This is a genomic window from Camelimonas abortus, from assembly GCF_042432745.1.
GTDB classification, from domain to species: domain Bacteria; phylum Pseudomonadota; class Alphaproteobacteria; order Rhizobiales; family Beijerinckiaceae; genus Camelimonas; species Camelimonas abortus.
In genome coordinates this window covers 2021080-2133869 of sequence record NZ_JBHLWR010000006.1, presented here as the reverse complement: position 1 = coordinate 2133869, position 112790 = coordinate 2021080, and the positions used below count along the sequence as shown (strand labels likewise).

Here is a 112790-nt window from a genome sequence, read left to right as displayed (position 1 = left end):
GGCGCCGTTCCCGGCGCGCCGGGGGTGGCGGCGGACGCCGGGTTCGGCGCGCAGTTCGCCCAGGCCCTCGCCAACGTGCTGGCGGTGGTGCAGGCGGCGGGCGGCGCCGCCACGGACATCGTGTCGCTGCGCGCGTATCTCACGCGCATCGGGGACTTCAGCGAACATGGCGCGGAGGTGGGCGAGGCCTGGGCGCAGACCCTGGGCCGGCATTTCCCGGCCATGACCATCGTCGGCGTCACGGCCCTGCTGGATCCGGCGGCGCGGGTGGAGATCGAGGCGGAGGCCGTGCTGCCCTGAGGCGTCGCGGCGCCCCGCCGCCGGGCGGAAAGGACGACGGTGAGCGACGGACGCGACAGGGAGGCTGACCGGACCGCGGCGCGCATGGCGCGCTACGCGCGCGTCGGCGTGGGGCTGGGCGGCGCGGCCATGCGCGTGGCCGGGGCGCGCCTGCGCGGCGGCGACCGCAAGGCGGAGGCGGCGGCCCTGGCCGGCGCCCTTGGCGGCCTCAAGGGGCCGCTGATGAAGATCGCCCAGCTGGCGGCGGCGATTCCCGACCTGCTGCCGGCCGAATATGCGGCGGAGCTGCAGAAGCTGCAGTCTGCGGCCCCGCCCATGGGGCCGGCCTTCGTGCGCCGGCGCATGGCGGCGGAGCTGGGGCCGCAGTGGCGCGCCCGCTTCGCCAGCTTTGACCTGGAGCCGGCCGCCGCCGCTTCCCTGGGCCAGGTGCACCGCGCCGTGGCCCATGACGGCGCGGTCCTCGCCTGCAAGCTGCAGTATCCGGACATGCAGTCGGCGGTGGCGGCGGACCTGCGCCAGATGGAGCTGGCGCTCGCCCTGCACCGGCGCCTTGGCGCGGCGATTGACGCCAGCGAGGCCGCCGCCGAGATCGCCGAACGGCTGTACGAGGAGCTCGACTACCGGCGCGAGGCGCGCTGCGCCGCGCTCTACCGCCTGATGCTGGCGGACGTCCCCGGCGTGCGCGTTCCGGCGCCGCGGCCGGAGCTGTCCACCGGCCGGCTGCTCACCCTGGAATGGCTGGAGGGCCGTCCGCTCGCCGGCTGGGTGGCCGCGCCGCAGGAGACGCGCGACCGTCTGGCGCGGGCCATGTTCCACGCCTGGTGGCGGCCGTTTGGCCGCTATGGCGTCATTCACGGCGATCCGCATCCGGGCAACTACGCCGCCTTCGCCGGGGACGACGGCGAGCCGACCGGCGTTAACCTGCTCGATTTCGGCTGCATCCGCATTTTTCCGCCGGACTTCGTCGCCGGCGTCGTGGCGCTGTACCGCGGCCTGCTGCACGACCGGCCGGACGAGGTCATGCACGCATACAGGACGTGGGGATTTTGCAACGTCACGCGCGAGCTGGCCGGGGTGCTCGACATCTGGGCGCGGTTCATCTGCGGCCCGCTGCTGGACGACCGCGAGCGCACCATCGCCGACGGCGTCGCGCCGGGCGAATACGGGCGGCGGGAGGCGTTCCGCGTCCACCAGGAGCTGAAGCGCCTCGGGCCGTTGCGCGTCCCGCGCGCCTTCGTGTTCATGGACCGGGCGGCTGTGGGGCTGGGCGCCGCCTTCCTGCGGCTGGACGCGCGCCTCAACTTCCACCGCCTGTTCGAGGAGACCATCGCCGGCTTCAGCGAGGCGGCGCTGGCGGAGCGCCAGGCGGCCGCCCTTGCGACCGTGGGTCTCACGGGGGAGGGATGACGCGCGCGGCGTTTGCAAGCGTCGCGACGTTCCGCTAGACGGGAACGGGATTGTCACGCCCGCAGCCGGCGGCGCCGCGCAAGGCGCGCGTCGCGTGAGGCCAGGGCGGAAGAGACGGCCTTCAACCGGGGAAACAGGGAATGGCGAAGCAGACCAACGGCGCGACCGGCGGCCATCCGGCGATGGACTATCCGGCGCACGAGAGGACCTATGCGAATTTCATCAGGGGCTCCGTCTGGGGCATCGCGGCGATCATCGTCGTCCTCGTGCTGATGGCCTGGTTCCTGCTCTGACCAGGCGCGCCGGGCGTCGCCCGCGCGGCGGAGCAGCTGCCGGACGGATACGAAAAGGGCGCGCGCCGGACCGGCGCGCGCCCTTTTGACTGTCTGCCCGGCGCGGCGTCAGGATGAGGAGCCGAGCCGGCGCAGCCCCGCCTTTGCGACGGCGTTGGCCGGATCAATGCCGAGCGCCGACTGGTAGGACGCGCGCGCCTCGGCCAGCTGGCCCAGCTTCTCCTGGGCGAGGCCGCGGCCGGCCCAGGCGTCGGCGAGGCGGTTGTTGACGTTGAGCGCGGCGTTGAAGTCCTCCAGCGCCTTGTCATAGCGGCCGAGCTCCAGCTCGCTCTGGCCGCGGGCGGCGTAGGGCGCGGCGACGAACGGATTGCGGTCGATGGCCGAGTTGAAGTCCAGCACCGCCTGGGCGTGGTTGCCCTGGCGCTGGTAGACGAGGGCGCGGGCGTGGCGGGCCTCGGCCGATTCAGGATTGAGCCGCACCGCCTGGTCGAGGTCGGCGAGGGCGCCGGAGAGGTCGTTCTGGGCGCGCCGCAAGTTGCCGCGGGCGATGTAGGCCGGGGCGTAACCGGGATTGGCGTTGATGGCGCTGGTGAAATCCTGCGCGGCCGCCTGGCTGTCGCCGGTCTGGCGGCGGGCGAGGCCGCGGTTGGTGTAGGCGGCTGCGTCGGACGGGTCGAGGCTGATGGCCTTGCTGAAATCGTCGATGGCGCGGCGGTAGTCGCCGATGCGCGCATAGGCGGCGCCGCGGGTGTTGTAGGCGCGCGGGTCGCCGGGATTGTTGCGTATGGCTTCGCTCAGCGACTGGATGTTGGCGCTGGCCACCTCCGGGTCCTGCTGCACGACTTCGGCCACGTTAACGGAGCGTTGCGGGCTCACGGTCTCGCAGCCGGCGAGGGCAAGGGCGAGAGCCGCGGCGGCCAGAAACGTGAGGCGGGGGCTGGAAAGGTTCGGTTGCACGGCGATCCCTCGACAGATACGGCGACGGCTGGTCCGGCCCGTCCCCGGGGGCAGGCAGGCGCAGGCGCGGCGGCTCCGGTTCCGCAGACGTTGCGATAACGCGGAGCGGGCGGTCGCCCCAGGGCGTCGCGCCGTTATCCTGCATGTCCGGGAACGTCAGGCCTGTTCCGGCGTGGCGGCCATTCGCGGGTCGCGGCCGGACCGGCGCCGCCGGAGCCTTGCCTGCGCGCCCGAGATATCAGCCAATTTCGTTAAAAAACTGGCGCCGTTCATTTTCGCCCCGCCGCCGGGGCCCGGACGGACGCCGCGCCAGCCGCCAGGGCGGGCCTGAAACAGCGAACGGCCCCGTAGGGCCGTCGTTGCGTGCGGCGGCGGAGGAGGACTCTCTCCGCCTCTGAACGGGCGCAAGGCGTCGCCTGCATGGCCCTGCGGCATGACGCGCCGGCGCAGCCCGCCGCTACGGGGTGCGGGCCGCTACCGCCATGCCGCGCGGATCGTGTCGCGCGGGCCATGGCGCGCGAACGCAACCATCGCCGCCAGGCGAATCGCGCCAGCGCGCCGGAGCGGACGTCAGCGACCGCGCCCCTTCATCGGCAGCAGGCCTTCGCGCTGCAGTTTCTTGCGGGCCAGCTTGCGGGCGCGGCGGATGGCCTCGGCCTTCTCGCGGGCGCGCTTCTCGGAGGGCTTCTCGTAATGGTCGCGAAGCTTCATCTCGCGGAAAACGCCTTCCCGCTGCAGCTTCTTTTTCAGAGCCCGGAGGGCCTGATCGACGTTGTTGTCACGGACAAGTACCTGCACGCGAATTCGTCCCAAGGTTTGATATGGAAATAGGCGACCGTTCGGCGCGAACGTCAGATTGCGCCGTCGGGTTGCGGGTACCAGATATCCACCTGCGAGTCCATAGCGCACGAAGGCGGAATTCGAGGTTCCGGCGCGCGCAAGCCGGCGCGGACCGCGGCGCCGCGGGCGCGGCTCACAGGCCGTTTTCCGGAAAGATCCGGGTGACGTGGCCCATCTTGCGGCCCTTCCGGGCCTCTGCCTTGCCGTAAAGATGCAGGCATGCGCCCGGCTCGGCCAGGATTTCGCGCCAGGCGTCGATGTCGTCGCCGATGAGATTGGTCATGGTGGCGCGTCCGTAGCGGCCGGCGTCGCCCAGCGGCCAGCCGCAGATGGCGCGCACGTGCTGCTGGAACTGCGAGGTCCGCGCGCCCTCAATGGTCCAGTGGCCGGAATTGTGCACCCGCGGCGCGGTTTCGTTGACCAGCAGCGTCTCGCCGTCGGCCAGCACGAACATCTCCACCGTCAGCACGCCCACATAGTCCAGCGCCTGCGCGATGCGGCGGGCGGCCTCCACGGCCTTCGCCGCCGTGCGCGGCGCGATGCTGGCCGGCACGGTGGTGACGTCGAGAATGTGGTTGCGGTGCACGTTCTCGCACACGTCGAAGGCGACGAAGCCGCCGTCGGCTCCGCGGGCGCACACCACCGACACTTCCTTCGCGAAGGGCACGAAGCCCTCCAGGATCGCCGGCTGGCGGCCGATGACGTCGAAGGCCGCCCCGGCGCTGTCGCCGGCGTCGATGCGCGTCTGGCCCTTGCCGTCATAGCCGAAACGGCGGGTCTTGAGGATCGCCGGGCGGCCGATCTGCGCCAGCGCCGCTTCCAGCTCCGCCGCCGAGCTTACGGCGGCGAAGGGAGCGGTGCCGACGCCGAGGGAGGCGACGAAGGTTTTCTCGGCGAGCCGGTCCTGGGAGGTCTCCAGCGCCTTCAGCCCCGGCAGCAGCGGCCGGCGGGCGGCGATGAACGCGGCGGTTTCGGCCGGAATGTTCTCAAACTCATAGGTGACGACGTCGACGCGCTCGCAGAAGCGGGCCAGCGCCGTCTCGTCGTCCCACGGGGCCTGGATGAAGCCGGCCGCCACGTCGAAGGCCGGGCTGCCCGCGTCCGGGCAGTAGATGCAGCACTTCAGCCCGTAGCCGGCCGCGGCGACGGCCAGCATGCGGCCCAGCTGGCCGCCGCCCAGAATCCCGATGCACGCCCCAGGTCGCAGCATGTCGTCGTCAGTTCCGTTCACATGGACAGGAAAGCGGCCCCGGAGGGCCGCGGAAAGCCCGATGGCCGCACGGGCGGAGCGGGCCGTTACGCCTCGTCCGACGGGCGCAGCGCCACGCTTTCGCTCTGGCGGGCGCGCCAGGCGTCCAGCCGCTCCGCCAGCTCCGGGTCGTTCAGCGCCAGCACCGCCGCGGCCAGCAGCGCCGCGTTGATGGCGCCGGCCTTGCCGATGGCGAGGGTGCCGACGGGAACGCCGCCGGGCATCTGCACGATGGAGAGCAGGCTGTCCTTGCCGGAGAGCGCCTTTGACTCAACCGGCACGCCGAACACCGGCAGCGGCGTCAGCGCCGCGGTCATGCCGGGCAGGTGGGCGGCGCCGCCGGCGCCGGCGATGATCACCCGGAAGCCGGCCTCGCGCGCGCCGGTGGCGAACGCGTACAGCCGCTGCGGCGTGCGGTGGGCGGAGACGATCAGGCATTCATGACCGACGCCAAGCGCGTCCAGCGTCTCGGAGGCGTGGCGCATGGTCGCCCAGTCGGACTGGCTGCCCATGATGATGGCGACGGGCGTGGCGGAGCCGCCCTTTTTCCCGCCGGTCTTGCCGGTGCTGATGGCCATGGACTGGTGCTCGCTAACACGGAAAAAGCGCTGTTACCGGCAGGAAGGACGTCGCGCAAGCATTTTTCGGGAAAATCGAGGCTCAGGCGATGATGTCCGGGGTAAGGACGTCCTCGAGGTGACTGATGCGATCCTTCAGCAGCAGCTTGCGTTTCTTCAGACGCTGCAGTTGCAGGAGGTCGGCGAAGCCCGCCTCGGCGAGGGCGCTGATGGCGGCGTCCAGGTCACGGTGCTCCTGTTTCAGCTGCTGGAGTTCGGCGCGCAGTCGCTGCGCGTGCCCGCCGGAAGCGTCCGCTGGCTCGTCAGGTTCGGTCATCATGCATCCAGATGTGCGCGACGCGGGGGCGACGACGCAGGAGCGTCCGTAACCTGCTGGCGGCGCGACGCTTTTTCGGGTCGTCCCCCCTTCGCCTGCGGCCAGATTATGCGCACATTGCGGCCAAGGGCAAGCGTTCACAATCCGGTGAACCGGGCCCGCGGCGGCGTCAGGAAGACGTTACGGAGTTGGGCGGACGGAGTCGCGCCGTTCGCGCCGGCCGCAACGGTTTTCCTTGCGGTTCCGCTCCGGCCTGGCGACCGGGGCCGCAGCCGCGCGTCCCTGCATGACCTTTCTTCGCCACAATCCCTGTGCCATCCTCATGTCGTCCGCAACGACGAAAGGATCCGTCATGAGCGTGCAATCCCATCTGTCCGAACTGGAGAAGCGTCATCACGCGATTGACAGGGAGCTTGAGGCGGCGCGCAGACAGCCGGGTACGCCTGATGTCGTCCTGACCGAGCTCAAGCGGAAGAAACTGCAGCTTAAAGACGAGATCGAGCGCCTGCGCGGAAAGCTCAACGGGAGCGGCGCGGTGCACTGAGCACGCCGCGGCGCGTCACGGTCCGGCCGCGGGCCGCTGACGCGACGGCGCACAGTCTGGCCGGCAATGGAGCCCGGCGCGCGCCGGGCTCTTCTGTTTCCAGGATTTCTTTCAGTATTTCCGTCCGTCCGGCGCGGCGGCGCGTCACCTGCCGTTACGGGAGGTTTTTGACCCGCTCGCGCAGCAGGAATTTCTGCAGCTTGCCGGTGGACGTCTTCGGAATCTCCTCGAAGACGATGGTTTTGGGGATCTTGTAGCGGGCGAGGCGGGCGCGGCACCATTCGACCAGCTCCTCCGCCGTGGCGCTCTGGCCGGGCTTCAGCTCCACGAAGGCGCAGGGCGTTTCGCCCCATTTCTCGTCCGGGCGGGCGACCACGGCCACGTTGGCCACGGCCGGATGCTTGTAGAGCGCGTCCTCAACCTCGATGGAGGAGATGTTCTCGCCGCCGGAGATGATGATGTCCTTGGAGCGGTCCCTGAGCTGCACGTAGCCGTCCGGGTGCATCACGCCGAGGTCGCCGGAGTGGAACCAGCCGCCGGCGAAGGCCTTCTGCGTCGCGGCGGGATTCTTCAGGTAGCCTTTCATGACCACGTTGCCGCGCATCATCACCTCGCCCATGGTCTGGCCGTCGGCGGGCACGGGCTGCATGGTCTGCGGATCCAGGACGGCGAGGCCGTCCAGCACCGGATAGGGCACGCCCTGGCGCGCCTTTTTCTGCGCCTGCTCCGCCGGCGCCAGCGCGCTCCATTCGTCATGCCACTCGTTGACGACCGAGGGGCCGTAGGTCTCGGTGAGGCCGTAGACATGGGTGACTTCGAAGCCCGCGGCGGCCATGCCGGCCAGCACCGCCTCCGGCGGCGGAGCCGCGGCGGTGGTGAACGACACCCTGTGAGAGAAGGGGCGCTTTTCGTCGTCCGGCGCGTTCAGCAGCGTGGCCATGACGATGGGCGCGCCGCACAGGTGGGTGACGCCATGCTCGGCGATCAGCCGGTAAATGGCGCCGGCGCGCACCTGGCGCAGGCACACGTGCGTGCCCGCCATCACCGACAGCGTCCACGGAAAGCACCAGCCGTTGCAGTGGAACATGGGCAGCGTCCACAGATACACCGGATGCTTCTGCATGCCGCAGCTGATGACGTTGCCCATGGCCAGCAGCGCCGCGCCGCGGTGGTGGTAGACCACGCCCTTGGGATCGCCGGTGGTGCCGGAGGTGTAGTTGAGCGAGATCGCGTCCCACTCGTCCTGCGGGCGCACCCATTCGAAATCCGGGTCGCCGCCGGCGATGAAGCTTTCATAATCCTGCCCGCCAAGCCGTTCGCCGCGCCCGTCATATTCAGGGTCGTCCACGTCGATCACCAGCGGCTTCGCCTTCGCCTGGGCGAGCGCCTCCTTCACCACGCCGGAATATTCGCGGTCCGTGATCAGCACCTTCGTTTCGGCGTGATCGAGGGTGAAGGCGAGCACGGCGGCGTCGAGGCGGGTGTTGAGCGTGTTGAGCACCGCGCCGCACATGGGCACGCCGTAGTGGCATTCCACCATTTCCGGCGTGTTGGTGAGCATCACCGAGACCGTGTCCATGCGTTTCACCCCGGCACTCCGCAGCGCCGAGGCGAGGCGGCGGCAACGCGCGTACAGCTCCCGGTAGCTGCGTCGCAGCCCGCCGTGGATCACCGCCACATGGTCAGGAAAGACGGCGGCCGCCCGCGCCAGATAGGAGAGGGGCGTAAGCGGCTGGAAGTTGGCCGGATTGCGGTCAAGATCGCGGTCGAAAATCGACGTCATGCGACGCTCCTTGACTTGGGGGGTGGCGGGGCGTGGCTCCCGGAGGGCGCTGATCCCGGCGCCGGCCTGGGCCGCGGGACGTCGCGCGGGCGGGGGCGCCCCCGCGGCGGAATGGACACCGTTCGGCCGCCGCTGGCAATACGGCGTTTGGCGGAGGCCGGGACCGCGCGGGGCTGCGCCGTCCATGCCTCTTCCGGCCGGGGGCGACGGGGGCTGCGCGCCGGTCATGCAATGCGACGGAAGTCGCGCGCGCGCAGGGTGCGCGCGCCCGCGGCCGGAGTTATGGTTAAGGCGTCGCGCCACGGCGCGCGTCAGGACATCACGGGCGCGTCGCTGGCGCGCCCCCAACGCAGAGGGACGACGTGGTCCAGAAAACGACAGCAGCGGGCGCCGGCGGCTACGCCGCCGCCTGGGAGCGCGCGAGGCGCGATCCGGCGGCGTTCTGGCAGGAGGCGGCCGGGAGCATCGACTGGATGCGCCGGCCGCGGACCGTTTTTGATCCCGCCGCCGGCGTCTGCGGCCGCTGGTTCGCCGACGGGCGGCTCAACGCCTGTTACAACGCCGTGGACCGCCATGTGGAGCGCGGCCGCGGCGCCCAGCCGGCCATCATCTACGACAGCCCGGTCACCGGCGCGAAGCGCGTCATCTCCTACAGCGGCCTGCTGGCGGAGGTGCGGCTGCTGGCCGCCGTGCTGCGCGACCTTGGCGTCGGCAAGGGCGACCGGGTGATCATCTACATGCCGATGGTTCCCGAGGCGGTGTTCGCCATGCTGGCCTGCGCCCGTCTCGGGGCCATCCATTCGGTGGTGTTCGGCGGCTTCGCGGCGCGCGAGCTGGCCACCCGCATCGCCGACGCGCAGCCGAAGGTGATCCTCGCCGCCTCCTGCGGCATCGAGGGGCAGAAGATCGTTCCCTACAAGCCGATGCTGGACGAGGCGCTGGAGCTGGCCGGCCACGCGCCGGCCGCCTGCGTGGTGCTGCAGCGGCCGCAGGCCGAGGCGAAGCTGGCGAAGGGGCGCGACCTCGACTGGGCCACGCTCGTCGAGCGGGCGCGCGACGCCGGGGCCGCCGCCGACTGCGTGGCGGTGGACGCCGCCGATCCGCTCTACATCCTCTATACCTCCGGCACCACCGGCAAGCCGAAGGGCGTGGTGCGCGACACCGGCGGCTATCTCGTCGCCCTCGCCTGGTCGATGAAGTGGCTCTATGGCGTCGCGCCCGGCGAGACCTTCTGGACGGCTTCTGACGTCGGCTGGGTGGTGGGCCACAGCTACATCGTCTACGGCCCGCTGACGCACGGCGCCACGACCGTGCTCTATGAGGGCAAGCCGGTGGGCACGCCGGACGCCGGCGCCTTCTGGCGGGTGATCTGCGAGCATGGCGTGAAGGCGCTGTTCACCGCGCCCACCGCGCTGCGCGCCATCCGCAAGGAGGATCCGGAAGGCGCGTTCGCGCGCAAACATGATCTTTCGGGCTTCCGCACGCTGTTCCTCGCCGGCGAGCGCGCCGATCCGGAGACCATCCAGTGGGCGGAGAAGGTGCTGGGCGTGCCGGTGATCGATCACTGGTGGCAGACGGAGACGGGCTGGGCCATCGCCGGCAATCCCGTGGGCCTTGGCCTGCTGCCGGTGAAACATGGCTCCGCCGGCGTGCCGATGCCGGGCTATGACGTGCAGATCCTCGACGACCAGGGCCGCCAGGTCGGGCCGGACGTGATGGGCTCGGTGGCGATCCGCCTGCCGCTGCCGCCCGGCTGCCTGCCGACGCTGTGGAACGACGAGGCGCGCTTCCGCTCGGCCTATCTCGACGATTTCCCCGGCTACTACCGCACCGGCGACGCCGGCTTCATCGACGCCGACGGCTACATCTACGTGATGGGCCGCACCGACGACATCATCAACGTCGCCGGCCACCGGCTCTCCACCGGCGGCATGGAGGAGGTCATCGCCACGCATCCGGCGGTGGCGGAATGCGCGGTGATCGGCGTGAAGGACGCGCTCAAGGGCGAGATTCCCTGCGGCTTCGTGGTGCTGAAGCGCGGCGTCAGCCAGAACCCGTTCGAGATCGAGCAGGAGATCGTGGCCCTGGTGCGCGAAAAGATCGGTCCGGTGGCGGCGTTCAGGACGGCGATCACCGTGGACCGGCTGCCGAAGACGCGTTCCGGCAAGATCCTGCGCGGCGTGATGAAGAAGATCGCCGACCGTGAGGAATGGACGACGCCGGCGACGATCGAGGACCCGGCGGCGCTGGACGAGATCGCCGCGGCGCTGCAGCGCCCGCGCGGCTGACGCCCGTCCGCCCCCGGGCCCGTGACGCGGGCAGGCAGGGGCCGCCGTCGCCCTGTCCGCCGGCCGGCGCTCCGCGGGGGCGGGGGCTTTTCGCCCGGCGCCTGTCTGATGTGGACCGTTCCTGCGGGGCGGGAGGCGCATGCACGGCCCGGCCCGCTGCGGCCAGGAACATGGACGCCCGGGGCTGCCCGGGCGTGACGGGGCCAACAGGGGGGCGCGGCCGTCCGGGACGTGCGCGCCGGTGAGCGAGGCGGCCGCCCCGCGCCGGTTTCCTCCGCCGCCCTGAAGCGTCCGCAGCGTGCGGGCGACGGCCGCCGCGCGGCCGCCTGGCCCGCCGGAGGTCACGCGCCCCCTGGGGGCTTCGTTCCCGGGGCGGCACCACAGGTCGCGCGCCATCGCCATCCCCTTGCCCGTCCCCCTGGCCGTCTCCCTGGCCGTCATGGCGCGGCCGCTCCCGGCTGCGCCTGCGCGCCCCTCAGGCGGGCGCGCTCGCCGTTTCCAGCTCCTGGAGGTCAAGATCCGTGAGCTTCACCTCGGCCGCCGCGAACAGCTCCTGCAGCTGGGCGAGGCTGGTGGCGCTGGCGATTGGCGCGGTGACGGCCGGGCGCGTCATCAGCCACGCCAGGGCGATGCGCGCCGGCGTGGCGTCGTGGCGCGCCGCCACCGTGTCCAGCGCCGCCAGAATGCGCAGGCCCCGCGGGTTCAGATATTTCGGAATGGACCGCGCCCCGCGCGGGCTCTTGCCCAGGTCCGCCTCCGACCGGTACTTGCCCGTGAGAAAACCGGCGGCGAGGGCGAAATAGGGAATGACGCCAACCTCCTCCTCAAGGCAGATCTGCTGCAGCGGCCCCTCGAAACTGTCGCGGGCGTAGAGATTGTATTCGGGCTGGAAGGTTTCGTAGCGCGGCAGGCCCCTCCTGCTGGCGTCCAGCGCCGCCCGCAGCCGCTCCGGCGCGAAGTTGGAGGCGCCGATGGCCCGCACCTTGCCGGCGCGGATCAGCTGCTCGTAGGCTTCCAGCGGCTCTTCAACCGGGGTGTCGGGGTCGTCGAAATGCGACTGGTAGAGGTCGATGTAATCGGTCTTCAGCCGCCGCAGCGACTCCTCCACCGCCTCGATGATGCGCGCCCGCTTCAGCCCCTTTTTCTCCGCGCTGAGCTGCCCGCCCACCTTGGTGGCGATGATCACCCGGTCGCGGCCGCCGCGCAGCGCCAGCCAGTCGCCGATGATGCTCTCGGATTCCCCGCCCGCATGGCCCGGGACCCACACCGAATAGACGTCCGCCGTGTCGATGAAGTTGAAGCCCGCCTCCACCAGCGCGTCCAGCAGGGCGTAAGAGGTGGCGGCGTCGGCGGTCCAGCCGAACACGTTGCCGCCAAAGCACAGCGGCGGGACCATGATGCCCGACCGCCCGAGCGCGCGCTTCTCCATGGCGTTCTCCCGTGACGATGTCCTGTCGCGGCCAGCATGGCGCATTGCGCGCCCGGCGCAAGGCCCTGCCGGCGCGGACAAAAACCGCGCGCAGGGCATGAAAAAAGGCCGGGCTCGCCGCCCGGCCCTTTCCGGATCGTGACGCCGCCGCGACGGCGGATCAGAAATCCTCGTCCTCGTCCTCGTCGCGGCTGCGTTTCGAGGAGCCGCCGAGTTTGGCGAACACCGCGCCCACGTCGAGCTTCTCCGGCTCGCTGCGGGGCCGCTCCATGTCGGCGAACGGGCTCGCCGGCTCCGCGGCGGTGGTGACCTCCGCCGGCAGCAGGGTGTCGCCGGATTCCTCCAGCGCGCGCGGCCGGTCCTTGGCGGCCTTGGAGACCTCCAGGTCCAGGTCGATCTGCGAGCACAGGCCGAGGGTCACCGGGTCCATGGGCGAGAGCGCCGCCATGTTCCAGTGGGTGCGCTCGCGGATCTGCTGGATGGTGTTCTTGGTGGTGCCGACCAGCCGCATGATCTGCGCGTCCTTCAGCTCCGGATGGTTGCGCAGCAGCCAGAGGATGGCGTTGGGCCGGTCGTGACGGCGCGACACCGGCGTGTAGCGCGGGCCGCGGCCGCGCTTGGGCTCCGGCAGCTTGACGCGCGGCTCCCGCAGCTTGAGGCGATAGTTCGGGTCCTTCTGGCCCCGCTCGATCTCCTCGCGGTCGAGCTGGCCGCTCAGCACCGGATCAAGACCCTTGATGCCGGCGGCGACCTCGCCGTCAGCGATGCCCTTCACTTCCAGCGGATGCAGCTTGCAGAACTCGCCAATCTGCTCGAACGTCAGGGAAGTGTTGTCCACCAGCCAGATGGCTGTGGCTTTCGGCATGAGCGGTCCGGCGGACATGGGGTTCGGTTCCTTCCGTTCAGGTCCTCAGCGCGCCCCGCGCGCAGACGAAAATGCAGACCCCTCCCGTGCTCCGGCCCGGCTTCCGGCCGGAGCGACGTACCCTGAGGATACGAAATTCAGAACTGGTGGGGAACGCTCCCTATATAAGGGGCCGCGGCCCGCGGCGCAACGGCGGCGCGTCGCCCGCCGCCTTTGCCCGGCGCCGCCCGGGTTTGCGCCGCCGCCGTTACGGCGTCAGCACGATCTTGCCCACATGGGCGCCCGACTCCATCAGCGCATGGGCCTTCGCCGCCTCCTCCAGCGGGAACACGGCGTGGATCACCGGGCGGACGGCGCCGGCGGCCAGCAGCGGCCACACCTTCTCCTCCAGCGCGCGGGCGATGGCCGCCTTGGCCGCCACCGGGCGGGCGCGCAGCGTGGAGCCGGTGTGGGTGAGGCGTTTCATCATCAGCCGGGTGAAGTCCACCGTGGCCTTCGGGCCGTTGAGAAAGGCGATCTGGACGATGCGCCCGTCCACCGCGGCGGCCTCGTAGTTCCTCTGGATATAGTCGCCGCCCACCATGTCGAGGATGACGTTGACGCCGGCGCCGCCGGTGGCCGCCTTCACCTCCTTCACGAAATCCTGGGTGCGGTAGTTGATGGCGAGGTCGGCGCCCAGCCGGCGGCACTCGGCGCATTTTTCGTCCGTGCCGGCGGTGGCGAATACTCTCGCGCCAAACGCCCTGGCCAGCATGATGGCGGTGGTGCCGATGCCGGAGGTTCCGCCATGGACGAGGAAGCTCTCGCCGGCGGTGAGGCCGGCGCGGTCGAACACGTTGGTCCACACCGTGAAGAAGGTCTCCGGCACGCCGGCGGCCTCAATGTCGGAGAAGCCCTCCGGAACCGGCAGGGCGTTGCTCTCGTGCACCGTCGCATATTCGGCGTAGCCGCCGCCGGCGATGAGGGCGCACACCCGCGCCCCCACCGGGAAGCGGCCGGCGCCGGGGCCGGCGGCGACCACCTCGCCGGCGATCTCCAGGCCCGGCAGGTCGGAGGCGCCGGGCGGCGGCGGATAGGAGCCCTGACGCTGGATCACGTCCGGGCGGTTGACGCCGGCGGCGGTCACCCGCACCAGGATCTCGCCCTCGCCGGGCGCCGGAACCGGGCGGCGGGTGGGCTTCAGCACGTCCGGTCCGCCGGGGGCGGTGATTTCGACGGCGTTCATGGTCTCGGGCAGGGATGTCGCGGGCGCGGACATGTGGGCGTTGCTCCGGGTTGGGCGTCGCTCCGGGGTGCTACCGGTCAGGACGGACGTTGCGGGCGCGTCGACTCGCGCCAGGATCGCCGCTAACCTTGTTGCAAAGGCCGCGCGCAGACAATCGGCTCCGGGACCGCCCGGCCCCGGCGGCGCCGGAAAATGGATGCGGGACAGGAACGGGCCCGAAAACAGGAGGCCCGAAAACAGGCCGTCCGAAAAGAAAGGAGCCTGGGAACGGGCGGCGTGGCGGGACGGGCGGCGGGGAGAGACCAGTCCATGGATGAATTTCCGGAAAGGCCGGCGCGGGAGACGGCCGCGCACCAGATCGGCCAGGACCTGTCGCCGCTCTCGGTGGACGAGCTGGCCGCGCGCATCGCGCTGCTGCGGGCCGAAATCGTCCGGCTGGAGCAGGAGATGCAGCGCAAGGCCGCCTCGCGCGCCGCCGCGGATTCCCTGTTCCGCCGCTAGCGCCGCCGCGGCGGGGGGGGGACGGGGGAAGGGGCGCCGGGGGAGGAGCGCATGGCGCACGGGCATCGCCGCAGGGGCCTGGAGGCTGGCGGGCCCGCGCCGGCGGACAACGCCGGCGGAGCGCGGCCAGTCTCGCCTTCGTGAGCCGGAAATTCTTCGAAATTCCAGGATCTGCGTCCGTCGCCGCGGTTGTGGACAGCCACTGATTGTTTTATATGAGCCCGCATCCGGCATGCTGGCGCGCGTGCGCTCCGCGTATTTCAGGCGGGCGCGGAAAGTCGCCGACGCTGCCGGTCGCGTTTCCCTCTGCGGTTTCATGCGTCGACCTGCCCCACGGGGCAGCGGATCCGGTCCTCCAGGCCGCGTCGTCGCAGACGGAGCGCATGTTCAACGCCAGCCGTCGACGCACGGGCCCAACCAGGGCTCCAGGAGCTTACATGTCATCAGTTGCATCCCATCAGCCGTCGCGTGAAGAGTTCGCCACGCTGCTCGAAGAGTCCTTCGGCCGTTCCGAAGCCCAGGAAGGCTCGGTCATCAAGGGTACGGTCGTCGCCATCGAGAAGGACGTGGCGGTCATCGACATCGGTCTGAAGACCGAGGGTCGCGTGCCCCTGAAGGAGTTCACCGGTCCTGGCCGTGACCAGCCGCTCGCCGTCGGCGATGAGGTCGAGGTTTACCTGGAGCGCATCGAGAACGCGCTTGGCGAAGCCGTCATCAGCCGCGACAAGGCCCGCCGCGAGGAGAGCTGGATCAAGCTCGAGCGCGCCTTCGAGAACAACGAGAAGGTGCAGGGCGTCATCTTCAACCAGGTCAAGGGCGGCTACACCGTCGACCTGGACGGCGCCGTGGCCTTCCTGCCGCGTTCGCAGGTGGACATCCGTCCGGTGCGCGACGTCACCCCGCTCATGGGCGTGCCGCAGCCGTTCCAGATCCTGAAGATGGACCGCCGCCGCGGCAACATCGTCGTCTCCCGCCGCACCGTGCTGGAGGAGACCCGCGCCGAGGCCCGTTCCGAGCTGGTGGCCAACCTCGAGGAAGGCCAGGTCATCGAGGGCGTCGTCAAGAACATCACCGAGTACGGCGCGTTCGTTGATCTCGGCGGCATCGACGGCCTGCTGCACGTCACCGACATGGCGTGGCGCCGCGTCAACCATCCGTCCGAGGTGGTGTCCATCGGCCAGACCGTCCAGGTCAAGATCATCAAGATCAACCACGAGACGCACCGCATCTCGCTGGGCATGAAGCAGCTTCTCGCCGATCCGTGGGAGGGCATCGCCCAGCGTTATCCGGTCAACTCGCGCCTCACCGGCCGCGTGACCAACATCACCGACTACGGCGCCTTCGTGGAGCTGGAGCCGGGCATCGAGGGCCTGATCCACGTCTCCGAGATGTCGTGGACCAAGAAGAACGTCCATCCTGGCAAGATCGTCTCGACCAGCCAGGAGGTCGAGGTGCAGATCCTCGAGGTCGATCCGGTCAAGCGCCGCATCTCGCTGGGCCTCAAGCAGACCCTGCAGAACCCGTGGGAGGCCTTCGCCCAGGCCCATCCGGTGGGCTCCGAGGTCGAGGGCGAGGTCAAGAACAAGACCGAGTTCGGCCTGTTCATCGGCCTCGACGGCGACGTGGACGGCATGGTCCACCTGTCGGATCTCGACTGGAACCGTCCGGGCGAGCAGGTCATCGAGGAGTTCAAGAAGGGCGACATCGTCCGCGCCCAGGTTCTCGACGTGGACGTCGAGAAGGAGCGCATCTCGCTCGGCATCAAGCAGCTCGCCGGCGACCCCTTCGTGGACGCGGGCGACCTGCGCCGCGGCCAGGTGGTCACCTGCGAAGTGCTTGAGGTGAAGGACGGCGGCCTCGAGGTGAAGCTGGCCGACAGCGACCTCACCGCCTTCATCAAGCGTTCCGAGCTGGCCCGCGACCGCGCCGACCAGCGCCCCGAGCGCTTCGCTCCCGGCGAGAAGGTCGACGCCCGCGTCGTCCAGTTCGACCGCAAGGCCCGCCGCATCCAGCTGTCGATCAAGGCGCTGGAAGTGGCCGAGGAGAAGGAGGCCATCGCCAACTACGGCTCCTCCGACTCGGGCGCCTCGCTCGGCGACATCCTTGGCGCGGCCCTGCGTCGCGCCAGCGAGAAGAAGTAAGCCGCGCGGGACAGCAGTCCCGGAAATGCGGCGGGCCTCCGGCCCGCCGCTTTTTTTGCGCGGGCTGGCCGGAGGCCCGTCGCATTTCCGGGACTGCGGCCCCGCGCCGGCGTTTTCCCCAGGGCCGCGTGCCCGCGGGGGCGCCGCCGCCCGCGTCGCCGGGTTTCTGTGTGTCGTGACGGCGGCGGCGAATTCCCGCGCCTTGTAATTCCGCCGTTTTTTTCAGATGACAGAACGCGTCGGGGCAGGCAAATGACGCATGCATCCCGTTTGGGGACTGCGGCGGACGCATGCGGAGGAGCGGATGTTCTCGGACGCTGAACTGCTGGTGGACAGACGCCTGCTGCGTCGCCGTCTGGCGGCGTGGCGCGCCCTCGCCGTCGTCGCGGTTCTGGGCGCGGTGGTTTTCGCCGGCGTGGTCGCCTCGCGCGAGGGAGTCGCCGGCGGCGAGCACGTGGCGCGGGTGAACGTCACCGGCGTGATCACCGGCAGCCGCGCCACGCTGGACATGCTGCGGCGCGTGGGCGAGACGCCGTCCGCCCGCGCCGTGATCGTGGCCATCGACAGTCCCGGCGGCGGCGTCACCGGCTCCGCCGACATTTACGCCGCGCTGCGCGAGCTTTCGAAAAAGAAGCCGACCGTGGCGGTGATCAATTCGCTGGGCGCCTCGGGCGCCTATATGGTGGCGCTGGGCGCCGACCGGATTCTCGCCCGGGACACCTCGCTGGTGGGCTCCATCGGCGTCATCATGCAGTTTCCGAATTTCAGCGTGCTGCTGGACCGCGTGGGCGTGAAGGTCGACGAGATCAAGTCCAGCCCCCTGAAGGCCTCGCCCAATCCGTTCGCGCCGACCCCGCCGGCGGCCAACGAGGCGATGGCCGCCGTGGTGGCCGATTCCTACGCATGGTTCCGCGATCTGGTGCGGACGCGCCGCGGCATCGAGGGCGAGGCGCTGGCGAAGGTCTCCGACGGACGCGTGTTCACCGGCCGCCAGGCGCTGGCGTTGCGGCTCATCGACCAGACCGGCGACGAGCGCGACGCCCTGCGCTGGCTGGAGAAGGAAAAGGGAATCGCCGCCGGCCTGAAGATCCGGGAGTGGAAGCCGCAGCGCGCAGGGGGCTTCAGCCTCGCCAGCCTTGGGGCGCAGGCGGCGCGGCTCTCCGGGCTCGAGACTCTGGCGCGGACGCTGGAGCAGGCCGCCCAGCCGGCGGACCCGGCCGGCGGGCTGCTGGCGGTCTGGACCGGGCCGCAGTCGCCCTGAGCGGGGCCGCGGCCGCCGCGCCGGACAACAGGCAGCGCCGGAGACGCGCCCGCGCAGGGCGCGCCGGCGACAGGGAAGCAGGGAGTGAGATCACATGATCAAGTCTGAACTCGTCCAGCGCATCGCCGAGTACAATCCGCACCTGTACCAGCGCGATGTGGAGAATATCGTCAACGCCATCCTGGACGAGATCACCCAGGCGCTGGCCAATGGCGACCGCGTGGAGCTGCGCGGTTTCGGCGCCTTTTCGGTGAAGACCCGCGAGGCCCGCATCGGCCGCAACCCGCGCACCGGCGAGGCCGTGGAGGTGAGCCAGAAGGCTGTGCCGGTGTTCAAGACCGGCAAGGAAATGCGCATGCGCCTCAACCAGACGCCGGTCACCGGCAAGGCTGCGCGCGCGGCCCGGGGCTGATATGCTGGCGGACGGTCGCGGCGCCCGCGCGCCGCGCCGGCGGACGGCGTCCGGAGCAGGGGGCGAATGGGTCGGAGGCGGGGTTTGGCTGCGTTCATGAAATATCTGGTTCTGGTTCCGCTGGCGCTGGTTCTGGCGCTGGTCGCCGCGGCCAACCGCACGCCGGTGACCTTTTCGCTGGATCCGTTCGCCAGGGACGCGGCCAGCGTCGGCTTCTCCGCGCCGCTGTATATCATCGTGCTCGGCGCGCTCGCCGCCGGCGTCGCGCTCGGCGGCTTCGCCGCCTGGCTGACCCAGGGGCGCTATCGCCGCGCCGCGCGCGCCCACCGCCGGCAGCTGGAGAAACTGCAGGCGGAGACGGCCCGCCTGCGCGACGCGCTGGAGGAGAAGCAGCCGCAGCAGCGGCGTCTGGCTCCGTAAGGAGCCTGCGCGCCGGGCTGAACGCCGGCCGGCCGCCCTGCGGGGCGGCTTTTTGTTGCGCGGACGCCGGCGCGGATGACCCCGCCGGGCGCCGCCGCCGTCCCGTGAAACCGTCTGTTAAGCTTAACGTCCGGTAAAGCTGGCGGTCGCCATACGGAAGGTTAAATCTTGTTAACGGGTTTCCAGGCGCGCCCGCAGGCGCGCCGGAGGGCCCCGCACAACTGCTTTCCCGGGGACAAGCCAGACATGTCAGCTGAAGTCACGCCCGTGCCGTTCGGCGCGCGTTACGCAACGACCCAGGCTTTCGTAGAGCTTTTCGCCGAAGCCAACCGGCTGGTTGAAGAGACCGCGGACTATCTCGACGGCGAGGGACGCCGCGACGCCGCCATGCTCGGCGCGGAGGCGGCCTGCGCCTACGCCCGGGAAAGCATGCGCCTGACCACGCGCCTGATGCGGCTGATGAGCTGGCTGATCCTGCGCCGCGCCGTCGCGGACGGCGACATGACGCCGGAGGAGGCCGACGCGGAGCGCCGCAAGAGCATGGCTCATGTGGAGCCCACGCCGACGCTGGAGACGGTCGCCATCCTGCCGGAGCGTCTCGGCGAGCTGATCGCCGCGGCGGCGCGGCTCGAGCTGCGCGTGCTGCACATTGACGCCAGCGAGGTGCTGGACGCGCCGCGCCCCTCGCCGGTGCGGCGCGAGCTCAGCCTGCTGCGCGCCGCCTTCAGCGCCCGCCCGCCGCTGCCGGCGGCGCGGCGCGAGCCGCGCGGTCTCGTCGCGCCGCCGGCGGTCAACGGCAACGGCCAGCCGCCGGCGGACATGCTGGCCGGCGCCTGAGGCGGCTTTCCCCGGGCCGCAGCCACGATTTCTGCCTGTCGCGTCTTCCGCCCCGGCCGCGCCGCGCGCCGGGGCGCCGTCGCATGGGCCGCCGGCCTGCCGGCGGGCGCAGGCGCAACAAAAAACCCCGGCCGGGGCCGGGGTCTTTCGCGACAGCTCCTGCGCGGCTTACTTCTTGCCGAAGCTGAGGCCGCCGAACTTGCTGTTGAAGCGCGACACGCGGCCGCCGCGGTCAACGAGCTGCTGGGCGCCGCCGGTCCACGCCGGATGCGAGGAGGGGTCGATGTCGAGGTTCATCGTGTCGCCCTCGGAGCCCCAGGTCGAACGGGTGACGAACTCCGTTCCGTTGGTCATCACAACCTTGATGGTGTGGTAATCGGGATGGATGTCAGGCTTCATAAGCGCGTCCTCATGCCCCGCCCGACAACAGGGCAGGCAAATGCATTCTGGAAGGATCCGGAAGTTGCGCTGCTATATCCTGCCGGGACGGGGATGACAAGCCGTCAGACGCCGGCGCCGCGGCGAAGCCGGGAAAAAAGCGCGCGGCGGCCGCCGCGGCGCGGGTTGCGCCCGCGGCCGTATTGCGCTGTATAGGCCATCGCCCTCAAGGTCCGGGCGCATGGTTCGTCCTGGGTCAGGCGCGTCCGCAGGCCGCAGGCGCCGCGCATTCCCGCCGGGGGTGCTGCCGCTGCAGGATGCCGCCGGGGCCGGCGGGGGCCGGTGGCGATGGGCTTCGCCCGGCAGGAAAAGGCATGAGCAACGACATTGCGGGCGAAGCGTCCGCCGGCGCCCGGGCGCAGGCGGACGGCGCGGCGCCCTCCCGTTCCCGCCGCTTCGATCCTGGCGCGCTCAGGGCGTTGTGGCCGTTCGCCCGCCGTTACCGCGGCCGCATGGCGGCGGCGCTGGCGGCGCTCACCGTGGCCGCCGGCGCCACCCTGGCCCTGCCGGTGGCGGTGCGCCTGCTGGTGGACCGCGGTTTCGCCGCCGGCCGCAGCGACGTCGGCGTCTATTTCGTCGGTCTTGGCCTGGTGGCGCTGGCGCTCGCCGTGGCCAGCGCCTGCCGTTACTACTTGGTGATGACCCTGGGCGAGCGCATTGTCGCCGACGTGCGCGCCGCCGTGTTCCGCCACCTCACCACCCTTGACGCCAGCTTCTACGACTCGGTGCGCAGCGGCGAGCTGGTGTCGCGACTCACCGCCGACACCACCCAGATCAAGGCGGCTTTTGGCGCCAGCGCCTCGGTGGCGCTGCGCAACCTGTTCATGTTCGTCGGCGCGGTGACGATGATGGTGATCACCAGCCCGCGCCTGTCGCTGGTGGTGCTGGGCGTCATCCCGCTGGTCGTGCTGCCGCTGATCTTCTCCGGCCGCGGCGTCAGCCGCCGCTCGCGCGCCGCGCAGGACCGCCTCGCCGACGCCTCCGCCTACGCCGTGGAGGCGCTGGGCGCGGCGCGCACCATGCAGGCGTTCGGCGCCGAACAGGCCACCGCCGGCCACTTTGAGGCCGCTTCGGAGCAGGCCTTCGTCGCCGCCCGCGACGCCACCTTCGCACGGGCGCTGCTCACCGGCTTCGCCATTTTCCTCGTCAGCGCCAGCGTGGTGGCGGTGTTGTGGCTGGGAGCGCGCGGCGTGCTCGCCGGCGGCATGACCATGGGGCGCCTGTCGCAGTTCCTGCTGTTCGCGGTGCTGGCCGCCAGCGCGCTGGGCGAGCTCAGCCAGGTGTGGGCGGAGATCGTCCAGGCCAGCGGCGCGGCGGGGCGGCTGGGCGAGCTGCTGGCCACGCGCCCGCGCATCGTCGCGCCGGCGCGGCCGCTGCCCATGCCGGAGCCGGCGCGCGGGGCGCTCGCCTTCGAGCGGGTGTCCTTCGCCTATCCGGGGCGGCGCGAGACGAAGGCGCTGCACGACCTCAGCTTTACGGCGGCGCCGGGCGAGCGCATCGCCATCGTCGGCCCCTCCGGCGCCGGCAAGAGCACCATCATCCAGCTGGCGCTGCGTTTCTATGACCCGGACAGCGGCGCCGTGCGGGTGGACGGCGTCGACGCCCGCGCCGTCGCCCCGGCGGACTGGCGCAGGCGCTTTGCCCTAGTGGCGCAGGATCCGGTGATTTTCGGCGCCTCGGTCGCCGACAACATCCGTTACGGCCGGCCGGACGCCAGCGACGCCGAGGTGCGCCGGGCCGCCGCCTTCGCCGCCGCCGACGGTTTCATCAGCGCCCTGCCGCAAGGCTATGACACCCTGGTCGGCGAGCGCGGCGTCACCCTGTCCGGCGGCCAGCGCCAGCGTCTCGCCATCGCCCGCGCGGTGCTGAAGGACGCGCCCATCCTGCTGCTGGACGAGGCGACGTCCGCTCTCGACGCCGAAAGCGAGCGCCTCGTGCAGGAGGCCTTCGACCGGCTGATGACCAGCCGCACCACCCTGGTGGTGGCGCACCGCCTCGCCACCGTGCTCTCCGCCGACCGCATCCTGGTGATGGACGGCGGCGTGCTGGTGGAGCAGGGAACCCACGCCAGCCTGGTCGCCGCCGGCGGTCTCTATGCGCGCCTGGCGAAGCTGCAGTTCGGCCAGGCGGACGGCGACGGGACCGTGGACGCGCCGGCGGCGGCCGTCAGCGTTCGGTGAGCTTCAGCTCGATGCGGCGGTTGCGGGCGCGCGCCGCGTCGCTGTCGCCCGGCTCCAGCGGCTGGTATTCGGCGAAGCCGGCGGCCAGCAGGCGCTGCGGCGGCGCCCCGCGGCTGATGAGATACTGCACCACGGCGATGGCGCGGGCGGCGGACAGCTCCCAGTTGTTCCTGAATTGCCCGGCCCCTGACAGCGGCCGGTCGTCGGTGTGACCGTCCACGCGCAGCACCCAGGGAATGTCGGCCGGAATCACCCTGGAAAGCTCGCGGATGGCGCTGGCGATCTTGTCCAGCTCGGCGCGGCCGCGCTCGCTCAGCGTGGCCGAGCCGGTGTCGAACAGCACCTCGGACTGGAAGATGAAGCGGTCCCCGACGACGCGGATGTCGTCGCGGTCGCCGAGGATCTGGCGCAGGCGGCCGAAGAAGTCGGAGCGGTAGCGCGCCAGCTCCTGCACCTTCTGGGCGAGGGCGACGTTGAGGCGGCCGCCGAGGTCGGCGATGCGCGCCTGGGCCTCGCGGTCGCGCGCCTCGGAGGCGGCCAGCGCCTCCTCCAGCGCCGCCAGCTGGCGGCGCAGCGCGGCCACCTGCTGGTTCAGCAGCTCCACCTGGGAGAGGGCGCGGTCGGAGATGCGTTTCTGCGCGTCCAGCTCGTCGCTGACGGTTCCCAGCCGCCCGGCGGCGGCGGCGTGGCTGTCGGCCTGCTGCTGCAGGCGCCGTTTCTCGGTCTCCATCGCGGCGAGGGAGCTGCGCAGCTGGTCCAGCTCCAGGCTCTGGCTGCGGCTGCGGGCCCGCTCCAGCGCCAGCAGCTCGCTGAGCCCGGAGATCTGGCGGTTGAGGCGGGTGAGGGCGGAGTCCTTACCCAGCAGCTCCTGCCCCAGGTAGTACTGCAGCACGGCGAACAGCGACAGCATGAACACCACCGCCAGCACCAGCGTGGACAGGGCGTCCACGAAGCCCGGCCAGTAGTCCGGCGAACGGCGTTCGCGGCGTCCGCGCGCCAGCAGGCCCATCACTCACCCCCTTCCCGCAGGCGGTTGAGCCGGTCGATGGCGGCCTGCAGGCGGCGCTGCTGGTCGGCCTGCGCCTCCACCCAGTCGCGGATCAGCTGCTGCTCGCGCCGCATGTTCTGCACGAGGTCGGCGATGCCGTCGGCGAGGCGGGCTATCGCCGGATCGGGCGTCGCCGCCTGGCGGGCGGCCGCCTCGACCGCCTCGCCCTGGCGGGTGAGGTTGCGGGCCTCGGTGGCGAGGGCGGTCGCCGCCGTGGCGATGGCGCCGTTGAGCCGCCCCAGCTCCGCCAGCAGGGCCGGGGCGGGGGCGCCGGTTTCATCGACCGGGGAGCCGGCGAGGCCATGGGCCAGCCATTCCTCCAGGCCGTTGTAGAACCGGCCCTGGGCCTGGCCGAGCTGCAGGTCGAGAAAGCCGAGCACCAGCGAGCCGGCGAGACCGAACAGCGAGGATGAAAACGATATGCCCATGCCCGAGAGCGGCGCGGAGAGGCCGGTCTTGAGCTCGTCCAGCATCACGCCGGCGTCGGCGCCGCCGCGCAGCGAGCGGATGACGCCGCCCACCGAACTCACCGTGTCCAGCAGGCCCCAGAACGTGCCGAGCAGGCCGAGAAACACCAGCAGCCCGGCGAGATAGCGCAGGATGTCGCGGGCGTCGTCGAGGCGCAGGGCCACCGAGTCGAGAATCACCCGCATCAGCGTGGGGTTGAGCGCGGCCCGGCCGCCGGCGAGCATGGCCGCCACCGGCCGCATCAGCGACGGCGGATCGTCTCCGGCGCGGACCAGGCCGTCCCTGGTCCGCGCCGCCCAGCGCCGGTTGACCCATACCGACGCCCCATACAGCCGGATCACCTGGGCCAGCGCCAGGATGACGCCGACGGCGAGGCAGACGATGATCAGGCCGTTGAGGCCGGGATTGTTGAGAAAGGCGGTTCGCAGCGGCTGCTGGAGGATCCAGGCCAGAAAGCCGGCGAGAACCAGAAACGCCGCCATCCGCGCCAGATGGACGCGGGGGGGCCGGACTATGGTCTGCGCGTCGCCGTCCATAACGCTTGAGCCTCCACACGGACGCCAGGGCTGCGCCCGGCGTCCTGATCTGCGGGTGTCACGCAGATGTAATCATGGCGCGCGCCTCTGCGCGACCCGCCAATGCGGGCGCAGACGGTTTTTCCTGCGAGGGGCCGGCGTCACCGGCGAAAAAAAGCCCCCGCGCGGGCGGGGGCGCCGGGGCGCCGGAAAGGCGGGCGTCCGGGCTCCGGTCTGGCCCGCTCCTGCGCAGGCCAGCCCTGCCGGAGGATCACGCCGGATCACCCTTTCCTGGCGGCGGCGGAGGCCGGGTTGGCCCGGCGCAGGATCTTCAGCAGCTCGCGGTGCATGAAGTCATTGCCGCAGGCGATGCTGCCGGAGGCGCAGGGATCGGCGCCGCCGTCGGCGTCGGAGTAGAAGCCGCCGGCCTCGCGCAGAATGCACAGGCCCGCCATCATGTCCCAGGACTTGAGGTCGCGCTCCCAGAAGGCGTCGGCGCGGCCGGCGGCCACATAGCACAGGTCCAGCGCCGCCGAGCCCTGGCGGCGGATGCCGGCGAAGTTCACCATCATGTGCGACAGCTCGCGCAGGAAGCGCTCGTGGTCGCCGCGGCCAATGTGCGGGACGCCGCACAGCAGCAGCGCCTGGTCCAGCGACTGGCGCGTCGCCACGCGGATGCGGCGGTTGTTGAGGAAGGCGCCCTTGCCGCGCTCGGCGATGAACCACTCGTCAGCGATCGGGTTGTAAACCACGCCGGCCACCGGCTGGCCGTCGCGCTCAAGGCCGACGGAAATGGCGAAATGCGGCAGGCCGTGCAGGAAGTTGGTGGTGCCGTCGAGCGGGTCCACGTGCCAGCGGTGCGAGCGGTCGGCGCCTTCGATCACGCCGCCCTCCTCCAGCACGAAGCCGTAGTCCGGGCGGGCCTTCTGCAGGGCGGCGCGCAGGATTTCCTCGGCGTTGCGGTCCGCGGCCGAGACAAAATCGGCCGGGCCCTTGCGGGACACCTGCAGCTGCTCCACTTCGCCGAAATCGCGCCGCAGCGACCGCGCCGCCTTGGCCACGGCGTCGGTCATGACAGTCATGAGGGGGGATCGGATCATCGGGTCGCCTCTGCGCGCGCGCGCGCCTCATTCAATGCCGGAACGCCGCGCCCGCCAGCCGGACGCGGCTCCTTCGGAAACTCGTCATGTCGCGCCGGAGGCTTCCGGCGGGCTGCCTTCGCCGCCGCACGCGCCCGGGGCGCGCAGGACGCGCGCCCGTCGCGGGCGCATCCGGCGGGCGCGACGCGCCTGCTGGCGGGATGCAAAAAGGGGCTGCGACGAGCCCCCGCGAAAGCAGCGCGCCGCAACGGCGCCAACGTCATTCATGTGCCCCGCGGCGGCCGGGGCGTCAAGCCTCGGGCCGGCCCTGGCGGCGGCTCATGAGGGCGGGAACAGCAGCGGCTCGCGATGGGCCGCGGCGAAGGCCTCGGCGCGGGCGCGCTCGGCCGGGGTCAGCCGCTTCAGCGTCTCGTCCAGCCACGGATCGGCCAGCCCCTGGCCGGCCGCCACCAGATGCCAGCCGGCCGCCTCCACCAGGTTGCGCTCCACGCCGCGGCCCACCGCCAGCAGCCGCGCCAGGCGGTTCTGGGCCAAGGCGTTGCCCAGCAGCGCCGCCTTCAGGAACAGCCGCGCCGCGCCCTTTTCGTCCTTGTGCACGCCGTTGCCGTTGAACAGCGCGATCGCGTATTCGATCTCCGCCGCCAGCAGCCCGTTGGCGCCGGCGCGGCGCAGCAGCGCGGTGGCGCGGATGTCGTCGGCGATGACGCCGCGGCCCTGCCGGTAGAGCGTGGCCAGCAGATACTGCGCCTCCGGCAGCTCCTGGCGGGCCGCCTGGCGCAGCAGCGCCACCGCCGCCTCGTCGGATTTCGGATCGCCCTCGTTCAGGCGCAGCAGGGCGAGGTTGTAGCACGCCTGGGAATAGCCGGCGGCGGCGGCCTTCTCCAGCAGCTTCCGCCCTTCGGCCGCGTTCTGGTCCACGCCGCGGCCCTGCAGGAGCATCATGGCGAGGGCGAAGGTCGCGGCCGGGTCGCCGGCTTCGGCGCCGCGGCGGTACCATTCGGCCGCCTTCGCCAGGTCCAGATGCGGCCCCAGCCCCTGCTCGTACAGCGCGCCGAGCAGGGTGGCGGCGGCGCCGTCGCGCGGGTTGGCGCGGATGCGCGCCTCGGCCTCGCGGACCGCGGTGAGGAAATAGCCGCGCTGGAAGGCGCCGAAGGCGAGGTCGGCGCCGGGCGGCGCGGCCCCGCCGGCCTTCGCCGCCGGCCGGTGGCCGCCGTTCTTCTCCGCCTCGCGGGTTTCGTTGAGACCCGCGTCCACGGCGTTCTGCAGGATGGGGCCGGGAATGAAGCGCTCGCCGCGGGTGGGCGCGGGCTCCTCCTGAGGCTGTGCGAATGCCGGCGCTCCGGGCTGGCCGGGCTGCAGCGACGGCCGCGGCATGCGCAGCGGGCCCTCCGGCAGCACCGGCACCTCCACGCCTTCCGGCGTCTGGCGCGCCGGCTGGGCCAGGGCCGGACCGCCGCTCCAGCCGGCGGCGATCACCAGCGCGCCGGCCAGCGCGAGGCGTCCGGCGCGATCGGAAACGCCGCGAAAATTCATGCCGCCGGAACCTCCGTCTCTGCGATCGTCTGCAGCGCCGCCCGCACGCTGGCGGTCACGTCGCCCTCAAACGCCCAGTGGCCGAGCGCCACGAACTCCGCGCCGGTGGCCGCCAGCGGCCCCACTTCCTCCGGCGCGCCGGCGCAGGCGACGCAGGGCGTGGCGAACAGCGTCGCCCACCACTGCGCCCATTCGCGGGTGGTCTCGAAATCGCCGCCGCCGGCCGGATCGCCGAACATCAGGTAATCCACATTGGCCTCGCCAGCGGCCATGGCGTCGTGGCGCAGCCTCAGCCCCGAGACGCCGACGATGCGCTCCGGCTGCAGGGCCGAGACCGCTTCCCCGATGGTTTCGGCGTCGGGGGCGTGCAGGTGGGCGCCGTCGGCGCCGCCGCGCGAGGCCACCACCGGCGGGGCGTCCACCAGCACCGCCACGTCGTGCTGCTGGGCGACGGGGGCCAGCGCCTTGACGCGCCGGATCAGCGTGCGCTCGTCCGCGGGCGCAAGGCGCAGCAGCAGGGCCGCCACGTCGCCGGCGGCGCAGGCGGCGGCGAGCCGCGGCGCGAAGGCTTCCGGATCAGACACCACGGGCGTGATGAGGTAGAGGCGAGCTTTGTCCGACATCAATCGACAGGTCCGGCGCCCTTGCGCAATGGAGAAACGGATTACGGGCGGGCCGCCAGCCGCGCCGGGCCGCCGCGCCCGCGCGCTCCGGGATCCGCCGGACCGCGCCGCGGCGGCAGGGCGTGCTCCGCCCCATGCATGGACGCAAATCAGGGCGAAATTTGGCGCGCGACGCGCCGGCGCGTCCCTGCCCATTTAGGCTGAGGCGGCGCCGGCCGGCAAGCCGCGCCCGGAAGGGCGCAGCGCCGGCCGGAAAGAAAAAGGCCCGCGCCGAGGCGGCGCGGGCCGGCATGCCGGGCGCAAGGCGCCGTCAGCCCTCGAGGTCGCGGCTCCACTCGCCCTTCGAGGCGAGGCCGTTCATGCGGGCGCGGTGCAGGAAGGCCTTCTGGGCGGCCGGCACGTTCTCGGGCTTGCCGGACCAGGCCTTCTGCGGCGCGGCCTGCAGGGCGCGGCCGTAGCTGAAGGTCATCTTCCAGGGGAAGCCGCCGATCCTGTTCATGGCGTCGAGGTGGGCGGTGGCGTCGACGTCGCTCTGGCCGCCGGAGAGGTAGGCGATGCCCGGAACCGCCGCCGGCACCACGCGCTTCAGCACCTTGATGGTCTCCACGGCGACCTGCTCGACCGAAGCCTGGGTCGGGCACTTCTTGCCGGGCACGATCATGTTCGGCTTCAGCACGATGCCCTCAAGGGCGACGCCGGCGAGGCCGAGCTGGTAGAACACCTCGCGCAGGGTGGCCTCGGTGACCTCGGCGCAGCGCCCGATGGTGTGGTCGCCGTCCATGAGCACTTCCGGCTCGACGATCGGCACGATCTGGGCTTCCTGGCAGAGCGCGGCGTAGCGGGCCAGCGCCTGGGCGTTGGCGACGATGCAGTTGCGGCTGGGGATGCCGGGGCCGATGTCGATCACCGCGCGCCATTTGGCGAAGCGGGCGCCGAGCCTGTAGTACTCGTTGAGGCGCTCGCGCAGGCCGTCCAGACCCTCGGTGACGGTCTCGCCGGGGCAGAAGGGCAGCGGCTTGGCGCCGGTGTCGACCTTGATGCCCGGAATGGCGCCGGTCTGCTCGATCAGGCGCACCAGCGGCGTGCCGTCCTTGGCGTTCTGGCGGATGGTCTCGTCATAGAGGATGACGCCGGAGATGTAGTTGCTCATCGCCTCGGTCGCGCGGAACAGCAGCTCGCGGTAGTCGCGGCGGTTCTCCTCCGTCGACTCCACGCCGATGGCGTCGAAGCGCTTCTTGATGGTGCCGGAGCTTTCGTCCGCGGCGAGGATGCCCTTGCCGGGCGCAACCATCGCTTCCGCGACCTTGTTCAGTTCAGCGAGATTCATGTCATTCCTCCGGAAAATTCTTCAGGCCGCGTCGCCGCCCGGAACAAAGCGGAGACCGGCGGCAGCCTGAAAAAAGGGGCGAAGCGCCGGCTGCACGACGCTCCATACAAACCTTGCCCGGACGCCGCAACTTCACGTTTGGGAACGCCGCGCCCGGGGCCGCCCTGGCCGGCCGGAAGCCCGCGACGGGCTCCGGCGTGGCGGCGGCTCAGGCCTTGCGCAGGGCCTCGACGCCCGGCAGCAGCTTGCCTTCCAGCCACTCCAGGAAGGCGCCGCCCGCGGTGGAGACGTAGCTGAAGTCGTCGGCCACGCCGGCGTGGTTGAGCGCCGCAACCGTGTCGCCGCCGCCGGCCACCGACATCAGCGCGCCGGCTTTGGTGCGCGCCGCCGCATGGCGGGCCGCCGTCACCGTGCCCGCGTCGAAGGGCGGGATCTCGAAGGCGCCGAACGGGCCGTTCCACACCAGGGTGGCGGCGCCGTCGATCACCTCGCGCACGCGCTCCATGGACTTCGGGCCGACGTCGAGGATCATGCCGTCCTCAGGGATGACGTCCACGTCGCAGACGCGGGACGGGGCGTTGGCGGCGAATTCCTTCGCCACCACGGCGTCGACCGGCAGCACGATGGCGCAGCCGGCCTGCTCCGCCGCCGCGAGGATGCGCAGGGCGGTGCCGGTGAGGTCCTTCTCGGCCAGCGACTTGCCCACGGCCTTGCCCTGGGCGAGCAGGAAGGTGTTGGCCATGCCGCCGCCGATGATGAGCGCGTCCACCTTGCGCGCCAGGTTCTCCAGCAGGTCGATCTTGGTGGAGACCTTGGCGCCGCCGACCACGGCCACGATCGGCCGCTTCGGCTTCTCCAGCGCGGCGGTCAGCGCGTCCAGCTCCGCCTGCATGGCGCGGCCGGCGCAGGCCGGCAGCACGTGGGCGAGGCCTTCGGTGGAGGCGTGGGCGCGGTGGGCGGCGGAAAAGGCGTCGTTGACGTAAACGTCGCCGTTGGCCGCCAGCGCCTTCACGAACTCCGGATCATTCTTCTCCTCGCCGGCGTGGAAGCGGGTGTTCTCCAGCAGCAGCACCTGGCCGTCGGCCAGCTTCGCCACCGCTTCGGCGGCGGCGGGGCCGACGCAGTCGCCGGCGAAGGCCACCGGCTGGCCGAGGCGCTCCTGCAGCGCCGCGGCCACGGGCTTCAGGCTGTCCTTCTCGCTGCGCTGGCCCTTGGGGCGGCCGAAATGCGCGAGCAGGATCACCTTGCCGCCGACGGCGGCGATCTCGCGGATCGTCGGCAGGACGCGGTCGATGCGGGTGGCGTCGGTGACGCGGCCGTTCTCGACCGGCACGTTCAGGTCAACGCGCAGCAGCACGCGCCTGCCGGCGAGGTTGACGTCATCAAGCGTGCGGAAACTCATGGGTGAAATCCTGGACGTGGTGTGTGAACGTCATGCGGCCAGGCCGGCGCGCTGCACCAGCGCGATGAGCGCCGCGGCGATGACGCCCGCGAGAATGGCGGCGACGATCAGCGAGGGAAAACCGGGCAGCAGGCGCAGGCGCGCATTGGCGCGGTCCACGGCTTCCTGGCTGGCGAGGCCGGCGGCGGCGGCGGAGAAATGCTCGACGCGGTCCTCCATGCGCAGGATCTGCGCCTCGGACCGGGCGAGCTTCTCCTCGATGCGGGCGAGCTTGTCCTCAATGCGCGCCAGCTGTTCGGCGCTGGCGGCGGGGGCAGGGGAGGGGCCGGAGGCTGCGGCCGGGACGGCGGCGCCGTCTGGCTTCGTCGCGGCGGCGGATCCGGCAGGGATGGCGGGAGCTTCCGGTTCGACACGGTTCGTGGCGCTGGCGCCCATGCTCTCCTCCTCGCGCGTCATGTTTCTTGCAGGAGCCGGCCGGTCGCCGCCGCCAGGCGCGCGGCGGCGCGACCGCGACGGAGCGGCGGGGCGCCCGCGGCGTGGCGATGGCGCGCAGCTCCGCCGGAAAGGGGCCGGCGCAGCCGTCATGGCGCGCCGGCGGCACGTTCCTCAGAGGAACTTCGCCATGGCGACGGCGGTGTCCGACATGCGGTTGGAGAAGCCCCACTCGTTGTCGTACCAGGACATCACGCGCACGAAGTTGCCGTCCATGACCTTGGTCTGGTCGATGTGGAACACCGACGAGGCCGGGTGATGGTTGAAGTCGATGGAGACGTTCGGCTCCTCGGTGTAGGCCAGCACGCCCTTGAGCGGACCGTTGGCGGCGGCCTTGATGGCCTCGTTGATCTCGGCGGCGGTGGTGTTGCGCCTGGCCAGGAACTTGAAGTCAACCACCGAGACGTTCGGGGTGGGCACGCGCACCGAGGTGCCGTCCAGCTTGCCGTTCAGCTCCGGCAGCACCAGACCCACGGCCTTGGCCGCGCCGGTGGAGGTCGGGATCATCGACAGGGCCGCCGCGCGGGCGCGGTACAGGTCCTTGTGCATCTGGTCCAGCGACGGCTGGTCGTTGGTGTAGGAGTGGATGGTGGTCATGAAGCCCTTCTCGATGCCGACGGCGTCGTTCAGGACCTTGGCGACCGGGGCGAGGCAGTTCGTCGTGCACGAAGCGTTGGAGACGACGATGTGGTCCCCGGTCAGCCTGTCGTGATTGACGCCGTAGACCACCGTGAGATCGGCGCCGTCGGCCGGGGCCGAGACCAGCACGCGCTTCGCGCCGGCTTTCAGGTGGGCCGAGGCCTTGTCCTTCGAGGTGAAGATGCCGGTGCACTCGAAGGCGATGTCGACGTTCAGCGCCGCGTGGGGCAGCTCGGCCGGGTCGCGCACGGCGGTGACCTTGATGGCCTTGCCGTTAATGACGATGGCGTCGCCCTCAACCTTCACGTCGGCGGGGAACCTGCCGTGCACCGAGTCATAGCGCAGCAGGTGCGCGTTGGTTTCGACCGGGCCCAGATCGTTGATCGACACGACCTCGACGTCAGTGCGGCCAGACTCAACGATGGCGCGCAGCACGTTGCGGCCGATGCGTCCGAAACCGTTAATGGCAACGCGAACCGTCATCAAATTTACTCCTCGTCCAGTCGTTTCGCTCCAGAGCCTCGCTCCGGGCGTATTGTCGGGAGGCCCCCCGGCCCCGGCGCCGGGCGGCGCAGGAGCCCGGCTCCATGCAGGCGCGACGCGCCCGGTTCCGCCGCCGGCCGGACGGTCCGCGCGCGGACCCGCACGGGCCTCCTCCGTCGTGGCCGCCGCCGGCGAATGTGCGGCCCGCGGCGCGGGCCTCCCGCCTGCCGGCTGCGCCGGGCGGGCGGAAACAGCAAAACGGCCGCGTCAGGCGGCCGTTTGCGAACTCACGCGCGACGCTTCAGCACCGCGTCCACCACGGCTTCCGCCGTGATGCCGAAGTGTTTGTACACGTCCTTGTATGGCGCGCTGGCGCCGAAGCTGCTCATGCCGACGAAGCCGCCGTCCTCGCCGATCACGGCGTCCCAGCCGAAGCGCACGCCGGCCTCCACCGCCACGCGCACCGGCGCGTCGCCGATGACGGCGCGGCGCACCTCCTCGGGCTGCGCGAGGAACACGTCCAGCGACGGCACCGAGACGACGCGGGCGGCGACGCCCTTCTCCTTCAGCTGCTCGCGGGCGGCGAGCGCCAGCTCAACCTCCGAGCCGGAGGCGAAGATGGTGGCCTCGGCCTTGCCCTCCGCCGGCGCCAGCTCATAGGCGCCGCGGACGGAAAGGTTCTCGCCCACATGGTCGCGGCGCACCTGCGGCAGGTTCTGGCGCGACAGGGCCAGCATGGTCGGCCCCGTGGTGCGCTGGATGGCGATCTGCCAGGCTTCCGCCGTCTCCACCGCGTCGGCCGGGCGGAACACCGCCAGGTTGGGCATGGCGCGCAGCGCCGCCAGATGCTCCACCGGCTGGTGCGTCGGACCGTCCTCGCCGAGGCCGATCGAGTCATGGGTCATCACGTAGATGACGGGAACGCCGCACAGCGCCGACAGGCGGATCGACGGCCGGCAGTAGTCGGTGAAGACGAAGAAGGTGGCGCCGGCCGGCCGGAAGCCGCCGTGCAGGGCGAGGCCGTTCATGGCCGCGGCCATGCCGTGCTCGCGGATGCCGTAGTGGATGTAGCGGCCGGCGTAGTCGCCGGGGCTGATTTCCTTCAGGTTCTTCGTCTTGGTGTTGTTGGAGGGCGTCAGGTCGGCGGAGCCCAGCACCAGCTCCGGCACGGCCAGCGTCACCACCTCCAGCGCGATCTCGCTGGCCTTGCGGGTGGCCACGGTCTGCGGGCTGGCGATCAGGTTGCGCTTGAGGCCGTCGATGGCCGTGTCGAGCCCGGCCGGGGGCACATGGTTCATGCGCCGTTCGAACTCGGCGCGGCGGGCCTCCGGCTGGGCGGCGAAGCGCTCGCGCCAGGCGGCGTGGGCGGCGGCGCCGCGGGCGCCGGCGGCGCGCCAGGCGCCGAGGATGTCGTCCGGCACCTCAAACGGGCCGTACTCCCAGCCGAGCTGAGCCTTGGCGGCGGCCAGCTCCTCGGCGCCCAGCGGCTCGCCGTGGGCCTTGGAGGTGCCGGCGCGGTTCGGCGAGCCGTAGCCGATCACCGTCCTGCAGGCGATCAGCGTCGGCCGGTCGGACTTCTGCGCCGCCTCGATGGCGGCGGCGATGGCGTCCGGATCATGGCCGTCGATGCGCATGGCGTTCCAGCCGGCGGCCTCGAAGCGCTTCACCTGGTCCACCGAGTCGGCCAGCGACAGCGGGCCGTCGATGGAGATGCCGTTGTCGTCGTGGAAAACGATCAGCTTCGCCAGCTTCAGGTGGCCGGCCAGGGCGATGGCCTCCTGGCTGACGCCCTCCATCAGGTCGCCGTCAGAGGCCAGCACATAGGTGTAGTGATTGACGAGCTCCTCGCCGTATTCGGCGGCCAGCATGCGCTCGGCGAGCGCGAAGCCCACGGCGGTGGCGATGCCCTGGCCGAGCGGGCCGGTGGTGGTCTCGACGCCGGCGGTGACGAAATTCTCCGGATGGCCGGGCGTGGTGGAGTGCAGCTGGCGGAAATTCCTGATGTCGTCCAGCGTCACGCTGTCGTAGCCGGTGAGGTACAGCAGCGCATACAGCAGCATGGAGCCGTGGCCGGCCGACAGGATGAAGCGGTCACGGTCAGCCCAGCGCGGCGCCCTGGGATCGAACTTCAGGTAGCGCGTAAACAGCACGGTGGCGACGTCGGCCGCCCCCATGGGCAGGCCGGGGTGGCCGGATTTCGCCTTTTCCACGGCATCCATGGAAAGCGCGCGTACGGCGTTCGCAAGGCGACGGTGTTCAACGAGATTGGTCATCTGGACGTCCGGTTGCGGCTGGATGGCGGAACGCGCCGCTTGCTGCAGTCAGTCAGGCCGCGCGCGGGCTAGATAACACCTGGACCCGCTGAGTCAATGTAACTCCCGCGGAACTCCCGCGACCGGGCGCCGTCGCCCGGCGTCCCGGCTACTCTTGCCCGCCGGCGTGGCGAAAACCTGGCGGGGGCCGCGCGCCCGGCCCGTCGGGGCGGCGTTTTTGCATGCCGCGCCCGCGGCGGGATATAAACAGGCGGCGGGGCGGCGCGTGGGCGCGCCCCGGGGATTCGCGAGGGCGCGGCGCACATCCATGAATCTCAACGAAGCCCTGAAACGGCTTGACGCGGCGCTGACGGCGCTGGAGGCCGCCGCGGCGCGGCGGGCCGAGGCCGACCGGCGCACCATTGACCTGGAGACCGAACTGTCGCTGATGCAGGACGACAGGTCGCGGCTGGCCGTCGATCTCGACGGGGCCATGGCCCGGCTTGCGCGACTGCAGGCCGCATCGGCCGAGCTTGGCGAGCGGGTCGAGCGCGCCATCGGCGCCGTCACGGCCGCCCTCGCCGACGACGCCCCGGGAGAGGCCTGACCATGGCGCAGCTCAACGTCACCATCGCCGGCAAGATTTATCGCATGGCCTGCGGCGACGGCGAGGAGGAGCATCTGGCCGGCCTCGCCGCCGAATTTGACCGCCGCGTCACCGACATGCAGCAGGCCTTCGGGCCGATCGGCGACCTGCGCCTGCACGTGATGGCCGCCCTCACCGTGCTGGACGAGCTGGTGGAGGCCCGCCGCCGGCTGGAGGAGGCCGAAACGGAGGTGCGCGCCATGCGCGTCGCCATGGCGGGCGGCGAACGGCGCGCCGAGGAGGCGGAGGCCCAGGCCGCCCAGGCGCTGATCCGCGTCAGCGAGCGCATCGAGGCGCTGGCGCGCGAGCTCAATCCGCTGTCGGCGGCCGGGCGCGACGCCGGCCCCGCGCCCACCTTCGCCGTCCGCCCGGCGCGTGAAGGCTGAGCCGCCCGCCGGCGGGACGCGCATGCGCGCGAGGGCGCGGCGGGGGCAGGGCGCATCATCGCCCCGCCGTGCGGCGCCTTCATGGCCAGCCAGGGCGCGCGCCGGCGCTGTCACCGCAATCCACCACGAATGCGCCCCGACGCGGCCTGACCGGGCCGCCGGCGCCGCAGGCCACTGGAATCCGCGGCCGGACGCGCATAAGTATGGGGCAGCGGGGCTGCGAGGCGCGACAGGAGCTTTTCCCCGGGGCCTTAACGATCCCAAGGGAGCTGTCCCTGGCCAGGTCCGTGGACCTGGACATACGGCGCCCACCTACTCTGTAGGTCGCCCGGGATCGTACTCCATCGGCCATTGTGGCTCCGCGCTGGTTTTCCCTTGACGTCACCGGCGTCGCCGTCCGGCGGCGGCAGGCGCCGCCCTCCACGGGCGGCCGCTTTCGCCGGTCGCGAAGGCGGGGGTCTGCATGAACGTTGTTGACGGACGCCAGCCCTCCCGGGGCGGCGCGGGCGGACTGCGGGATCCGGCGGCGGCCAAGGCGGCGCTGCGTGACGAGGCGCGGCTGCGCCGCGACATGATCGCGCCGGCCGCGCGTGCGGAGCACGCCCGCGTCATCGCCCGCCGCTTCATGGACGAGCTGCTGCCGCGTCTCGTCGGCGCCGCCCCGGTCTCCGTCATCTCCGCCTACTGGCCCATCCGCTCCGAGGTCGATCCGCAGCCGCTGCTGGAGCTGCTGGCGCAGGCCGGTTACGTCACCTGCCTGCCGGTGGTGGCGCATCCGCGGCTCATCTTCCGCGTCTGGCGTCCGGGCGATCCGCTGGCCGACGCCGGCTTCGGCACCCGCGGCCCGACGGCCGGCGCGCCGGAGCGCGATCCTGACCTGGTGGTCACCCCGTGCCTCGCCTTTGACCGCGACGGCGGCCGGCTGGGCTACGGCGCCGGCCATTTTGACCGGGCGCTGGCGCGCCTGCGCGCCGCCCGGCCGGGCGTGCGCGCCGTCGCCCTCGCCTTCGCCGCCCAGGAGCGGGTGACCACCTTCAGCCAGCCGCACGACCAGCCGCTCGACGCCATCGTCACCGAGCGCGAGCTGGTGCTGCCGGGGCGCGCCGGCGCCTAGCCGGCGCGCCGGCCGTCCGGCAGGAAAATCTGCGGCCGCCGCTTCCGGAACATAGGCCAGCCCGTCGCGTCGTGTTATCCAGCCGGCGTTGGGGTATGGACGCCGCGCCTGTGGCGCGCGGCGTCAGCGCGGCCGCGCCCCGGGCTTCCGCGGGAGCGGGGCGGGGGGCGGCCGCCAGCCGGGCGGAGGGGCCATGCGCTTGCTGTTTCTGGGAGATGTCTGCGGCCGGGCGGGGCGGGAGGCGGTGACGGAGCGCCTGCCGGAGCTGCGGTCGCGCTGGTCGCTGGACTGCGTCGTGGTCAATGGCGAAAATTCCGCCGGCGGCTTCGGCATCACCGAGGCGATCTGCTCCGAACTGCTCGACGCCGGCGCCGACGTGGTGACCCTCGGCAACCACGCCTTCGACAACCGCGAGGCGCTGGTGTTCGCCGAGCGCCAGCCGCGCATGGTGCGCCCGGCCAATTTTCCGCCCGGCACGCCCGGGCGCGGCGCCGCCATGGTGGAGACCGCCGCCGGCGGCCGGGTCATGGTGATGAACCTGATGGGCCGTGTGTTCATGGAGGCGCTGGACGACCCCTTCGCCGTGGCCGAGCGCGAGCTGGCCGCCTGCCCGCTGGGCGAGGCCTGCGACGCCATCGTCATCGACTTCCACGCCGAGGCCACCAGCGAGAAGCAGGCGTTCGGCCATTTCGTCGACGGCCGCGCGACGCTGGTGGTGGGCACCCACACCCACACGCCCACGGCCGATCACCGCATCCTGCAGGGCGGCACCGCCTACATGTCCGACGCCGGCATGTGCGGCGACTATGACAGCGTCATCGGCATGCAGAAGGACGAGCCGGTGCGCCGTTTCCTGCAGAAAACCCCGGGCTCGCGCTTCGAGCCGGCCGCCGGCCCGGCGACGCTGTGCGGCGTCGCCGTGGAGACCGATCCGCGCACCGGCCTCGCCGTGCGCGTGGCGGCGGTGCGGCTTGGCCCGGGCCTTGAGGAATCGGTTCCGGCGTTCTGGGAGCCGTGACCGGGCCGGGCGTCGCGGCTGTTTTCCGTGCCGGGAGATTGCGCGGCGCCGCTTTCATGCTGTCCGTCATGGTCTTATAAGGGCGCCGCGTTAGACCGGCATGGCAGGGCGCTGCAGGCGCGGCGCCGGCGGAGCTCCCCGGAAGGGGCCTCCCGCCGCGGCGGCGCGCCGGCGGTTCTGGCGGGACCACGCGCGCCGCCTCATGCCGTCCAGGATCACGGGCCGCCGGCCAGGCCGGGGCCGCAAGGGATGACGAGGTCACATGGCCGGACATTCACAGTTCAAGAACATCATGCACCGCAAGGGCAAGGCCGACGCGGCGCGCTCCAAGCTGTTCTCCAAGCTGGCGCGCGAAATCACCGTGGCGGCGAAGCTCGGCCTGCCGGACCCGGCCATGAACCCGCGCCTGCGCGCCGCGGTGCTGGCCGCCCGCGCCGAGAACATGCCCAAGGAGAACATCGAGCGCGCCATCAAGAAGGCCCAGGGCGGCGACTCCGAGGCCTATGAGGAGATCCGCTACGAGGGTTACGCTCCCGGCGGCGTGGCCATCATCGTCGAGGCGCTGACCGACAACCGCAACCGCACCGCCTCCGACGTGCGCTCCATCTTCACCAAGGCCGGCGGCAGCCTCGCCGAAACCGGCGCGGTGTCGTTCATGTTCGATCGCGTGGGCGTGGTCGAGTTCGACGCCAGCGTCGGCGACGCGGACGCCGTTCTGGAGGCCGCCATCGAGGCCGGCGCCGACGACGTCGTCTCCAGCGAGGACGGCCACGAAATCATCACCTCGGCCGAGAGCCTGCACGAGGTGGCGAAGGCGCTCGAGGCGAAGTTCGGCGACGCCCGCAAGGCCGCCCTCACCTGGCGCCCGCAGAACACCGTCGCCGTCGACGACGAGACCGGCGAGAAGGTGCTGCGCCTCGTCGCCAGCCTCGACAACCACGACGACGTGCAGAACGTTTACGGCAACTTCGACCTCTCCGAGGCGCTGATGGCGAAGTTTTCCGGCGAGTGAGGCGCGCCGCCGCGCCGCGCGAACCAGGGGCGGCCCCGCGGCCGCCCTTTTTGCTGCGCGGGGCCGGACAGCCGCCATCGCGCCGCCGCGCGCCGGCCGGGCGCGGAGCCGTGGGATGTTGACTGTATGTTCACAATTTGTTCGGTCTGATTGCAGCATGGCCACCGAAACGATTCGCATCCTCGGCATTGACCCTGGCCTGCGCCGCACCGGCTGGGGGGTCATCGACGTCACCGGCACGCGCCTCAGCTTCGTGGCGTGCGGCTGCGTGCGCTCGTCGGACGCCGACGGTCTCGCCCTGCGGCTGCGGCAGTTGCACGACGGCCTCGCCGGGGTGCTGCGCGCCTGGACGCCGGACGAGGTGGCGGTGGAGGAGACCTTCGTGAACCGGGATCCCCAGTCAACGCTGAAGCTGGGCCAGGCGCGCGGCGTGGCGCTGCTTGCGCCGGCGCTGTATGGCGCGCCGGTTTCGGAGTACTCCGCCAACAAGGTGAAGAAGACCGTGGTGGGCGTGGGCCATGCCGGAAAACATCAGGTGGAGGCCATGGTGAAGGCGCTGCTGCCGAAGGCCGCGCCCGAGTCGGCCGACGCCGCCGACGCCCTGGCGGTGGCCATCACCCACGCCCAGCATCGCGGCGCGGCGCGGCGGGCGGCGGCGCTGCTGGCCGCGGGAGGCGGGCGATGATCGGTCGGCTGAAGGGCGTGGTCGACAGCGTCGGCGAGGACTACGCCATCATCGACGTGCACGGCGTCGGCTATATGGTGCACTGCTCCACGCGCACGCTGCAGAACCTGCCGCGCGCGGGCGAGGCGGTGGCGCTGTCCATCGAGACCCACGTGCGCGAGGACATGATCCGCCTCTACGGTTTCCGCACCGACGCGGAGCGGGAGTGGTTCCGCCTGCTGCAGAACGTGCAGGGCGTGGGCGCGCGGGTGGCGCTCGGGGTGCTGTCGGCGCTGGATCCGGCGGCCCTCGCCGCGGCCATCGCCATGGGCGACAGGGCGGCGGTGGGCCGCGCCCCGGGGGTGGGGCCCAAGCTCGCGGCGCGCATCATTTCCGAGCTGAAGGACAAGGCCCCGGCCTTCGGCCATACTGACATGGCGGCGGCGCGCCTCGCCGCGCCCCCCGCCGGCGCGGGGGAGGGCGGGGCCGCGGCCGACGCCGTCTCCGCCCTGGTGAACCTGGGCTATGGCCAGCCCCAGGCGGCCGGCGCGGTGGCCGCGGCCATGCGCGAGGCCGGCGAGGACGCGGACGCGCGCACGCTGATCCGCCTCGGCCTGAAGCAGCTGGCGAAGGGCGCGTGAGCGCCGCCGGCCGGCGCCGGCGGACAGACGGACACGGGACGGCGGGCGGTCCGCCTGCGGTCGCAGCAAGACGGGCGGGCGCAGGCTGAAGCCCCGGAAGTGGAAGCAGGATGAGCAGCACGGACGGAGCAGGCAGGGCAGGCGGGCGGCGCGGCGGCTCCGGCAGGGGAGCCGGAAGGGGGGCCGCGCCGGCGCCGCAGCGTCTGGTGGCGGCGGAGGAGACTGGCGACGAGATCGAGGCCTCGATCCGTCCGCTCGCCCTTGACGAATTCATCGGCCAGGCCCAGGCGCGGGCCAATCTCGCCGTGTTCATCCAGGCGGCGCGCGCCCGCAACGAGGCGCTCGATCACGTGCTGTTCGTCGGGCCGCCCGGCCTTGGCAAGACCACGCTGGCGCAGATCGTGGCGCGGGAGCTCGGCGTCAATTTCCGCTCCACCTCGGGCCCGGTGATCGCCCGCGCCGGCGATCTCGCCGCCCAGCTCACCAATCTGGAGGAGCGCGACGTCCTGTTCATCGACGAGATCCACCGCCTCAATCCGGCGGTGGAGGAGATTCTCTATCCGGCGATGGAGGACTACCAGCTTGACCTGATCATCGGCGAAGGCCCCTCCGCCCGTTCGGTGAAGATCGACCTGCCGAAATTCACCCTTGTGGGCGCCACCACCCGCCAGGGCCTGCTGACCACGCCGCTGCGCGACCGCTTCGGCATCCCCATCCGCCTGCAGTTTTACACGGTGGAGGAGCTCGAGCTGATCGTGAAGCGCGGCGCGCGGGTGATTGGCGTCGGCATGACCGACGAGGGGGCCAACGAGATCGCCCGCCGCTCGCGCGGCACCCCGCGCATCGCCGGGCGGCTGCTCCGCCGGGTGCGGGACTTCGCCGTGGTGGCGGACGCGCCGGCGGTGACGCGCGAGATCGCCGACCGGGCGCTCAGCCTGCTTGACGTCGATCCCGCCGGCCTCGACCTGATGGACCGCAAGTACCTGCGGCTGATCGCGCTCTCTTTCGGCGGCGGTCCGGTGGGGGTGGAGACCATCGCCGCGGCGCTCTCCGAGCCGCGCGACGCCATTGAGGAGATCATCGAGCCCTACCTCATCCAGCAGGGATTCGTGCAGCGCACCCCGCGCGGACGCCTGTTGACGCCGCACGCATTCCGTCATCTTGGGCTTGCGGAGCCGGCGCGCGGCGGCTCCCAATACGCGCTGTTTCGTGATGCTGACGGGGAGGCACAGGGAGAATGAGCACCGCTGCGGAGAAAGTCGCCGGCGAACCGGCCAGCGGCGTCGTCAGGGATGGGGCGCATTACCTCACGCTGCGCGTCTATTACGAAGACACGGATTTTTCCGGGATCGTCTATCACGCCAACTACCTGCGCTTCCTGGAGCGCGGCCGCACCGAATCACTGCGCGCCGTGGGCGCCAACCAGTCGGCGCTGCTGGCCGCCGGCGGGCTGTTCTTCGCCGTGCGCCGCATGACCATCGACTGGAAGCTGCCGGCGATGATGGACGACGTGCTGGTGGTGGAGACGCGCACCCGCGAAATGCGCGGCGCCTCCATGATCATCGACCAGCGCATCCTGCGCGACGGCGTGGAGATCCTCACCGCCGAGGTGCGCGTGGCCGCCATCGTCGGCGGCAGGCCGGCGCGCATTCCCGACGGGATTCGCGCCCTGCTCGGCGGCGAACCGGCGTAAGGCCCCGGCCGCCTTCTTCCGCGCCCCGCCGGAAAACGCGGAGCGCGCGCCGCCCCCGACGGCGCGCGCCGTGCGCGCGCTCCATGGGACGCCCTGGCCAGCGGTCCGGCCCCGGGGACGAATCTGGCGTCCGGACGGATACGGACATTGCGGCGCCCATGACTGACGGCCCCATCGTCGCCCGCGCCAGGTTCATGGCGGGGGCATGGCGGGGCGCCGGCGCCGCCCCTGGCGATTACCTGAACGCCGGGCGGCGATGCGTCAGGCGCGGTGCCTGGAACGTGCAAAGGTGATTACACTTCTCCCTGACAGACGGAGATCTGCAAGGGAGGAAACCATGTCACGCAGGCTGCTGGCGGCGCTCGCCGCGGCGGCGCTGGTCTGCGCCGGCCCGGCGCTGGCCGACGCCGGGAAGAAATATGACCAGGGCGCCAGCGACACCGAGATCAGGATCGGCCAGACCATGCCCTACAGCGGTCCGCTGTCGGCGCACGGCATCCAGGGCCGCACCGAGGTGGCCTATTTCCGCATGCTCAACGAGGAGCAGGGGGGCATCAACGGCCGCAAGGTCAACCTGATCTCGCTGGACGACGCCTTCTCGCCGCCCAAGACCGTGGAGCAGACCCGCAAGCTGGTGGAGCAGGAGGGCGTGCTGCTGCTGTTTGGCTCCAGCGGCACGGCGGCGCAGTCGGCGGTGCAGAAATATCTCAACGCGCGCAAGATTCCGCAGCTGCTGGTCTCTACCGGCGCCAACAAGTGGAACCAGCCGAAGGAATTTCCCTGGAGCACGCCCGCCTTCTTCCTTTACGGCACGGAGGGCGAGGTGTTCGGCCGCTACGTCGCCCGCGCCAGGCCGGAGGGCAAGATCGCGATCCTCTACCAGAACGACGATTTCGGCAAGGATTACGTCGCCGGCTTCAAGAAGGGACTCGGCGACAGGGTGAAGAACATCGTCAAGGAGGTCACCTACGAGCTGACCGACCCGACGATGGACAGCCAGGTGCTGGCGGCGAAGAACTCCGGCGCCGACGTGTTCTTCAACGTCAGCCTAGGCAAGGCCACGCCGCAGATCTTCAAGAAGGTGCACGAGCTGAACTGGAAGCCCATGCACCTGGTGGTGAGCCCCTCCACCGGCCGCGTGTTCCTTGAGGCGGCGGGGCTGGAGACGGTGCAGGGCATCATCGGCGCCACGCCCTACAAGCAGATGACCAGCCCGCGCTGGGCCAATGATCCGGACGTCATCGCCTACAAGAAATTCCTCGAGAAATACCTGCCCAATGAGGACAAGACCAACGAAATCGGCTTCGTCACCTATTCGTTCGCCCATGTGATGGCGCACATCCTGCGCGAGGCCGGCGACAACCTGACGCGCGAGAACATCCTGCGCATCGCCACCAACCTGAAGAACGTGCGCGCGCCGGCGCTGCTGCCGGGCCTCGCCTACAACACCTCGCCCGACGACTACGTGCCGTTCAAGCGCCTGCAGCTGCAGCAGTTCCAGGGCAATGACTGGGTGGTGCTGGAGGAGATGTCGGCGGAGTAAGGCGCAGCCGGGGCCGGGGCGGTCCCCCCGGGCCTTGCGTCGCGATGCGGCCCGTCCGGTCATCCGGGCGGGCCGTTTGCGTTCAGGCGCCCTGAACGCCGGGCCAGGGCGGCGCGGCCGGGCCCTCCGGCCGGGAGAAGCGCGCGGGGCGAAGCGCCGTTGAGGGGCCGTTAACCACGACGGGTTTTCATGCGTGCGGCCCGGCGGAGACGGCCGCAACACGTCATCGCAGCACCCTGATGCGGCCCAGTTTTCGACAGATTCGCGGGTGAGGACAGGGCAGGAAATGGCGCCGGCTTCCGGTCCGGGCGGGCGCGGCCCCGTCTCAGGCCGGCCGCCACGGATCGCAGACCGGCCGGAAGGAATTTTCATGAATCCCGTTGACGTTGCGCAGGCCGCCGCGCCAGTGGCGGAAGTGTCATTCTGGCACATGTTCTGGCAGGCGCATCTGGTCGTCAAGCTGGTGATGCTTGGCCTGGCCGGGGCGTCCGTGTGGTGTTGGGCGATCATTGTCGACAAGGCGCTGATGTTCCGCCGCGCGAAGGCGGAGATGGACGCGTTTGAGGACGCGTTCTGGTCCGGCCAGTCGCTGGAGGAGCTCTACCGCGCCGAGGCCCAGGGCGAGCCCAGCGGCATGGCGGCGGTGTTCGTGGCCGCCATGCATGAGTGGAGGCGCTCCTTTGAAGGCGCGGCCCGGTCCGTCGCCTCGCTGCCGCAGCGCATCGACAAGGTGATGGACGTGGCCATCCAGCGCGAGATGGAGAAGGTGGAGAGCCGCCTGATGGTGCTGGCCACCATCGGCTCCTCGGCGCCGTTCATCGGCCTGTTCGGCACGGTGTGGGGCATCATGACCTCGTTCCGCGCCATCGCCGCCTCAAAGAACACCTCGCTGGCGGTGGTGGCGCCGGGCATCGCCGAGGCGCTGTTCGCCACCGCCATCGGTCTCATCGCCGCCATTCCGGCGGTGATCGCCTATAACCGCTACCAGGCCGAGGCCGCGCGCGTGCAGACGCGCCTCGAGGGCTTCGCCGACGAATTCTCCTCCATCCTCAGCCGGCAGATCGACGACCGGCGCGCCGGCTGACGGGCGTCGCAACCGAAGGGAGACGCTGCATGGGCATGGGTCTGGCAGGGGGCGGCGGCGCGCGCAGGCGCCGCGGGGCGCGGCGCGGCGCGGGCTTCGCCGACATCAACATGACCCCCTTCATCGACGTGGTGCTGGTGCTGCTCATCGTGTTCATGGTGGCCGCGCCGATGATGGCCACCGGCGTGCCGCTGGACCTGCCGCAGAGCGCGGCCGGGCCGCTGAACGTGGAGCAGAAGCCGCTCACCGTCTCCGTGGACGACCAGGGCCGCATCTTCATCGACAACGTCCAGCTCGGCGACGACGCCCTCGTGCCGGCGCTGCGCGAGGCGGCGAAGGCCGGGCCGGACGAGCGCATCTACCTGCGCGGCTCGAAAAAGGTGGACTATGGCCGTGTCGCCCAGGTGATGGGCCTGATCACCGCCGGCGGGTTCAGGAAGGTCGCGCTGGTCACCGAGCCTGACCAGAAGAACTGAGCCGCGTCATGAAGCTGCCCTGGTCCAGAAAGGAGCCTGGCTTTCTCGTCTCCGCCGCCGGCCACGCCGCCGTGCTGGCGGCGCTGCTCGCCGGGCTGGCGTCCGCGCCGCGCTTTGACGACCAGGAAGAAGCGATTCCTGTCGAGGTGATCACCGACGACCAGCTGCGCGCCATCACCCGCGGCGAGAAGACCGCGCGCGAGGTGGCGGAGAAGCCGGCGCTGCGCGCCAGCGCCGTGGTGCCGGTGCGTGACGTGAAGCCGGATCCGGCGGAGGTCGAGAGCCATGCGCCGGCGCCGCCGTCGCGCCCGCGCGACCTGGCCGTGGCCGAGGACAACGCGCCGCCCCCTCCGCAGAAGCCGGAGCCCAGGCCTGAACCGAAGCCCGCGCCGAAGCCGGAGCCAAAACCCGAGGCGAAGCCCGAGCCAAAACCCGAGCCAAAACCCGAGCCAAAACCCGAGCCGAAACCCGAGGCGAAACCCGAGGCGAAGCCCGCGCCGAAGCAGGAGACGGCGCCGCTGCCGCCGCAGCGCCCGGAGCCGGCGCCTGAGCCTGCGCCGAAGCCGCAGCCCAAACCCGAGCCCAAACCCCAGCCCAGACCGGAGCCCAGGCCGGAGCCCAGACCGAAGCCGGACCCGGCGGCGCGGCGCGATCTGGCCAGGCTGATCGAGGAGACCAGGCCGCAGCAGAAGCCGGCGGAGAAGCCGGCGGCGCGGCCCGCGCCGGAGGGCGAGAGCTTCAACCCCACCGACATCCGCAGGCTGCTGGCCAGCCGCGGCGCCGGCCAGCGCTCCAGCGCGCCGGAGCCTGGCGCGCGCTCGACCGCCGGTTCGCAGACGGCGACCGGGCCGAAACTCTCCATGTCGCAGCGCGACGCCCTGGGCGCGCTGATCAAGGAGCAGCTGCGCCGCTGCTTCTCCTATGTGGGCGCGCCGCCGGAGGTGAAGCCGGAGGTGCGCATGCAGCTGGCGCCGGACGGCTCGCTGACAGGCCCGCCGGCGCTGCTCAACAGCTCGGTTGACCCGGCCTTCCGCGCCATGGCGGACGCGACGCTGCGGGCCATCCGCATGTGCGCGCCCTTCCAGGTGCCGGCGCAGTACGCCCCCTATTACAACGACTGGCGCAGTTTCCGGATTATCGCGGACCAGTCGGATTTCCTCTGATTTGTCGCGGCCAGATGACGGGGAGTTGCATGAAGCGACATCGTTTCGCCATCTGGGCCAGGCAAAAGCCAGTCCAGGTTTTTCCTCATGAGCCAATCAGTGAACGCCGGGAACAAAATGGGCCTTGAATATCTGTGGCGTCGTCTGGCTTCGCCCGGGACCGCGGGGTCTGCGCCATTGGGCGTCGCCGGCGTCGATCCCGTGCGGCGCCTGCTGTTGCAGGCCGGCGCCGCGGCGGGCGGCCTGGCTGCGGTCAGCGCGGTCACCACTTTCTCGGCGCCGGCGCGGGCCGAGATCTCCATCACGCTCGACAGGGCCAGTTTCCAGCCGCTGCCCATCGCCATCGCCGATTTCACCGGCGATCCCGACCTTGGCGCGCGCATCGCCGGCGTGGTGGCGGCCGACCTGCGGCGCTGCGGCTATTTCGCCCCGATTGACCGCGCGGCCTTCCCGCCCGGCCCGGTCAATTTCGACGCGGTTCCCGACTTCGCCGCCTGGCAGGCCGTCAACGCCCAGGCGCTGGCCACCGGCCGCGTCGCCCGTGAGGGCGACCGGCTGCGCACGGCGTACCGGCTGTGGGACGTGGGCGCAGGCCAGCAGCTCACCGGCCAGCAGTTCGTCACAGACGCCAACAACTGGCGGCGCATCGGCCATATCATCGCCGACTCGATCCTGTCGCGTCTTACCGGCCTCAAGGGCATGTTCGACGCGCGCATCGTCTATGTGGACGAGAGCGGCCCGCGCGACCAGCGCCGCAAGCGCCTCGCCATCATGGACACCGACGGCGCCAACATGCGCTATCTCACCCGCGGTGAGGAGAGCGTGGTGACGCCGCGCTTCTCGCCAGTGAGCGCCGATCTCACCTACATGTCCCAGGCCCGCGGCGCGCAGCCGCGCGTGCAGGTGCTCAACATCGACACCGGCCAGCGCCAGACCGTCGGCAATTTCCCGGACATGACCTCCAGCCCGCGTTTTTCGCCGGACGGGCAGAGCATCGTGTTCAGCCTGCAGCAGGGCGGCAACGCCAACATCTATCTGATAAACTTGGCGTCGCGCACCACCACGCGGCTGACCAGCGCCAACGCCATCGACACCTCGCCCTCGTTCTCTCCGGACGGTTCGCGCATCGCCTTCGAGAGCGACCGCGGCGGCGCGCAGCAGATCTACGTGATGCCGGCCCAGGGCGGCGAGGCGCAGCGCATTTCCTTCGGCGAGGGGCGCTACAGCCAGCCGGTGTGGTCGCCGCGCGGCGATCTCATCGCTTTCACCCGCCAGAAGGGCGGCGCCTTCGGCATCGGCGTGATGCGGCCGGACGGCTCCGGCGAGCGCATTCTCACCGAAGGCTTCCATAACGAGGGCCCCACCTGGGCGCCGAACGGCCAGTTCCTGATGTTCTTCCGTGATCCAGGCGGCGAGGCGGGCGGCAAGCTCTATCTCACCGACATCACCGGCCGGGTGGAGGCGCCGATCCGCACCGCCGGCTTCGCCTCAGATCCCGCCTGGTCGCAGGTGCTCTCGGAGATGCGCTGACGCAGATGGCGCTTTTGCCCGTAACGGCAGGCGCTTAACGGTAATTTTACGACGCATACGGCTCTCTGTGCGGACGCCGCGGTCCGGCGCCGCGCGGCCTGTCAGGCCACAACAGGAGCCCGGAGCCAAGGCTGCATGGAAGGAAAAGGGATGTCGCTGGCAGATTTGCGCAACATGGCGACGGCGGGCGCCACGGCCCGGCCGGGACGGATGATCGTCATGGTGGCGGCGTTGGCGGCGGCGCTGTCGCTCGGCGCCTGCGCCAGGAACAACCAGGACATGGCGGGCGGCGCCGGCGGCGCCGGCGCAGGCTACGGCATGGCCGGCGCGGCGACGCCCGGCAGTCCCCAGGATTTCGTCGTCAACGTCGGCGACCGCGTGTTCTTTGAGGTGGACAGCAGCGCGCTCACGCCGCAGGCGACCGCCACCCTCGACCGCCAGGCCGCCTGGCTGTCGCGCTATCCGCGCTACACCTTCGTGGTCGAGGGCCACGCTGACGAGCGCGGCACGCGCGAATACAACTATTCGCTGGGCGCCCGCCGCGCCCAGGCGGTGCGCGACTATCTGGCCTCGCGCGGCGTCGCGGCGTCGCGCATGCGCACCATCTCTTACGGCAAGGAGCGTCCGGTGGCGGTGTGCAACGACATCTCCTGCTGGTCGCAGAACCGTCGCGCCGTCATCGTGCTGGACGGCGCCTCGTCCTGATCCAGGCGCCTCCGGGAGACGCTCCCGGAGGCAGGCCGGGCCCGCCGCGCCGGCGGCCCGGACGCAGGGAACGCCGTCGCCGACGCCTGAAGGATTGCGCCGTCATGCACATCATGAAGCCGGACATCCGATTTGCGCGCGCCTGGGCCGTGGCCGTCATGGCCATGGCCACCGTCGCGCCGGCGCGCGCCCAGGACGCCGCCGACCTCGTTGTCCGCGTCACCCAGCTGGAGGAGCAGGTGCGCAGCCTCTCCGGCAAGGTCGAACAGCTCCAGTTCGAGAACCGGCGGCTGGCCGAGCAGCTGCGCAAGTTCCAGCAGGACGTGGATTTCCGCCTGCAGGAAGGGCGCGGGGGCGGCGCGCCGCCCCAGGCCGCCGCCGCAGCCCCGCGCGGCGCTGACCCGGCGCAGGCCCCGGCCGCCAGCGCCGGCGACGGCTTCGAGCGCGGCCGCAGCCAGATCCAGCAGGGCGACTACGCCGGCGCCGAGATGTCGCTGCGCCAGTTCCTGAACGCCAGTCCGAAGGACCGGCGCGCCGCCGAGGCCATCTACTGGCTGGGCGAGAGCTACTACCAGCGCCAGCGTTACAGCGAGGCCGCCGAGCAGTTCCTGAAGATCACCACCGACTATCCGAAGGCGGCCCGCGGTCCCGACGCCCTGCTCAAGCTGGGCATGTCGCTGGCCCGGCTGGACGCGAAGCCCGAAGCCTGCGCCACCCTCGCCGAAGTGCTGCGCAAATATCCCAACGCCTCGGCGGAGGTGCGCGCGGCGGTCGAGCGCGAGCGGCGTCGCAGCAAGTGCTGATCCGTGACCGGCGCCGCGCCAGAGGCTGACGGGGCGACGCCGGTGTCGGCCGCCGAGGCCGGCGCGCTGTTCGCCGGTCTCGCCGGCGCGGCGCGCGTGCTGCTGGCTGTTTCCGGCGGCCCCGATTCCCTCGCCCTCCTTCACCTTGCCGCCGCCTGGCGCGCCGACGGACTGGCGCGCGGCGAGCCGCGGCCGGAGCTGGCCGTGGCGACGGTGGACCACCGCCTGCGCCCCGAGGCCGCCAGTGAGGCGCGCATGGCCGCCGCCGCCGCCGCCGCCCTGGGCGTGCCTGCGGCGATTCTGGTCTGGGAGGGCGAAAAGCCCGCGGCTGGCCTCGGCGAGGCGGCGCGCGCGGCCCGTTACCGGCTGCTGCTGGATCACGCCCGCGCCATCGGGGCCAGCCATCTGGCCACCGCCCACCACGCCGACGATCAGTCGGAAACCATCCTGATGCGCCTGTGCGCCGGCTCGGGGCTGGCGGGCCTCGCCGGCATGCGCGCCGAAAGCCGGCGCGAGGGCGTCGTGATCGTGCGGCCGCTGCTGTCGACGCCCAAGGCGCGCCTCGTCGCCGTCTGCCGCGCCCGCGGCGTCGCCTTTGCGGAGGATCCCGGCAACCGTGATCCGGCGAAGGCGCGCGGGCGGCTGCGGCTGCTGGCCGCGGAGCTGGAGCGGCTCGGGCTGGGCCGCGAGCGGCTGTTGCGCCTCGGCGCCCGCGCCGCCCGCGCCGACGACGCCCTGGAGGCCATGACTGGCGCCGTCCTGTCCGCGCTGGCGCCGCGCATTTTTTCCGGCGGCTTCGAGATCGACATGAAGGCGCTGGCCGGCCACGCGGACGAGATCGTGATCCGCGCGCTCGCGCGGCTGGCGACGCAGGCGGCGGGGGAAGGGCGCCTGCGGCTGGAGCGGCTGGAGCGTGCGGCGTTGCGTCTCGCCGCCGCGGCCCGCGCCGGCCGGCCGGCGGCGCTGACCCTCGCCGGCCTCGCGCTGCGGCTGGACCGGCGCGGCCTGTGCCGGGCGGCGCCGGAGCCGCCCCGGCGTCGCGGGGCCGGGCGCGCCGGCGCCTGCTGAGGCCCGTCAGCGGAAAAGAGACCTTTTCACGGAAAAAATGCGCCGGCGCCGCAAAGGCGGCGCCTTTGCCAGTCACCAGTAAGGTACGCCGGCGCGAACCGCGCCGCGCCGGGCCAGGCTGCGACCTTGGCAACGTCCGGCGTCGCGCCTAAATAAAGGTAATCCGCTGCAATCCGCCTGGCGTCCGACAGGCTGCTGGACCAGGATCAATACAACGCGATGAACCCCAATTTCCGGAATTTCGCCCTCTGGGTCATCATCTTCCTGCTGGTGCTGGCGCTTGTGTCGCTGTTCCAGAGCCCTGGCCAGCGCAGCGGATCCACCGACATTCCCTATTCGCAGCTGCTGCAGGACGCCGACAACGGCCGCGTCAGCAGCGTGATGATCTCGGGCCAGGAGATCACCGGGACCTATACGGACGGGCGCACCTTCAAGACCTACGCCCCGTTTGATCCGGGCCTCGTCTCGAAGCTGCAGCAGAAGAACGTGCAGATTTCGGCGCGGCCGCCGCAGTCGGACACGCCCTGGTTCATCGCCCTGCTGATCAACTGGCTGCCGATTCTGGTGTTCATCGGCGCATGGATTTTCCTGTCGCGGCAGATGCAGAGCGGCGCGGGGCGCGCCATGGGCTTCGGCAAGTCCAAGGCCAAGCTGCTCACGGAGGCGCACGGGCGCGTCACCTTCGAGGACGTGGCAGGCGTGGACGAGGCCAAGGACGACCTCCAGGAAATCGTCGAGTTCCTGCGCGATCCGCAGAAGTTCCAGCGCCTTGGCGGCCGCATCCCGCGCGGCGTGCTGCTGGTCGGCCCGCCCGGCACCGGCAAGACGCTGATCGCCCGCGCCGTGGCCGGCGAGGCCAACGTGCCGTTCTTCACCATTTCCGGCTCGGACTTCGTCGAAATGTTCGTGGGCGTGGGCGCGAGCCGCGTGCGCGACATGTTCGAGCAGGCCAAGAAGAACTCGCCCTGCATCATCTTCATTGACGAGATCGACGCCGTCGGCCGCCATCGCGGCGCCGGCCTCGGCGGCGGCAATGACGAGCGCGAGCAGACGCTGAACCAGCTGCTCGTCGAAATGGACGGCTTCGAGGCCAATGAGGGCGTGATCATCATCGCCGCCACCAACCGTCCGGACGTGCTCGACCCGGCGCTGCTGCGTCCCGGCCGCTTCGACCGCCAGATCGTGGTGCCCAATCCGGACGTGGTCGGCCGCGAGCGCATCCTGCGGGTGCACGTGCGCAAGGTGCCGCTGGCGCCGGACGTGGACCTGCGCGTGCTGGCGCGCGGCACTCCCGGCTTCTCCGGCGCCGACCTCATGAATCTGGTGAACGAGGCCGCCCTGCTCGCCGCCCGCCGCGGCAAGCGCATCGTCACCATGCAGGAGTTCGAGGACGCCAAGGACAAGGTGATGATGGGCGCCGAGCGCCGCACCCTGGTGATGACGGAGGACGAAAAGCGGCTCACCGCCTATCACGAGGCCGGCCACGCCATCGTCGCCCTCAACGTTCCGGCCACGGACCCGGTGCACAAGGCCACCATCATTCCGCGCGGCCGGGCGCTGGGCATGGTCATGCAGCTGCCCGAGCGCGACAAGCTTTCCATGAGCTACGAGCAGATGACCTCGCGTCTGGCTATCATGATGGGAGGCCGCGTGGCGGAGGAGCTGGTGTTCGGCCCCGCCAAGGTCACCTCCGGCGCCGCCTCGGACATCCAGCAGGCCACCAAGCTGGCCCGCGCCATGGTCACCCAGTGGGGCTTCTCCGACGAGCTCGGCCCGGTGATGTATGGCGACGAGGGCGGCGAGGTGTTCCTCGGCTACTCCATGGGCAAGCAGCAGGTGCTCTCCGAGGCCACGGCGCAGAAGATCGACTCCGAGATCCGCCGCCTCGTGGAGGAGGGCATCTCCAACGCCCGCCGCATTCTCACCGAGAAGCGCGATGACCTCGAGACCCTGGCCCGCGGCCTGCTCGAATACGAGACGCTGACCGGCGACGAAATCCGCGACCTGCTCAACGGCAAGCCGCCGGTGCGCGACGTGGGCGGGGCGCCGCCGCCGGCGCGCACGGGCCTGGTGCCCACCGCCGGCCGCCACACGCCGCGCGAGCCGGGGGCCGGCGTGGAGCCCCAGCCCCAGGCCTGAGAACGTCTCGCCTGTCAGGCGATCCCTTCAGGGGCGCGATGGTCTCTCCGTCGCGCCCCTGATGTTTTCCGGCGCATGGCGCGCTTTCCTCGCAGCATACGCCCGCGCGCGGACGTAAAACCGCGCCGCCGCTGCGGCGGCGGACGGCCAGTAACAGAATGTTACTATTGGTGAACGTATGATCCCCGCGCGTTGCTTGACGGCGCGCGCGCCGGACGACAAGACAATTCGCACAGGCGCGGCCGGTGATTTGCCGCTGGCGGCGCGGATGGCGCGGGCGCTCCGGAGCCTCTGGCCCTGGCGGGCGCCAGCCGGCTAGGCGCGTCTGGCGGCGGCCGCCCCCGGCAGGGGGCGCGGCCGGCGACCGCCCCGGGACACAGGGACACATGACGAGAAGCTATTTTGGCACTGACGGCATCCGCGGCCGGGCGAACGCCGTGATCACGCCGGAGCTGGCGATGAAGGTGGGGCAGGCCGCCGGCCTCGTGTTCCGGCGCGGCGACCACCGCAACCGGGTGATCATCGGCAAGGACACCCGCCTCTCCGGATACATGATCGAGACGGCCATGGTGGCCGGCTTCACCTCGGTGGGCATGGACGTGCTGCTGCTCGGCCCCATGCCCACGCCCGCGGTGGCCATGCTCACCCGTTCGATGCGCTGCGACCTCGGCGTGATGATCTCCGCCTCGCACAATCCGTATGAGGACAACGGCATCAAGCTGTTCGGCCCGGACGGCTACAAGCTCTCCGACGACGTCGAGCGGCAGATCGAGGCGCTGATCGACAGCGACCTCTCCCAGCGTCTGGCGCCCGCCGCCGACCTTGGCCGCGCCAGACGCATCGACAGCGTGCACGCCCGCTATGTGGAGTTCGCCAAACGCACCCTGCCGCGCGACGTCGATCTGGAGGGCATGCGCGTGGTGGTGGACTGCGCCAACGGCGCCGGTTACCGCGTCGCCCCCGAGGCGCTGTGGGAGCTTGGCGCGGAGGTGATCGCCCTTGGCGTCGAGCCCAACGGCGCCAACATCAACCGCGACGTCGGCTCCACCTCGCCGGAGGCGCTGATCCGCAAGGTGCATGAGGTGCGCGCCGACATTGGCATCGCGCTCGACGGCGACGCCGACCGCGTCATCATCATCGACGAGAAGGGCCAGATGGTGGACGGCGACCAGCTGATGGCGGTGATCGGCCGCAACTGGAAGGAGGCGGAGCTGCTCAGCCGCCCGGCCATCGTGGCCACCATCATGTCCAACCTTGGCCTTGAGAAATATCTCCAGGGCATCGGCCTCGGCCTCGAGCGCACCGCCGTGGGCGACCGCTACGTGCTCGAGCACATGCGCCGCCACGGCTACAACGTCGGCGGCGAGCAGTCCGGCCACATCATCCTCTCCGACTACGCCACCACCGGCGACGGCCTGCTCTCGGCCCTGCAGATCCTCGCCGTGGTGCAGAAGGCGGGCCGGCCGGTCAGCGAGGTGTGCCGGGCGTTCGAGCCGTTCCCGCAGGTGCTGAAGAACCTGCGCTACAAGCGCGGCGCGCAGCTGCCGTCCGAGCAGGTGGAGAGCATCGTCGAGGCCGCCCGCGCCCGTCTCGGCGCCAACGGCCGCCTGGTGGTGCGGCCCTCCGGCACCGAGCCGGTGATCCGCGTCATGGGCGAGGGCGATGACCTTGAGGTGGTCAACCGCATCGTCGACGACGTGCTGGAGGAGCTGGAGAAGGTGGCGGCCTGAGCCGCCAGTTTCTGCAGCCGCGCCCCGTCGCCTGCAGGCCCGCGCTGTTCCGGCGCGGGCTTTTCCCCGCCGGGGCGGGGCATGCGCGCCGGCCCCGTTGGCAGGCCTCACGCCGGCGCGGGCTTTTCGCCGGGCGCCGGATGGGGGGTCCGCCCGCCGCCGCGCCGGCCAGCCGCCGCCTGTTCGCCGGCGCGCACGCCACGCCGCGCCGCCGCTGTGCGGGTCACCCCGCGTTAAGCATGTCTGTCAAGGTTAATCAGCTGTTAACGGCTCTCCGGGAGACTGGGCCCGGCGCCGCGATTCATCCGCAGCGGCGCAGATGGACCCCGTCATGAGCTTCCGTCACGCTGTTTTTTTCCGTTCCGCCGTTTTCGCCGTCGCCACGCTGACCGTCTCCGCCGCCGTCGCCGACACGCGGCTGCCGTCGCTGCCGTCGCTGGAGCCGGACCGGCCGCTGTGGGAGCCGGGGGGCGTCTACCTGCGCGGCGATCTCGGGACCGGCCTTGGCCAGCGCAATGCGGGCAGGGCGGTTCCTCCGGCGTGGTTCTTCGACGGCGGCGCGCAGACGCCTGACGTCGCCATCGCCCGCAGCCGCATCGGAGCAGGCTGGGCGGCCAGCGCCGGCGTCGGCTACCGCGTCGGCCCGTCGCTGCGCGTGGAGCTCTCCGGCGTGGCGCTGTCAGGCGTCGGCGTGCGCGGCGTGGGCGTGGGCGCGGACTTTCCGGCTGACGGCGGCGCCTTTGGCGGGTGGCGGGCGCGCAGCCGCGCGTCAGCGGCCGTCGCCAGCGTTTACTGGGATATCCTCACCTGGCGGGGCCTCACGCCCTATGTGGGCGTGGGCGCGGGCGTGGCCTGGAGCCGGCTCGGCGACGTGAGCCGCGCGGCGACGCCGGAGCCGTTCGCGCCGGCGACGCAGATCGTGGCGCTGCGCCGCGGCGTCCGGGCGCGGCCGGCCCTGGCCCTGCACGCCGGCGTGGCGTATGAGCTGGCGCCGGGCGCGTTCCTCGACGCCAGCTACCGCTACCTCAGTCTCGGCTCCGCCGCCGCCGGCCGCCTCGCCTGCGACCTCGCGGCTGGGGAGTGCGCCGCCGCCACGCCGGCGCGGTTCAGGAGGCTGCAGGCGCACGCTCTCGCCCTTGGCCTGCGCTGGGAGCTTGGCGGCCCCTGACGGGTTGCGGCCTGCGCATGGCTGCCTCCCGCGCGCGCCGCGCGCCAAAACACTTGCGCAAGCGGTCCGTCAGGCGTAGGTCCTGCCGCGGGACACTTCCCCCCAACGGGAAGCGCCCATCTGCAAGGATGGAATGACATGACGACCGCACCCGCTGTCCGGCCCGCGAGGCCGGAGTTTTCGTCCGGCCCCTGCGCCAAGCGTCCCGGCTGGAGCTTCGAGGGGCTCGCCGGCGCGCCGCTCGGCCGCTCCCACCGCGCCAGGATCGGCAAGGAAAAGCTCAAGCTGGCCATCGACCTCACCCGTGAGGTGCTGGAGGTTCCCGCCGACTACCGCATCGGCATCGTGCCCGCTTCCGACACGGGCGCGGTGGAAATGGCGCTGTGGTCGCTGCTCGGCGCCCGCCCGGTGGACATGCTGGCGTGGGAGAGCTTCGGCGAGGGCTGGGTGACGGACGTCGTCAGGCAGCTGAAGCTGGCCGACGCGCGCGTGATCCGCGCGCCCTACGGCGAGCTGCCGGATCTCTCCCAGGTCAACGCCGCCGAACATGACGTGGTGTTCACCTGGAACGGCACCACCTCCGGCGTGCGCGTGCCGGACGCCGGCTGGATCCCGGCCGGCCGCAAGGGCCTGACCATCTGCGACGCCACCTCGGCCGCCTTCGCCCAGCCGCTGGATTTCGCGAAGCTCGACGTGGTGACCTTCTCCTGGCAGAAGGCGCTGGGCGGCGAGGGCGCGCACGGGGTGATCATCCTCTCGCCCCGCGCCGTGGAGCGCCTGGAGACCTACACGCCGCCGTGGCCGCTGCCCAAGATCTTCCGCCTCACCTCCAGGGGCAAGCTGTCGGAAGGCGTGTTCAGGGGCGAAACCATCAACACCCCGTCCATGCTTTGCGTCGAGGACTATATCGACGCCCTGCAGTGGGCTAAGTCGATCGGCGGCCTCAAGGCGCTGGTCGCCCGCGCCGACGCCAACGCGAAGACCCTCAACGACTGGGTCGACAGCCGCGACTGGATCTCCAACCTCGCGGTGAAGCCGGAGACCCGCTCCAACACCAGCGTCTGCCTGGTGATCTCGGACCCCCAGGTGCTGGCGAAGGGCCCGGAGGCCGGCGCCGCCGTGGCCAAAGGCATTGTGGCGCGCCTGGAGGCCGAGGGCGTGGCCTATGACATCGGCTCCTATCGCGACGCTCCGGCCGGCCTGCGCATCTGGTGCGGCGCCACGGTGGAGACCAGCGACATCGCCGCCCTCACCCAGTGGCTCGACTGGGCCTTCGCGGAAGAGAAGGCGAAGCTGGGCTGACCTGGGCAGCCTGACGACCGTCCGGCCGGCCCCGCGCCGCGGGTCCGGCCCCAAGCTGTCTCGCGACACGGTTATGCGCGCCGGCGGCCTGCGGCTTCGCCCGGACCGGCGCGACGCAACTTTCCGGAAGGTGACCTGATGACCGCCAGAGCGCCCCGCGTTCTCATTTCCGACGCGCTTTCGCCCGCCGCCGTGCAGATCTTCAGGGATCGCGGCGTCGAGGTCGATTTCCAGCCCGAGCTGGGCAAGGACAGGGACAGGCTCGCCGCCATCATCGGCGACTATGACGGCCTCGCCATCCGCTCCGCCACCAAAGTCACCGCGAAGATCCTGGAGAACGCCAGGAACCTGAAGGTGATCGGCCGGGCCGGCATCGGCGTCGACAACGTGGACATCCCCGCCGCCAGCGCACGCGGCGTCATCGTGATGAACACGCCGTTCGGCAACTCCATCACCACGGCGGAGCACGCCATCGCCCTGATGTTCGCGCTCGCCCGCCAGATTCCCGCCGCCGACGCCTCCACCCAGGCCGGCAAGTGGGAGAAAAACCGCTTCATGGGCGTGGAGATCACCGGCAAGACCCTGGGCGTGATCGGCTGCGGCAACATCGGCGGCATTGTCGCCGAGCGCGGCGTCGGCCTGCGCATGAAGGTGATCGCCTATGACCCGTTCCTGTCGCCGGAGCGGGCCCTGGATCTGGGCGTCGAGAAGGTGGAGCTGGACGAGCTGCTGGCCCGCGCCGACTTCATCACCCTGCATACGCCGCTGACCGAGAAGACCCGCAACATCCTCTCGGCCGAGAATCTCGCCAGGACCAAGAAGGGCGTGCGCATCATCAACTGCGCCCGCGGCGGCCTCGTGGATGAGGCGGCCCTGCGCGCCGCCCTGGACAGCGGCCATGTGGCCGGCGCCGCCTTCGACGTGTTCTCCGAGGAGCCGGCGACGCAGAACGTGCTGTTCGGCCATCCCAACGTTGTGTGCACGCCGCACCTGGGCGCCGCCACCACCGAGGCGCAGGAGAACGTGGCCCTGCAGGTGGCCGAGCAGATGTCCGACTACCTGCTGCGCGGCGCCATCCAGAACGCCGTCAACTTCCCGTCGATCACCGCCGAAGAGGCGCCGAAGCTCAAGCCGTTCATCGAGCTGGCGGACAAGCTCGGCTCCTTCGCCGGCCAGCTTACCGAAACCGGCCTCAAGAGCGTGCACGTCACCTATGAAGGTTCGGTGGCCGGCCTGAAGGTGAAGGCGCTCACTGCCTCCGCCATCGCGGGCCTGCTGCGGCCCATGCTGCAGGACGTGAACGTGGTGTCCGCGCCTTCCGTGGCCCGCGAGCGCGGCATCGTCATCGAGGAGACCATCCGCGAGGCCGAGGGCGAGTATGACGCGCTGATCACCCTGACGGTGACCACCGAGGGGCAGACCCGCTCGGTCTCCGGCACGGTGTTCGCCGGCGGGCGTCCGCGCATCGTCGCCATCAAGGGCATCAAGGTGGACGCCGAGCTGGCCCCGTCGATGCTCTATGTCTCCAATGAGGACAAGCCGGGCTTCATCGGCCGTTTCGCCAGCATTCTCGGCGAGGCGGGCGTCAACATCGCCACCTTCGCCCTGGGCCGCGACGCCCCAGGCGGTTCGGCCATCGCCCTGGTCGAGGTGGACGGCGAAGCGCCGCAGCCGGTGATCGAGGCGGTGAAGGCCATCCCGGGCGTGAAGCAGGTCAAGCCGCTGCGCTTCGCCTGAGGCGGGCGCGCGCCGCTGCGCATGCGTCATTGCGCGTGCGTCATGGAGGAAAGGCCGGACCGGTGGTCCGGCCTTTCTTTCGGGACGAGGGCGCCGCCGGCGCAGGCTTCCGCGCGCCGCCGCGGCTGGCCGCGGGAGCCAGGCCGCGGCCGGCGGGCGGCGCGTCCGCGCGGCGTCAGTCGCGGTAGCCCGGATTGACCCGGTCCAGCTTGCGCAGCAGCGCCGGCCAGGCCAGACGGTCCGCCACCTTCATCAGGCCGGAGTCCGAGGAGCCGATCTCGGCGTTCCTGGCGATCACGTCGTCTTCGGTCGGGTAAATCTCGCCGCCCATGGCGAGGGTGCGCACCTGCATGGAGCAGGCGCGCTCCAGGTAATACATGCGCATGAACGCCTGGGCCACGGTGCGGCCCACGGTGAGCGTGCCGTGGTTGCGCAGCAGCATCAGGTTCCTGTCGCCGAGGTCGCGCTGCAGGCGCGGGCGCTCGTCCAGATCCAGCGCCACGCCCTCATAGTCGTGATAGGCGAGGTCGCTGGAGATCAGCTGCGCCGTCTGGTTGAGCGGCAGCAGGCCGTGCGCGGTGGAGGCCACCGCCGTGCCGTCCACCGTGTGCAGGTGCATGACGCAGTGGGCGTCCTCCCGCACCTCATGGATGGCGGAATGGATGGTGAAGCCGGCTGGATTGACCTTGTAGGGCGTCTCGCCCACCGGGTTGCCGTCGAGGTCGATCTTCACGAGGCTGGAGGCGGTGATCTCGTCGAAGAACCAGCCGTAGGGGTTGATGAGGAAGTGCTTCTCCGGCCCCGGAACCCGCGCCGACAGATGGGTGAAGATCATGTCGTCCCAGCCGAACAGGGCGACGAGACGGTAGGCGGCGGCGAGATCGATGCGGACCTGGCGCTCCGCCTCGCTCATGGCGTCGAGGCTGACGACGTTGCTGGCCTTGCTCATGGCGCTCCTCCCTGCCGCGACGCGCCGGGCGCGGGGCGGCGTTTCCTCGTGGACGTTTATCCGCGCCGCGTGGGCGCGCTGGCGCCAGTGTGCCTGCGCCGGGCCAGGCCGGCAATGCGTCTGGCGGCGCCCGGGCCCGCGCGCCTGCTTGCGCGCCCGCTGGCGGCCGGAGCGGCCGGGGAGGACGTCGGGAAAAAAGGATTGCGGGCCGTCCAGGCCAGGCGTGGGGGGCTTCTGGCCTGGACGGCGCCGGAGGGACGCGCCGGACCGCCTGCGGCGGGGTGGGGGATACGCCGCAGGCTGGCGGGCCTGTGGGGGCCGCCAGCGCTCCCCAACTACAAACACGGCGGCGGCGGAAAGGTTCCGGCCCCGCCGGCGGCCTTACAGCATCAGGCCGGCGGCGCCGGTGAGGGCGCCGGCGACGCCAAGGCCGATGCCGGCGAGCCACGGCCAGCGGCGCGGCCGCGCGATGATGGACAGGGTGGCGATGGCGATGGCCACCTGCACCATGGTCACCGCCCAGGCCAGCACATGGTGGCGGGCGCCATGGCGCTCCGCTTCCCGCAGCTTCTCCAGCGACAGCTGTTCCTGCGCGCGGGCGTAGCGGGCGAGGGCCTCGTCGTCGCGGCCGCCGCCGCGTCCGCCGGCCTCCGGCGCGACGGCGCCGGCCGCCCCGGGGTGGACCTGCGCCAGCGCCTGGCGCACGATGCGGGCGTCCAGCGCCGACCAGGCGTCCGCCGCCCGCGTCTGGGCCATCAGCGCCGCGGAGCCCGCGTCCGAGGCGGCGGAGGTCGCCATGGACTCCAGCGTGCCGAGAATCACGCCGGCCACCGCAAGGATGGCGATGGTGGCCGACACCCGCGTGACCGCCGGATCATCCAGCAGGTGGGGGCCATGGCCCGCTGCGCCCAGGTGCTCCAGCGCCTCGGCGTCGGCGCGAAATTCTTCGGTTGTGGCGTCTGACAGTCGCGGCACGGCCGGCTTCCTCGCGGCGGCGGATCATGACGGGCCCCTGAGGGGCCGGCTCAGTCCAGCGGGGTGAGATATTTCTCCACCCGCGCCCGCTCGGCGTCGCTGAGGGCGACGGCGCGCCGGGTGGCGTGGTCGAGAATGGCGACGATCACCTCCGAGGCGCCGATGCGCGCGCCGGTCCGCATGTCGAACATGCCGTGGGCGAAGCGCATCATCTTGCCAAGGAAGCCGGCCACCTGGCTGTGCGCCACGACCAGCGTCCCCGGCGGCGGCATGTCGCCGTAGGTGAGGCGGTTCTCCACCACCACGCTGCCGCGGCCGCTGGCCAGCAGGCCGGGCACGTCCAGCTCCATGTGGGCGAACAGGTTGCCGACGCCGTCCGAGAAGCGGCCCATCACCTGCTCCACGGCCATGCGGCCGCTCACGTCGCATTCCCACGGCTGCACCATGCCGCGATAGATCTCCACGAGGCCGCGGTCGCGCGCCTCCTGCAGGGTCATGGGCTTCCGCCGCTCCTCGAAATCGACGCTGCGCGGCATGTCGCTCTCCGGAATCGTTCCGGCGTACCGCGCCATCAGCTCGCGCTGGCGCGCGCTCCAGGGAACCGGCGCGCCGGTGGCGCGGTCCACCTGGCGGTCGATGCTGATGAAGCTGGTGGCGACGCGGCCGGCGCAGTGCAGCTCGTGATGCAGCACCACGCTGTCGTCGCGGATTTCGGCGACGCGGGTGCGGAATTCAGCCATGTCGCCGGCGCGCAGCTCGTGACGGTAGCGGATATGATGGGTGAGGGGCTTCAGCATGCGCCCTTCGCCCACCTCCAGCGCCCCGGCGACGAAGCCCATGGTTTGCGACAGGCGCGTCATGTAGAAGCGCACGTTCAGGTGGTTGTTTTCGTCGCACTCCCACGCATTGACGCCGCTACGGGCGCCGCTGATCCAGCTGGCCGGCATTGGACTTTCCCCAGGCGTACTGTTGTTCTTGGCGTTCGTTCGTCATTCGCGGCGCGCCGTCGCCGGCGCAGGGCCCCTCCGGGCGCCCGCCCGCCACGCAAAAAGGACGCCGCCTGCAGGGCGGCGTCCTGACCGTCAGTTCATCCTCGCGGGGCCGGCGCGCCTCAGGCGGCGCGCTCGAAGATGGCGGCGATGCCCTGGCCGCCGCCGATGCACATGGTCTCCAGACCATAGCGGCCGCCGCGGCGCTTCAGCTCATACATCAGGTTGGCGAGGATGCGGCCGCCGGTGGCCCCGATCGGGTGGCCCAGCGAGATGCCCGAGCCGTTGACGTTGAGGATGTCGTGGCGGCTGTCGTCGTCCGACCAGCCCCAGCCCTTGAGCACGGCCAGCACCTGGGCGGCGAAGGCCTCGTTCAGCTCCACCAGGTCGATGTCGTTCCAGCCCATGCCGAGGCGGGCGAACAGGCGCTCCACCGCCGGCACCGGGCCGATGCCCATGCGGGAGGGATCGCAGCCGGCCGCGGCCCAGCCCACGAACCAGCCCATCGGCTCCAGGCCCAGCTCCTCCAGCCTGTCCTCGGCGACGATCAGGCAGGCGGCGGCGGCGTCGTTCTGCTGGCTGGCGTTGCCGGCGGTGGTGACGCCGCCCTTCTCGATGGCCGGCAGCTTCGCCAGGCTCTCCGGCGTGGCGTCGGGACGGATGCCCTCGTCCCTGGCGAAGATCACCGGCTCGCCGCGCTTCTGCGGCACGGCCACCTTCACCAGCTCGGCGTCGAACTTGCCCTCGGCCCAGGCCTTCGCGGCGCGCTGGTGGCTGCGGGCGGCGTAGGCGTCGCAGGCCCCGCGCGAGATGTTGTAGTCGCGGGCGAGGTTTTCGGCGGTCTCGATCATGCCGCTGATCACGCCGAAGCGGCTGATCGGCTGGCTCATGACGCGGCCGCGGGTGAGGCGGTCATGCAGGGTGACCGAGCCGGAGCGGGCGCCGGCGCGCATGTCGGTGGTGTAGTACTCGACGTTGCTCATGCTCTCGACGCCGCCGGCGACGACCACGTCGGCCACGCCGGTCTGGATCAGCATGGCGGCGTCGACGATGGCCTGCAGGCCGGAGCCGCAGCGGCGGTCAAGCTGGTAGCCGGGCACGCTGATCGGCAGGCCGGCGGCCAGCAGCGACCATCGGGCGATGCACGGCGCCTCGCCGTTGGCGTAGCCCTGGGCGAAGACCACGTCGTCGATACGCTCGGGATCGATTTTCGTGCGCTCGACGAGCTCTCTGATGACGATGGCGCCAAGCTCGCCGGCGGGAATGCCGGAGAGGCTGCCGAGGAACTTGCCGACAGCGGTGCGGATGGGGGAGACGATGGCGGCGCGGCGCAGCCCCGGAGTTCTGGTGCTCATCTTGTCGCTTCCATTGCGGCGCGCCGGAACCATGGCGCGCGATCGTGACGCCGCCGCAGCCAGACGGCCGCCGGCGCGGCCTGTTGAATCCAGTCCAGCCGGACCTCAGGGCCGGCGCCCCTGTATAATATGGCGGATGGTCCGCGCCAACAGCAGCCGCTGACAATGGCGCCGCGAACGTCGCCGCCCGGGCGCGGAAAGGGCGGCGGCGCGACCGCCGCCCGCCCCGCCCCGGGCGCGGCCCGTTCAGCTGGCCTCGATCAGCTGGTCCGACAGCTCCCAGTCGTCGCCGTTGAACACGCCCATGTAGAATTTGGTCACCGGAGCGTAGTCGTCGGGCGTGATGTTGAGGGTGATGCCCGGCAGCAGGATGGGGCTGGTCCTGCCGCGCAGGTTGGTGGCGTGCTTCAGGATGTTGGCGCGGGTGAGATCGTCGCCGCACGCCTCCAGGATGTTCTTCATCATCACGGCGCTGGAATAGGCGTAGAAGCCCACGTCGTCGTCCGCCGGCGTGTCGGGGGAATATTTCGCCCGGAACGCCTGGTAGGTCATCACCTCCGGATCGTTCCGCCACTTCGGGCTGGCGACGTGCTTGACGCTCTGCACGGTCATCAGGCCCTTCGCGTTCCCGAGCCCGGCGCCCTCCAGCAGCATGCGCGTGGCCGAGGCGCTCATCAGATAATGCAGCGCCGGCCAGCCGGTCTCCTTCACCTTGCGGATCGACTGGCTGACGAACTTGCCGGTGGTGACGTTGAAGAATACGTCCGCCCCGGAGCGGGCGAGCGTGACGATCTGCGAGTCCACGGTGGGCTCGGTGAGGTCGTACATCTGCTCGGAGACGATGGTCTGGCCGGCCCTGTCGCCGAGACCCTCCCGCAGGCCGCGCAGGAAGTCGCGGCCGAGGTCGTCGTTCTGGGCCAGCACGCCCACTTTCGCGTCCGGCCGGTTCTGCAGCAGCCAGCGGCCGAAGATCCGCCCCTCGGTGACGTAAAGCGTCAGCGCGCCGGTCGACCAGGGGAAGTTCTCCGGATCGCTGAAGCGCGAGGAGCCCGAGCCGACCATGAGCTGCGGAATGCCCCTGGCGTTCAGGTATTTCTGAACGGCGGCCTGGGTCACCGTGCCGTTGGACGAAAGGGTGGCGAGCACGCCGTCGCCCTCCACCAGGCGGCGGGTGGCCTCCACGGTCTTGGCCGGGTTGTAGGCGTCGTCGAGCGAGATCAGCGTCACCTTGCGGCCGTTGATTCCGCCCTGCTCGTTGATCATGCGGAAATAGGCCGCCTGCGTGCGGCCGACGATGCCCACATAGGAGGCCGGCCCGCTGTAGGGCATGGTCTGGCCCAGCCGGATCTCGCTGTCAGACGCGCCCTGGTCATATTTCCTGCCGGCGCCCTGGGCAAGGGCCGGCGCGGCGACGGGCGACGCGGCGATCGTGGCGGCCGTCGCCGCCAGGAATTCCCTGCGATTCATGCGTTTCCTCACCTCATGACGGCTCCGCTCTGACGGCGGATAACCCATGTTATGGTGAGACGCGGGCCGGGAACAGCAAAAACGTAACAGAAGTTATGCTATGGATACGACCGTCGCCGCCTGCCCGTGCGCCGCGGCGGGGGCGGAATGGCGCAGGCGGGGGCCGCAGGCGCCGCGAGGCGGGGAAGGCGGGCGCGCGCGGCGGCGCGCCCGCAGCGGCCTCAGCCGATCATGTCGCCCTGCAGCTCCCAGTCATGGCCGTCGAACTGGCCCATGTAGAACTTCGTCACCGGCGCGTAATCGTCCGGCGCGGTGTTCATGGTGATGCCGGGCAGCAGCAGCGGATTGCGCCAGCCGCGGATGTTGGTGGCGTGCTTCAGCACGTTGGCGCGGGTGAGGTTGTCGCCGCACGCCTCCAGCACCTGCTTCATCAGCATGGCGGTGGAGTAGGCGTAGAAGCCCACGTCGTCGTCCGCCGGCGTGTCCGGGGAATATTTCTCCCGGAACGCCTGGTAGGTCACCACGTCCGGATCGTTCCGCCACTTCGGGCTGGCCACGTGCTTGAGGCTCTGCACCGTCATCAGGCCCCTGGCGTTCTCAAGCCCGGCGCCCTCCAGCAGGATGCGCGTGGCCGAGGCGCTGGCCAGATAATGCAGCGCGGGCCATTTCAGCTCCTTCACCTTGCGGATCGACTGGCTGGCGAACTTGCCGGTGCTGATGTTGAGGAACACGTCGGCGCCCGAGCGGGCGAGGGTGACGATCTGCGAATCGACCGTCGGCTCGGTGATTTCATAGCCCTGTTCGGCGACGATCATGTCCCTGGCGCGCTCCCCGAGGCCCTCGCGCAGGCCGCGCAGGTATTCGCGGCCAAGGTCGTCGTTCTGCGCCAGCACCGCCACTTTCGCGCCGGGCCGGTTCTTCAGCAGCCAGCGGCCAAGAATCTGGCCCTCGGTGACGTAAAGCGTCATGGAACCCGTCGACCACGGGAAGTTCTTCGGGTCGCTGAAGCGCGACGAGCCGGAGCACACCATGAGCTGCGGCACGCCCCTGGCGTTCAGGTATTTCTGCACCGCCGCCTGGGTGACCGTGCCGTTGGACGAGAACATGGCGAGCACGCCCTCGCCCTCCACCAGCCGCCGCGTCGCCTCCACCGTCTTGGCCGGGCTGTAGGCGTCGTCGAGCGAGATCAGCGTCACCTTGCGGCCGTTGACGCCGCCCTGCTCGTTCACCATGCGGAAATAGGCCGCCTGGGTGCGGCCGACGATGCCGACGTAGGACGCCGGCCCGCTGTAGGGCACGGTCTGGCCGAGCCTGATCTCAGTGTCGCTCGCGCCCTGGTCATACGCCTTGCCGGCGCCCTGGGCCACGGCGACGCGTGACGCAAGCGGCGACACGGCGGCCGTGGCGGCGAGCGCCGCCACGAATTCCCTCCGGTTCATGCGTTTCCTCACGTTTGCGGTCCGTTCTGCGACGGACGCGCAAACCTGGGACTTAACCGCGGGATGAGGCGCCCGCATTCCTGCATGCGCCCATGATCCAGATGCAGATCCGGAGGCGCCAGGTGCCGTCGCGTCATGCGGCGCGTCAGGCGCGCGCCGCCGCCCTGCCGTTACGGGCCTTCGCCTGGTTGATCTCCATCACCGCCAGCCCGGTGAGCTTGCTGTTGGTGGCCTTCTCCTCATCGAGAATCTCGGAAAGCAGGGCGTGCGCCTCGTCATGGCCCAGGGTGCGCGCCCATTCGCGCAGCGAGCCGTAGCGGGCGATCTCGTAGTGCTCCACGGCCTGGGCGGCGGCGAGCAGGCCGGCGTCCAGGGCGGCGCCGCTGGCTTCCTCCATGATGCCTTCGCCTTCCCGGATGAGACCCTCGATGGCGTCGCACTTCTCCGCCTTCGGCTTCTGGCCGAGCGACCTGAACACCGCGTCAAGCCGGGCGATCTGCTGTTTCGTCTCCGCCAGATGGCTGCTCAGCGCCTCCTGCAGATGGGCGTTGCCGGCCGCCTTCGCCATTTTCGGCAGCGCCTTCGCAATGGCGTTCTCGGCGTAATACACGTCCTGCAAGGTATGGACGAAGATGTCGGACAGGGTTTTCACGGGGCTCTCCTGAATTTCCGGAATTGTAACCGCGGGATTAACGCGGCGGCGGCCGCTGCGTTCCATGAAGAATGCGGCGGCGCGACTCAGGAGCGCGTCAGCTGCGCGTAACCGGGGTGGCTGCGGATGATGTGGCGGACATAGCCGCAACGGGGAATCACCCGGCGGTTTTCGGCGCGCAGCATGTCCAGCACGCCCCGCACGAAGGCGCTGGCCACGCCCCTGCCGCGGGCGTCCGGGGGGACCTCGGCGTGATCGAGGCTGATGGCCTCCGGAGTGTGATGGTAGGCCAGCGTCGCCAGCCCCCAGTCCGTGTCCATTTCAAAGCGGGCGGCGTCCTGGTTGTCGCGGATCCCGGCCATGGCGTTGCTCCCTCGCTGGCGCTGCTGATGCGACAGGGGAAACCGGCGCGCGCGGCCGCAGGTTCCCGCGCGGCGCCGGCCGCGGGGCGCCGTCACCACAGCCAGAACAGCGCGATCCAGTTCAATGCGCCCATGGCCGCCGCGCCGGCGCAGGCGGCGAGGCAGGCGAGCCGGGCCGGCAGGGCGCGCGCGTACTGGCCGCTGATCCGCCACTGCAGGCGCAGGCTCCAGGCGGCGGCGGCGGCGAGCAGCGTCGCGCGCGTGACCGCGACCCACGCCGGCGCGCCGACGTGCAGCTGCGTGAGCGTTATGGCGGAGAGCCCCAGAAACACGCCGCAGCCGGCCAGCGGCGTCAGCCCCAGCGCCAGATGGTGCAGCCGCTGCGCCCGCCACTGCCCGAGCGCGCGCGTCGCGGCGGCGAGGCAGGCGAGGATGATCCCCCCGCTGACCGCAGCCGTCGCCAGGATGTAGGCGGCCATCACGGCGCCGTCGGCCGGAGTCATGACGTCGCTGGCCTGCGGATAGTTGGTGAGGATCCACCACGGCAGGCGCGGCTGCAGCGGCCACATGAGGTCATGGTCCACCAGCCAGCCGATGGTCGCGGTCCGCGCCGCCACGTACCAGGGCGAGACGGTCCACGCGAAGGCGCCGGCGGCGATCCCCATCAGGCCGAAGACGATGAGCGCCGTCTCCCAGAACGAGCCGCGGCCGCCGGCGCCGGTGACGATCTCCTGCTCCGGCGGGCGGGGGGCGAGCGTCACCGCGTTGCGGAAGCCGGCGCAGCGGCCGCACATGTGGCACATGGCGGCGCCCTCCATTGCGCGCACCGGCACGAGCGGCGCGCAGTTGAGGCGCGGCGCCCGCGGGTCCGGTTTCGGCGCGCTGTCCCACGCCGCCCGGTCCACCCGGAAGCGCGCCGGCGCCAGCCGCGCCAGCAGGGCGAACACGCCGTTGACCGGACACAGGTAGCGGCACCACACCCGCTTGTCGCGGCCATAGAGCAGGCCGGTGACGATGGCGGCGAGGGTGGAGCCGCCCAGCACAACCAGAGCCGGCAGCGGATACTGGTACACGCTGGTCATCTGCCCGTAGATGGTGACGCCGGCGAAGGCGACGAACGGCCAGCCCGGCCAGCGGATCCAGCGCGGAACGGCGCGGCCCCGGCTGCGGGCGCTGGCGATCTCGGCGAGGGCGCCTTCCGGGCAGAACAGCCCGCACCACGTCCGCCCCGTCAGCGCCACGCTGACCAGCACGAACGGCCACCACACGCCCCAGAAGGCGAACTGGGCGAACAGCGTGGCGTTGCCCAGGATGCGGGAGCTGCGCGTGGGGGCCGGCGTGACCAGCGGCGCCAACAGCAGCGCGGCGTAGATCACGATGATCGCCCACTGCAGCCGGCGCACGAAGCGCTGGTGGTCGCGCAGCCACAGCCCCGCCGCGGCCAGCGCGCGGGCGGCGCGGCCGCCGCCGTTTACGGGGCCTGCCGTTTCGCGCGGTGCAGGAGCCATGTCACGCATGTCCAGAATGCGGCCAGCGCCAGCAGCTCCGCCAGTACGGGCCGGGCGCGGTAACCGGTGAGGGCGGCGATAAGGCCGCCGGCGGGGCCGGCGTCCGGCAGCAGGGCGGAGGCGTCCCACAGCCGGCCGGAGAGATCGGGGATGACGCCCAGCGACAGCAGGTTGTCCACGGCCTGCACCACGAGGCCGCCGGCCAGCAGCAGCAGCACGCAGGCGCTGGCGCTGAAGAACGCGCGCCACGGCGCCAGCCGTCCGGCGGCCCGCAGCAGCGCCCAGGTGAGCACGGCGGCGACCAGCCCGGCGTAGCCGGACACCAGCCCGTGCAGGACCGAATCGCGGGCGGCGGTCATCGTTCCGTAAAGGAACAGCGCCGCTTCCGAGCCCTCGCGCAGCACGGCCAGGAACGCCAGCATGAAGATGGCGCGCCAGCGCGCGCGCAGCGCCGCCGCGTCGAGGGCCGTGCTGAGCGTGCTGGCCAGCGACGGCCCGTGCCGGCGCATCCACACCGTCATCTGCACGATCATCGCCGCGGCGGCGAGGATGACGAGCGTCTGGAAGGCGACGCGGGCGTCGTCGTCGAGCGATTCGCCGACGGCGATCAGCGTCGCCGCCGCCGCGACGGCCGCGATGACGCCCGCGGCGACGCCGGCCCAGAGCCAGATGCGCCCGGTGCGGCGCACGTGCGGCGGCGCCACGGCGAGCCACGCGCCGAGCACGCCCACCACGAGCAGCGCCTCGACGCTTTCGCGCCACATGACGAACGCCACGTTGAGGTCTGGTAGCACGGCGCACATGGAGAGGGACGATGAGGTCATGCGGAGGCGGTCAGCGAGGGGCGGGGCCCGTTACGGGGTTGCGGCGGGCGCGCCGGCGGCCCGGACGTTTCCGTCCTGGCCGCCTGTCGCCACGGCGCCTGTCGTCCGGGCCGCGTTCCCGGCGCCGGCGCAGGGCGGCGTCGCGGCGTGCTCCGGCCCGCTGCAGAAGCGCGCCACCGGCGTCGCCACCAGCACGGCGGGCGGCGCGGACGGATGGAAATCGTCGAAGAACGCGTAGGAGCCTTCCTCCAGCGTGCGGATCACCATGACCGTGACGACCCCGGGGGCGATCACTTTCTCCTTGCGCAGCGCCAGGCTCTCGAATTCCGCCGGCTCCCGGCCGGCGTTGACCAGTTCGAGGCGAAAGCGGGTTCTGGCCGGGGTCTCGAGCCGCGCCGGGGTGATGACGCCGTCGCGGAATTCGATGCGGAAGGTCGGCTCGTCGCCGGCCCGGCAGGGCGTGGCGCCGGCCAGCGCCGTCCCCGCCGCCAGCAGCGCCGCGATGACGGCGCGCGCCGCCATCAGTAGCCGCCTTTCTTGCCGGCGCCGGCCCAGGCGAACTCCCAGGAGACGGTGAGCGGCCTGAACCACGGGCCAACGCCGGTTTCCGGATCGACATGGCGGCCGAAATGGACGTCCGGGCTGGCGGTGGGCGGATCGATGAACAGGGTCAGGCGGTATTTCCCCGGACCGTCGAGACGGACGTTGTCGCCGTAGTGGGGCCCGTCATTGGCGACCGTCGGCATGAGCGCGCCCGTGCGCTTCCAGTCCGAGCCGAGGCGGACCAGCTCGAAGCGCACGCCGAGATAGGGGATCCAGTCGCCTTCGGCGAAGCCGTTGGGGTTGTCGCGCGCGGCCCTGATGTCGGCCTCGAGATGGATGTCGGAGTCATGCGGCGCGGGCATCATGCCGGCGGGCTCCATCTCGACCGGCTGCAGATAGACGGCCGCGATCTCCATCCCTGCCTGCATCTGGGGCTTGCCCACGGGCGTCTCCCGCGCGGTCGCTGCGGAGACGGCGGCGAGGGCGACCGCCGCGGCGAGCGACAGCCGGGCGACAGGGGCGCGCAAACAGGATGCGACTGACGACAGGTTCATTTCGGCGCCTTCGTTATATGCAATTGTATTAAACAGTACAAATTAATTGCAGTGCGGCCAGCACGGTCAAAATAATTTTCAGGATATGACGTGTCAATTCACGCGTCCGTCATGAGTAAATTTTGAAATATTCAAAAAAAATGTCATGTCTTCCTCAGCGGCATCGCCGGCCCTGCGCCGGCGCCGGACGGGCGGCGGCCTCTGCAGATGCGGATGCGTGAGGGGGGGCGGGCGGCCAGGGGTGCGCCGGCGATGCGCGGGCCCACGGTCCGCCAGCGTGCGTGCGGCGGCCGCAGGGCCGGCCGGGAAGGCGCGCCGGCCTTTCTGGCGTCCAGGCGAAATGAAATACGGTTGCGTCGCCTGCGCGTTGGAACGGTTACTCAGATATTCGCTGCAGGATGATCGCCGTCACGATAAAAATCATGATCAGGACGGCGGCGCTGGCCTGAATGACTATCCCCATGCCGGACATCCTCCATGCGGGGAGCCGGGGCGATGCAGGCGCAATCGCTCCGGCAGACATAGTCATCTGCGTGACCGCGTGGCGCGCCCGTGCGTATTGCCGGACTGCATCCACTGGGCCCCTCCCCGGGGGTTCAGCGCCGCGCCGGGATTTTGGTCCGGCGCTTGCAGCTTCAGCATGATTTATAATCGATTTATTGTCCGGCGCAAATAAAAATGTGAAAAAATGTCAGCGCATTTGCTTTTTTCGACGCCGGATGTACGCAGTAATGCGTCTGGGCGCAATGCGCGTCAGCGCGGGCGCCGGAGCGGAAGGGCAGGGGCGTCCTTAAGAAATCGCAAGTAGAGGCGCAGTGATTTTGCGCATAATACGTTCACAAACGCTCGCGCTGGCCGCCGGCGTCATCGTTCCTTAACCGCAGGGCGCGGCCGTTACGCAGCGTCGGCGCGGCGTCCTGCGCGGTCGCGGGCTGCGCCGGCCCTGGCCGGGCCGGCGCCGCGTTCCGGATCAGAAACCGACGAGGGCGCCCCACTCCTCGAACGGGGCGCGCGGCGACTGCAGCGTGTTCACCGCCGCGGTCTCGTCGCGGTGGCCGAGCGCCACGCCGCAGAACAGCATCAGCTCCTCCGGCATGTTGAAGAAGCGCTCCACCTTCTTCGAATAGATGGCCCAGTATTCTTGGGCGCAGGTGTCGAGACCGCGCTCGGTGGCCAGCAGCATCAGCGTCTGCACGTACATGCCGAGGTCCGACCACTGCGGCGGACCCATGCGCCGGTCAATGAACACGAACACGCCCACCGGCGCGCCGAACAGCTCGGCGTTGCGGGCCAGATGCGCCAGGCGCGCCGCCTTGTCCTCGCGCGGAATGCCCATGGCGCCGTACATCAGCTCGCCGATCTGGAAGCGGCGGGTGCGGTGGGGCTCCCACAGGTTGTCCGGATAGATCCTGTATCCGGGCTCCGGATCCGGCCCTTCCTCGCGCACGATGCGCAACAGGTCGGCGAGCGGCGCGCCGGTTACGGCGCGCACGTTCCAGGGCTGGACGTTGCCGCCGCTGGGCGCGCGGGCGGCGTCCTCCAGCAGACCGCGCACCACCTCGGCTGGAACCGGATCCGGGCGAAAGGCCCGGACAGACATGCGGCGCCTGACCGCTTCAGAAACCTGCATCGTTAATGATCCCTGGCTTGACCTGTTTCATCCCCCCGGACCCGCCGGCGGCCGCCCGGCGGAGCGTTCCGGAAGGCGCGCCGCGGCCCGGGATCTCACGCCAGGCGAGGCGGAAGGTTCGGGCTGCGGCGCGCCGCGCAGTCCTTAGCATCGCGCGTGGCCGCGCGCATCCTTTGGCGGCGCATCAGCGTCATGTGCCGGCGGCGGCGGAAACGCCGCCGGTCCTGCGCGGTCCGGGAAACAGGCGGGACCGGCTCGCCGCCCCGGCCAGGGCGCGGAAAGCGGCGACGGCTTTCGGGCGGCCGCGCCCCGCAGGCCGCCCGCGTCCCCGGGCGCCGGGCAGCGGCCGCCGCGGCGCCAGGCGGGCGGCGCGCCTCAGCCCTTCATTTTCTGCAGGGCCTGGGCGCAGCCCACTGACATCATCTTCGCCTTGCTCTTCAGACATTTGATGATCTTGCCGCCGCCAGGCTCGACATTGGGGCACAGGCGCTGGATGTCGGCCTTGCAGTATTTCGCCAGGTCGTTCCCGGCCATGGCGGCGACCGGCGTCAGCGTGATTGCGGCGGCGAACAGGACTGCGGCGAACTTCGGCATGGGTCTTCCTCCCTTTCCGGCGCGGGCTGGCGCGCCTCAGGCTGCATGCGTCAGCATGGCTCCGGTCGCCGGCGGCGCGCCATGCCATGTTCAGGGGGGCGCGGCGCCGGTCAGCCGGTCGCGCGCTGCTCCAGCAGGTGGCCCAGCAGGCGGTTGAAGTTGGGCTGGCCGGTGGCGGCGGTGAGGCCGCCGTCCACCACCAGCGCCGCGCCGGTGACGTAGCTGGCCATGGACGAGGCCAGGAACACGATGGCGTCGGCGATTTCCTCCGGCTCCGCCGCCCGGCCCAGCGGCGTCACCCCGGAATAGGCCGCCATCACCGCCGGATCCGCGCGCAGCGGCGCCGAAATCGGCGTGGCCACGAGGCCGGGGCAGACGCAGTTGACGCGCACCCCCTCCGGCCCGTGATCCAGCGCCAGGGTGCGGGTGAGGTTGATGACGCCGGCCTTGGCGGCGTTGTAGGCGGAAAAGCCGTAATCGCCGCGCAGGCCGGAGATCGAGGCGGTGTTGACGATGCAGCCGCGGCTGGCGGCCAGATGCGGCATGGCGGCGCGCGCCGCGTAATAGACCGCGTCGAGATTGACCGCCACCACCTCCCGCCAGGTCTCCGGCGCCAGCTGGGTGACGCGGCCGAACGAGCCCTTGCCGGCGTTGTTGACCAGAATGTCGATGCGGCCGAAATGGCTGGCCGCCGCGTCGATCATCGCCTCGACGCTCCCGCGCCGCGCCACGTCGCACACGCGCGTGATCACGTCGCCTTCCGCCTGCTCCAGGCGCGCCGCCCGTTCCGCCAGCGCCGCGCCATTCACGTCGGCGAGGCACAGCCGGGCGCCCAGGGCGGCGAACTTCGCCGCCGCGGCCGCGCCGATGCCCGAGGCCGCGCCGGTGATGACCGCGACCTTCCCCCTGAAATCCAGCACGTTCTCCTCCCTCTGCGGCGCATTGCGTCACTGGCGCGCCGTCAGCCAGGGCGACGCTAGGCGGAACGTTATTTACAGTCAACGCAGATTAATTTGCCGCCCTGCGTCGCGTTATCGTCCCGTCATGTCTGTACCTTGTTGCATCCGGGAGCCAGTTTCCTGTACAGCGACAATAAAAGGGCCCGCGACGACAGCGGGCGCAGGGGGGAAGCACATGCAGGACTGGGGCCTTGATATTGAGGGACGGCTGAGCGCCGCATGCGCGCGCACGCCGACCGGCCGGGCGCTCACCGGCCGCGGCCGCAACACGCGGCTGCGCCTGCTGCAGGCGGTGGTGGACTGCCTGAATTCGCTCGGCTACGCCGCGACCACCACCCAGGCCGTCGCCGAACTGGCCGGGGCGAGCCGCGGCTCGCTGCTCCACCAGTTTCCCACGCGCGTGCACATGATGGCGGCGGCGGCCGACCACGCCATGGCGCTGATGATCGCCGACAGCCGCGCCCGCTTCGGGCAGATCGGCTCGCCGGTGGAGCGGCTGCGGCAGTTCTGTCATGTCATCGAGGCCACCCAGCGCCAGCCTGCGGCGCAGGCGCTCAACGAAATCCTGCTCGCCTCGCGCTGGGAGGAGGGGCTCGCCGGGCCGCTGCGCAAGGTGACCGAGAACGTCGAGCGCATCATGGACGCCGATATCCGCCGCATGGCGCTTGAGGCCGGCGTCACCAGTCCGGACGCGCTGCGCGTGCGCACCCGGGCGATCATCGCGGCGATGCGCGGTTTCGCCATCGAGCTGCTGTTCAACGCCGACCGCGCGGTGACTCACCAGGCCATCGCCGTCATCCGCGCCGACTATGACCGCTTCCTGAACGGCATTCTGCCCCGCGTGGAGCAGGAGGGCGGTCCGGCAAGCCACTCTCCGGCCTCCGGCTGACCTCCACCGCCGGACCCGGACGCCGCGGCGCCGTCGTCCGGCGCAGATGCGGGCGGTCTCCTCTCCGCGCCGGGCGGACGGGCGTTCGCCCGGCGCCGCGCTCAGAACTGGTAGCGCAGCGAGGCGCGGACGGCGCGGCCCGGCTCCGAGTAGCAGGCGCGCGGCTGGGTGAGGTTTCCCGTGGGAACCGACAGCGCGTCGTAATGGCGGCGGTCGAAGATGCTGTAGACGCCCGCCTGAAGCTCCAGGTCCTTCACGGGACGCCACCAGACGCTGGCGCTGAACACGGCGTAGCCGGGCGCCTGGAAGCCGGCGTTGTCGCCGGTGAGGGCGGCGACATGGTCGCGCGGCGCGGAGAATTTCGCCGGTCCCTCCGCGCCCCAGGTCTCCGTATGTAGGCGATGGCCAGGATGGCCTGCGCCGGCGGGATCGTGTTCAGGCAAGCGTCATCCTCCTTGTTGACGCCGGGCATCCAGGAAAAGGCGCCGCGCGCCAGCCAGTTTTCGGCGAAGCGCCAGTGCATGTTGGCTTCAACGCCCTGGATCTGCGCCTTCGCGATGTTGCATTGCGCGCCAGGTCCTCCGGATCGGGCGTGCGCAAGGCGCGCGCGCCGCCAGGGGCGCCGGAGCCGGGGGTGGCGCCGCCGCCCGTTCCGCGCAGCAGGTCGAGACCGCCCGGCGCGTTGAAGTCGAAGGCCGCGGCGGCGCCGCGATCAATGCGGCTGTCCGTGACGAAGGTCTGGCGGATGCCGTCAATGGTGGTCAGCACGCGCGCGCCTTCGAGGCCGCGGATATTGATGCTGCCGGTGTTGCGATTGAAGCCGACGCCGGCCCCCGGCAGGTTGCCGATGTCGGAGATGCGCCGGACCTGCTCCCGGTCCAGCTCCGCGCGGGTGATGGCGGCGGTGGTCGGGCCTGCGACCAGCGGCGACGCCTGCGGGGCGCCCTCAACGGTGATAGCGTCCAGGTTCACCTGCGCCGCGGCGGCTTACGGCGCGGTTCCGGCCGGCGCCGGCGTGGCGGCCAGCAACAGGGTTCCGGCGGCCACGCCGAAGCGCAGCCAGTTCATCTGGCGTGGCACGCTGTCGTCCTGTGGCGCGACGCATGGCGGCGCGGCCTGTCTGAAATGACTGCAAAGACGTCTTTAAAATGATTCCAAGGGCGCGTGCGAATCTTTGTTCCCATTCGTCATAATTTTCGCGCTTTTTTGAGTCAAACGTAATCAGATATCTCGCAAAACATCAGATTTATGATAATTCCAGACAGGTATTATTGAATGATTTTAAGGTCCGGCAAGGCCATGCCGCGACAGCAGGATTGCGGCTGTTCCGAATAATTCCAGGATGCCGGGCGTCCTGCCGGAGCGGCGGGCGTCCACGTCAGGCGCACACGTCAGGCGCGCACGTCAGGCGCCGGCGTCGGGCGCCGGCATGGCCCCGGCGCCGGCCGCCGCCCGCCCCGCCGGACCGCCTGTTCCGACGTTTCCGGGAAGCCGTGCGGAAAGGGGCTGCGCCCCGTACCCTTCGGCGGGCGTTGCTTGACACTCCCGGGCGCCAAAAACATTATCCACCCGGATAAACGGTCGCGGGCCAGCCGTCCGCGCCCGTCGCCCGCCTGTGTTCCGGCGCCTGCGACGCGGCGCAGGCGGGCCGGTCACGTCAGGCCCGGCGGGCCGCCTGCCCGGCGGCCGGGGCGAAGGGCAGACATGCGCCGCCGGCGCGGCGCGCGGGGAGGACAGGGATGGGCTGGATCAAGAGCGGCGACCGCACCCTCAGCGGCGCGGAGTTCCACCAGCGCGCGCTGCGCGCGGCGGGGGCGCTGGAGGCGCTGGGCGTGCGCAAGGGCGACGGCGTGGCGCTCTACCTGCGCAACGAGCTCGCCTATTTCGAGGCCGCCTTCGGCGTCGGCATGCTCGGCGCCTATTCCATACCCGTGAACTGGCATTACACCGCTGATGAAGCCGGCTATCTTCTGCGCGACAGCGAGGTGGGCGTGCTGCTCATCCACGCCGATCTGCTGGGCCCCGTCGCCTCCGCCATTCCGGAGAACGTGACGGTGGTGGTGGTGGAGACGCCGCCGGAGGTGCTCGCCGCCTATGACATCGCTCCCTTGGCGCCGCCGCCGGGCGCACTCATCTGGCGCGAGCTGGTGGAGCAGGCGCAGCCGCTGGCCCGCGAGCCGGAGATCGCCCCCAGCTCCATCATCTACACCTCCGGCACCACCGGCCGGCCCAAGGGCGTGCGCCGGCCGCAGCCGACGCCGGAGCAGGTGGCCGCCACCAACGCCATGCTCGGCTGGTCCTACGGATACACGGATCACCTTGCCGGCAAAAAACCGATGGACTCCATCACCACCGCGGTGATCGGCCCGGTCTATCACGCGGCGCCCAACGCCCATTCGGCCTTCTCCATCCGCATGGGCGCAAACGTCATCGTCACGCCCCGCTTCAGTCCGGAGGGCCTGCTGCGGCTCATCGAGAAGGAGCGCGTCACGCACCTGAACATGGTGCCGATCATGTTCAAGCGGCTGCTGCAGCTGCCCGATGAGGTGAAGCGCAAGTACGACCTGTCGTCGCTGCAATACGTCACCCACGCCGCCGCGCCGTGCCCGCCGGAGGTGAAGCGCGCCATGATCGAGTGGTGGGGGCCGGTGATCTGGGAGTATTACGGCTCCACCGAGATGGGCAACGTCACCAACATCTCCTCGCAGGAGTGGCTGGAGCATCCCGGCTCCGTCGGCCGGGTGATGCCGGGCGTACGGGTGCGCGTCATTGACGGGCATGGCAACGACATGCCGCCCTATGGCGTGGGCGAGGTGATCGGCGGGCCGGAGACCGGCGTCAACTTCACCTACCAGAACGCCCCGGAGAAGCGGAAGGAGATGGAGCGCTTCGGCCTCGTGGCCCCCGGCGACGTCGGCTATTTCGACGCTGACGGCTACCTCTACCTGTGCGACCGCAAGAACGACATGATCATCTCCGGCGGCGCCAACATCTATCCGGCCGAGATCGAGGCCGAGCTGCTGAAGCTGCCCGGCGTGGCCGACGCGGCCGTGTTCGGCATTCCCGACGAGGAGTTCGGCGAGAGCGTCATGGCGGTGGTGCAGCCGGCTCCGGGGGCACAGCTCTCGGCCGACGGGCTGCGCGCCGCCCTGCGCAGGACGCTGACGGGCTACAAGGTGCCCAGGCGCATTGACTTTGCCGACAGTCTCCCGCGCGAGGATTCCGGCAAGATCTTCAAGCGCAAGCTGCGCGAGCCGTTCTGGGCGGGCCGCGACCGCCGGATCTGACCGGCTCCGCCTCCGGAAGGGGCGCCGGCGCCGCCGGGCTCCCTTCGTCCGCGCACGCCATTTCCCGGATCTTTCGCGTCACGCCGGCGCCGGACGAAAGCTCCGCCCCGATCATTCTGCGCCCAGGGAGAAACGCATGAATTTCGAGCATTCCGAAAAGACGAAGCAGCTGATCGCCCGGCTCGAGGCGTTCATGGACGCCCACATCTATCCCAATGAGCAGGCCTATTATGACTGGGTGAGCGACCCGGCCAACATGTGGAAGGAGTGGCCGGGCCTCGAGGAGCTGAAGGAGAAGGCGAAGGCGGAAGGGCTGTGGAACCTGTTCCTGCCGCATGAATACGGGGAGTTCTCGCCCGGCCTCACCAACCTGGAGTACGCGCCGCTGGCCGAGATCATGGGCCGCGTGCCGTGGTCGTCCCAGGTGTTCAACTGCTCCGCGCCGGACACCGGCAACATGGAGGTGCTGGCCAGGTACGGCACGCCGGAGCAGCAGGAGCGCTGGCTGAAACCGCTGCTGGAAGGCAAGATCCGCTCCGCCTATGTGATGACCGAGCCGCAGGTGGCCTCCTCCGACGCCACCAATCTTGAGCTGTCGATCATCCGCGACGGCGACGAATACGTGCTCAACGGCCGCAAGTGGTGGATCTCCGGCGCCTTCCATCCGCGCTGCGAGCTGTTCATCGTCATGGGCAAGTCGCGCTTTGACGGCCCGCGCCACACCCAGCACTCGCAGATCATCGTGCCGCCGGGGACGCCGGGCGTCACCATCGTGCGTCACACCACGGTGTTCGGCTCGTGGAATTCGCCGGGCGGCGAGGCGGAGCTGCGCTTCGAGAACGTGCGCGTGCCGGCCGCGAACCTGATCCTGGGCGAAGGCCGCGGCTTCGAGATCGCCCAGGGCCGCCTTGGCCCGGGCCGCATCCACCACTGCATGCGCTCCATCGGCCAGGCCCAGCGCGCCCTGGAGATCATGGCGCGGCGCGTCGAGAACCGCGTCGCATTCGGCAGGAAGCTGGCCGACCAGAGCTCGATCCGCCAGGACGTCGCCCGCTCGTTCTGCGAGATCGAGATGGCGCGCCTGCTGACGCTCAAGGCCGCCGACGCCATGGACCGTTACGGCAACAAGGTGGCGAAGGACCTGATCGCCGCCATCAAGATCGTCGCGCCGCAGATGGCCCAGACGGTGATCGACCGCGCCATCCAGGCCCATGGCGGCATGGGCGTGAGCGGCGACACGCCGCTCGCCCGCTTCTTCACGCTGAACCGCTACCTGCGCATCGCCGACGGTCCGGACGCCGTGCACATGTCGCAGCTCGGCAAGCTCAAGATCCAGGAATACAACAACATGCCCGCCCGCTAAGGGCGCCCGCGCGGCGGCCGGAGCGCTTCCGGCCGCCGCCAAAGACAACCGCCGGCGCGCCGGCGATTTCAGGGGGAAGCTCCCGATGAGCCAGGAACATCTCAAACTCAGCCGCTCCGTGCGCGGCCGCGTGGTCATCGTCACCGGCGCCGCCAGCGGCATGGGCGCGGCCACGGCCCGCGTCTTCGCTGACGAGGGCGCGCGCGTGGCGCTGGCCGACATCCGCGGCGACGACGTGGAGGCGGTGGCCGCCGGCATCCGCGCCGCCGGCGGCGACGCGAAGGCCTATACGCTCGACGTCGCCGACGCCGACGCCATCGTGCGGGTGGTGAACCAGGCGGCCGCCGACTTCGGCGGCGTCGACGTCCTGGTCGGCAACGCCGGCATCTCGGTGTACGAGCCGATCGATTCGCCCGACTATGACGCCCGCTGGGCCCGGGGCCTCGCGGTGCTGCTCACGGCGCAGCAGCGGCTGGTGCGGGCGGCGCTGCCTTACCTGCGCAGGTCGGACGCGGCGCGCATCGTGCTCATCGCCTCCACCGAGGCGCTGGGCGCCACCGCCGGTCACAGCGCCTATTCGGCCGCCAAGGCGGGCGTGGCCGGTTTCGCCCGCTCGCTGGCGGTGGAGCTGGGCAAGCAGGGCATCACCGTCAACTGCATCTGCCCGGGCCCGATCGAGACCGGCATGACCGCCGCGATCCCGGAGGCGGACAAGCAGAAATACGCCCGCATCCGCACGGCGCTGCGCCGCTATGGCAAGCCGGAGGAAGTGGCGCACGTCACGCTGAGCCTGTGCCTGCCGGCCGCTTCCTACATCACCGGCGCGGTGATTCCTGTGGACGGCGGCCTGATGGCCCGCAACGCATGACGTTACGTCGTTTGGGCGCGCCGCGCGCCAGGGAGGCCGGGAACACAGCCGGCGGCGCGGGGCGCGCTCCCGGGCAAGGGGGCGAAGGCGCGGCCTTTCGTCCTCTGGTCATCAGCGCGCGGCCGTGGCTGCTCACGGCCCGCGACATGCGGCGCCGCCGGCGCCGTCTGGCGACAGAACACAAGAAAACGCATTTCTGGAGGAGACATGTCCAGGCACAGGCTGACCCGGCGCGCCATGATGGCCGCCCTCGCCGCCACCGCCCTTGCGGGCGCCGCCCCGGCGTTCGCCGGCGAAAAGAAATATGATCCGGGCGCGTCCGACACCGAGATCCGGATCGGCAACACCTATCCCTACAGCGGGCCAGCCTCGTCCTACGGCGTGCTCGGCCAGACCAGCGTCGCCTATTTCCGCATGGTCAATGACCGCGGCGGCATCAACGGCCGCAAGGTCACGCTGCTCAGCTATGACGACGCCTACAGCCCGCCCAAGGCGGTGGAGCAGACGCGCAAGCTGGTGGAGCAGGATGAGGTGCTGGCCATCTTCAACACCTTCGGCAGCCCGGCCAACGCCGCCATCCAGCGCTACCTGAACAGCAAGAAGGTGCCGCAGCTGTTCGTGGCCACCGGCGCCTCGCGCTTCAACGATCCGAAGAACTATCCGTGGACCATGGGCTTCCAGCCCAACACCCGTGACGAGGCCGCGGTTTACGTCGCCTATATCCGCAAGGAGAAGCCGGACGCGAAGATCGGCATCCTCTACCAGAACGACGACTTCGGCAAAGACTATCTGGAAGGCGTGAAGGCGGCGCTGGGGGCCGACTACGGCAGGTATGTGGTCGCCGAGGTTCCTTACGACGTCTCCGAGCCCACGGTGGATTCGCACGTGCTGAAGCTGATGGCCTCCGGCGCCGACACGCTGTTCAGCTTCTCCACGCCCAAATTCGCCGCCCAGACCATCCGCAAGATGGCCTCGCTGAACTGGAAGCCGCTGCACGTGGTGGCCACCGCCAGCGCCTCGGCCTCCATGGTGATGAAGCCGGCGGGCCTTGAGAACTCCCAGGGCATCATCACCTCGTCCTACATGATGAACGCCGAAGATCCGGCGTGGAAGGACACCGAGGACATGAAGGAGTGGCGCGCCTTCATGGAGAAATACATGCCGGGCGCGGACCTCACCAACACCGGCCACATCTACGGCTACATCGTCGCCCAGGCGATGCACAAGGTGCTGGAGATGGCCGGCGACAACCTCACGCGCGAGAACGTCATGCGCCAGGCCGAGAGCCTGAAGAACGTGCGCCTCAAGGGCTTCATGCCCGGCATCGTCATGAACACCTCGCCGACCGACCACGCGCCCATCAAGAAGATGCAGATCCTGCGCTTCAAGGGCGACAACTGGGAGCGCGTCGGCGAGGTGATCGGGCCCGACTGAGCCCTGCCGCGCGTCAGGGGGCGGCCAGTGGCGCGCGGCCGCTCCTGAACCGGAATTCACGCGGAACAAGCGGGCGGAGCCCGTCCGCGTGCCATACGCTCCGGCCGGCGGCCGCCGATGGCGGCGTCCGGCGGACGTACCGAACCTGCAGCCGGGGCCGCCTCCCGCGGTCCCGGCTGCGTCGTGCAGAAAAACAGGAACCAGAGGGAAAAATGTCCGGTAACACCATGACCCGCCGCGCGATGCTTGCAGGCGTCGCCGGCGCCGCCGTCGCCATGGCCGCGCCAGCCAGGGCCGCCGGCAAACAGTATGGCCCGGGGGCGTCCGACACGGAGATCCGCATCGGCAACACCTGCCCCTACAGCGGTCCGGCGTCGGCGTTCAGCGTCATGGGCCTCACCCACGCCGCCTATTTCCGCATGCTCAACGAGGAGCAGGGGGGCGTCAACGGCCGCAAGGTCACCTTCATCAGCTATGACGACGCCTACAGCCCGCCCAAGGCCGTGGAGCAGACGCGCAAGCTGGTGGAGAACGACGAGGTGCTGCTGATGTTCAACACCTTCGGCAGCCCCTCCAACACCGCCATCCAGCGCTATCTCAACGCGAAGAAGGTGCCGCAGCTGTTCGTGGCTTCGGGCGCGTCCAAGTTCAATGATCCGGCGCGTTTCCCGTGGACCATGGGCTTCCAGACCAACACCCGCGACGAGGCCGCCATCTACGCCCAGTTCATCCGCAAGGAGAAGCCGGACGCGAAGGTCGCCGTGCTCTACCAGAACGACGACTTCGGCAAGGACTACCTGCACGGCCTGCGCGACGCCTTCGGCGCCGACTACCAGAAACTGGTGGTGGGCGAGGTCTCCTATGACGTGGCCGACGCCACCGTCGACTCCCAGGTGCTGCGCCTGATGGCCACCGGCGCCGATACGCTGCTCAGCTTCTCCACGCCCAAGTTCGGCGCCCAGACCATCCGCAAGCTGGCGGACCTGAACTGGAAGCCGATGCACCTGCTGTGCACCTCCGCCTCGTCCACCTCGATGGTGCTGCGTCCGGCCGGCCTCGAGAACGCCCAGGGCGTGATCAGCGCCACCTACATGATGTCGCCGGACGATCCGGCGTGGCGCGACCATCCGGACATGATCGCGTGGCGGGCCTTCATGGCGAAGTACATGCCGGGCGCCGACACCGGCAACGCCGGCCACCTCTATTCCTACATCCTCGCACAGGCGCTGCAGAAGGTGCTGGAGAACTGCGGCGACGACCTGACCCGCGAGAACGTGATGCGCCAGGCCGCCAGCCTGAAGGACATGCGCGTGCGCGGCCTGCTGCCGGGCGTGGCGCTGAACACCAGCCCCACCGACTACGCGCCGGTAAAGCAGATGCAGATGATTCGGTTCAGGGGCGAGTCCTGGGAGCTGTTCGGCGACATCATCAGCATCAGCCGCGGCTGACGCCATCGCCGGCGGCCGGCGCCGGGGAGCCCCCTCCGGGGCGCCCGGCGCACGGCCGACCGCGGTCAGCCGCCGTCCTGCGCCGGCAGGGGCGCGTCCTCCGCCGGCGCCGCGGCCAGCAGGCCCTCCACCATTTCCGTCAGGATCTGCTTGAGCAGGGCGCGGTGATCCAGGCCCAGCGCCCGCCATTTCATGATGCGGAGCGAGATCGCCGCCTGATGGGAGAAGGCGGTGAGCGAGGAGATCAGCATCATCGCCGCGGCCTTCTCGCGCGCGCCGGCGCGGGCGCGGCCGCCGGCGATGGCCAGCAGGTCCGCCACCAGCAGCGAGCCTGGCCGCCACAGCTCCCGCAGCAGGAATTCATACGCGGGTCCTGGCTCGTTGAGCTCGCGCATGATGAAGCCGGTGTGCAGCTGCTCCTCTTCCTCCGAGCCCAGCGTGTCGACGAGGCCGTGCAGCACCCGCACCAGCAGCGCGCGCGCCGCGCCCGCGTCCAGCCGGCCGCGGCGCGCCTCCGTCCATGCGTCGGTGGCCAGTTCCAGCATGTGCTGGCGGTAGCGCTCCAGCACCTCCTCCGCGCAGGCCTGGTACAGCCCCTGCTTGTTGCCGAAGTGATAGGCGATCACCGGCAGCGTGCAGCCCGCCTCCGCCGCGATCAGCCGCGTGGTGGCGCCGGCGTAGCCGCGCCGCGCGAAGCAGCGCATGCCCGCAGCCAGGATGCGGGCGCGCGTGTTCGCGGCCGTATCGGCGCCCGGGGCGTGACTTTCGGCGCCCGGGGCGGCGCCGGAACGGTGACTGCCGGCTGAAGTCATGGCGTAATATGTTATTTCGAGATTGAGTTTGCGCGCGGATCAATCTAGCATAAACCTATCAGATGATAGGCGCAGCCGGGTTGATGCACACACAATCACGCGCGAAGCAAAAGGCAAGGCCTTTCAGGAGCGGTTCTGGCGGGCTGGCCGGGGCGTCGGCGCCGTGGCGCCTGCCCGCCGCCGGCGCCAGCCCCGGACGCCGCATCGTCAGGATTTCCGCCGCTCCGTTCCGCGCCCGTGTCCGTTCCGCGCCCGTGACGTCGGGCGCCGCCGTTCCGCGCGCACGCGCGTCATGCGCGCCTGCCGCGCGCGCAGGCGGTGCGTCGCCGGCCTGCGCACGGGCGCGCCGTCGGCTGCGCCCGGGAGCGAATCACGCCGCGTCTCGCGGCCGGTCGCGGGCCGGGTCTGACGCTGCGCTGCGCGCCGGACGGGCGCGCCGCCCGCCGCCGGGGACGGCGGCCACGGATTTCGCCGTCGCGGGCCCTGGCCCGTGACGGCGCGGGACAGACGCCGAAAGAACGCGTCGACAGTCACAGGGTCCGTCAGGACCAGGGAGGAAGCACATGAAGTTGATCCGCTCCGCCATTGCGGCGGCTGCGCTGCTTGTGGCCGCTGGCGTCGCCCACGCCGGGAAGAAATACGACGAGGGCGCCAGCGACACGGAGATCCGCATCGGCAACACGGTGCCTTACAGCGGCCCGCTCTCCGCCCACGGCATCCAGGGCCGGGTGGAGCAGGCCTTCTTCCGCATGCTCAATGAGGAGCAGGGGGGCATCAACGGCCGCAAGATCACCTTTATCTCGCTCGACGACGCCTTCTCGCCGCCCAAGACCGTGGAGCAGACCCGCAAGCTGGTGGAGCAGGATGGCGTGCTGCTCACCTTCGCCAGCGTCGGCACCGCGGCCCAGTCGGCGGTGCAGCGTTACCTGAACCAGAAGAAGATCCCGCAGCTGATGGTCTCCACCGGCGCGGCCAAGTTCAACCAGCCCAAGGTCTATCCGTGGACCACGCCGAGCACCATCAGCTATGTCGACGAGGCGACGGTTTACGGCAAGTATCTGGCCAGGGAGATGCCGGACAAGAAAATCGTCGTGCTCTATCTCAACGACGATTTCGGCCGCGACTACCTGCGCGGGCTCAAGATCGGCCTCGGCGACAAGGCTGACAGCATGATCGTCAAGGAGCTCACCTACGAGCTCACCGATCCGACCATCGACAGCCAGATTCTCGCCGCCCGCGACACCGGCGCCGAGGTGTTCGTCAACATCACCCTCGGCAAGGCGACGTCGCAGTCGCTGAAGAAGATGGCCGAGCTCAAGTGGAAGCCGGTGCACTTCATCTGCAGCCCCTCCGCCGGCCGCGTCTATCTCAACGCCGCGGGCCTGGAGAACGTGCAGGGCCTGATGACCGCCATCGCCATGAAGCAGATCACCAGCCCGCGCTGGGCCGACGATCCGGACGTGAAGGCCTACAAGGCGTTCATGGCGAAGTACCTGCCCAATGAGGACATCACCAACGAGATCGGCTTCACCATGTGGATGCTGTCGCACGTGATGGCCCACGTGCTGCGCGAGGCGGGCGACAACCTCACCCGCGAGAACATCCTGCGCATCGCCACCAACCTGAAGGACGTGAAGGTTCCGGGCCTGCGTCCGGGCGTGAAGTACGAGAACAATCCCGACAACTACGCGCCGATCCGCGAGCTGCAGCTGATGCGCTTCGAAGGCGACGACTGGGTTCCGGTCGGGGACGTGATCAGCGCCCGTAACTGACCGCGACGGCCGGGCCGGCCCGTGGCCGGCCGCCGTCTCCGCCGTTCCGGCCGGCCCCGCGGGGCCGCGCCGGACGGATGCGTTCCGGCCCTGGCGGGCGCAAGCGGACCGCCCCCGGACAAGGCCAGAGGAAACCAGCCCGAGGAAGACATGCAGCAGATCAGGCTCGATACTGACGTCCGGACCCTTGCCGACATTCCGCGCATTCACGCGCAGCGGCAGGGCGACAGGATCGCCACCCAGTTCGAGGGGCGCCTCACCACCCACGCCGAACGCGACCGGCGCGTCAACCAGATCGCCAACGCGATCATCGCCGCCGGCCTGCAGCCGGGCGACCGCGTGGCCCATGTCGGCAAGAATTCAGACTATTACTTCGAGCTTGTCTTCGCCTGCATGAAGGCGGGCGTCATCATCGTGCCGGTGGTGTGGCGCCTGGCGCCGCCGGAAGTGTCCTACATCGTGCAGGATTCCGGCGCGAAGCTGCTGTTCGTCGGCCCCGAGTTCATCGATCTCGGCCGGCAGGTGCAGGCGCAGTGCCCCGGCCTGAAGCAGGTGATCGCCATGGAGGGCGGCAATCCGGAGTGGCCGGACCTGACTGCCTGGCGCGAGGCCCAGCCCGATACGGATCCCCATCGCGAAAGCGCCTCCAGCGAGCCCTTCCTGCAGCTCTACACCTCCGGCACCACGGGCCGCCCGAAGGGCGCCATGCTCACCCACGACAACTTCCTCATCATGCGCCGCCTGCAGGACGATTCGGAAGATGAGTGGATGCACTGGTATGACGACGACATCGGCCTCATCGCCATGCCCAACGGCCACATCGGCGGCACCGGCTTCGGCATCTGGGTGCTGTATTACGGCGTCAAGGCGGTCATCACCCGCGAGTTCGACCCCATGCAGGTGCTCGACCTGATCGAGCACGAGGGCGTCAACAAGTTTTTCCTCGTGCCTGCGGCGCTGCAGTTCATCGTGCGCCAGCCGCGCGCCCGCCAGATCGACTACAGCCGCCTGCGCACCATCTCCTACGGCGCCAGCCCCATTCCGCACGCCCTGCTCAGGGAGTGCATGGAGGTGTTCAGGTGCGGTTTCGTGCAGGCCTATGGTCTCACCGAGACTACCGGCACCGTCACCGTGCTGCCGCCGGAAGACCACACCGTGGAGGAGACGCCGCGCATGCGCTCCGCCGGCAAGCCGCTGCCGGGCGTGGAGATCGCCATCCTCGACGAGCAGGGCGCCCGCCTGCCGCCGGGCGAAATCGGCGAGATCGCCATCAGGTCGCCGTCCAACATGATCGGTTACTACAACCTGCCCGAGGCGACGGCCGCGGCCTTCACCTCCGACGGCTGGTTCCGCTCCGGCGACGTCGGCTACATGGATGAGGACGGCTACGTCTACGTCCATGACCGCATGAAGGACATGATCATCTCCGGCGGCGAGAACGTGTATCCGGCGGAGGTTGAGAACGCGCTGTGCAGCCACCCGGCGGTGGCGGAGGCGGCGGTGATCGGCGTTCCGTCGGAGAAATGGGGCGAGGAGGTGAAGGGCGTCGTGGCGCTGCGTCCTGGCCAGAACGTGACGGAGGAGGAGCTGATCGCCTTCGTGCGCACGCGCATCGCCGCGTTCAAGGCGCCCAAGTCGATCGACTTCATCGACATGCTGCCGCGCAACGCCTCCGGCAAGATCCTGCGCCGCACCCTGCGCGAGCCTTACTGGGCCGGCTATACCCGCAACGTGAACTGACCCCGGCCGGGCCAGCGTCCCCGGCGCCGCGTGTTTCCGCCATTGGGGGGTGGCGGAGGGCGCGGCGCCGGGGCGACGGCCTGATCCTTGTCTTGCCGGCGTACGGACCCGGTGTTACCGTTCAGCAATACCCTGGAATGGCTGGGCCGCAGCGCGCCCTGGAGGCGGCAATCCATGCGTTTCGTCACCGCTCTGGCGGGCATCTGTCTCGCCGTTCTTGCAGCCTGTTCTCCTGCCGAAGAAAAACAGAAAAAAGAAATCCGGGCTGCAGTGACGCCCGCCTCGCCGCCGAATCTCTACGACGACAAGGGCAAGACCGTGGGCCTCGATCTCGAGCTGATCGAGGGCTACTGCAAGGCGCGCGGCTGCACCATCAGGCTCACGCCCTATGACTGGCAGGGCATGCTCGGCGCCGTGGTCAGCGGCCAGGCCGACATCGCCTTCTCCGGCATCTCCATCACCGACCAGCGCAAGGAAGTGATGGATTTCTCGGTTCCTTACATGGACAACACCTGGAACCTGGTGAGCCTGAAGGACCGCAACATCAGGCTGGACAGCCTCGGGGACCTGAAGAAATACAGCATCGGCTATCCGCGCGGCATGGCCTACAGCGACTTCATCCGGAAGGAGCTGGAGCCCAGGGGCCTCTACAGCCTGGACAAGGTGAAGCTCTACCCGTCCTACAACGAGGTGCTGGCCGACCTGCAGAACGGCAATCTCGACCTCGCCTTCCTGGACGGCACCGTCGCCTCGGTCTACCGCAAGACCATGCCCATCCAGGATGCTTATGTCTTCACCGGCTTCGACCGCTTCGGCTTCGCCTTCCCCAAGGGCAGCAAGCTGCGCGAGGACGTCGACAAATACCTGACGCAGGAGCTGAAGCCGGAAGAGCGTCAGGCGATCATCGACAAGTGGCTGAAGTAAGCGACCGTTCCGGGCCTCCGTTCGCGGCCGGCCGCCGGCCGCGCCGCGGCGGGCGCGCGGCCGCAGGAGCCAGCGCATGAGCTTCGCCGAGATTTTCCTGCAGCTCGCGCAGGGCGTCGGCTACACGGCGCTGGTGACGGTGCTGTGTTCGCTCACCGGCGTGGTCATTGGCCTTGCGGCGGCCATGGCGCGGCGCCTGTGCGGCCGCGCCGGCGCGCTGCTGCTGGACGCGTTCACCTTCGTGTTCCGCGCCGTTCCGGTGCTGGTGCTGCTGTTCATCGTCTTTTTCGGCCTGCCCGGCGTCGGCTTTCGCGCGCCGCCGCTGCTGGCGATGATGATGAGCCTCGGCGTCATCGCCGGGGCCTATCTGGCGGAGGTGTTCCGCGCCGCCTTTGACGCCGTGGACGAGAGCGAGATCCAGGCGGCGGAGGCCATGGGCTTCTCCCGCCTGCAGGTGCTGCGCCTGGTGGAGCTGCCGCAGATGCTGCGCTTCGCCGTGCCGGGCATGATCAACGAATTCACCACCGTGCTGAAGTACTCGCCCTTCGCCTACACCGTCGGCATTCCCGACGTGATGAAGGAGGCGATGGCGCTTTCGGCGACGACGCTGCGCGGCGTGGAGATCTACGCCGCCGTCGGCGTGATCTATTTCCTGATTTACCGCGTGCTGGTGGCGGGGGTGTGGGCGCTGGAGAAGCGCGGCCGCATCCCCGGCCTCGCCGCGCAGTGAGGGCGCCATGACGCTGCTGTCGGTCCGTGACCTGAAGATCGCCTATGAGGGCCGCACGGTGCTGGACGGGGTGAGCTTTGACCTGGCCGAGGGCGAGCTGAAGGTGATCATGGGGCCGTCGGGCTCGGGCAAGTCGACGCTGCTGCGCTGCCTCAACCGGCTGGAGAAGGCCACCGGCGGCCAGGCGATCTTCGAGGGGCGCGACATTCTTGGGCCGGGCGTGGACGAGCGGGCGCTGCGCCAGCGCATCGGCTTCGTGTTCCAGAACTTCGCCCTCTACCGCCATCTCACCGCGCTGCAGAACGTCACCCTGGCGCTGCGCCACCTCAAGGGCATGCCGCAGGCGGCGGCGGACGAGCGCGCCCGCCGCGAGCTGCAGCGCATGGACATGGCCGCCCATGAGTCCAAATATCCGGCCCAGCTCTCCGGCGGCCAGAAGCAGCGCGTGGCCATCGCCCGGGCGCTGGCCATGGATCCGGCGGTGCTGTTTTTCGACGAGCCCACCTCGGCGCTCGATCCGCTGATGGCGCGGGAGGTGGTGAACATCCTGCACCGGCTGCGCGGGGAGCGCGTCTCCATGCTGTGCGTGACGCACGACCTCTACCTTGCCCGCAGCGCCGGCGGCCGGGTGCTGTTCCTCGACCAGGGGCGGATCTACGCCGAAGGCGAGCCGGAGGAGCTGTTCGGCCCCAACGCCGACCCGCGCATCCGGGCCTTCTTCCACCAGGAGCAGCGCCACACGCCCGCGCCGGAGCAGGCCTCCGGCCCGGCGGCGGAGGCCTGAGCCCATGGGCGCCTTCCTCGCCACAATGTGGGAATACTGGCCGCAGGTGGCGGACGCGCTGGGGCGCACGCTGCTGCTGGCGGCCACGGTCAGCGTCACCGGCCTGCTGGGCGGCGTGCTGGTGTTCTTTCTCGGTCTTGGCGGCGGGCGCGTGCAGCGCTGGCTGGTGGACGCCTATGTGTCGTTTTTCATCGGCACGCCGCTGATCGTGCTGCTGTTCCTGATGTATTACGGCCTGCCGCAGTGGGGGCTGAAGCTGTCGCCGTTCACCGTGGCGGTGACCGGCTTCACCATGAACGTGGCGGCCTATAACGCGCGCTATCTGGCGGTGGCCTATCGTGGCCTTGATCCCGCCGAGCTGGAGGCGGCGCGCGCCCAGGGGTTCAGCGCGCTGCAGCGTTTCCGCCTGATCATCCTGCCCCAGTCGCTGCGGCTGTCGCTGCCGGCGCTGACCAACCAGGTGATTCTCAACGTCAAGGACAGCTCGATCGCCTTCCTGATCCAGTACGTCGAGTTCTTCGCCCAGATGCAGGATCTGGCGGTGCGCACCTTCCGCTTCCTCGACGCCTATCTGGTGGCCGGCTTCGTCTACATCCTGCTGGTGGCGGCGATCGTCGCCGTCGCCCGGCGGGTGGAGCGCCGTTACGTGCTGCCGGGCGTGCGCCGCCCGGCGTGACGGCGCCTTACGCGCCGCGCCGGCCGCGGGCGCGCAGGCGCGCCGTCTGCACGAGGCAGCCGACGGCGACGACGCCCGTGAGGCTGGTGACCAGCAGCGCGGCGATCGCGCCCAGCTGCTGCATCATCCACGCGAAGGCGAAGGGGGCGGCGGCGCCGACGATCAGCCGCGCCGACATCAGCCGGCCCTGCAGCGCGCCGTAGCCGTCGCGGCCCAGCAGCTCCAGCGGCAGGGTGCCGCTGACGATGCTGAACAGGCCGCTGCCGACGCCGAACACCGCGGCGAACGCCACCGCCCCGTAAAACGACGGGGCGGTGCAGGCCAGCACCACCAGCCCCAGGGCGAGCGCCGCCGCGGCGATGGTGGACAGGTGCGTCTGCGCCATGTCGCGGGCGAACATGATGTTCAGGATGCGGCTGATCACCTGTGAGGGGCCGAAGGAGGCGCTCACCGCCACCGCCACCGCGCCGAGGCCGAGCGTGTCCAGCATCGGCATCATGTGCATGAGGATGGCCGAGAGGATGAAGCTTACCAGCGCGAAGGCCACGGTCATCAGCACGAAGCCGGCGCGGCGGTCTTCCGGCGCGAGGTCGCCGCTGCGGCTGGCGGCGGGGCCGCCGGCGGCGGGGGCTTCCGGCCGGGCCTCCTGCGGGCGCGGCGGCCGGCGCGCCAGCCATGCGTGCAGCGGCAGGCAGACCAGCACGTGCATGGCGGCGTAGCCCACATAAATGCGCCGCCAGTCGAAAAAGCCGTTCAGCCAGGCGGTGAGCGGCCAGAAAATGGTGGAGGCGAAGCCGGCGAACAGCGTGAGATAGACGATGTCGCGCTGGGCGGTGGCCGGCGTGCGCTGCACCAGCAGCGAAAAGGCGGCGCCGTACTGCACCAGGGTCGAGGCCGCCTCCATGGCGGTGAGCGCCGGCGCGAACGCCATGCCGGAGGGCGCCATGGCGCAGGCGACCAGCGAGGCCGCGGCGGCGAGGGAGCCCATGGTCATGATGCGCCCGGCGCCCAGCCGGTCGATCCACCGCCCCGCTACCGGCGAGACGAAGCCGCTGACCAGCAGGGCGGCGGAAAGGGCTCCGAACACCCACTCCAGGCTCCAGCCGAAATCACGGGACATCTGCGGCGCCAGCACGCCGAAACTGTAGTAGAGCGTGCCGTAGCCAATGATCTGGGATATGCCCAGCGCAACGACCTCAGGGGTGAGACGCAAGATGACAGTCTCCGGAGGCCAGGCGCGACGGAAGGCGCATGGCGGCTGTGGAAGCCGCCCGCACGGACAGGGCGCGGCGGGACGGGTCGCCTCAGGCGGCGGCCACCTTCTGTGAAAGAATTGCGCGCATGGCAATAGGATGGCGGACAGACTGACATGCGCCCCGCGCATGGCATGACGGCGCCATCCACGCCTGTCCTGACGCCGGCGCATTCTGGCGCCGGCGCGCGCCTCAGGCGGAGCGCACCGGCCGTCCCGCCTCGTCCACCAGCCGCTCCCCGTCTTCGGCGATGAACTCGCCCTGCTGCGGCGGCAGCAGCGACAGCACGAGGCTGGCCGGGCGGCAGGCCTTAACCCCCAGCGGCGAGACCACCACCGGCCGGTTCAGCAGTTCGGGATGGGCGGCGATGGCGTCGAGGACGGCGCCGTCGTCGCAGGCCGGATCCAGCAGGCCGAGGCTGGCGCACAGCGGCTCCTTCCCGCGCAGCAGCGCCCGCGCCGAGCCCGCCCGGCGGGCGAGCTGCGCCAGCATCGCCCGGGTGGGCGGCGTTTTCAGATATTCGATGACATGCGGCTCCACGCCGGCGTTGCGCGCCAGCTCCAGCACGGTGCGTGAGGTTCCGCAGCGCGGATTGTGATACACAATGACGTCGAAGGCGGATTGCCCGGTCATGGCGCGGCCTTTCCTGGCGGTTGGCTCCCCGCGGGGGGGAGGGGGTGGCGTCCGGCGGATCATGCCATGTCCGCGGCCGGAACGCTCGCCGGCGGCCAGGCGGCCGGGCGCTCCGTCCTGCGGGCGGCTACGCCTCCTTTACCCCCCGGGCGTAAACCGGGGGGCTGGTTTCGTCAGGCGCCGCCTCCCCGCCCGGGAGGCGATCGCCGCCGTCCGGGGCGTCAGAATTCCGTCATGCCTGCGATTCGCGAAAAATACGCCGCCATCTTCCGCTCGCTCGCCGACCGGCGTCACCTGCTGATGCTGGCCTTCGGCTTCAGCTCCGGGCTGCCCTTCCTGCTGGTGTTCGGCACGCTGTCGGCGTGGCTGCGCGAGGCGGGGATCGCGCTGGCCAGCATCGGCATGCTCAGCTGGGTGGCGCTGGCCTATTCCTTCAAGTTCCTGTGGGCGCCGGCGGTGGACCGGCTGGATCCGCCGCTGCTGGGGCGCTGGCTGGGGCGGCGGCGCGCGTGGCTGCTGCTGTCGCAGCTTGTGGTGGCGGCGGGCCTGTGCGGCGTGGCGCTGTCCGATCCGTCGCGGTCGCTGGCCGGGCTGGTGGCCTGCGCGCTCGTCACCGCCTTCGCCAGCGCCACCCAGGACGTGGCCGTGGACGGCTGGCGCATCAACGCGGCCGGTCGCGACGAGCAGGCCATGCTGGCGGCGGTGTACCAGCTGGGCTACCGGCTGGCGCTGCTGTGCTCGGGCGCGGGCGCGCTCTATGTCGCCGATTTCGTCCACTGGCGCGCGGCCTATTTCGCCATGGCGGCGCTGATGCTGGTGGGCATGGGCGCGACGCTGCTGGCGCCGCGGGTGGCGGAGGCGCCGCCGCTGGCGGCGGCGCGCCGGGGCTGGGCCGCGAGCGCGCGGGAGGCGATCATCGCCCCCCTGACCGATCTCGCCGCGCGCAAGGGCGTCGCCCTCGTCTTTATTCTTGCCCTGATCGCCATTTACCGTCTGCCGGATTTCGTCGCCGGCGTCATGGCCAACCCGCTCTATATCGACGCCGGCTTCACCAAGTCGGAGATCGCCAGCGTGTCCAAGGTGTTCGGCGTGTGGGTGGGCATTCTCGGCGCCTTCGCCGGCGGCGTCGCCTCGGCGCGCTTCAGCGTGATGCCGTGCCTGGTGTTCGGCGGCGTGGCGGCGGCCGCCTCAAACCTGATGTTCGCGCTGCTGGCGACGCAGGGGCATGACCTGACGCTGCTGGTGCTGGCCATCAGTCTCGACAATTTCGCCAGCGGTTTCGCCGGCTCGACGCTGATCGCCTACATGTCGGGCCTGACCTCTCCGGCCATGGCGGCCACGCAGTACGCGCTGCTGAGCTCGCTGTACGCGCTGCCGGGCAAGTTCGTCGGCGGCGTCTCCGGCTGGCTGGCGGAGGCGCTGGGCTATCCCGCCTTCTTCACGCTCACGGCGCTGGTCGGCTTGCCGGTGGCGGCGCTGTCGCTCATCGTGTGGCGTCTGGAGCGTCGCGCCGCCGTGGCCGCTGAAGACGCGCCCGCCGCCGCTGACGGGCAGGGCGGGCTCGTCGCCGGCGCCGCCGCCGGCGCGGCCGGAGGAGCGCCCTGATGGATCCGGCCCAGGCGGCGCAGCAGGTGGCGCTGGTGGTGGCCAGCCTGGCGCCCATCGTCAATCCGGTGGCGGCGGCGCCGCTGTTTCTCAGCCTCACCCGCAACGCGCCGGAGGGCTTCCGCCGCCAGCAGGCGGCGCGGGCGGCGCTTTACTCAATGGCGATCCTCTCCGGCTTCCTGCTGCTGGGCAACGCCATCATCGACGCCTTCGGCATTTCGCTGCCGGGCATCCGGGTGGCGGGCGGGCTGATCGTGCTGGTTCTGGCCTTCCGCATGCTGTTTTCCGGCGACGCCGAGGCGGACACGGTGCGCGGCGGCGCCGAGGACATCCGCCGCGCCCAAGTGGACGTGTCGTTCACCCCGCTGGCCATGCCGACGCTGGCGGGGCCCGGCTCCATCGCCCTGGTGATGACCCTGGGGGCGGACATTCCGTCCGGCCAGCAGCTGTCCGGCCACCTGGTGGTGCTGCTGGGCGTCGCCATCACCTGCCTGCTGTCGTGGGCGACGCTGCTGTCGGCGGGGTGGCTGTCGCGCTTTCTTGGCGATCACGGCATCCAGGCCATCACCAAGATCATGGGCTTCCTGCTGGCCTGCATCGCCGTGCAGTTCATCTTCTCGGGCGTGGAAGGCTTCATGCGCGCCATGGCGTGAGCGGGCGGGGCGCGCCCGCCCGCCGCCCGCGCTTACGCCACCTTCACCAGCAGCTTGCCGAAGTTGCGGCCGCGCAGCAGGCCGATGAACGCCTCCGGCGCGTTCTCCAGCCCCTCCACGATGTCCTCGCGGTAGCGGATCCGGCCCTCGCGCAGCCACTGGCTCATGTCGCGCTCGAACGCCGGCGCGTCGGCGCTGAAGTCGGAGACGATGAAGCCGCGCAGCGTAATGCGTTTCGTCAGCGCCTGGCGCATGAAGCCCGGCAGACGGTCCGGGCCGGGCGGGGCCTCGGTGTCATTGTAATGGGCGATGAGCCCGCACAGCGGAATGCGGCTGAAATCATTGAGCAGCGGAAACACCGCGTTCCACACCGCGCCGCCGACATTCTCGAAATACACGTCAATGCCGTTGGGGCAGGCCTCTTTCAGCCGGGCGGGCATGTCCGGATCGCGGTGGTCCACGGCGGCGTCGAAGCCCAGCTCTTCCAGCAGGAAGCGGCATTTCTCCGCTCCGCCCGCGATGCCCACGGCGCGCGCGCCCCTGATCTTCGCGATCTGGCCGACCACCGCGCCCACCGCGCCGGTGGCGGCGGCCACCACCACCGTCTCGCCCGCCTTCGGCTGGCCGATGTTCAGCAGGCCGGTGTAGGCGGTCATGCCCGGCATGCCGAGCACGCCGAGATAACGCTGCATGGGGATGGAGGAGACGTCGATCTTGCGCAGGTCGGAGCCGTCGCTGAGGCCGTAGGCCTGCCAGCCGGCGTAGCCGAGCACGATGTCGCCAGGGCGGAAAGAGCCGTTCTGCGAGGCGACCACCTCGCCAACCGTGCCGCCGACGATGACGTCGCCTGGTTCCAGGCTGCGGGCGTAGGATTTCGCCGCGCTCATGCGCCCGCGCATGTAGGGATCCAGCGACAGCCAGAGGGTTTTCACCAGAACCTGGCCGGGGCCGGGCTGCGGGACCGGCTTCTCGACCACGGCGAAGTCGGACGGTTTCGGCTCGCCCACCGGACGTGAGGCCATGATCACCTGGCGGTTGACGGTCATGATGTTTCTCCCTGAACGGGCGCCTGCGCGCCCCCTGTTCTTGTTGCGCGATGCGCGGAGGGTTCCACGCCCCGCGCCGGCGCGCAAGGCGGCCTGAAGCGGGCGCAGGCCGGCGCATGGCGCCGACAAAAAACGCCCGGCGCATGGCCGGGCGTGACGGGACCATCCGTCCGGGACGGTCAGAAGCGGTAGTTGAGGCCGGCGCGGACCACATGCATCCGGTGCTTCTGCCGGATGGCGGCGTCGACGCCGTCGTTCGCCGCGGTGGCGATGACATGGTTGTGGTCGCCGAGGTCCACATAGAGATACTCGGCCTTGACCGACCAGTTGGGCGTGACGGCGTATTCGGCGCCGCCGCCCAGCGTCCAGCCCCAGCGGGTCCTGGTCTTGCGCGCCGCGGCGGACATTTCCGCCCGGTCGACGTGAACGCCGTCAATGTCGATGTCCGCCCAGGCGTCGAATGCGGCCGAGTTGCGGATCTGGCCGGCCGCCGCGCCGCCGGTGGCGTAGAGCAGGAACTGCGGCGTCGCCAGCACGCCGAGGCGGGCGCGCAGCGTGCCGAACGAGGTCAGCTTCGAGCGGGCCGCGCCGGCCGCGCCGTAGGTCTGCCGCACCTCGGAGCCGAAGAACGGCTCGGTCACCGACAGGCCGGCGCCAAACGCCGCCGAGCGGCCGGAATTGGTCCAGTTGTAGTCGAGCTCGCCGCCGAGCACGAACTGGCCGAACTGGTGCGTGTAGCCGATCTGGGCGCCGCCGGTGAAACCGGTCTTCGCCTCCCTGGCCACCGCGTCGACGGCGGCCTGGACCGGCGCGTCGCCAAAGTCCGGCCTGGCGGCGAACGCCGCCTGGCCGCCATGCCTGTTGGTCCATGCGGCGCCGGCGTTGAGACCGGCGTAGAAGCCGCTCCAGTTGAACGTGGGAGCCGGAGCGGGAGCGGCCGGAGCCTGCTTGCGCGACGGCAGGTCAGCGGCGACGGCGGCGGACGCCATCATGACGGCGGCGGCCGACGCTGAGAGGAACAGCTTCTTCATGATGTATCGAGACCCCTGATGCGCGCCGTTATGGCGCTGGACTCCAGATACAATACGGATCTACCAGATCAACATGTTCGTGAAGCGTGCATGTGCGTGCGGAAAGGGCGTCGCCTTTCCGCAGCCTGCCTGACGTAACATGGGGATTCGCCAGGACGGCGCGCAAGATGCGCGCAATTCGTGTCCATGGCGTGAAAAACGGCGGCGCGGTCCGGTCATGTGCGCCGCGCTACATGACCTTGCGTCATGCGACGTCATGCGGCGGCCGGCGCGGCCAGGCCGCGGGGCTCACCGCCGCGGCGTGCTGGCGTCGCACAGGCTGCGTCCGGGGCCGGCCGGCCCGCCGTTCGGGCCCGGCACGGTGGCGTCGCACCATGCGTCGCTCACCCAGCGTCCGTTCAGGAACACTTCGCCGCGTGGTCCCGCCTGCTGCGTGGCGGGCGGCTGCGACTGGCCGTGGGGGGCGCGCCGCGCCGGCGCCGCGTCCGCCGCCGCGGCGAAGCCGGCCACGGCCGCCAGGCACAGGCCGGTGGACAGGATGCGCCGCGCGCGGCTCCGGTCCGGCGAATGTCCACGGGATGAAAATGGTGACGCCAGCGACATGGCGGAGGCTCCCGGCAGGTTGGGGCGCCCGCCGCGCCGGACAGGCCGGAGACGGGCGGGCGCACGCATCATGTCGGCGCGCCGGCGCCCCCGTGCAAGCAGCGGAGCCGGCATGACGTTGCGTAATGCGAACAATTGTCGTTGAAGCCGCGCCCTCTGGCGCGTCTTTCGCGGCGGGCGCCCGGCCGGGGACGGGCGCCGCGGGGCGATGGCTGGGGCGGCCGGAAATTGCTATGACTCCCGCCATGACCGCATCCGCCGCCACGGGGGCCGCCCCCGCCCTGACGCCCGACGATCAGGTCCTGCTGATCGACGGCTCCTCTTTTGTGTTCCGCGCCTATTTCCAGTCCATGAACCAGGACAGGCGCTACAACAACCGCCCGTCGGACGGCCTGCCCACCGGCGCGGTGCGGCTGTTCTGCGCCAAGCTGCTGCAGTTCGTGCGCGACGGCGTCCTGGGCGTGAAGCCCACCATCATGGCGGTGGTCTTCGATAAGTCCGAGGATTCGTTCCGCCGCGAGATCTATCCGCCTTACAAGGCCAACCGGCCGGAGCCGCCGCCGGAGCTGGCGGCGCAGTTTCCGCTGATGCGCGAGGCGGTGCGCGCCTTCGGACTCACCCCGGTGGAGATGCCGCGCTGGGAGGCGGACGACATCATCGCCACCTATGCCCGCGAGGCCTCCGAGGCCGGCGCCCAGACGCTGATCGTCTCCGCCGACAAGGATCTGATGCAGCTGGTGGGCGACGGCGTCACCTTCTACGATTTCGAATCCGGCGTGCGCGGCCGGCCCGGCTACCGGCCGGAGCGCCGGCTCGACCGCGAGGGCGTCATCGAGAAATTCGGCGTGCCGCCGGAGCTGGTGCCGGACGTGCAGGCGCTGGTGGGCGACGCCTCCGACAATGTCCCGGGCGTGCCCGGCATTGGCGTCAAGACTGCGGCGCAGCTCATCAATGAATACGGCTCGCTGGAGGCGCTGCTGCAGGCGGCGCCGCAGATCCGCCAGCCGAAACGCCGCCAGGCGCTGCTGGACAACGCCGGTCTCGCCCGCCTGTCGCTGCGCCTCGTCACCCTGGACCGCCACGCCCCGGCGCCCGTGCCGCTGGCCGACCACCGCATCGGCGGGCTGGATCCGAAGCGGCTGGTTGCCTTCCTCAAGGCCATGGAGTTCAACCAGCTGGTGAAGCGCGCCGCCGAGCTGTTCGACGTCGATCCGGCCGCGATCGATCCCGATCCGGCTCTGGCTCCCGGCGGCTCCGCCATCGGGGAGCTCCGCGCGCTGATGGCCGGCGACGCCGGCGGCGCCGGCGAGGCCGCGGCCGGCGAGGGCGACGCGGACGGCGCGGCGGCCGGGGCCTCCCCCGGAGCGGGCCCTGGCGCGCCGGCGCAGCTGGCGGCGGCGCGGCGCGAGGAGGGGGCGGGGACGCCCGTTGACCGCAGCGCCTACCGCACGGTCACCGGTCTGGACGAGCTCGACCGCTGGATCGCCGAAGCGCGCGAGGCCGGCGTGGTGGCCGTGGACACCGAGACCACGTCGCTCGACGCCATGTCGGCGGAGCTGGTGGGCGTGTCGCTGGCCACGGCGCCGGGGCGGGCCTGTTACGTGCCGCTGGGTCACCGCGGCGGCGACGACCTGTTCAGCGAGGGGCTCCGGCCCGGCCAGGCGCCGCTTGGGGAGACGCTGGCGCGCCTGAAGCCGCTGCTGGCCGATCCGGCGGTGCTCAAGGTCGGCCAGAACGTCAAGTACGACCTGCTGGTGCTCGGCCGCTACGGCCTGCGCGTCGCGCCCTATGACGACGTGATGCTGATGTCCTACGTGCTGGACGCCGGCCGGGCGCCGGGCGGCCACGGCATGGACGCGCTGGCGAAGGCGCTGCTCGGCCACGACTGCATCAGCTTCCGCGACGTCGCCGGCTCCGGCCGCGCCGCCGTCAGCTTCGACCGGGTGGAGATCGACCGCGCCGCCGAATACGCCGCCGAGGACGCCGACGTCACCCTGCGGCTGTGGCGGGTGCTGAAGCCGCGGCTCGTCGCCGAGGGCAAGACCCATGTCTATGAAACCCTGGAGCGGCCGCTGCCCCAGGTGCTGGCCGACATGGAGGCGCGCGGCGTCGCCATCGACCGGGCCATGCTGGCGCGCCTCTCCGCGGACTTCGCCCGGTCGCTGGCGCGGCTGGAGGAGGAGATCCACGGGCTTGCTGGCGAGAAGTTCAACATCGGTTCGCCGAAACAGCTGGGTGACATCCTGTTCGGCCGCATGAACCTGCCCGGCGGCCGCAAGACGCCCACCGGCCAGTGGGCCACCGGCGCCCGCTTCCTCGAGGAGCTGGCCGACGAGGGATACGAGCTGCCGCGGCGCATTCTTGACTGGCGCCAACTGGCCAAGCTCAAGTCCACCTACGCCGACGCCCTGCCTGGCTATGTCAATCCGGTCACTGGCCGGGTCCACACGTCCTACGCGCTGGCCGCCACCACCACCGGGCGGCTGGCCTCGTCCGATCCCAACCTGCAGAACATTCCGGTGCGCACAGAGGAAGGCCGCAAGATCCGCCAGGCCTTCATCGCCGCGCCGGGGCGCAGGCTGGTTTCGGCCGACTATTCGCAGATCGAGCTGCGTGTGCTCGCCCACATCGCCGACATTCCGCAGCTGAAGCGGGCCTTCGCCGAGGGCGTGGACATTCACGTCATGACCGCGTCGGAAATGTTCGGCGTGCCTGTGGAGGGCATGGATCCGCTGGTGCGCCGGCGCGCCAAGGCGATCAATTTCGGCATCATCTACGGCATTTCCGCCTTCGGCCTCGCCGCCCAGCTCGGCATCGGCCGCGAGGAGGCGGGGGCGTACATCCGCCGTTACTTCGAGCGCTTCCCCGGCATCCGCGACTACATGGAGGAGACCAGGAGGCAGTGCCGTGAGCGCGGCTACGTCACCACCATTTTCGGCCGCGTCTGCCACTATCCGGACATCGCCTCGTCCAACGCCTCCCAGCGCGCGGCGGTGGAGCGCCAGGCCATCAACGCCCCCATCCAGGGCAGCGCCGCCGACATCATCCGCCGCGCCATGACCCGCATGGACCAGGCGCTGGCGGAGGCGGGCCTCAGCGCCCGCATGCTGCTGCAGGTGCATGACGAGCTGATCTTCGAGGCGCCGGTCGACGAGTGCGAGCGCACCATCGAGATCGCCCGCAAGGTGATGGTCGAGGCGCCCTTGCCTCTGGTATCGTTGTCCGTGCCGCTGCAGGTGGATGCGCGCGCGGCGGACAACTGGGAGGAGGCGCACTGACGGGCCGGCGGCCCGCCGGCGGCGTCCGTCCCGCCATGTCGGATCATCCGTCCCGGAGAACTGCAGATGCGCCCGTTCCGTCGCTCCAGCCGGAGGCCCGCGCCGCCATGCGCCGCGCCGGCGTGATCCGCGCCGCGGCGCTGCTGGCGCTGTGCGTCGCGGCGCCGGCGGGGCTGGCGCGCGCCGCGCAGGAGCCCGCCCGGACCTTCGAGGCGCTGCTGGCGGCGCGCGATTATGTCGCCCTGGGCGAGGCGCTGGAGCGGGAATATCTGGCCGGCCGCGGCGCGGCCGCCCGGGCATGGCAGGAGCGGCGCCTGCGCGAAGGCGCCAGCGCCTATCTTGGCTTCGTTTACAGCCGCGAGCTGATGCGCGCCGCCCTGAACGCCCCCGCCCGCCAGCAGCCGGCGCTGCGGGAAAAGGCGGCGCTGGTGGCGCTGTACACCATGGCGGTGCTCACCATCGACGGGCCGCGCTGCGCAGACCCCTCGGCGCCGGTGCGGCGCAGCGAACAGCTGTTTGACCTCGCCGAGCAGGCTTACGCCTGGGCGGCGGCGCTGCCGCGGGCGCGGCGCGAGCGGCTGATCGACAGGGCGCTGGAGCTGGAGCAGGCGACGGCGGCGCTGCGCGACAGGGACGACTTCATCTGCCTGGGCGGGGCCGAGGATCTGGCCCAGGCCATGCAGGATCCGCGCACCCGCGTGGAGGAGAAGCCTGGCGGCGGCCTGACCGTGGTTCCCGGCTCACGCGCCCCGGCCCGGTTCAACGACGCCGAGGAGGCGCGGCAGACACAGGCCCTGGCCCGGCGCACCATCCGCGCCGATCTCTGCCGGATGCTGGAGCAGATGCGCAGCTGATGACTCACCGTGAATGCGCCCTGCGCCCGGGCGGACTGCGGCCGCGCCGCGGGCAGGAGGCCGCGGCCCCGCGCCGGGCGAGGGCCGGGACGTCAGGCCGCGACAGGAGGCTGTGGACATGAGCGGGACGCCCTGCGCCCGGGCGCGCGCCGCCATCGTCACCGGACTGCGCCGGCTGACGCGCGGCTGCGCCGCAGCCGGCGCCGCCGCGCTGGTCCTTGCCGGCTGTCTCGCCGGCGCCGTGGCTGCGCCGCCGCCGCTCTGCCGCCACCTGACCTTCGGCGGGGCCGGCTATGTGGTGTGCGAGGCGAAGCGCGACCGCCACCAGATCCGCATGGTCCTCAACGGTCCCGACGGCGCGCCCTGGGGGCGGCTCGGCCGGTTCGCCGCCAGTGCGGAAGGCGCGGGGCTGCTCATGGCCATGAACGGCGGCATGTATCGGGACGACCGCGCGCCGGTGGGACTCTATGTGGAGGACGGCCGCCAGCTGCAGCCGCTGAACCAGCGCGACGGCCGCGGCAACTTCCACATGAAGCCCAACGGCGTGTTCTTCGTCACCGCCACCGGCGCGGGCGTGCTGCCCACGCCCGCCTATGCGCGGGCGAAGCCGAAGGCGCTGTTCGCCACCCAGTCCGGGCCGATGCTGGTCATTGACGGCCGGATCAATCCGAAATTCCGGCCGGACAGTGATTCGCTGAAAATGCGCAACGGCGTCGGCGTGCGCGGCGACACGGTGGTTTTCGCCATTTCCGACGAGCCGGTGCGGTTCCATGACTTCGCCCGCCTGTTCCGCGACGGGCTGGGCGTCTCCAGCGCGCTCTATCTCGACGGAACGGTCTCCAGCATTTACGCGCCGGAGCTCGGCCGGCGCGACTGGCTGTATCCTGTGGGGCCGATCATCGCCGTGTTTCCGCGCGCCGGCGCGCCGGCGCGGCGCTGACGGGCAACGGACGCCGACGCGCAACAAAAGCCCGCGCCGGCGGCGCGGGGAACTTGCCATGCCCGGCGCCGCGGGGGCTGGCGGCGCATATGGACGGCAGGCGGCGGTTCGCCTGGCGTTGCGCGCCGCGCCGTTACCTGGCTTCGGCGCCGCCGTCGCGGGAGGCCACGCGGCTTGAGGATTTGCCGCCCTTGCGTCCGGCGCTTGAGGCCAGCGCCCGGTCCTGGGAGAAGCTGCGCGCCTCCGGGCGAACGTTCTTGCCGCCCTTGCGCCCGGCGGCCACCGCCAGCTCACGGTTGCGGGAGAAGCTCCGTTTTTCTTCCGGCACGCTCCGGCCGCCCTTGCTGGCGATCTGCTTCTGACGTTCCCGGTCCATCGAGGCGAAGCCCCGCCGGGATTTGCCGCTGTTTTCCGACGTCGACGTCATCGTCCCGTCACCTTCAAGCTGCGTCTGCGCGGGAGGCGTCGCCGCTCCCCGGCGCAGAGGGGGTTTCGTCAAACGTGTGGCGGCTGGCGTCACAGCCGCCGGCGCCGGTCAGACGCGCGCGCCGCAGCAGGGGAGGCGGCGGCGCTGCGCGGCGGCTGCGGCGTCGTGTTGACGATAACGGCCAGGGACGCGTTTGGTTCCCAAAAATATTTCACATCACATTGCGGCTGCCGCGGGATCTTGCGGGCTGACGCAAGGTTCCGGCGCCGGTTTGACAATGCGCCTGCGCCTGCGCCACCTCCGTGCGACGGGACAGGCATGTACAAGGTGACGGCTCGTGACGAAGCGCCCAGACACCCTTCCGGTTGAAGAGACCGTCGCGCCGTTGCGGCGCGCCCTGGCGGAGGCCGGCGTGGCGGTGGTGGTGGCCCCGCCCGGCGCGGGCAAGACCACGCGCCTCCCGCTGGCGCTGCTGGACGAGCCATGGCTTGAGGGCCGGCGCATCGTGCTGCTGGAGCCGCGCCGGCTCGCCGCGCGCGCCGCGGCCGCGCGCATGGTCGCCACGCTTGGCGAGCAGGTGGGCGAGACCGTCGGCCTGCGCGTGCGCATGGAATCGCGGGTGAGCGCCCGCACCCGCATCGAGGTGGTCACCGAGGGTGTGTTCACCCGCATGGCCCTGGACGATCCGGAGCTCGCCGGCGTCGGCTGCGTGATGTTCGACGAGTTTCACGAGCGCTCGCTCGACGCCGATTTTGGCCTCGCCCTCGCCCTGGAGATCCGCGGCGCGCTGCGGGAGGACCTGCGGCTGGTGGTGATGTCCGCCACCCTGGACGGCGCCCGCGTCGCCCGGCTGGTCGGCGGGCCGGGCGGCGGGCCGGCGCCGGTGCTGGAGAGCGCCGGCCGCAGTTTTCCGGTGGAGACCGTCTGGGTGGGGCGCCGGCCGGAGCTGCGGCTGGAGGATGACGTCGCCGACGTGGTCATGCGGGCGCTGCGCGCCCATCACGGCTCGGTGCTGGCGTTCCTGCCGGGGCAGGGCGAGATCCTGCGCGCGCAGCGGGCGCTGGCGGAGCGGCTCGCCGGCGCCGGGGGCGCCAACGTGGACGTTGCGCCCCTCTACGGCGCCCTGCCGCCCGCCGCCCAGGACCGCGCCGTGGCCCCGGCTCCGCCTGGCCGCCGCAAGGTGGTGCTGGCCACGCCGGTGGCCGAGACCTCCATCACCATCGAGGGCGTGCGCGTGGTGGTGGACAGCGGCCTCACGCGCGTTCCCCGTTACGAACCGGCGGTGGGCATGACCCGGCTCGAGACCGTGCGCGTGTCGCGGGCCGCGGCCGACCAGCGCCGCGGCCGCGCCGGCCGCACGGAGCCGGGCGTGTGCTACCGCATGTGGGCGGAGGCGGCGGAGGCCGGCATGGAGCCCTGCGCCCGGCCGGAAATCCTCTCCGCCGACCTGGCGCCGCTTCTGCTGGACTGCGCCGCCTGGGGGGTGAGCGATCCCGCGACGCTGGCTTTTCTCGATCCGCCGCCGGCGCCGGCGCTGAAGGAGGCCTCCGCTTTCCTCAGGGACATCGGCGCGCTTTCGCCGGAAGGGCGGATCACGCCGCTTGGCCAGGCGCTCAGCCGCATGCCGCTGCCGCCGCGGCTGGCGCGCATGCTGCTGCTCGCCAGCCGCATGGGCGCGGAACGGCGCGCCGCGCTGGCGGCGGCGGTGCTGTCGGAACGCGGGGCGGGGGGCGACGGCGTCGACCTGCAGGAGCGGCTGGAGCGCGTGGAGCGCGACCGCTCGCCGCGCGCCGCGGCGCTGCGCCGCATGGCGGAGGGCTGGGCGAAGCTGGCGGCGCGTCTCGCCAGCGCCCCGGAGACGGCCGGCGCGCTGGCGGCGCCGGCGCTGGCGGAGCCATCCGTCGGGGCGCTGCTCGCCCTGGCCTATCCGGACCGCATCGCCCGCGCCCGTGGCCGCGACGGCCTCTATCACATGGTCAATGGCCGCGGCGTGCGGCTGGAGGCGGGCGGGCCCATCGCCCGCGCCGGCTTCATCTGCGTGGCCGAGGCCATGGGCCAGGCCGCCGCGGCCCGCGTGTTGCTGGCGGCGGCGCTGTCGGAGGAGGAGGCGCTGGCCCTCGGCGCCGGAAGGATCGCCGAGCGGCGCGTGGTCAGTTTTGACCGTGAGGCCATGGCGGTGAGGGTGCGGGTCCAGCGGCGGCTGGGCGCCATGGTGCTGGCCGAGCAGACCGCCGCGCCCGCACCGGAAGATGACTGCGCCGGCGTGCTGGCGCGCGGCCTCGCCAGCGTCGGTCTCGACGCTCTGCCGTGGACGAAGGCGCTGCGCCAGTGGCGCGAGCGGGTGATGTTCATGCGCCGCGCCCATGGCGAGGGGCCGGACAATCCCTGGCCGGACCTCTCCGACGCGGCGCTGCTGGCCGACGGCGCCTGGCTGGAGCCCTTCCTGCAGGGGCGCACGGCGCTGGCGCAGCTGACGGCCGATGACCTGGCCGCGGCCCTGCAGGCGCTGCTGCCGTGGGAGCTGCGTCAGGAGCTGGAGCGCGGCGCGCCCACCCATTTCGAGACGCCGGCGGGCACGCGCGTCGCCATCGACTATGGCGACGAGGCGGGGCCGGCGCTGGCGGTGAAGGTGCAGGAGCTGTTCGGCCTGGCGCAGCATCCGGCGCTCGCCGGCGGGCGCACGCCGCTGGTCCTGCATCTGCTGTCGCCGGCGCAGCGGCCCATCCAGATCACGCGCGACCTGCCCGGCTTCTGGCGCGGCTCCTGGGCGGCGGTGCGGGCCGAGATGCGCGGGCGCTACCCCAAACACTTCTGGCCGGAGGACCCCGCTTCGGCGCCGCCGACCCGCCGCGCCGGCCGCCCGCCCTCCGCCTGACCGGCGTCAGGGCCGCCGCGCGGGGCGCCGCCGGTCACAGCGCCTTTTTCTGCCCGTCCGGTCCTTCGATGCTGATGCCGTCAGCGGCCGGCAGACGCTGCACGATGTCCTGCAGCAGCGCCGGCGAGAGGTCCATGGCGTAGAGCTTCCAGCGCAGGCCGCTGATGCGGAAGCGCCAGCCCAGCCGCCGCTGCGGGTCGCCGTCGAGGTCGATGTAGATGCGGAAGTGGCTGACGCCGGTGAAGGACGCCCGGTCAAAATGACGGAAGGCGTCGACAACGCCGTTCAGGCCAAGGCGCGGCGCCGCTTTCCCGCCTTCGCCCTCCGCGGGCCAGCCGCGCTCCAGCAGCTGCGCCAGGGTCTCCGGCGAGGTCATCTGGTGCAGGGCCGGGTAGAGGGTGTTGGCGGCGATGCCGGCGGCGAGCTGCTGCGCGAACGGCCCCAGGGCGTCTTCCTTGTGGTGCGCCGCCAGCCAGGCGCGCAGCACCTGGCGGGTGATGGAGCGGCCCAGCGCGCCGCGGTCAACGCGGGCCAGGATGGCCGGCGCGTCCCGCTCGCGCACCGCCTCGGCGAGCCGCGCCGCGGCGATGAACGGCGAGGCCATGTACGCCAGCACCAGAACGACGAGGGCGACGGTCCAGAACGTGTACGAGCGCAGCAACGCCGGCATGGTTACGGTCTCCGTTCACTGGTCAGCTTCACCGCAACGCAGGCGAATCGGCGACGGCTTCATGTTTACCCCGCGTGAGGGGAACGCGACACCGGGATCGCCGGAGCCAGCGGCGAAAACGGCGCAAATGGGCCTCCGCGCGCGGCGTCGCGTCATGAAAACGCGCGCGAAGGGCGCGCATTTTGCAGGAAAGACACTGTAACGGCCCGCTGGCGCAGGCAAAATCCGCGTCTGGAGACGGGACGCCGCCTCAGGTGGCCAGCGCCTGCTCCACGATGGCGAGGGCGGCGGCGAAGGCGGCGTCAGCGTCCATGTCGCTGGTGTCCAGCAGCACGGCGTCCGGCGCCGGCTTCAGCGGCGCCGTGGCGCGGCTGGCGTCGTCGGCGTCACGCTTGCGGATGTCGGCCAGCACCAGCTCATAGGAGGCGTCGGGATCGCGCGCCGCCAGCTCCTGGTGACGCCGGCCGGCGCGGATCTCCGGCGCCGCGGTGACGAACAGTTTCACCCGCGCGTCCGGACAGATCACCGTGCCGATGTCGCGCCCGTCCAGCACCGCGCCGGGCGGACGTGCGGCGAAGGCGCGCTGCATGTCCACCAGCGCCGCGCGCACCGCCGGAAAGGCCGCCACCCTTGACGCGGCCCGGCCGGCTTCGCTGGTGCGCAACGCCGGGTTGTCGGCGAAATCCGCCGGCAGGTTGCGGGCCACGGCCGCGGCCGCGGCCTCGTCGTCCAGCGAGGCTCCGGCGCGCAGCACGCCGTGGGCCACGGCGCGGTAGAGCAGGCCGGTGTCCAGCCACGGCAGGCCGTAATGGGCGGCGAGGCGGCGCGCCAGCGTGCCCTTGCCGGACGCCGCCGGCCCGTCAATGGCGATGACCAGTCCTTCCGGAACGCGCATCATCAGCTCCACGTCCGGTCAGTCGCCGCCCATGACGATGTCGGCGCCCAGCCCCGCCATCAGCGGCCCGAAGGCCGGGAAGCTGGTGGCGATCATCGCCGCGTCGTCGATTTTCATGCCCTCGCGGGCGCCAAGGCCCAGCACCAGGAACGACATGGCGATGCGGTGGTCGAGATGGGTGGCGGCCACCCCGCCGCCGCGAACGTCGCCGGCGCAGCCCCGGACGATGAGGTCGTCGCCCTCGATGCGGGCGTCCACGCCCGCCTGGGCGAGGCCACCGGCGATGGCGGCGAGGCGGTCCGATTCCTTCACCCGCAGCTCCGAGAGGCCGCGCATGCGGGTTTCGCCCTCGGCGAAGGCCGCGGCGACGGCAAGGACCGGATATTCGTCGATCATTGACGGCGCGCGCTCGGCCGGCACGTCGACGCCCTTCAGGCGGCTGAAGCGCACGCGCAGGTCGGCGGTCTCCTCGCCGCCTTCGCTGGCGCGGGCCAGCACCTCGATGTCGGCCCCCATCTCCGCCAGCGTGGCGAACAGGCCGGTGCGCAGCGGATTCATCATCACCCCCTCAAGGATGACGTCGGAGCCGGGCGCGACCAGCGCCGCCACCATGGGGAAGGCGGCGGAGGAGGGGTCGGCCGGGATGACGATGTGCGAGCCGCGCAGCTCCGGCTGCCCGGTGAGCGTGACGCGCCGGCCGTGCGGGCCGTGTGGCTCCACCTCCACCTCCGCGCCGAAATGGCGCAGCATGCGCTCGGTGTGGTCGCGCGAGGCCTCGCGCTCGATCACCGTGGTCTTGCCCGGCGCGTTGAGGCCGGCGAGCAGCACGGCGGACTTGATCTGCGCCGACGCCACCGGCGTCTCGTAAACGACCGGAACCGCCTCGCGCGCGCCTTCCAGGGTGATGGGGCAGCGCCCGCCTTCCGCCTCGGAGACGACGCGGGCGCCCATCTGCACGAGCGGATCGAGAATGCGGCGCATCGGGCGCTTGCGCAGCGAGGCGTCGCCGTCAAAGGTGGCGGTGACCGGATGGCCGGCGACCACGCCCATCATCAGCCGCGAGCCGGTGCCGGCGTTGCCGAAATCCAGCACGCCGGCCGGCTCCGTGAGGCCGCCGACGCCGACGCCGCGCACGGTCCACTCGCCTTCGCCCGTGCGGGTTACGTCCGCGCCCAGCGCCCGGGCGGCGCTGGCGGTGGCCAGCACGTCCTCGCCCTCCAGCAGACCCTGCACCCGGGTTTCGCCCACGGCCAGCAGGCCGAAGATCAGCGCCCGGTGCGACATGGACTTGTCGCCCGGCACGCGGACGGCGCCTTTCAGCGGGCCGCCTGGGCGGGAGAAGGAGGGAACCGGCGTCGGATGTGCGCTCACGGCTTGTTCCTGCTTTGCACTGTCAGTCGGCGACGGGCGCCTTGGGAGCGGTTTGCGCCGCGCAGGGAACAGGATTTGCCGCCCCATGTAAACCTTGGGGCCAGGTAAACCCTGGGGCCATGTAAACCTTCTGGCCAGGTAAACCCCGGGACCATGCCCCGGGCCGGACCGGCGGCGCAGACGGCGCCCCGTGGGCGGCCGCGCGCCCCGCGCGCCGGGCGGCGCCGGCGCCGTTTCACCCGCCGCCGCACTGGGCGCGCACGGCGTCCCGGTACTGGGCCACGCCGGCCATGGCGTTGGCCACGTTGCGGTCGCGCCCGGCGCCCTTCTGGCAGCGGCGGTAAAAGGCGGCGGCGCGCTGCAGCACGCGCACCTGCTCGCGCCAGGCGGCGCAGCGCTCCTTCTGCGATCCGGTCGCGGCGTCCATCAGGTCGGCGCGGGCGCGCCGCACCTCGGAGAGCAGCACCACGGCGTCGCGCCGGCAGGCGTCGGAAGCGGCGGCTGCCGGCGCGGCGGCCGCTGGCGCGGCGGCGACGGGCGCCAGTCCCGCCGCCAGCACGAGCAGGATCCGCAGGCGCCGTCCGTGGTCCATGAGGCGTTTCTGGCGGCGCATGCGGATCTCCATGGTTCAGTCGAGGTTCAGCTCGCGGAAGAAGTCATTGCCCTTGTCGTCAATGACGATGAAGGCCGGGAAATCCTCCACCTCGATGCGCCACACCGCCTCCATGCCGAGCTCCGGATACTCCAGCACCTCGACCTTGCGGATGCAGTCCCGGGCGAGGCGGGCGGCCGGGCCGCCGATGGAGCCGAGGTAGAAGCCGCCGTGTTTCTGGCACGCCTCGCGCACCTGGGCCGAGCGGTTGCCCTTGGCCAGCATGACCATGGAGCCGCCCGCCGCCTGGAACTGGTCCACATAGGCGTCCATGCGGCCGGCGGTGGTGGGGCCGAAGGAGCCCGAGGCGTAACCCTCCGGAGTCTTGGCGGGGCCGGCGTAATACACCGGATGGTTCTTCATGTACTCCGGCATCGGCTCGCCGCGCTCGAGGCGCTCGCGGATTTTCGCATGGGCGAGGTCGCGGGCCACGATCATCGGGCCGGTGAGCGACAGGCGGGTGCGGATCGGATATTTCGTCAGCGTGGCGAGAATCTCGTTCATCGGCCGGTTGAGGTCGATCTTCACCACCTCGCCGCCGAGCTGCGATTCGTCGATGTCCGGCATGAAGCGGGCCGGATTGGTCTCCAGCTGCTCGAGGAACACGCCGTCGCGGGTGATCTTGCCCCTGGCCTGGCGGTCGGCCGAGCAGGAGACGCCGATGCCGATGGGCAGCGAGGCGCCGTGACGCGGCAGGCGGATGACGCGCACGTCATGGCAGAAATACTTGCCGCCGAACTGGGCGCCGACGCCCAGGTTCTGGGTGAGCCTGTGGATCTCCTCCTCCATGGCCAGATCGCGGAAGGCGTGGCCTTCCGGCGAGCCGGAGGTGGGCAGTTCGTCCAGATAACGGGTGGAGGCGAGCTTCACCGTCTTGAGGTTCTGCTCGGCGCTCATGCCGCCGATGACGATGGCGAGGTGATAGGGCGGGCAGGCGGCGGTGCCGAGCGTCAGGATCTTCTCCTTCAGGAAGTTGATCATGCGGTCGTGCGTCAGCAGCGCCGGGGTGCCCTGGAACAGGAAGGTCTTGTTGGCCGAGCCGCCGCCCTTGGCGATGAACAGGAACTTGTAGGCGTCCTCGCCCTCGGCGTAGATATCGATCTGCGCCGGCAGGTTGGAGCCGGTGTTCTTCTCCTCGAACATCGACAGCGGGGCAAGCTGCGAATAGCGCAGGTTGCGCTTGAGATAGGCGTCCCGGATGCCCTGGCCGATGGCCTCCTCGTCGTTGCCCTCGGTCCACACGAGGCGGCCCTTCTTGGCCATGACGATGGCGGTGCCGGTGTCCTGGCACATGGGCAGCACGCCGCCGGCGGCGATGTTGGCGTTCTTCAGCAGGTCATAGGCCACGAAGCGGTCGTTGGGAGTGGCTTCGGGGTCCTTGAGGATGTTGGCCAGCTGCTGCAGGTGGCCGGGGCGCAGCAGGTGGTTGATGTCGATGAACGCCGCTTCCGCCAGCGCCCGGATGGCTTCCGGAGAGACGTTCAGGAATTCGCGGTCGCCGATTTTCTCGACGCTGACGCCCTCGCCGGTGATCTTCCGGTAAGGGGTCGTGTCGGGGCCGAGGGGAAACAGGTTGGTGGTGGCGGCGAGGCCGGGTGCATCAGACATGGATCTACCGCTGGCTGTCATGAGGGCGCCCCTGGAGTCTGTCGCTTCCCCCGCCGCGCCGCGCGGGTGCGGGAGAGGAAGCGGCATGTCCCGCATCCGCACGGGGACGCGCCCCGTCCGGCGGCGGAACAGGCGTCGCGACGGACCGCATCCTGCGGCTCCGCCGGCGCCGGCCGCTCCAGCGGCTGCCCATGCATAAGGCTTCGGAACGGTTTGATAAAGCCGGGCTGCGTCATTGCCGGCCGGCGTGCGCCGCGTGGCGACAGCGCGCCGCACGCCCTGCGCGGGCGCCCGGGCGCGGCCCGCGCTCCGGTGGGGGTCGCCGCCGCGGCGGCGCGGCCGGCCTAGCCGGTGGCCACCTTGGGCGCCGGAGCGGCGGCGTTGGCGTCCGTCAGCAGGGCGTAGAGCGCGTCCGGGTCACGCGTGGCGCGAATGCGCTCCAGCATGGTGGGCTCGCGCAGCACCCGCGCCACGCGCGCAAGCGCCTTGAGATGGTCGGCGCCGGCGTTCTCCGGCGCCAGAAGCAGGAACATGAGGTCGACCGGCTGGCCGTCGAGCGCGTCGAAATCGAACGGGCGCTCCGCCCTGGCGAACAGACCGAACACCCTGTCCAGCTTTTCGGGCTTGCCATGGGGAATGGCGATGCCGTCGCCAATGCCTGTCGAGCCCAGGCGCTCGCGCTGCACGAGCGTCTCGTAAATTTCCCGCTCGGTCAGTTCCGGCAGCAGCGTGGCGGCGTGCGCCGCCAGCTCCTGAAGCGCCTGCTTCTTGCTGTTGCACTTCAGGGCCGGAATCACGGCCTCGGGCGTCAGAAGATCTGTCAGGGGCATGTTGTCTCACAAGCGGCGGCGGGCGGACCTTGGCCCGCCCGGCGACATCCATCAAGTTCAGGCCGGCGCCATGGCCAACGCGGGCCACGAACCGCCTGTTCCGCAGGAGCGATGCATCTGCGGCGCCGGCCGTTCGCCTGCGCCGCAAATGTGGTCACGCCCCGTCAGACAGGTTCGGGTCGATCCAGCCGATCGTCCCGTCATTGCGCCGGTATACGATGTTCAGCCTGGAAGTGCCAGCGTGCCTGAACAGGAGAATGGGCGCGCCGGTGAGGTCAAGTTCGGTGACAGCTTCGCTCACCGGCATGGTCCGCAGCTTATTTGTCACCTCCGCCACGACGACGGGGTGAAATTCTTCGCCGTCCTCCTCCTCGCCGGGCGGGGCGAAGACGGTGGCGGAAATGGTCGGACCCTCGTCGACGCCTTCGTCGCGCTCCCCGGCGAGGACGCCGGTCCGGGCGTCGCCCGCGGTCTGACGGGACTTGAGGCGCGCGCTGTAACGGCGCAGGCGCTTTTCGATGCGCTCCGCCGCCTGGTCGAAACTCATCACCGGATCGTGGGAGAAGCCGGTGGACTCCAGCGTCACTCCGCGCAGGTGGAGGCCGCAGTCTGTCCTGTAAGCGCCGCCATCGCGCGTGACCGTGACGTGACCGGAGGCTGGAACCCCAAAGTATTTTTCGACCGCCGCGTTGACCCGGACCTCGATCTGGCCCCGGAAGGCGCTGCCGATGTCCATGTTCTTGCCAGATACGCGTAGCGTCATGTCAACCTCCCATGCGGCAGGGCGGGGAGCCGCCCTGCGCCGCCGAAGCGGCGAATTGCGATGGTTCCGTCCGGTGTCATGAATCGTAGGAACCCGCCCTGGGCAAGTCAATGAGCGGGGGCAGGCGCGCCCGGTGGGTCAGGCGACGAGGCCGTCCGTGCGCGCCGCCGCTTTCATGCGCCGGCGGTCGACCGAGGAGGGAATCCGCAGGGATTCGCGATACTTGGCCACGGTGCGCCGGGCGATCTCGACGCCGTCCTCGCGCAGCAGCCGCACGATCACGTCGTCTGAGAGCACCGCGTCCGGCTTCTCGGCCTCGATCAGCTGGCGTATGCGGTGGCGCACGGCCTCGGCCGAATGGGCCGCGCCGTCGCCGGCGGCGGAAATCGCCGCAGGGAAGAAGAATTTCATGCCGTAGACGCCGCGCTCGCAGCCGATGGACTTGTTCATGGTGACGCGCGAGACGGTCGATTCATGCATGCCGATGGCGTCGGCGACCTCCTTCAGCGTCAGCGGCCGCAGGGCGCTGACGCCGCGCCCGAAAAAGCCCTCCTGACGGCGCACGATCTCGCCGGCCACCAGCAGGATGGTGCGGGCGCGCTGCTCGAGGCTGCGGTCCAGCCAGCAGGCGTCGCGCCAGGCGGAGGCGATGAAGCTGCTCTCCGCCGGGCTGCGGGCCGCGCGGGCGGCGCGGGCGCGCCAGGCGTGGTTCAGGCGCACGCGCGGCAGCAGCTCTGCGTTCAGCTCCGCCCGCCAGCGGCCGTCCGGGCCGCGCCGCACGATCACGTCGGGAACCAGCGGCGTCGCCGGCGCGGCGTCGAACGGCCGGCCGGGCAGCGGCTCCAGCGCCCTTATCTCGCGCAGCATGGCCGTGAGCGTGGCCTCGTCCACCCCGCACAGCCGGCGCAGCTTCGCCATGTCGCGTTTCGCCACCAGGTCAAGCCGCGACAGCAGCGCCTGCATGGGCGCGTCCAGCCGGTCCTGCTGGCGCAGCTGGATGGCCAGACATTCGGCGAGGTCGCGCGCGCCCACGCCGGGTGGGTCCAGCTGCTGCACGGCGGCGAGGGCGGCGTCCACCGTGGCGCGGCTCACGCCGAGCCTGGCGGCGAGGGCGTCCAGCTCCCGCGCCGTTTCCGGATCCAGGTAGCCGGCCGGGGTGATGGAGTCGACCAGCGCCAGCGCGGCGGCGCGGGTCGCTGCGTCCAGCCGCGTCAGCCCGAGCTGGCGGCGCAGGTGTTCGCGCAGGTCCGGCTGCTCCGCCGCAAGCTCCAGCGCGTCCAGGTCGCCGGCGGGCGGGCCGGCGGCCCCGCTCCACACGGCGCTGTCGCCAGCCGGCTCCGGCGCCTCGTGCGGGGTCACGCCGGGGCTGTCCGGATCGAACACATTGTCGAGGGGGGCGTCGAGAGCGCGCTCCAGCGCCTCCTGGCTGGTCTCCAGCTCGCCGGCGTCCCAGGGGCGCGCGTCCGCCGCGTCCGGGGCCGGGGCCGGGGCGGAATCGCCGCCCTCAC

General features: G+C 71.1%; 102 protein-coding genes, 1 other RNA gene and 2 pseudogenes (2 of these 105 only partly in view). 53 read left to right on the top strand and 52 right to left on the bottom strand.

What is annotated here, in order from left to right; all coding sequences use genetic code 11:
* The 3 genes from ACFFJB_RS11535 to ACFFJB_RS11525 form a co-directional block, all read left to right on the top strand.
* A protein-coding gene (locus ACFFJB_RS11535; protein ID WP_376831505.1) for a RidA family protein crosses the window boundary here: on the top strand, positions 1-300 show its 3' portion. Its footprint begins 114 nt before the window's first position; 300 of the gene's 414 nt are visible here — the last part of the coding sequence; its start codon lies beyond the left edge, outside the window; the stop codon is at positions 298-300.
* An 84-nt stretch (positions 301-384) separates the two neighbouring features.
* Positions 385-1707, top strand: a complete 1323-nt coding sequence (locus tag ACFFJB_RS11530; RefSeq protein ID WP_376832668.1) for an ABC1 kinase family protein — start codon at positions 385-387, stop codon at positions 1705-1707.
* A 140-nt stretch (positions 1708-1847) separates the two neighbouring features.
* Positions 1848-2000, top strand: a complete 153-nt coding sequence (locus ACFFJB_RS11525) for an aa3-type cytochrome c oxidase subunit IV (protein WP_376831504.1) — start codon at positions 1848-1850, stop codon at positions 1998-2000.
* A gap of 108 nt (positions 2001-2108) precedes the next feature.
* Here ACFFJB_RS11525 and ACFFJB_RS11520 read toward each other — a convergent pair whose 3' ends face one another.
* The 5 genes and pseudogenes from ACFFJB_RS11520 to ACFFJB_RS11500 all read right to left on the bottom strand — a co-directional run bounded on the left by ACFFJB_RS11520 (position 2109) and on the right by ACFFJB_RS11500 (position 5940).
* On the bottom strand, positions 2109-2957 hold the full coding sequence (locus ACFFJB_RS11520) for a tetratricopeptide repeat protein (RefSeq protein WP_376831503.1): 849 nt from the start codon (positions 2955-2957) through the stop codon (positions 2109-2111).
* A gap of 585 nt (positions 2958-3542) precedes the next feature.
* Positions 3543-3755: pseudogene (gene rpsU, locus ACFFJB_RS11515) on the bottom strand (30S ribosomal protein S21); the annotation flags it as partial.
* Positions 3756-3930: 175 nt separating this feature from the next.
* Complete coding sequence (locus ACFFJB_RS11510; RefSeq protein ID WP_376831502.1) at positions 3931-5007, bottom strand: 5-(carboxyamino)imidazole ribonucleotide synthase; 1077 nt, start codon at positions 5005-5007, stop codon at positions 3931-3933.
* An 86-nt stretch (positions 5008-5093) separates the two neighbouring features.
* Positions 5094-5624, bottom strand: a complete 531-nt coding sequence (gene purE, locus ACFFJB_RS11505) for a 5-(carboxyamino)imidazole ribonucleotide mutase (protein WP_376831501.1) — start codon at positions 5622-5624, stop codon at positions 5094-5096.
* An 82-nt stretch (positions 5625-5706) separates the two neighbouring features.
* Positions 5707-5940, bottom strand: a complete 234-nt coding sequence (locus tag ACFFJB_RS11500) for a YdcH family protein (protein WP_376831500.1) — start codon at positions 5938-5940, stop codon at positions 5707-5709.
* A 352-nt stretch (positions 5941-6292) separates the two neighbouring features.
* Here ACFFJB_RS11500 and ACFFJB_RS11495 point away from each other — a divergent pair, with 352 nt between their 5' ends.
* On the top strand, positions 6293-6484 hold the full coding sequence (locus tag ACFFJB_RS11495) for a YdcH family protein (RefSeq protein WP_376831499.1): 192 nt from the start codon (positions 6293-6295) through the stop codon (positions 6482-6484).
* A gap of 154 nt (positions 6485-6638) precedes the next feature.
* On the opposite strand, the gene ACFFJB_RS11490 is transcribed toward ACFFJB_RS11495, so the two are convergent.
* Positions 6639-8267, bottom strand: a complete 1629-nt coding sequence (locus tag ACFFJB_RS11490) for an acyl-CoA synthetase (RefSeq protein WP_376831498.1) — start codon at positions 8265-8267, stop codon at positions 6639-6641.
* 362 nt (positions 8268-8629) lie between these two features.
* On the opposite strand from ACFFJB_RS11490, the gene ACFFJB_RS11485 reads away from it, so the two are divergent.
* Positions 8630-10555, top strand: coding sequence for a propionyl-CoA synthetase (locus tag ACFFJB_RS11485; protein WP_376831497.1), 1926 nt, complete (start codon positions 8630-8632; stop codon positions 10553-10555).
* A 475-nt stretch (positions 10556-11030) separates the two neighbouring features.
* Here ACFFJB_RS11485 and ACFFJB_RS11480 read toward each other — a convergent pair whose 3' ends face one another.
* The 3 genes from ACFFJB_RS11480 to ACFFJB_RS11470 form a co-directional block, all read right to left on the bottom strand.
* Positions 11031-11984 (bottom strand): aldo/keto reductase, encoded by a 954-nt coding sequence (locus ACFFJB_RS11480; RefSeq protein ID WP_376831496.1) that lies wholly within the window; start codon positions 11982-11984, stop codon positions 11031-11033.
* Between the two features lie 160 nt (positions 11985-12144).
* A complete protein-coding gene (locus ACFFJB_RS11475) occupies positions 12145-12867 on the bottom strand; it encodes a DUF1013 domain-containing protein (RefSeq protein ID WP_376831495.1) in 723 nt (240 codons plus the stop codon).
* Between the two features lie 229 nt (positions 12868-13096).
* Positions 13097-14107, bottom strand: coding sequence for an NAD(P)H-quinone oxidoreductase (locus tag ACFFJB_RS11470; RefSeq protein ID WP_376831494.1), 1011 nt, complete (start codon positions 14105-14107; stop codon positions 13097-13099).
* A gap of 276 nt (positions 14108-14383) precedes the next feature.
* On the opposite strand from ACFFJB_RS11470, the gene ACFFJB_RS11465 reads away from it, so the two are divergent.
* The 6 genes from ACFFJB_RS11465 to ACFFJB_RS11440 all read left to right on the top strand — a co-directional run bounded on the left by ACFFJB_RS11465 (position 14384) and on the right by ACFFJB_RS11440 (position 19646).
* On the top strand, positions 14384-14575 hold the full coding sequence (locus ACFFJB_RS11465) for a DUF1192 domain-containing protein (RefSeq protein ID WP_376831493.1): 192 nt from the start codon (positions 14384-14386) through the stop codon (positions 14573-14575).
* Positions 14576-15012: 437 nt separating this feature from the next.
* Positions 15013-16716: a 30S ribosomal protein S1 gene (gene rpsA, locus ACFFJB_RS11460; RefSeq protein WP_376831492.1), complete on the top strand. Its 1704-nt coding sequence runs from the start codon at positions 15013-15015 to the stop codon at positions 16714-16716.
* A gap of 304 nt (positions 16717-17020) precedes the next feature.
* A complete protein-coding gene (sppA, locus tag ACFFJB_RS11455) occupies positions 17021-17977 on the top strand; it encodes a signal peptide peptidase SppA (protein ID WP_376831491.1) in 957 nt (318 codons plus the stop codon).
* Between the two features lie 94 nt (positions 17978-18071).
* Complete coding sequence (locus ACFFJB_RS11450) at positions 18072-18389, top strand: integration host factor subunit beta (RefSeq protein ID WP_376831490.1); 318 nt, start codon at positions 18072-18074, stop codon at positions 18387-18389.
* An 84-nt stretch (positions 18390-18473) separates the two neighbouring features.
* Complete coding sequence (locus tag ACFFJB_RS11445; RefSeq protein ID WP_376831489.1) at positions 18474-18809, top strand: LapA family protein; 336 nt, start codon at positions 18474-18476, stop codon at positions 18807-18809.
* Between the two features lie 246 nt (positions 18810-19055).
* Positions 19056-19646, top strand: a complete 591-nt coding sequence (locus ACFFJB_RS11440) for a DUF1465 family protein (RefSeq protein WP_376831488.1) — start codon at positions 19056-19058, stop codon at positions 19644-19646.
* 168 nt (positions 19647-19814) lie between these two features.
* Here the strand turns inward: ACFFJB_RS11440 and rpmE are convergent, their stop codons facing one another.
* The gene (gene rpmE / locus ACFFJB_RS11435) at positions 19815-20045 is read right to left on the bottom strand and encodes a 50S ribosomal protein L31 (protein ID WP_376831487.1); all 231 of its coding nucleotides are present in this window, start codon (positions 20043-20045) and stop codon (positions 19815-19817) included.
* A 353-nt stretch (positions 20046-20398) separates the two neighbouring features.
* Between rpmE and ACFFJB_RS11430 the strand changes: the two genes are divergently transcribed.
* Positions 20399-22264, top strand: a complete 1866-nt coding sequence (locus ACFFJB_RS11430) for an ABC transporter transmembrane domain-containing protein (RefSeq protein ID WP_376831486.1) — start codon at positions 20399-20401, stop codon at positions 22262-22264.
* Here ACFFJB_RS11430 and ACFFJB_RS11425 read toward each other — a convergent pair.
* The 10 genes from ACFFJB_RS11425 to tkt all read right to left on the bottom strand — a co-directional run bounded on the left by ACFFJB_RS11425 (position 22251) and on the right by tkt (position 34167).
* On the bottom strand, positions 22251-23273 hold the full coding sequence (locus tag ACFFJB_RS11425) for a peptidoglycan -binding protein (RefSeq protein ID WP_376832666.1): 1023 nt from the start codon (positions 23271-23273) through the stop codon (positions 22251-22253). The two genes, ACFFJB_RS11430 and ACFFJB_RS11425, sit on opposite strands and share 14 nt — an antisense overlap.
* Positions 23273-24262: a flagellar motor protein MotA gene (locus ACFFJB_RS11420; protein WP_376831485.1), complete on the bottom strand. Its 990-nt coding sequence runs from the start codon at positions 24260-24262 to the stop codon at positions 23273-23275. Before ACFFJB_RS11420 ends, ACFFJB_RS11425 begins: the two co-directional genes overlap by 1 nt.
* A 314-nt stretch (positions 24263-24576) precedes the next feature.
* The gene (locus ACFFJB_RS11415) at positions 24577-25395 is read right to left on the bottom strand and encodes an inositol monophosphatase family protein (protein ID WP_376831484.1); all 819 of its coding nucleotides are present in this window, start codon (positions 25393-25395) and stop codon (positions 24577-24579) included.
* Between the two features lie 318 nt (positions 25396-25713).
* Positions 25714-26928 (bottom strand): tetratricopeptide repeat protein, encoded by a 1215-nt coding sequence (locus ACFFJB_RS11410; protein WP_376831483.1) that lies wholly within the window; start codon positions 26926-26928, stop codon positions 25714-25716.
* Positions 26925-27551, bottom strand: coding sequence for a thiamine phosphate synthase (locus tag ACFFJB_RS11405; protein WP_376831482.1), 627 nt, complete (start codon positions 27549-27551; stop codon positions 26925-26927). Before ACFFJB_RS11405 ends, ACFFJB_RS11410 begins: the two co-directional genes overlap by 4 nt.
* A gap of 310 nt (positions 27552-27861) precedes the next feature.
* Entirely contained in the window at positions 27862-28878 is a 1017-nt protein-coding gene (locus ACFFJB_RS11400) for a class I fructose-bisphosphate aldolase (protein WP_376831481.1), read from the bottom strand.
* A 208-nt stretch (positions 28879-29086) separates the two neighbouring features.
* Positions 29087-30280, bottom strand: a complete 1194-nt coding sequence (locus tag ACFFJB_RS11395; protein ID WP_376831480.1) for a phosphoglycerate kinase — start codon at positions 30278-30280, stop codon at positions 29087-29089.
* A 30-nt stretch (positions 30281-30310) separates the two neighbouring features.
* On the bottom strand, positions 30311-30736 hold the full coding sequence (locus ACFFJB_RS11390; protein WP_376831479.1) for a hypothetical protein: 426 nt from the start codon (positions 30734-30736) through the stop codon (positions 30311-30313).
* A gap of 150 nt (positions 30737-30886) precedes the next feature.
* Entirely contained in the window at positions 30887-31894 is a 1008-nt protein-coding gene (gap, locus tag ACFFJB_RS11385) for a type I glyceraldehyde-3-phosphate dehydrogenase (RefSeq protein ID WP_376831478.1), read from the bottom strand.
* Positions 31895-32181: 287 nt separating this feature from the next.
* Positions 32182-34167 (bottom strand): transketolase, encoded by a 1986-nt coding sequence (gene tkt, locus ACFFJB_RS11380; protein WP_376831477.1) that lies wholly within the window; start codon positions 34165-34167, stop codon positions 32182-32184.
* Positions 34168-34474: 307 nt separating this feature from the next.
* On the opposite strand from tkt, the gene ACFFJB_RS11375 reads away from it, so the two are divergent.
* The 23 genes from ACFFJB_RS11375 (at position 34475) to serA (ending at position 57768) form a co-directional block, all read left to right on the top strand.
* Positions 34475-34753: a DUF4164 family protein gene (locus ACFFJB_RS11375; RefSeq protein ID WP_376831476.1), complete on the top strand. Its 279-nt coding sequence runs from the start codon at positions 34475-34477 to the stop codon at positions 34751-34753.
* Positions 34754-34755: 2 nt separating this feature from the next.
* Positions 34756-35178 carry a cell division protein ZapA gene (locus ACFFJB_RS11370; RefSeq protein WP_376831475.1) on the top strand — a complete coding sequence of 141 codons (423 nt, stop codon included), beginning with the start codon at positions 34756-34758 and terminating at the stop codon, positions 35176-35178.
* Between the two features lie 211 nt (positions 35179-35389).
* Positions 35390-35542, top strand: a non-coding RNA gene (ssrS, locus tag ACFFJB_RS11365) — 6S RNA.
* A 99-nt stretch (positions 35543-35641) separates the two neighbouring features.
* Positions 35642-36292 (top strand): 5-formyltetrahydrofolate cyclo-ligase, encoded by a 651-nt coding sequence (locus ACFFJB_RS11360; protein ID WP_376831474.1) that lies wholly within the window; start codon positions 35642-35644, stop codon positions 36290-36292.
* Positions 36293-36485: 193 nt separating this feature from the next.
* Positions 36486-37310 (top strand): TIGR00282 family metallophosphoesterase, encoded by an 825-nt coding sequence (locus ACFFJB_RS11355; RefSeq protein WP_376831473.1) that lies wholly within the window; start codon positions 36486-36488, stop codon positions 37308-37310.
* Between the two features lie 262 nt (positions 37311-37572).
* Positions 37573-38322, top strand: coding sequence for a YebC/PmpR family DNA-binding transcriptional regulator (locus ACFFJB_RS11350; RefSeq protein ID WP_376831472.1), 750 nt, complete (start codon positions 37573-37575; stop codon positions 38320-38322).
* Between the two features lie 157 nt (positions 38323-38479).
* Positions 38480-39007, top strand: a complete 528-nt coding sequence (gene ruvC, locus ACFFJB_RS11345; protein WP_376831471.1) for a crossover junction endodeoxyribonuclease RuvC — start codon at positions 38480-38482, stop codon at positions 39005-39007.
* Positions 39004-39627 carry a Holliday junction branch migration protein RuvA gene (gene ruvA / locus ACFFJB_RS11340; protein WP_376831470.1) on the top strand — a complete coding sequence of 208 codons (624 nt, stop codon included), beginning with the start codon at positions 39004-39006 and terminating at the stop codon, positions 39625-39627. Before ruvC ends, ruvA begins: the two co-directional genes overlap by 4 nt.
* Positions 39628-39737: 110 nt before the next feature.
* Positions 39738-40868, top strand: a complete 1131-nt coding sequence (gene ruvB / locus ACFFJB_RS11335; protein WP_376831469.1) for a Holliday junction branch migration DNA helicase RuvB — start codon at positions 39738-39740, stop codon at positions 40866-40868.
* Entirely contained in the window at positions 40865-41320 is a 456-nt protein-coding gene (gene ybgC / locus ACFFJB_RS11330) for a tol-pal system-associated acyl-CoA thioesterase (protein ID WP_376831468.1), read from the top strand. The genes ruvB and ybgC overlap by 4 nt, the downstream gene beginning before the upstream one ends.
* 337 nt (positions 41321-41657) lie before the next feature.
* A complete protein-coding gene (locus ACFFJB_RS11325) occupies positions 41658-42863 on the top strand; it encodes an ABC transporter substrate-binding protein (RefSeq protein WP_376831467.1) in 1206 nt (401 codons plus the stop codon).
* A 370-nt stretch (positions 42864-43233) separates the two neighbouring features.
* A complete protein-coding gene (gene tolQ / locus ACFFJB_RS11320; protein ID WP_376831466.1) occupies positions 43234-43947 on the top strand; it encodes a protein TolQ in 714 nt (237 codons plus the stop codon).
* 29 nt (positions 43948-43976) lie between these two features.
* Positions 43977-44423: an ExbD/TolR family protein gene (locus tag ACFFJB_RS11315; protein ID WP_376831465.1), complete on the top strand. Its 447-nt coding sequence runs from the start codon at positions 43977-43979 to the stop codon at positions 44421-44423.
* A gap of 8 nt (positions 44424-44431) precedes the next feature.
* Entirely contained in the window at positions 44432-45586 is a 1155-nt protein-coding gene (tolA, locus tag ACFFJB_RS11310; protein WP_376831464.1) for a cell envelope integrity protein TolA, read from the top strand.
* Between the two features lie 117 nt (positions 45587-45703).
* On the top strand, positions 45704-47116 hold the full coding sequence (tolB, locus tag ACFFJB_RS11305) for a Tol-Pal system beta propeller repeat protein TolB (protein ID WP_376831463.1): 1413 nt from the start codon (positions 45704-45706) through the stop codon (positions 47114-47116).
* Between the two features lie 210 nt (positions 47117-47326).
* On the top strand, positions 47327-47821 hold the full coding sequence (gene pal / locus ACFFJB_RS11300; protein WP_376832664.1) for a peptidoglycan-associated lipoprotein Pal: 495 nt from the start codon (positions 47327-47329) through the stop codon (positions 47819-47821).
* Positions 47822-47934: 113 nt separating this feature from the next.
* Positions 47935-48624: a tol-pal system protein YbgF gene (gene ybgF, locus ACFFJB_RS11295; protein WP_376832662.1), complete on the top strand. Its 690-nt coding sequence runs from the start codon at positions 47935-47937 to the stop codon at positions 48622-48624.
* 3 nt (positions 48625-48627) lie between these two features.
* Positions 48628-49692: a tRNA lysidine(34) synthetase TilS gene (gene tilS, locus ACFFJB_RS11290; RefSeq protein ID WP_376831462.1), complete on the top strand. Its 1065-nt coding sequence runs from the start codon at positions 48628-48630 to the stop codon at positions 49690-49692.
* 219 nt (positions 49693-49911) lie between these two features.
* Positions 49912-51831, top strand: coding sequence for an ATP-dependent zinc metalloprotease FtsH (ftsH, locus tag ACFFJB_RS11285; RefSeq protein WP_376831461.1), 1920 nt, complete (start codon positions 49912-49914; stop codon positions 51829-51831).
* 386 nt (positions 51832-52217) lie between these two features.
* Positions 52218-53561 (top strand): phosphoglucosamine mutase, encoded by a 1344-nt coding sequence (gene glmM / locus ACFFJB_RS11280; protein ID WP_376831460.1) that lies wholly within the window; start codon positions 52218-52220, stop codon positions 53559-53561.
* Between the two features lie 331 nt (positions 53562-53892).
* Positions 53893-54729, top strand: coding sequence for an outer membrane protein (locus tag ACFFJB_RS11275; RefSeq protein ID WP_376831459.1), 837 nt, complete (start codon positions 53893-53895; stop codon positions 54727-54729).
* 138 nt (positions 54730-54867) lie between these two features.
* The gene (locus ACFFJB_RS11270) at positions 54868-56031 is read left to right on the top strand and encodes a phosphoserine transaminase (protein WP_376831458.1); all 1164 of its coding nucleotides are present in this window, start codon (positions 54868-54870) and stop codon (positions 56029-56031) included.
* 138 nt (positions 56032-56169) lie between these two features.
* On the top strand, positions 56170-57768 hold the full coding sequence (serA, locus tag ACFFJB_RS11265; RefSeq protein WP_376831457.1) for a phosphoglycerate dehydrogenase: 1599 nt from the start codon (positions 56170-56172) through the stop codon (positions 57766-57768).
* Between the two features lie 175 nt (positions 57769-57943).
* On the opposite strand, the gene ACFFJB_RS11260 is transcribed toward serA, so the two are convergent.
* The 15 genes and pseudogenes from ACFFJB_RS11260 to budC all read right to left on the bottom strand — a co-directional run bounded on the left by ACFFJB_RS11260 (position 57944) and on the right by budC (position 72529).
* Positions 57944-58717 (bottom strand): class II aldolase/adducin family protein, encoded by a 774-nt coding sequence (locus tag ACFFJB_RS11260; protein ID WP_376831456.1) that lies wholly within the window; start codon positions 58715-58717, stop codon positions 57944-57946.
* Positions 58718-59098: 381 nt separating this feature from the next.
* Positions 59099-59692 (bottom strand): DUF4337 family protein, encoded by a 594-nt coding sequence (locus ACFFJB_RS11255; protein WP_376831455.1) that lies wholly within the window; start codon positions 59690-59692, stop codon positions 59099-59101.
* A gap of 50 nt (positions 59693-59742) precedes the next feature.
* Positions 59743-60639: an acyl-CoA thioesterase gene (locus tag ACFFJB_RS11250; protein WP_376831454.1), complete on the bottom strand. Its 897-nt coding sequence runs from the start codon at positions 60637-60639 to the stop codon at positions 59743-59745.
* Positions 60640-60803: 164 nt separating this feature from the next.
* Positions 60804-62036: an acetyl-CoA C-acetyltransferase gene (locus ACFFJB_RS11245; protein ID WP_376831453.1), complete on the bottom strand. Its 1233-nt coding sequence runs from the start codon at positions 62034-62036 to the stop codon at positions 60804-60806.
* A 246-nt stretch (positions 62037-62282) separates the two neighbouring features.
* Positions 62283-63503 (bottom strand): ABC transporter substrate-binding protein, encoded by a 1221-nt coding sequence (locus tag ACFFJB_RS11240; protein WP_376831452.1) that lies wholly within the window; start codon positions 63501-63503, stop codon positions 62283-62285.
* 221 nt (positions 63504-63724) lie between these two features.
* A complete protein-coding gene (locus ACFFJB_RS11235) occupies positions 63725-64942 on the bottom strand; it encodes an ABC transporter substrate-binding protein (protein ID WP_376831451.1) in 1218 nt (405 codons plus the stop codon).
* A 145-nt stretch (positions 64943-65087) separates the two neighbouring features.
* Entirely contained in the window at positions 65088-65594 is a 507-nt protein-coding gene (locus tag ACFFJB_RS11230; protein WP_376831450.1) for a YciE/YciF ferroxidase family protein, read from the bottom strand.
* An 86-nt stretch (positions 65595-65680) separates the two neighbouring features.
* Positions 65681-65956: a GNAT family N-acetyltransferase gene (locus ACFFJB_RS11225; protein WP_376831449.1), complete on the bottom strand. Its 276-nt coding sequence runs from the start codon at positions 65954-65956 to the stop codon at positions 65681-65683.
* A 92-nt stretch (positions 65957-66048) separates the two neighbouring features.
* Positions 66049-67464 (bottom strand): 4Fe-4S binding protein, encoded by a 1416-nt coding sequence (locus ACFFJB_RS11220; RefSeq protein ID WP_376831448.1) that lies wholly within the window; start codon positions 67462-67464, stop codon positions 66049-66051.
* Entirely contained in the window at positions 67428-68288 is an 861-nt protein-coding gene (locus ACFFJB_RS11215; RefSeq protein WP_376831447.1) for an FTR1 family iron permease, read from the bottom strand. The genes ACFFJB_RS11220 and ACFFJB_RS11215 overlap by 37 nt, the downstream gene beginning before the upstream one ends.
* 183 nt (positions 68289-68471) lie before the next feature.
* A pseudogene (locus ACFFJB_RS11210) lies at positions 68472-68810 on the bottom strand (cupredoxin domain-containing protein); the annotation flags it as partial.
* A complete protein-coding gene (locus ACFFJB_RS11205) occupies positions 68810-69385 on the bottom strand; it encodes an iron transporter (protein ID WP_376831446.1) in 576 nt (191 codons plus the stop codon). The gene ACFFJB_RS11205 and the pseudogene ACFFJB_RS11210, both read right to left, overlap by 1 nt.
* 970 nt (positions 69386-70355) lie before the next feature.
* Positions 70356-71015: a nitroreductase gene (locus ACFFJB_RS11200; RefSeq protein ID WP_376831445.1), complete on the bottom strand. Its 660-nt coding sequence runs from the start codon at positions 71013-71015 to the stop codon at positions 70356-70358.
* A 375-nt stretch (positions 71016-71390) separates the two neighbouring features.
* The gene (locus tag ACFFJB_RS11195; RefSeq protein ID WP_376831444.1) at positions 71391-71609 is read right to left on the bottom strand and encodes a cysteine rich repeat-containing protein; all 219 of its coding nucleotides are present in this window, start codon (positions 71607-71609) and stop codon (positions 71391-71393) included.
* 110 nt (positions 71610-71719) lie between these two features.
* Positions 71720-72529: a meso-2,3-butanediol dehydrogenase gene (budC, locus tag ACFFJB_RS11190; protein ID WP_376831443.1), complete on the bottom strand. Its 810-nt coding sequence runs from the start codon at positions 72527-72529 to the stop codon at positions 71720-71722.
* A 214-nt stretch (positions 72530-72743) separates the two neighbouring features.
* Between budC and ACFFJB_RS11185 the strand changes: the two genes are divergently transcribed.
* Complete coding sequence (locus ACFFJB_RS11185) at positions 72744-73457, top strand: TetR/AcrR family transcriptional regulator (protein WP_376831442.1); 714 nt, start codon at positions 72744-72746, stop codon at positions 73455-73457.
* A gap of 101 nt (positions 73458-73558) precedes the next feature.
* On the opposite strand, the gene ACFFJB_RS11180 is transcribed toward ACFFJB_RS11185, so the two are convergent.
* Positions 73559-73900, bottom strand: a complete 342-nt coding sequence (locus tag ACFFJB_RS11180) for a hypothetical protein (RefSeq protein ID WP_376831441.1) — start codon at positions 73898-73900, stop codon at positions 73559-73561.
* The gene (locus tag ACFFJB_RS11175; protein WP_376831440.1) at positions 73893-74429 is read right to left on the bottom strand and encodes a TonB-dependent receptor plug domain-containing protein; all 537 of its coding nucleotides are present in this window, start codon (positions 74427-74429) and stop codon (positions 73893-73895) included. The genes ACFFJB_RS11180 and ACFFJB_RS11175 overlap by 8 nt, the downstream gene beginning before the upstream one ends.
* Before the next feature lie 767 nt (positions 74430-75196).
* On the opposite strand from ACFFJB_RS11175, the gene ACFFJB_RS11170 reads away from it, so the two are divergent.
* The 5 genes from ACFFJB_RS11170 to ACFFJB_RS11150 all read left to right on the top strand — a co-directional run bounded on the left by ACFFJB_RS11170 (position 75197) and on the right by ACFFJB_RS11150 (position 81857).
* A complete protein-coding gene (locus tag ACFFJB_RS11170) occupies positions 75197-76744 on the top strand; it encodes an acyl-CoA synthetase (RefSeq protein WP_376831439.1) in 1548 nt (515 codons plus the stop codon).
* 136 nt (positions 76745-76880) lie between these two features.
* Positions 76881-78107 (top strand): acyl-CoA dehydrogenase family protein, encoded by a 1227-nt coding sequence (locus tag ACFFJB_RS11165; protein ID WP_376831438.1) that lies wholly within the window; start codon positions 76881-76883, stop codon positions 78105-78107.
* 85 nt (positions 78108-78192) lie between these two features.
* On the top strand, positions 78193-78975 hold the full coding sequence (locus ACFFJB_RS11160) for an SDR family NAD(P)-dependent oxidoreductase (RefSeq protein ID WP_376831437.1): 783 nt from the start codon (positions 78193-78195) through the stop codon (positions 78973-78975).
* A gap of 207 nt (positions 78976-79182) precedes the next feature.
* Positions 79183-80409 (top strand): ABC transporter substrate-binding protein, encoded by a 1227-nt coding sequence (locus ACFFJB_RS11155; protein WP_376831436.1) that lies wholly within the window; start codon positions 79183-79185, stop codon positions 80407-80409.
* Positions 80410-80621: 212 nt separating this feature from the next.
* Positions 80622-81857 carry an ABC transporter substrate-binding protein gene (locus tag ACFFJB_RS11150; RefSeq protein ID WP_376831435.1) on the top strand — a complete coding sequence of 412 codons (1236 nt, stop codon included), beginning with the start codon at positions 80622-80624 and terminating at the stop codon, positions 81855-81857.
* 65 nt (positions 81858-81922) lie between these two features.
* On the opposite strand, the gene ACFFJB_RS11145 is transcribed toward ACFFJB_RS11150, so the two are convergent.
* Positions 81923-82669, bottom strand: coding sequence for a TetR/AcrR family transcriptional regulator (locus ACFFJB_RS11145; protein WP_376831434.1), 747 nt, complete (start codon positions 82667-82669; stop codon positions 81923-81925).
* Between the two features lie 563 nt (positions 82670-83232).
* Between ACFFJB_RS11145 and ACFFJB_RS11140 the strand changes: the two genes are divergently transcribed.
* From ACFFJB_RS11140 to ACFFJB_RS11115, 6 genes are all read left to right on the top strand, one after another.
* Entirely contained in the window at positions 83233-84441 is a 1209-nt protein-coding gene (locus tag ACFFJB_RS11140; RefSeq protein ID WP_376831433.1) for an ABC transporter substrate-binding protein, read from the top strand.
* A 150-nt stretch (positions 84442-84591) separates the two neighbouring features.
* Complete coding sequence (locus ACFFJB_RS11135) at positions 84592-86181, top strand: fatty acid--CoA ligase (RefSeq protein ID WP_376831432.1); 1590 nt, start codon at positions 84592-84594, stop codon at positions 86179-86181.
* Between the two features lie 174 nt (positions 86182-86355).
* The gene (locus tag ACFFJB_RS11130; RefSeq protein WP_376831431.1) at positions 86356-87105 is read left to right on the top strand and encodes a transporter substrate-binding domain-containing protein; all 750 of its coding nucleotides are present in this window, start codon (positions 86356-86358) and stop codon (positions 87103-87105) included.
* A gap of 76 nt (positions 87106-87181) precedes the next feature.
* The gene (locus tag ACFFJB_RS11125) at positions 87182-87835 is read left to right on the top strand and encodes an amino acid ABC transporter permease (protein WP_376831430.1); all 654 of its coding nucleotides are present in this window, start codon (positions 87182-87184) and stop codon (positions 87833-87835) included.
* A 7-nt stretch (positions 87836-87842) separates the two neighbouring features.
* Positions 87843-88619: an amino acid ABC transporter ATP-binding protein gene (locus tag ACFFJB_RS11120; RefSeq protein WP_376831429.1), complete on the top strand. Its 777-nt coding sequence runs from the start codon at positions 87843-87845 to the stop codon at positions 88617-88619.
* 4 nt (positions 88620-88623) lie between these two features.
* Positions 88624-89295 carry an amino acid ABC transporter permease gene (locus ACFFJB_RS11115; protein WP_376831428.1) on the top strand — a complete coding sequence of 224 codons (672 nt, stop codon included), beginning with the start codon at positions 88624-88626 and terminating at the stop codon, positions 89293-89295.
* Positions 89296-89302: 7 nt separating this feature from the next.
* On the opposite strand, the gene arsK is transcribed toward ACFFJB_RS11115, so the two are convergent.
* Both arsK and arsC read right to left on the bottom strand, forming a co-directional pair.
* Positions 89303-90508, bottom strand: coding sequence for an arsenite efflux MFS transporter ArsK (gene arsK / locus ACFFJB_RS11110; protein WP_376831427.1), 1206 nt, complete (start codon positions 90506-90508; stop codon positions 89303-89305).
* Positions 90509-90740: 232 nt separating this feature from the next.
* On the bottom strand, positions 90741-91181 hold the full coding sequence (gene arsC, locus ACFFJB_RS11105) for an arsenate reductase (glutaredoxin) (RefSeq protein ID WP_376831426.1): 441 nt from the start codon (positions 91179-91181) through the stop codon (positions 90741-90743).
* Between the two features lie 234 nt (positions 91182-91415).
* Here arsC and ACFFJB_RS11100 point away from each other — a divergent pair, with 234 nt between their 5' ends.
* Together ACFFJB_RS11100 and ACFFJB_RS11095 are read left to right on the top strand one after the other, a co-directional pair.
* Entirely contained in the window at positions 91416-92786 is a 1371-nt protein-coding gene (locus ACFFJB_RS11100) for an AmpG family muropeptide MFS transporter (RefSeq protein WP_376831425.1), read from the top strand.
* Complete coding sequence (locus ACFFJB_RS11095) at positions 92786-93439, top strand: MarC family NAAT transporter (RefSeq protein WP_376831424.1); 654 nt, start codon at positions 92786-92788, stop codon at positions 93437-93439. The genes ACFFJB_RS11100 and ACFFJB_RS11095 overlap by 1 nt, the downstream gene beginning before the upstream one ends.
* Positions 93440-93471: 32 nt before the next feature.
* Here the strand turns inward: ACFFJB_RS11095 and curA are convergent, their stop codons facing one another.
* From curA to ACFFJB_RS11080, 3 genes are all read right to left on the bottom strand, one after another.
* On the bottom strand, positions 93472-94488 hold the full coding sequence (gene curA / locus ACFFJB_RS11090; RefSeq protein ID WP_376832660.1) for an NADPH-dependent curcumin/dihydrocurcumin reductase: 1017 nt from the start codon (positions 94486-94488) through the stop codon (positions 93472-93474).
* Between the two features lie 176 nt (positions 94489-94664).
* The gene (locus ACFFJB_RS11085; protein WP_376831423.1) at positions 94665-95516 is read right to left on the bottom strand and encodes an outer membrane protein; all 852 of its coding nucleotides are present in this window, start codon (positions 95514-95516) and stop codon (positions 94665-94667) included.
* 288 nt (positions 95517-95804) lie between these two features.
* Positions 95805-96119 carry a hypothetical protein gene (locus ACFFJB_RS11080; protein WP_376831422.1) on the bottom strand — a complete coding sequence of 105 codons (315 nt, stop codon included), beginning with the start codon at positions 96117-96119 and terminating at the stop codon, positions 95805-95807.
* A gap of 245 nt (positions 96120-96364) precedes the next feature.
* Between ACFFJB_RS11080 and polA the strand changes: the two genes are divergently transcribed.
* From polA to ACFFJB_RS11065, 3 genes are all read left to right on the top strand, one after another.
* Positions 96365-99397, top strand: a complete 3033-nt coding sequence (polA, locus tag ACFFJB_RS11075) for a DNA polymerase I (protein WP_376832658.1) — start codon at positions 96365-96367, stop codon at positions 99395-99397.
* 107 nt (positions 99398-99504) lie between these two features.
* A complete protein-coding gene (locus ACFFJB_RS11070) occupies positions 99505-100251 on the top strand; it encodes a hypothetical protein (RefSeq protein WP_376831421.1) in 747 nt (248 codons plus the stop codon).
* A 118-nt stretch (positions 100252-100369) separates the two neighbouring features.
* Complete coding sequence (locus ACFFJB_RS11065) at positions 100370-101191, top strand: phosphodiester glycosidase family protein (RefSeq protein ID WP_376831420.1); 822 nt, start codon at positions 100370-100372, stop codon at positions 101189-101191.
* Between the two features lie 133 nt (positions 101192-101324).
* Here ACFFJB_RS11065 and ACFFJB_RS11060 read toward each other — a convergent pair whose 3' ends face one another.
* Positions 101325-101618, bottom strand: coding sequence for a con-10 family general stress protein (locus ACFFJB_RS11060; protein ID WP_376831419.1), 294 nt, complete (start codon positions 101616-101618; stop codon positions 101325-101327).
* Positions 101619-101955: 337 nt separating this feature from the next.
* Between ACFFJB_RS11060 and hrpB the strand changes: the two genes are divergently transcribed.
* Positions 101956-104493, top strand: coding sequence for an ATP-dependent helicase HrpB (gene hrpB / locus ACFFJB_RS11055; RefSeq protein WP_376831418.1), 2538 nt, complete (start codon positions 101956-101958; stop codon positions 104491-104493).
* Between the two features lie 34 nt (positions 104494-104527).
* On the opposite strand, the gene ACFFJB_RS11050 is transcribed toward hrpB, so the two are convergent.
* From ACFFJB_RS11050 to rpoN, 8 genes are all read right to left on the bottom strand, one after another.
* A complete protein-coding gene (locus ACFFJB_RS11050; protein WP_376831417.1) occupies positions 104528-105163 on the bottom strand; it encodes a DUF2939 domain-containing protein in 636 nt (211 codons plus the stop codon).
* A gap of 250 nt (positions 105164-105413) precedes the next feature.
* The gene (gene cmk / locus ACFFJB_RS11045; RefSeq protein ID WP_376831416.1) at positions 105414-106061 is read right to left on the bottom strand and encodes a (d)CMP kinase; all 648 of its coding nucleotides are present in this window, start codon (positions 106059-106061) and stop codon (positions 105414-105416) included.
* A gap of 15 nt (positions 106062-106076) precedes the next feature.
* Positions 106077-107429: a 3-phosphoshikimate 1-carboxyvinyltransferase gene (gene aroA / locus ACFFJB_RS11040; RefSeq protein WP_376831415.1), complete on the bottom strand. Its 1353-nt coding sequence runs from the start codon at positions 107427-107429 to the stop codon at positions 106077-106079.
* 235 nt (positions 107430-107664) lie between these two features.
* Positions 107665-108042: a hypothetical protein gene (locus ACFFJB_RS11035; protein WP_376831414.1), complete on the bottom strand. Its 378-nt coding sequence runs from the start codon at positions 108040-108042 to the stop codon at positions 107665-107667.
* 15 nt (positions 108043-108057) lie between these two features.
* On the bottom strand, positions 108058-109689 hold the full coding sequence (locus ACFFJB_RS11030) for a fumarate hydratase (protein WP_376831413.1): 1632 nt from the start codon (positions 109687-109689) through the stop codon (positions 108058-108060).
* 344 nt (positions 109690-110033) lie between these two features.
* Entirely contained in the window at positions 110034-110519 is a 486-nt protein-coding gene (gene ptsN, locus ACFFJB_RS11025; protein WP_376831412.1) for a PTS IIA-like nitrogen regulatory protein PtsN, read from the bottom strand.
* Between the two features lie 154 nt (positions 110520-110673).
* Positions 110674-111282, bottom strand: coding sequence for a ribosome hibernation-promoting factor, HPF/YfiA family (hpf, locus tag ACFFJB_RS11020; RefSeq protein WP_376831411.1), 609 nt, complete (start codon positions 111280-111282; stop codon positions 110674-110676).
* A 138-nt stretch (positions 111283-111420) separates the two neighbouring features.
* On the bottom strand, positions 111421-112790 hold the 3' portion of the coding sequence (gene rpoN, locus ACFFJB_RS11015) for an RNA polymerase factor sigma-54 (protein WP_376831410.1). 163 nt of this gene lie beyond the right edge of the window; only the last 1370 of its 1533 coding nucleotides appear in the window; the start codon falls outside the window, past its right edge; its stop codon occupies positions 111421-111423.

Excerpts from the sequence above, each read along its gene's own strand:
- ACFFJB_RS11530 (WP_376832668.1), top strand. The coding sequence starts at position 385 with ATGGCGCGCTACGCGCGCGTCGGCGTGGGGCTGGGCGGCGCGGCCATG.
- ACFFJB_RS11525 (WP_376831504.1), top strand. The coding sequence starts at position 1,848 with ATGGCGAAGCAGACCAACGGCGCGACCGGCGGCCATCCGGCGATGGAC.
- ACFFJB_RS11510 (WP_376831502.1), bottom strand. The coding sequence starts at position 5,007 with ATGCTGCGACCTGGGGCGTGCATCGGGATTCTGGGCGGCGGCCAGCTG.
- purE (WP_376831501.1), bottom strand. The coding sequence starts at position 5,624 with ATGGCCATCAGCACCGGCAAGACCGGCGGGAAAAAGGGCGGCTCCGCC.
- ACFFJB_RS11500 (WP_376831500.1), bottom strand. The coding sequence starts at position 5,940 with ATGACCGAACCTGACGAGCCAGCGGACGCTTCCGGCGGGCACGCGCAG.
- ACFFJB_RS11495 (WP_376831499.1), top strand. The coding sequence starts at position 6,293 with ATGAGCGTGCAATCCCATCTGTCCGAACTGGAGAAGCGTCATCACGCG.
- ACFFJB_RS11490 (WP_376831498.1), bottom strand. The coding sequence starts at position 8,267 with ATGACGTCGATTTTCGACCGCGATCTTGACCGCAATCCGGCCAACTTC.
- ACFFJB_RS11480 (WP_376831496.1), bottom strand. The coding sequence starts at position 11,984 with ATGGAGAAGCGCGCGCTCGGGCGGTCGGGCATCATGGTCCCGCCGCTG.
- ACFFJB_RS11475 (WP_376831495.1), bottom strand. The coding sequence starts at position 12,867 with ATGTCCGCCGGACCGCTCATGCCGAAAGCCACAGCCATCTGGCTGGTG.
- ACFFJB_RS11470 (WP_376831494.1), bottom strand. The coding sequence starts at position 14,107 with ATGTCCGCGCCCGCGACATCCCTGCCCGAGACCATGAACGCCGTCGAA.
- ACFFJB_RS11465 (WP_376831493.1), top strand. The coding sequence starts at position 14,384 with ATGGATGAATTTCCGGAAAGGCCGGCGCGGGAGACGGCCGCGCACCAG.
- rpsA (WP_376831492.1), top strand. The coding sequence starts at position 15,013 with ATGTCATCAGTTGCATCCCATCAGCCGTCGCGTGAAGAGTTCGCCACG.
- sppA (WP_376831491.1), top strand. The coding sequence starts at position 17,021 with ATGTTCTCGGACGCTGAACTGCTGGTGGACAGACGCCTGCTGCGTCGC.
- ACFFJB_RS11450 (WP_376831490.1), top strand. The coding sequence starts at position 18,072 with ATGATCAAGTCTGAACTCGTCCAGCGCATCGCCGAGTACAATCCGCAC.
- ACFFJB_RS11440 (WP_376831488.1), top strand. The coding sequence starts at position 19,056 with ATGTCAGCTGAAGTCACGCCCGTGCCGTTCGGCGCGCGTTACGCAACG.
- rpmE (WP_376831487.1), bottom strand. The coding sequence starts at position 20,045 with ATGAAGCCTGACATCCATCCCGATTACCACACCATCAAGGTTGTGATG.
- ACFFJB_RS11430 (WP_376831486.1), top strand. The coding sequence starts at position 20,399 with ATGAGCAACGACATTGCGGGCGAAGCGTCCGCCGGCGCCCGGGCGCAG.
- ACFFJB_RS11425 (WP_376832666.1), bottom strand. The coding sequence starts at position 23,273 with ATGGGCCTGCTGGCGCGCGGACGCCGCGAACGCCGTTCGCCGGACTAC.
- ACFFJB_RS11420 (WP_376831485.1), bottom strand. The coding sequence starts at position 24,262 with ATGGCGGCGTTTCTGGTTCTCGCCGGCTTTCTGGCCTGGATCCTCCAG.
- ACFFJB_RS11415 (WP_376831484.1), bottom strand. The coding sequence starts at position 25,395 with ATGATCCGATCCCCCCTCATGACTGTCATGACCGACGCCGTGGCCAAG.
- ACFFJB_RS11410 (WP_376831483.1), bottom strand. The coding sequence starts at position 26,928 with ATGAATTTTCGCGGCGTTTCCGATCGCGCCGGACGCCTCGCGCTGGCC.
- ACFFJB_RS11405 (WP_376831482.1), bottom strand. The coding sequence starts at position 27,551 with ATGTCGGACAAAGCTCGCCTCTACCTCATCACGCCCGTGGTGTCTGAT.
- ACFFJB_RS11400 (WP_376831481.1), bottom strand. The coding sequence starts at position 28,878 with ATGAATCTCGCTGAACTGAACAAGGTCGCGGAAGCGATGGTTGCGCCC.
- ACFFJB_RS11395 (WP_376831480.1), bottom strand. The coding sequence starts at position 30,280 with ATGAGTTTCCGCACGCTTGATGACGTCAACCTCGCCGGCAGGCGCGTG.
- ACFFJB_RS11390 (WP_376831479.1), bottom strand. The coding sequence starts at position 30,736 with ATGACGCGCGAGGAGGAGAGCATGGGCGCCAGCGCCACGAACCGTGTC.
- gap (WP_376831478.1), bottom strand. The coding sequence starts at position 31,894 with ATGACGGTTCGCGTTGCCATTAACGGTTTCGGACGCATCGGCCGCAAC.
- tkt (WP_376831477.1), bottom strand. The coding sequence starts at position 34,167 with ATGACCAATCTCGTTGAACACCGTCGCCTTGCGAACGCCGTACGCGCG.
- ACFFJB_RS11375 (WP_376831476.1), top strand. The coding sequence starts at position 34,475 with ATGAATCTCAACGAAGCCCTGAAACGGCTTGACGCGGCGCTGACGGCG.
- ACFFJB_RS11370 (WP_376831475.1), top strand. The coding sequence starts at position 34,756 with ATGGCGCAGCTCAACGTCACCATCGCCGGCAAGATTTATCGCATGGCC.
- ACFFJB_RS11360 (WP_376831474.1), top strand. The coding sequence starts at position 35,642 with ATGAACGTTGTTGACGGACGCCAGCCCTCCCGGGGCGGCGCGGGCGGA.
- ACFFJB_RS11355 (WP_376831473.1), top strand. The coding sequence starts at position 36,486 with ATGCGCTTGCTGTTTCTGGGAGATGTCTGCGGCCGGGCGGGGCGGGAG.
- ACFFJB_RS11350 (WP_376831472.1), top strand. The coding sequence starts at position 37,573 with ATGGCCGGACATTCACAGTTCAAGAACATCATGCACCGCAAGGGCAAG.
- ruvC (WP_376831471.1), top strand. The coding sequence starts at position 38,480 with ATGGCCACCGAAACGATTCGCATCCTCGGCATTGACCCTGGCCTGCGC.
- ruvA (WP_376831470.1), top strand. The coding sequence starts at position 39,004 with ATGATCGGTCGGCTGAAGGGCGTGGTCGACAGCGTCGGCGAGGACTAC.
- ruvB (WP_376831469.1), top strand. The coding sequence starts at position 39,738 with ATGAGCAGCACGGACGGAGCAGGCAGGGCAGGCGGGCGGCGCGGCGGC.
- ybgC (WP_376831468.1), top strand. The coding sequence starts at position 40,865 with ATGAGCACCGCTGCGGAGAAAGTCGCCGGCGAACCGGCCAGCGGCGTC.
- ACFFJB_RS11325 (WP_376831467.1), top strand. The coding sequence starts at position 41,658 with ATGTCACGCAGGCTGCTGGCGGCGCTCGCCGCGGCGGCGCTGGTCTGC.
- tolQ (WP_376831466.1), top strand. The coding sequence starts at position 43,234 with ATGAATCCCGTTGACGTTGCGCAGGCCGCCGCGCCAGTGGCGGAAGTG.
- ACFFJB_RS11315 (WP_376831465.1), top strand. The coding sequence starts at position 43,977 with ATGGGCATGGGTCTGGCAGGGGGCGGCGGCGCGCGCAGGCGCCGCGGG.
- tolA (WP_376831464.1), top strand. The coding sequence starts at position 44,432 with ATGAAGCTGCCCTGGTCCAGAAAGGAGCCTGGCTTTCTCGTCTCCGCC.
- tolB (WP_376831463.1), top strand. The coding sequence starts at position 45,704 with ATGGGCCTTGAATATCTGTGGCGTCGTCTGGCTTCGCCCGGGACCGCG.
- pal (WP_376832664.1), top strand. The coding sequence starts at position 47,327 with ATGATCGTCATGGTGGCGGCGTTGGCGGCGGCGCTGTCGCTCGGCGCC.
- ybgF (WP_376832662.1), top strand. The coding sequence starts at position 47,935 with ATGAAGCCGGACATCCGATTTGCGCGCGCCTGGGCCGTGGCCGTCATG.
- ftsH (WP_376831461.1), top strand. The coding sequence starts at position 49,912 with ATGAACCCCAATTTCCGGAATTTCGCCCTCTGGGTCATCATCTTCCTG.
- glmM (WP_376831460.1), top strand. The coding sequence starts at position 52,218 with ATGACGAGAAGCTATTTTGGCACTGACGGCATCCGCGGCCGGGCGAAC.
- ACFFJB_RS11275 (WP_376831459.1), top strand. The coding sequence starts at position 53,893 with ATGAGCTTCCGTCACGCTGTTTTTTTCCGTTCCGCCGTTTTCGCCGTC.
- ACFFJB_RS11270 (WP_376831458.1), top strand. The coding sequence starts at position 54,868 with ATGACGACCGCACCCGCTGTCCGGCCCGCGAGGCCGGAGTTTTCGTCC.
- serA (WP_376831457.1), top strand. The coding sequence starts at position 56,170 with ATGACCGCCAGAGCGCCCCGCGTTCTCATTTCCGACGCGCTTTCGCCC.
- ACFFJB_RS11260 (WP_376831456.1), bottom strand. The coding sequence starts at position 58,717 with ATGAGCAAGGCCAGCAACGTCGTCAGCCTCGACGCCATGAGCGAGGCG.
- ACFFJB_RS11250 (WP_376831454.1), bottom strand. The coding sequence starts at position 60,639 with ATGCCGGCCAGCTGGATCAGCGGCGCCCGTAGCGGCGTCAATGCGTGG.
- ACFFJB_RS11245 (WP_376831453.1), bottom strand. The coding sequence starts at position 62,036 with ATGAGCACCAGAACTCCGGGGCTGCGCCGCGCCGCCATCGTCTCCCCC.
- ACFFJB_RS11240 (WP_376831452.1), bottom strand. The coding sequence starts at position 63,503 with ATGAATCGCAGGGAATTCCTGGCGGCGACGGCCGCCACGATCGCCGCG.
- ACFFJB_RS11235 (WP_376831451.1), bottom strand. The coding sequence starts at position 64,942 with ATGAACCGGAGGGAATTCGTGGCGGCGCTCGCCGCCACGGCCGCCGTG.
- ACFFJB_RS11225 (WP_376831449.1), bottom strand. The coding sequence starts at position 65,956 with ATGGCCGGGATCCGCGACAACCAGGACGCCGCCCGCTTTGAAATGGAC.
- ACFFJB_RS11220 (WP_376831448.1), bottom strand. The coding sequence starts at position 67,464 with ATGGCTCCTGCACCGCGCGAAACGGCAGGCCCCGTAAACGGCGGCGGC.
- ACFFJB_RS11215 (WP_376831447.1), bottom strand. The coding sequence starts at position 68,288 with ATGACCTCATCGTCCCTCTCCATGTGCGCCGTGCTACCAGACCTCAAC.
- ACFFJB_RS11205 (WP_376831446.1), bottom strand. The coding sequence starts at position 69,385 with ATGAACCTGTCGTCAGTCGCATCCTGTTTGCGCGCCCCTGTCGCCCGG.
- ACFFJB_RS11200 (WP_376831445.1), bottom strand. The coding sequence starts at position 71,015 with ATGCAGGTTTCTGAAGCGGTCAGGCGCCGCATGTCTGTCCGGGCCTTT.
- ACFFJB_RS11195 (WP_376831444.1), bottom strand. The coding sequence starts at position 71,609 with ATGCCGAAGTTCGCCGCAGTCCTGTTCGCCGCCGCAATCACGCTGACG.
- ACFFJB_RS11185 (WP_376831442.1), top strand. The coding sequence starts at position 72,744 with ATGCAGGACTGGGGCCTTGATATTGAGGGACGGCTGAGCGCCGCATGC.
- ACFFJB_RS11170 (WP_376831439.1), top strand. The coding sequence starts at position 75,197 with ATGGGCTGGATCAAGAGCGGCGACCGCACCCTCAGCGGCGCGGAGTTC.
- ACFFJB_RS11165 (WP_376831438.1), top strand. The coding sequence starts at position 76,881 with ATGAATTTCGAGCATTCCGAAAAGACGAAGCAGCTGATCGCCCGGCTC.
- ACFFJB_RS11160 (WP_376831437.1), top strand. The coding sequence starts at position 78,193 with ATGAGCCAGGAACATCTCAAACTCAGCCGCTCCGTGCGCGGCCGCGTG.
- ACFFJB_RS11155 (WP_376831436.1), top strand. The coding sequence starts at position 79,183 with ATGTCCAGGCACAGGCTGACCCGGCGCGCCATGATGGCCGCCCTCGCC.
- ACFFJB_RS11150 (WP_376831435.1), top strand. The coding sequence starts at position 80,622 with ATGTCCGGTAACACCATGACCCGCCGCGCGATGCTTGCAGGCGTCGCC.
- ACFFJB_RS11145 (WP_376831434.1), bottom strand. The coding sequence starts at position 82,669 with ATGACTTCAGCCGGCAGTCACCGTTCCGGCGCCGCCCCGGGCGCCGAA.
- ACFFJB_RS11140 (WP_376831433.1), top strand. The coding sequence starts at position 83,233 with ATGAAGTTGATCCGCTCCGCCATTGCGGCGGCTGCGCTGCTTGTGGCC.
- ACFFJB_RS11135 (WP_376831432.1), top strand. The coding sequence starts at position 84,592 with ATGCAGCAGATCAGGCTCGATACTGACGTCCGGACCCTTGCCGACATT.
- ACFFJB_RS11130 (WP_376831431.1), top strand. The coding sequence starts at position 86,356 with ATGCGTTTCGTCACCGCTCTGGCGGGCATCTGTCTCGCCGTTCTTGCA.
- ACFFJB_RS11125 (WP_376831430.1), top strand. The coding sequence starts at position 87,182 with ATGAGCTTCGCCGAGATTTTCCTGCAGCTCGCGCAGGGCGTCGGCTAC.
- ACFFJB_RS11120 (WP_376831429.1), top strand. The coding sequence starts at position 87,843 with ATGACGCTGCTGTCGGTCCGTGACCTGAAGATCGCCTATGAGGGCCGC.
- ACFFJB_RS11115 (WP_376831428.1), top strand. The coding sequence starts at position 88,624 with ATGGGCGCCTTCCTCGCCACAATGTGGGAATACTGGCCGCAGGTGGCG.
- arsC (WP_376831426.1), bottom strand. The coding sequence starts at position 91,181 with ATGACCGGGCAATCCGCCTTCGACGTCATTGTGTATCACAATCCGCGC.
- ACFFJB_RS11100 (WP_376831425.1), top strand. The coding sequence starts at position 91,416 with ATGCCTGCGATTCGCGAAAAATACGCCGCCATCTTCCGCTCGCTCGCC.
- ACFFJB_RS11095 (WP_376831424.1), top strand. The coding sequence starts at position 92,786 with ATGGATCCGGCCCAGGCGGCGCAGCAGGTGGCGCTGGTGGTGGCCAGC.
- ACFFJB_RS11085 (WP_376831423.1), bottom strand. The coding sequence starts at position 95,516 with ATGAAGAAGCTGTTCCTCTCAGCGTCGGCCGCCGCCGTCATGATGGCG.
- ACFFJB_RS11080 (WP_376831422.1), bottom strand. The coding sequence starts at position 96,119 with ATGTCGCTGGCGTCACCATTTTCATCCCGTGGACATTCGCCGGACCGG.
- polA (WP_376832658.1), top strand. The coding sequence starts at position 96,365 with ATGACCGCATCCGCCGCCACGGGGGCCGCCCCCGCCCTGACGCCCGAC.
- ACFFJB_RS11070 (WP_376831421.1), top strand. The coding sequence starts at position 99,505 with ATGCGCCGCGCCGGCGTGATCCGCGCCGCGGCGCTGCTGGCGCTGTGC.
- ACFFJB_RS11065 (WP_376831420.1), top strand. The coding sequence starts at position 100,370 with ATGAGCGGGACGCCCTGCGCCCGGGCGCGCGCCGCCATCGTCACCGGA.
- ACFFJB_RS11060 (WP_376831419.1), bottom strand. The coding sequence starts at position 101,618 with ATGACGTCGACGTCGGAAAACAGCGGCAAATCCCGGCGGGGCTTCGCC.
- ACFFJB_RS11050 (WP_376831417.1), bottom strand. The coding sequence starts at position 105,163 with ATGCCGGCGTTGCTGCGCTCGTACACGTTCTGGACCGTCGCCCTCGTC.
- cmk (WP_376831416.1), bottom strand. The coding sequence starts at position 106,061 with ATGATGCGCGTTCCGGAAGGACTGGTCATCGCCATTGACGGGCCGGCG.
- ACFFJB_RS11035 (WP_376831414.1), bottom strand. The coding sequence starts at position 108,042 with ATGCGCCGCCAGAAACGCCTCATGGACCACGGACGGCGCCTGCGGATC.
- ACFFJB_RS11030 (WP_376831413.1), bottom strand. The coding sequence starts at position 109,689 with ATGTCTGATGCACCCGGCCTCGCCGCCACCACCAACCTGTTTCCCCTC.
- ptsN (WP_376831412.1), bottom strand. The coding sequence starts at position 110,519 with ATGCCCCTGACAGATCTTCTGACGCCCGAGGCCGTGATTCCGGCCCTG.
- hpf (WP_376831411.1), bottom strand. The coding sequence starts at position 111,282 with ATGACGCTACGCGTATCTGGCAAGAACATGGACATCGGCAGCGCCTTC.